This is a genomic window from Acinetobacter colistiniresistens, assembly GCF_000413935.1.
In the GTDB taxonomy this organism is placed as follows: Bacteria; Pseudomonadota; Gammaproteobacteria; order Pseudomonadales; family Moraxellaceae; genus Acinetobacter; species Acinetobacter colistiniresistens.
Genome location: NZ_KE340384.1, coordinates 1 through 115,343 on the forward strand (window position 1 = coordinate 1; position 115,343 = coordinate 115,343).

Consider the following 115,343-nt stretch of genomic DNA (forward strand, 5'->3'; position numbering starts at 1 on the left):
TTGGTGGGTCTGACAAGACTTGAACTTGTGACCCCACGCTTATCAAGCGTGTGCTCTAACCAACTGAGCTACAGACCCTCAGATACATCTTCGAAGAACAACTTGTTGTGGATTCTTACCAGTCACCAATCTTTCGTTAAGGAGGTGATCCAGCCGCAGGTTCCCCTACGGCTACCTTGTTACGACTTCACCCCAGTCATCGGCCACACCGTGGTAAGCGTCCTCCTTACGGTTAGACTACCTACTTCTGGTGCAACAAACTCCCATGGTGTGACGGGCGGTGTGTACAAGGCCCGGGAACGTATTCACCGCGGCATTCTGATCCGCGATTACTAGCGATTCCGACTTCATGGAGTCGAGTTGCAGACTCCAATCCGGACTACGATCGGCTTTTTGAGATTAGCATCCTATCGCTAGGTAGCAACCCTTTGTACCGACCATTGTAGCACGTGTGTAGCCCTGGCCGTAAGGGCCATGATGACTTGACGTCGTCCCCGCCTTCCTCCAGTTTGTCACTGGCAGTATCCTTAAAGTTCCCGACATTACTCGCTGGCAAATAAGGAAAAGGGTTGCGCTCGTTGCGGGACTTAACCCAACATCTCACGACACGAGCTGACGACAGCCATGCAGCACCTGTATCTAGATTCCCGAAGGCACCAATCCATCTCTGGAAAGTTTCTAGTATGTCAAGGCCAGGTAAGGTTCTTCGCGTTGCATCGAATTAAACCACATGCTCCACCGCTTGTGCGGGCCCCCGTCAATTCATTTGAGTTTTAGTCTTGCGACCGTACTCCCCAGGCGGTCTACTTATCGCGTTAGCTGCGCCACTAAAGCCTCAAAGGCCCCAACGGCTAGTAGACATCGTTTACGGCATGGACTACCAGGGTATCTAATCCTGTTTGCTCCCCATGCTTTCGTACCTCAGCGTCAGTATTAGGCCAGATGGCTGCCTTCGCCATCGGTATTCCTCCAGATCTCTACGCATTTCACCGCTACACCTGGAATTCTACCATCCTCTCCCATACTCTAGCTTCCCAGTATCGAATGCAATTCCCAAGTTAAGCTCGGGGATTTCACATCCGACTTAAAAAGCCGCCTACGCACGCTTTACGCCCAGTAAATCCGATTAACGCTCGCACCCTCTGTATTACCGCGGCTGCTGGCACAGAGTTAGCCGGTGCTTATTCTGCGAGTAACGTCCACTATCCTAGAGTATTAATCTAAGTAGCCTCCTCCTCGCTTAAAGTGCTTTACAACCATAAGGCCTTCTTCACACACGCGGCATGGCTGGATCAGGCTTCCGCCCATTGTCCAATATTCCCCACTGCTGCCTCCCGTAGGAGTCTGGGCCGTGTCTCAGTCCCAGTGTGGCGGATCATCCTCTCAGACCCGCTACAGATCGTCGCCTTGGTAGGCCTTTACCCCACCAACTAGCTAATCCGACTTAGGCTCATCATTTAGCGCAAGGTCCGAAGATCCCCTGCTTTCTCCCGTAGGACGTATGCGGTATTAGCATTCCTTTCGGAATGTTGTCCCCCACTAAATGGCAGATTCCTAAGCATTACTCACCCGTCCGCCGCTAGGTTAGGTAGCAAGCTACCCTTCCCCGCTCGACTTGCATGTGTTAAGCCTGCCGCCAGCGTTCAATCTGAGCCATGATCAAACTCTTCAGTTTAAAATCATTAGTAGCTTATGGCTACAAATCTTGGCTCATCAATTTTCTGACTAAAAATTCGCTCAAATAAACTTCGAGAAATTTCTACTCTTCAATCAATGAAATATTTTCGATTGATCAACTAGTAAAAATCCACACAAGTTGTTCTTCTATTCTCTTAATGATCTTCTCGATGATTCGTCATCATCAAGCTAGGTCGGCTATATTACTCTCAATTTCTTAAAAGTCAACAGGTAATTTAGATATTTAGTAAACTTATCAATCAACTCAAGAATCCAACCTTTTCAGCCAAATCCTTGTTTCTCAACAAGTTTTTATCTGCATCACCGCCGATGGATGTGCATTCTACAGCATTTCAGAACCGTTGCAAGCACTTTCAAAAATTAAATTATTCGGTTGTTTTATTTTTAAACTTTAACGCATCTAATTCACTGATTTATATAATTTAAAATTTATTAATTATCTTAAAAGTGAATTTAAACACACTAACCATTTGAAATTTAACTACTTTATTAAAAATATGTTTTTATTATCAGCAATAAAACCGCTTTATTTTTATATTTTGCTTTTATTTTAAACACCTCACTCGATTCAAAAATCTGTCTCCTATTCAATGAATGTTTAAAATTCCATCACCCAGAATAAAAACAACGGCTTTGATCGCTCAAAACCGTTGTTTTCAGTATTGCAATAAGTACTTTCTCTTAAGGAGTACTCCCTCTCACAATATTCAAGAAGTATAGATGACGTTCATATTGATCAATAATGTCCTGGATTAAATCTTCCTGCGTCCAATCCATCACATCATAGTTTTGCCCACCCTCTCTTAAGAAGACTTCTGCTTGGAAGTAATTGGCCTCATCTTCCTCCGCTCGTCCCAACATAAAACTTGGTGGAACAGTGGCATGGGAGATCACTTTATAAGTGAAGTTAATTTCATGATGATGATCGACATGCAATTGCAGACCATTTTCGATTTCACGTATCTCCACTTCCAAGTGACGGCGTTTAAATTCACGTTGAATACTTTCAAAGGCTTTACGCACCTGTGTCTCGATATAGTGCTGAACTTCAGTTTCTGTATGCGGGTAATGCATGATCAGACCCAGACGTTGCTGCCAACTACGTGGATTATTGATGGCACGTGGGGTAATGCGCGCTTCCTGAATGGCTTTCATCTTGGTGACATCCAGCTTTAAGGCCTTTAACAGCCCCCAGCTCATCAGCAACATAATAAAAGTAAAAGGTAATGCACTCATAATGATGGAAGATTGCAATGCAGACAGACCACCCACCAACAATAGAATAATGGCCAATGCTGCCATCAACACCGTCCAAAACAAACGTTGCCATGTTGGAGAGTTTTCAGTTTTAGCGGTGAGATAATCGGTAACCAACGCACCCGAATCCGCAGAGGTGACGAAAAAGAGCATCACCAATACCGTCGCCAATAAGCTCATCACTCCTGAAAACGGCAAGTGATTCAAAAACTCAAATAAAGCCACTGATGAATCCGTTTGCACAGCATGAAGCAAACTTACATTATGTTCTTGCATAATACTGAATAAAGCAGCATTACCTAAAAAGCCCATCCAGATGATGGTAAAGCCTGTCGGGATGAGTAATACCCCCACAATAAATTCACGGATGGTTCGTCCACGTGACACACGCGCAATAAACATCCCCACAAATGGTGACCATGAAATCCACCATGCCCAGTACATAATGGTCCAACCGCCAATCCAGCCATTCGGTTGATAGGCATAGAGGTTAAAGGTCATACCAAATAGATTCGACATATACGAACCCATGTTTTGAATGGTGGTTTGCAGTAAATAGATACTTGGCCCCGCAATAAACACAAAGGCCAGCAGCACCAAAGCCAGAATCAGATTCAGCTCAGAAAGGCGTTTTACCCCCTTATCTAAGCCCAAAAATACGGACATGGATGCCAAAATACTCACAAATACAATTAAACCGACTTGGACTTGGCTACTTTGCTCGATTCCAAATAGATAATGTAGGCCTGAGTTGATTTGCGTCACACCAAAACCGAGAGAGGTTGCTACACCAAAAACGGTACCAATGGTAGCGAAGGTATCAATACCATCGCCCCAAGGCCCATAAATTTTCTTACCAATAATGGGATATAAAGCCGAACGGGTTTTTAACGGCAGATTATGGCGATAAGCAAAATAGGCCAAAGCCAGTCCAACCACGGCGTAAATCGCCCATGCATGTAAACCCCAATGGAAAAAGGTAATCCTCAGGGCTTGTTGTGCCGCAGCTACACTTTCAGGGTCACCACTCGGTGGGCTGACATAGTGCATCACAGGTTCAGCCACACCAAAGAACATCAAACCGATGCCCATGCCTGCGGTAAACAGCATGGCAAACCACGAGCCATTGCTATATTCAGGTTGGCTGTGATCAGGTCCTAATTTGATTTTACCGCTGGCTGAACAGGCAATATAAATCAGCAGAATCAGAAATACCGCAACAGATAAAACATAGAACCAGCTAAAAGAGTCCGTAATCCATTGCTTCAGTTGTTGGGTCAAAAATTCAAATGAACTGGGTGCGATGACAACGATTGCGATAAAAATCGCAATGATTATTACCGTGCTTAAAAACACGTTTGGATTCACATTCGCAAACTGCGAAGATGGCTTGGAAGGCATAATTCCCTCACGTTATTCTAATGATAATGGACAGGCCATAATGGCCAAAGAAGACATTCACACAGTGAACAAAAGCGAGCTTAAATTTCGCAAAACTCGGTATAAATTATAAAAAATGTGAAAAATAAAGCAGTTGTAATGCTGTAACAAAGCTAATCTTTATCATTCAACTGTTTAGGCACATGCGCAATATACTGTAAAGCAATCAAACGAGAGACCACCACAGCCAGATACATCACCCCACCAAACATTTGTAACATGGCCAGCACACGAGCTGCTGGACTCAGTGGCATCAAATCAGACAGACCCGTTGCCGATTGCAGGCTAAAGCTGAGGAAGAGTAGATCAAGCCAACTTTGTAGTGCTTGTGGCTGATTGGGATTTTGGAAACTATCAGGCAGAATTAGCTGACAGATACTATATAGAAAGGCAAAAGCCCAAGCGATTAAGGTAAATACCGCTCCCGCTGCAAACAATTCATCTTTGGTCAGATAACGATCCGCAAACATATAGCGCAACAGACCATAGGCCGCATAGAAATAGGCCAAAGCTTCGAAACTATGGGCAATGATTTGAATGGTCGGGTTGCCATAACCCATAAAAATCATAATCGAAAATAGAAAGGCACCACTGACAAAGATCAGTCCCCAAAAGGTAAACACAGGGCTTTGCCGAATCACTTTGGCAATAATCAATAATGCCAAAACACCCAAGGACCAGGTTAAAGCCCGATATTCACTGTGCCCTGTAGTCAACATATATAAAACCAATAACGCCAGCTGAACCAGTAATAACCATGCCGATGGCAATAGCCGAAAGCTATCCCAAAATTGTTTTAAGCTCTGCATGTTGTTTTCCTTGCTATTGTTATGATTTTCATTGTGTTAATCGCATCAGAATGTAACTAAAAAGGCAACAATCATTTTAGAGAGTTCTTGTTGCAGTCGTTGTTCTTCAATCAACAAGGTATTCTTACTGGCATAACGCATCATGGTAAATAAAGTACTGTTAATTATCACAAAAGATTTATGTTTTAAAGTTTCAAAATCCCAGTGTGGATAATAGCGACCAAATAAATACATGCCGATTTCCAGAAAATGTTGTTCCAGTAGCTGTGCCGCTTCGGAATCGCTATAGGCATGCCAGTTTTTGAGAATCTCGATGAAAAAACCCTGATCGGATTTCAACGTTTCAAAGCCAAAAGCGATACTTAATCTGATGATGTCCTGAATAGCAGTTTGTTGTTGCAGCATCACCAGTTGCTTGAGTGCTTGCCCCAAGTGTTCACTTTTACGCAACAGCAATTCCGCGATGATCTGTTCTTTATTTTCAAAATACTGATAAATTGAACCGACACTAACCCCTGATTTTTCAGAAATTTTTGGGGTTGTGATCTGTAGCACACCATACTCAGAAATACATTTCTGTGTCCCTTCCAGAATGCTGTTAACAATCATTTTGGCGCGCTGTTGCTGTGGTCTTTTTCTCATCCTCAGCCTCAATTGAAATGCGAATTGAATGCGAATAAATATTCATATTAAGCTTTGATTAAATAACAATCACAGGCAGTATGCAATGCAAAGCATCGTTAGACCTAAACGCTTGGCGGCGTTTGAAGACATGATTCAAACCAATATCAAAACTAAAATTCTCAGTTATATGACTCATCAGCAGGTGCAACCGAGCTATGAAGAATACCTCGCGCTCAATACCGCCCTGCAAAGCGGAGATGCACCGATGGATCAATTGCTGCTGTGGGTATTACAAAATCCCAAACAGCATCGTAAATACTTTGAAACGGCGCTATACGAAGGTCTCGATAAATTGCCGCATGAAATTGCTGAACTGACCGCCTTCTTCCAGTTAGTGGAACAAAAACCTGATTGGTATGAACAAGTCAAAATCGATGAAGCCATTAAATTTACTTATCGCCTCGGCATCAATAATGGACTTGTTCTGCGAGATTTATCGCTAATGACAGGTTATTTGTACCCTGGTTTTAATCAACCTTTAATTCTGACAGGCGCTTTAAAAAAACAGGCAGGAACCCGTTTAGCCGAAACCACCAAATGGTGGGTGGATATCACCGAACCAAACGGGTTTGAACGTTTTAGCAAAGGCTTTACCTCTACGATTTTTGTACGTTTTATTCATTCACTTGTTCGTCATCAGCTACAAAAATCAGAGAAATGGGATGCCGACACTTGGGGTCTACCAATCAACCAGTATGATCAGGCGATGACCAATATTGCTTTTAGTGGTGTGGTACTGATTGGTATTCGGGCTTTGGGGGTTTTTCCTAACAAGCAGGAAATTGATAGCTTTTTACATTTCTGGAAATATGTAGGCTGGTTAATGGGTGTGGATGAAAAATGGTTAGTCAATAAAGAATCAGAGGGTTGGAAAATGATGTACTGGATGCAATTTGCACACCCCCAATCAGATGCCAGCAGTATTTCATTAGGTTCCAGTCTGTCCAAAGAACCCTTCGAGCGGAAATATCGCTATCTACGCTCTTTCCAGCAGAAGCTGGCGTATAAGCAACATCTAGAAATTACCCAGTTTTTTATTGGTCGCAAAAAAATGCAGAAGTTGGGTTTAGCCCCACAATCGGCCTCATGGTTTGCCTATTATCTGATTGGTCGCAATTTAGCGCTGTATAGCAGTGCCAAATTTATTCCAAAGTTAAACCGAGTGCTTGAGCAAAATGGACGACATCTACAACGCATCGGCTTGTCTCTTTATCGAAATCAGACGCAGCAACTGGCCAGTATGCATCAATAGTCCATAAAAAAGCCCTCAATCAATGAGGGCTTTTATTTTACAATTGATTGTGATTAATGATCTGAAGCACCAGATGCACCGATCCCCGTCATTGAGCGAACAAACTGAGCATCAAAGGCTTTACGCTCTTTCTCTGCACGTGCTGATTTGTCCGTAACCGAGAAGAACCAGCAGCAAAGGAATGAAAGCGGCATAGCAAATAATGCTGGACCATTGAATGGGTTTGGCGCAGTTTCAGAAATCGCCAGTGTATCTACCCAAACCGCTTTCGACAGAATGATCAGGCTCACTGCACCCACGAGACCAACAACACCACCAATCACTGCACCACGTGTGGTTAAACCTTTCCAGAACATGGATAACACCAACACTGGGAAGTTTGCACAACATGCCACCGAGAAGGCCAAACCCACCATAAAGGCTACGTTTTGTTTCTCGAACAAAACCCCCAAGATCATGGCAAAAATTGCTAAACCTAGCGTTGCGATTTTTGACATACGCAACTCTGATTGTGGCGTGGTTTTGCCTTTTTTAAACACGTTGGCATACAGGTCATGTGAAATTGCAGATGCACCTGAAAGGGTTAAGCCCGCTACCACAGCAAGGATGGTTGCGAATGCCACCGCAGAGATAAAGCCCATGAACAGGTCACCGCCGACGGCATCACTTAAGTGAACCGCAGCCATGTTGTTCCCCCCCACCAACTCCAATTTACCCGTCAATGCTGATTTCGCTACATCAAGAAACTGTGGATTGTTGGCAACAAACAGGATCGCACCAAAACCGATAATGAAGGTCAAAAGATAGAAGTAACCAATAAAGCCTGTTGCCACCACAACCGATTTACGTGCTTCTTTCGCATCTTTCACAGTGAAGAAACGCATCAAGATATGCGGTAGGCCAGCCGTACCAAACATCAAGGCCAGACCAAGAGAAAGCGCATCAATCGGGTTGGCAGCCAGTTTACCCGGTCCCATGATTTTTGCGGCTTCATCCCAACTCATATGATGTACTTGGCTATAAACACCAATGGCTTGGTTAAACATATTGGTGAAGCTAAAACCAACCGCTTTCATGACCATGAAAGCCATAAAGGTTGCACCACTGAGTAACATGACCGCTTTAATAATTTGTACCCAAGTCGTCGCCAACATCCCACCGAACATGACATAGGCCATCATCAGCAAACCGACGATCACTACAGCAATGTTGTAGTTCAAACCAAAGAGTAGTTTGATCAACTGACCTGCACCCACCATCTGTGCAATCAGATAGAACGCAACCACCACCAATGAGCTGAATGCAGCCAAGGTACGGACGGGTTTTTCTTCCAGACGGAATGACACCACATCGGACAGGTTATATTTACCCAAGTTACGCAAACGTTCCGCCACCAAGAATAAAACGATTGGCCAACCCACCATGAAACCCAGTGAATAGAGTAGACCATCAAAACCAGAACTGAATACGAGTGCCGAAATACCGAGGAACGATGCCGCTGACATAAAGTCACCTGCAATCGCCAAACCATTTTGAAAACCGCTGATTCCGCCACCTGCGGTATAGAAGTCTTGTGCGGATTGCGTCTGTTTTGCTGCCCACTTGGTGATGAACAAGGTAAAACCAACAAAGATCATAAACATAATGATCGCATGCCAGTTGGTTGCCTGCTGTTCAGCCGCACCCAAATCTGGGCCCGCAAATGCGACACTGCTACAACAAAAGCTGAGCAGCGTAAACAATATCGCTTTAAATGATGTCCCTTTCATCTCAGTGCATCCCTTTTTCATGTGCAATGGCCTCAACTTCCTTGAGCGCCTCTTCATTCAGTTGGTCGAGCGTATTATTGGCAATGTAGGAATACACACCACATAAGACAAATGACAATACGATAATGCCTAACCCAAGAGGAATTCCCCAAGTAGTTACGCCACCGCTAAATGAACTCGCTAAAAATTCTTTGTTGTAACCAACCAAAAGCATAAATCCAACGTAGATAAACAGCATGATTGCTGTTAATGTCCAACTTAATGTGCGCTTTTTGCTGACCATCTCTTGAAACTTTGGATTATGTAGAATGCGATCTACCTGTGAATCATCCATAATCAACTCCTTATTTTTGTGCCCAACCGTGGACCCTTTTCCGCATGGGATTTTTCATTATTCAAATTAACAAGATTATGCTTGACTCGTAACTTAGACTTTGGTCTCTAAATGCAAATCTCTACTCCTTGCTCTGCCTGTGCTTCGGGTATGATAAAAAATGGAATTTGATCACGTGAGCAATATGAACAGTTGGCTTATTCTTGGGGTATTGGCCCTGTATATTGTGCTGTTATTCGGCTGTGCTTTTTTTGGTGAAAAACACGCCAGCCGTTTAGGTATGCGCGGTCGGATGCTGCTGTTCAGTTTAACCTTGGGTGTCTATTGCTCTTCATGGACCTTTTACGGTGCGACAGGCGCAGCCGTTCGCCAAGGTGTGATTTTCCTCCCCATTTATCTGGGTCCATTACTGTTTATCTGGTTTGGTTATGATATCTGGAAGCGCTTAGGCCGGATTCGTCAGCACCATGCCATTTCGTCGATTGCCGATTTTGTTGCCGCTCGTTACGGCAAGAGCGGTAGTTTAGCTGCGTTAGTGACCATTCTGGCCGTGATTGCAATTGTGCCCTATCTGGCGTTGCAACTGCGTGCCATTGCCTTGAGTGCGTCAGTGATTCTGGAGCAAAATGCCCATATTCACACCACCACCAATAGTGTGTTGGTATTGACAGCCGTACTGGCAATTTTGGCGATGATTTTTGGTACCCGTCATATTGCGCATACCGAACAACACGGCGGCTTGATGTTAGCCGTTGCATTTGAGTCCTTTGTCAAACTGTTTGCTCTACTCTGTGTAGCGGCTTTCTTCTTATTGCAATCGCCTGACAATATCAAACAGGTCAGCAGCGATGTTCACCAGCATTTCCATGACCTGCAACAATTGGGCGTTCCTGAAACCTTTTGGGTGCAGACCTTGTTGGCGGGCTTAGCCATGATTTGCCTGCCGCGCCAGTTTCACGTGGCCGTGGTCGAATTACGTGATGAAAAACATATCCGCGGCGCACGACGCTGGTTCGCGGCTTATCTCATTCTGACTGTGATTGCAATTATCCCGATTGCCAGTTGGGCATTACACTCCTTACCAGAATCACTGGGTACGCCAGATATAGCGGTATTGGCCCTGCCTTTAAGCTATCAACAAGAATGGTTGGCCTTATTGGCATTCTTAGGCGGCTTTTCAGCTTCAACAGGGATGCTGTTGGTGGCCTCAGTAGCACTGTCGATCATGCTGAGTAATGACCTGATCATGCCTGCATTATGGCGCTTTAAAATCATTTCCCGCCATGATCAACATTTGCCGCGTGTGCTGAAACTGACCCGTCGGATTAGCATCATCAGTGTGATGTTGCTGGGTTTTTTATTCTTCCACTTCTTTAATGACATTAACCAGCTTTCTGTTTTTGGTTTATTGGCCTTTAGTGCAGTGGCACAATTTTCTCCTGCACTGATTGGTGGACTCTACTGGCGCGGTGCCAGTCGTCAAGGGGTCTATGTCGGCTTACTCATGGGCTTTGCCATGTGGAGCTATACACTGCTCTTCCCAACGGTATTGCGTAGTTTGCCTGATCATTATCAAGACTTTGCACAACATCTGTTATTGTTTGGCCCTTTTGACATTAATGGCTTACGTCCTGAAGCACTCCTCGGATTTGAATCTTTTGCGCCCCTCACCCACGGCGTATTGTGGTCATTGGGTCTCAACGTGGTGCTGTATATCTGGGTATCTCGCCTCTATCGTCCAAGTGTGGCGGAACAAATTCAGGCAGAAAGCTTTTTCTATTATGAAAGCAAACCGTTGCCATCTGCACAATCGAATACTGACCTGACCGACCTGCATTTGAATGCTGCACGCCTCAAAGTCGGTGATCTACTGGCTCTGGCCAAACGGGTTACAGGGGATAAGCCTACCCTGCAAGCCTTCCAGCAGTTCTGTGAACAAAACCATGTAGTTTTAAATGAGAATCACGTAGCCAATGGCATGTGGTGGCGTTTCACCGAGCAGTATCTGGCAGGTATTATTGGGGCAGCCTCTGCCCGTACCTTGCTGACCACCGCCATGATTAACAATGGCCTAGCCCTTGGGCAAGTCGCCAATATTCTGGATCAGGCCTCGCAGTGGCAACGTTTCAACCAAAACTTACTCATGACCATGATTGATCATATGACCCAGGGTGTCAGCGTGGTAGATAAAAACATGTGTCTGGTGGCATGGAATAATCAATATCTTAAACTGTTTGATTATCCTAAGGATCTGGTCTATGTCGGCTGTCCAATCGCTGATTTGATTCGTTATAACGCGGAGCGTGGTGAATGTGGTCCCGGCCCTGTGGAAGAACACGTCCGTAAACGGCTGCACTGGATGAAAGTCGGCAGTGCACATGAATTTGAGCGCATCCGTAAAGATGGTTTGGTCATTCAAATGCGCGGCAATCCAATTGAAGGCGGTGGTTTTGTCACAACATTCGCGGATATTACCGCCTTCCGCGAAAATGAAGCCATCTTGGAAGAGCGTGTCAGTGATCGAACTCAACAGCTAGCCAATGCCCTGACTGAACAGCAATTGGCGCTGGAACAAGCCGATAAAGCCAATCAATCCAAAAGCCGCTTTTTGGCAGCCGCCAGCCATGACTTATTACAGCCGATGCATGCAGCACGTTTGTTTAGTACCGCGCTAGAACAAAGCGTACATTCAACGGAAGATCAACAAACCTTGCAACAGCTGGATCGTGCCCTGTATGGCGCGGAAAGTATGCTCTCTGCACTACTGGATATTGCCCGTTTGGAAGGCGGTACCATTCAAGCTAAACGTCAAGCCTATTCTCTGCATGACCTGTTAAATGACCTTGAGCTGCAATTTAAATCGATTGCGGCGCAACGCAATATTCAACTGTCTGTACATGATACCCAGTTCTGGGTAGATACGGATCCACAATGGATGCGACGCATTATTCAGAACTTTGTCAGCAATGCCTTGCGTTATACCGCACAAGGCCGTGTGGTGGTCGGGGTATTACGCTCCGCACATCGCCCGAAGCATATTCGGATTGGGGTCTGGGATACTGGCCCTGGGATTAATGAACAACAACGCCTGAAACTATTCCAAGAGTTTGAACGTTGTGGGCACACCTCACCTTGGGGTGAACAAGGTCTTGGTCTCGGGCTGGCGATCGTGCAACGCATGACCAGCCTGCTTGATTTTCCGGTATATGTGTATTCGCAACTGGGCAAAGGCTCATGCTTCATGATCGAAGTGCCGTTGGTCGATGCACCGAAAATTAAGATGAACACGCCACAAGTGACCGCACTACAGCACACCGCCTACAAAGTGTTGTGTTTGGATAATGATGAAACCATTTTAGCAGGCATGCGCACCTTGCTAAGTAAATGGGGGTATCAGATTTTTACGGCCACTGAACCTGAGCAAGCATTGCAATTGATTGAACAGGAAGATATTCAGGTTTGGCTCATCGACCAACATTTAAACCATGATCAACGTGGTCTAGATTTCATTGAACAATATCGTCCTGCACATATTCCAGTGGCCCTGATTACTGCAGATTCTGATCCTGAGTTACCACAATATTTAAAGCAGCAGAATATTGTATTGTTGAAAAAGCCATTAAAACCTGCGGGTTTAAGAGCTTGGTTATCAGGTTTAAAAATCATGCCAATGCAATAAATGACCAAATATTTTGCAACATAGGCAGAAACCATCAAAAAGCAGCGCTTAGTGCAACGATAAATTGACCAAAGTGCTCAAATCATGATTGGCTATGGCAAAAACGTTCACTTACATTAGTGAACGTTTGTACACTTACTTACAATTACATAAGATAATGTTTTTATTTATAAATTTTAGCATAAAAATCCTATCTACAACTTTAGTCGTATTCTACTTGCTTTCTTGATCCCGCATAAATTGATCAACGAGATTGAAAGCCCAATGAAGGTTTATTGGGTTCTCATCAGAAACATTGTCAAAAAGGACATTGATCATGAATAGTAATCACTCATCAACTGACCACAGTTCACAACAGCTGTATCGCCAATATAGTGCCAATGCATTATTACCTGAACTGGATTGGCAAACGATTTTTGTGCATAGCAAACTGGAGGATACCCATTTACGTGCACTGAATACGCTTTATCAAGCCGCTGTTCCACTGGCACTCAATGTATTTGATCAACTCAATTTTGATGTGTTTGCACCTGCGGCTTATCATCCACAAGGCTTGGGCTTATTTGAAAAACTGGCACAACAAGAACAAAAATTCTTGGAAGCGCTGGAAAATGAATCTGCTCATCTTGACCATGAGACCCGCTATCAAATCTGGAGTATGTTATTGCGTGGTGGTGCGGTACTGGTATTCAAAGCCTGGTTAGGCCATGTCAAAGGCGGCGAAAACCAGCTCGATAAAACCCATTTTGATGAACTTTCTGACTTACTATTTATCAAAACACGTCCCGATCAATTGGCTCAACGCTTAAAAGTTGATACCAATGCCCCGCTTACCCATATTTTCTTGATGTATGAAAATGACGTGTTTCTGGATCACTTTAACAGTTTGGAAACCGCCGCTTTATTTGTTGATTTGGGTGTATATGATGCTGCATTTTTAAGTTTGCGTGATGATCGTGTGGCTGAATATCTCAAAGCCAAAGGTTATGTGACTCAAGAGCAGATTGATGATTTGCAATGCGCATTGAATCCCTTGTATTGCGATAGCTTAATGCCAAAACAGGATTGTCTGGCCTAACCGACCGAGGCCACAATCAAGATTGTGGCTTCGCTTTGGCTTTTCATTCAAGAACGATCTTTTTCTAAACGCTGTTTATGGATCTGCATCACCACATCACTAAACTCGTTTAAAACATAATTGACCCATAAACGGCTATACCAGTTATATTCAGTGGATAAACGATAATCAATGCTCAGAATCAACTTGGTGGTGTGCGCATCGATTTGTTGCAACTGATAATCTGTTTTCAGCAAATCGAAATACTTACCGCCCATTTCCAGGTGGTCATCCAGTGATCCCTTCGGAAAAGAATCTGGAGCAAACTGGTATTTCCATGACAATAAATACGGCGCATGTGATGCGGTCACCTTTTCTTCAAACTTGATACCACGTTCCCACTGGATGGTGCGTATCAACTCGCCTTCATGCTGCTCGGTCATACCAAAAATAGGTTTGGGAAAGCCCATGCTAAAAATAAAACTGTGTTTGACTTCTTCAGGCTGAATCTTACCAATTTGGTTAATAGCCTGAAATACTTGCTGTGCTGGCGCATGAATCACGACCGAGCGCTGGGTTTGTCCATATTCAGTACGGCTAAAATCAGGCAACAACAACCATAAAATCAGAGGCAGCAGTGCAAAAGAATAGATTTTTGCACTAGGTTTCCATAGATAATGACAAATCAATCGCATCAAGCCCGCACCCAGCAGCAACCCCATCAACAGAATGGGTAAGAGCATGATTAGACAGATAATGCCTTCTCTCAACACGATCACACAGAATACAATTACGATCACAAAAACAAGCGGCTGAATTTTAAACAGTCTGGAGAGAAAAATGGGATTGGGCTGTTTTCGAATCATAAAGTATTCGAATAATGAACCGAGTATTGCCGGAATCACGAGAACCACGACAAAGGACATTAGATCTTTGGCATAACTACTCAGCAGCACGGTAAATGCCATCAAGCTCGCAGCCAGAATTAGCGGTAAAATCCGTAAAAAAGACGATCTGGCTGGATAAACCTTTTCCAAAGCATAAGGCAGATCATGAGTTAAATTTGTCAGAACAAGCACATAACTGTTCTGCTCATGCTTAATTTTATGCACATGGTAGTGCCTGAATCCTGCCTGCCGCAACATCTGATCGATACTGTCCCGAACTTCATCAGTCCAGGCTTCAACTACAATGCGGGCATACCCCTGTTGTTGTAATTCTTGAATAATTGTTTTTGGATCCTGAAGATAATGCATGCCGGCCTCGATTCAAATCTCAATCAGCCCAATGCAGGTCATTGAGCTGATTGATTCTAACCGAGCTTAGAACTTCATGCTCATACGCATCCAATAATTGCGTCCAGTATTATTGAACTGCTCTTCACTGGCAAAACCAAAGCCTGAACTACCGGCTTTATTGAGATGCTCTGTATAAGTTTTATCCAACACATTATCGACACCGACTGAAAGGTCGATATCTTTACTCAGACTATAACTACCATTTAACGAAATCGTTGAGAAACCAGCACTTGGCTTGAGGTCATAACCCACAATGTTCCCTTGATGCAAACTGACACGGTTTTGCTGATCTACCACACGCCACAACATGCCCAGTGTATATTTATCTGCGACATAACGTAGGTTCAAACGTCCTTCTAATGGTGCAATTTGTGGTAAAGGTGTATTGTCCGTGGTATTTTTACCCCACGCATACATGGCACTTAGATCCGCTTGGATATGATCAGTAAACTGATAGCCAATTCCAGCCTCGGCACCTGCAATCGTGGCATCCACATTCTTGGCACTTGCAGTAATCTCACTGCTGCCATGCCCGCCATGTCCACCACCATGCAAATGGCTATGATCGTGATAATTCATCAGAATATAATCATCAATCAACCCTGCATACGCCGACACCCAAGACGTAAAAGCGCCCTGTTGCTGGGTAAAACCAAAATCTAACTGCAAGGTTTTCTCTGGACGCACACCATTAAAAGTATTTGTCGAACCTGCATTGCCATGTTCAGGACTGAACAACTCCCAATAATCAGGCATACGTTCGACATAACCTACGCCAACATAACTATTTAAGCCATGTTCAACATTCTGATTTTCCAAACGCACAAATGCACTTGGTAGAGTTTTTTCAAGCTGGGTATTGAATCCTTTGGTTTTCGAATCAACACGCTCATCATCAACAGTGACTTGGTCTACGCGAGCACCTGTCACAATCTTATTCTGCGGGTTCAATTGATAAGTCAACTCACCGAAAGCACCATAAGACTGGAAGCGCATATCCTGACGGAAGGGTACATTCATCGATGGCATGGTCGGCGATGACATACTGCCACCATGTTTATTGAACTGAGAATCAACTCCAGTAATTAAACTCCATTGATTCCATTCCGAGGTCATGGCCAAACGCGAGTTCAAGGTACGGCGTGTCACTTGCATGGCCATCGGGTTTGGCATCAGCATGGTCATGCCATCATGGCTCATTTCAACCAAAGGCGGTGTACGCAAACTATAGTTATCCATAATATGGTCGTTATAGCTATAGTTCACCTGAGCTTCAATTTTCTTGATCACATCGGTGACATTTTTCTTTTCAAACCGTAAACCTAAGCTTTCACGCGCAAATTGTGCACCGTCCATACCACGACCAGCATATTCCGCTTCACCATCAGCCTTGCCACCCGTCAATTCCAGCCAGGTATTCTCATCTGGCATCCAGCCTAAAGCGACATCGGCATTCCAGCGTTCCCATGAAGATGGAATGGTTTTACCATCACCATCTTGATAACTATTCGATTCAGAACGGTTGGCATTTAAGCGGATATATTTTTTCTCATCACCAACTGCTGCTTCAACATTCTGATCTAAACGTCCAAACGAACCCCACAATACACTCGCCTGCCCACGATATGGTTTTTCTTGCGTAAGCTTTTCAGGTTCACGTTCAAAAATCACCGTCGCTGCTGAGCCGGTATTGGCATATTGAACAGTTTGCGGCCCTTTAATCACTGAGATTCGATCATAACTTTCAGGGGAAATATAAGAGGTTGGTGCATCCATACGAGCAGGACATGCACCGAGGTTCTCGCTACCATCAGTCAAAATCTTGATGCGGGAACCAAACATACCACGGAAAGTTACATCCCCATTGGTACCACCACTTTGTATCGAATTAAACCCCATAATGCTTTGTAGATAATCCGCCCCATCTGTCGCAGGGATCGGTTGAATCGGTTGCTTTGGATCGGCTTGCACCACCAGACCATTATTCTGATTCGGTTGTTGTGCTGTTATCACAATCGGTGCAAGTGAGGTGTGCGCATGATGAGTATCTGCTTGCTCAACAGGATTTGCCCAAGCCATCACTGTATTTGAGGCAGCCAAGATCGCAACCGTAAGCGGTTGTAGTAAAAATTTAGGTTGAGCCATGATCGGTCTCTCTTAAAACATAAATAAAACGTGGCTAGGGCTATAAAAACCCTAACGAAAATAAAGTCTTAATTATGCAAAGAGTGGTGGTGCTCGCCCTTGAGGCAATAAAAACAAACGTTGTAGCGCAAAATAAATATGCTTAAACGCTTGTTGATAGGCAACTAGACGGATTTGGATGCGGACCAGAACTTCTTTCACCCCAAATTCAGGCGGCAATACCAAATTGGCATACACCGTACAGTACTGACATTGGTGATTGGGATCGTGATGATCGTGTTGCGGCCTCGACACTTGAGCCTGTTCAAGCTGAGCTACATGATGCTGAGATGCATGGGCCGAATGGCTCTGCGAAGCTTGTAATTTAGGTAAGAGTAAGGCCTGAGTAATGGTTTCACAGACTGGCGCGATTTGATACTGCTTCGGAAGTAACGGCTGCAAGAAAACCGCAATCTGTAAACAGACCGCGGTTAAGGCAAGCAGCAAGCCACAACGAAACAGAGACAACATCTTTAAAAAAATTATCGCTTGACGCTAACTTTTTCTTTTTCGCGCTGGCGAACCACCTTTTCCACTTTTTCACGTGCGCGCTGACGCTTCAATGGTGATAAATAGTCAACAAAAAGTTTGCCATTTAAGTGATCCATTTCATGTTGGATACAAACAGCGAGAAGTTCGTCAGCTTCTAACTCAAATGCTTGACCTTCAAGGTTAATTGCCTCGATTTTTACGCGTGACGGACGCTCAACTTTGTCGTATATTTGAGGCACAGAGAGACAGCCTTCTTCATACGGCTGCGTATCTTCGGTCAGTGGAATGACTTTGGGGTTAATGAACACCATCGGTTGGTTTTTCTCTTCAGAGATGTCCATAACAATAAGCTGAATATGATGATCAACCTGAGTTGCCGCTAAACCGATACCCGGTGCCTCGTACATGGTTTCAAACATATCTGCTGCAAGCTGACGAATATCATCAGTGACTTCTTCGACTGGCTTGGCAATGGTACGAAGGCGGGGATCAGGAAAACTTAGAATAGGTAATAAGGCCATACTGTCGTCCTCACTTATGCCATTGATCAAAAAACCAACTGAAGGGAATGCTTGATCAAAAAATTGTGTGTAAAGTCGTTATTATAGCGCAACTACACACATAATTTTTAGGAATTATGATAATGAAAAAGGTTTTAAACGGCATACACTCATTTCATGCCTTGGGGTTAAAAAAACAACTGATTGCTGCTGCGATTTGTGCAGGACTGGGGATGGGAGTAAATTTTGCCCATGCAGCCAGCCCAAATGTCAGCCCACCCTCAGTTAAAGTCGGTGCCCCACACGTTTATGTGGTGAAAAAAGGCGATACACTTTGGGATATCTCAGGGAAGTTTTTAAGCAAGCCATGGCGCTGGCCAGAAATCTGGGCAAGCAACAAACATGTCAAAAATCCGCACTGGATTTATCCAGGCGATCGCTTGCTGCTGTGCAGCTTGAACGGTAAACCCTTAGTTGGTAAAGATGAAGGCGACGGTTGTGACGGAATTATCCGTCGTTATACGGGGAATACCTCAACATTACGCCCACAAGTGCGTGTCGAAGCATTGAACAACAGCGTTCCAGTGATTCCTCTGGCCGATATTCAACAATGGCTGGAACGTACTTCAGTTCTGCCAGCGGATGCCATTGCCAACACTCCTTATATCCTGGGCACAGCAGATAACCGTGTCATCGCTGGTAAAGGTCAGAGTGTTTATGTCCGAGGCAAAGGTCTGGAAAATGGCCAACGCTATGGGGTCTTCCGTGAAGGTGAACCTTATGTGGTCTTAGATCCAAATGGTAAAAAGCAGGTCCTTGGTGTTGAACTGACCCAAGTCGCTTCAGGCGTTACCATTCGCAATGAAAATGACATCACCACGCTTGAACTCACGGAAAGTTATAACGGCGAAGTGCGGCGTGGCGATCGGGTAATGGCCGAACAAGATGCCATGTTACCGACTTTATTCTATCCCGTTGATGCTCAGCAGATCAAAGACGGCGGCAAAATCATTCGGGTGATGGGTTCAATTGGTACAGCGGCCAAAAATGGCGTTGTAACGATTGATCGTGGCACCGCAGACGGCGTTGAAATCGGTCAGGTGCTCAGTGTCTACCAAGATGGTGAAATGATCAGAGACCCAAAAACCAAAGAAAAAGTTAAACTACCAGGTCAATATCTGGGAAGCATCATGGTCTTTAAGAGCTTTGATCGGATCAGCTATGCCTACGTGCTTGAAAGTGAACTGCCAATCAAGATTGGCTCAAATATTAAGCCACCCCGCCTCGATGACTGAGTAATTGCCGATGTTGAATCAACTATCACCACATCACTATCACACTGTGCTGGTGTGGTATTTGGTTCAACATTCACTCTCCAGTTTTGCCAAGCTTCAACAACATTTTGGTAATTGTGAACAAGCCACACAGCCACACCGTTTCTCTGAATGGTCACAACTGGGCTTACACGCCAATCACTTAAAACGTTTGGCGGAATTTCAAAGTCCTCAGGGTCAACAACAATTTAAACAGTTGCTTGATCAGGTGTGTAAACATAGTGATTTTATCCTGACTCCTGAAGATCTGGGCTATCCGACCCAATTACAGCCTTATGCAGACCGCCCCCCGATTTTATTTGGACAAGGTCAGGCACAAGCCTTATTACAACCGCAAATTGCCATGGTCGGTAGTCGTAAACCGAGTCCTCATGGACGACAAGTTGCTTATGATTTTGCCTATTATCTCAGTGAAAAAGGCTTCTATATCAGCAGTGGTTTGGCGCAGGGTATTGATCAAGCCGCGCATCAAGGAGCTTTAGCTCATCAACGTACCATTGCCGTGACGGGCACTGGTTTAGATAGCGTTTACCCTGCTCAGCACAAGCAATTGGCACAACAAATTACCCAATCAGGTGCTGTCATCACTGAGTTTTTACCCTCCACCCTGCCATTGCAACAGCATTTCCCAAGACGTAATCGAATTGTCAGTGGTTTGAGTCTGGGGGTATTGGTGGTCGAAGCTGCACTGAAAAGCGGCTCTCTCATCACAGCGAATGAAGCAGCCAATCAAGGCAAAATGGTCTTTGCGATTCCTGGACATATTTACAGTGAGCATCATCAAGGTTGTCATCAACTGATTCGGGAAGGTGCGATTCTGGTCGACCATCCCGAGCAAATCATTGAAGATTTAGCCTTGCCAACGCAATGGCAAACGCAACAACAAACCGTGGAAGCCATCAACTCTCCACCTAGCCTGCCAACCCATTTGATTGCGTTGTATCAAAGTCTAGACTGGGTCGGACAAGATATAGATCAACTGGCACAGCGCCATCCAATCACGACTGCAGCACTCACCGCTCAATTGATGGAGCTGGAATTACTCGGTTTATGCCTGCAACAAGCAGGCCGCTATTTACGTTGCCGCCCAATGCATTAAACTAGTCATATTCTCCCATTTGTTTTAGTTATCCTATGATTACTTCCTCTATTGCTGAAGCAGCACATCTATTAAAACAAGGGCAGGTTCTGGCTTATCCGACCGAAGCAGTCTGGGGCCTAGGCTGTGACCCCTTCAATGAGCAGGCATTTCAGGACATTTTGGAACTGAAGCATCGTCCCGTTGAAAAAGGGGTGATTTTATTGGCGGGACATATACAGCAAGTAGAACATTTATTGCAGGACTTAAATACAGACATCCGCCAGCAAGTGATCGCCAGCTGGTCTGATCGTCAGCCAACTGAACGTGCGACGACATGGCTATTGCCTGCAAATGCGTCTATTCCGACGTGGATTAAAGGACAGCATCCGCTAGTTGCAGTTCGGGTCACCACACATCCTCTCTGCATAAACCTCTGCCAGCAATTTGGTGGCTTTATTGTTTCGACCAGTGCCAACCCGACAGGTCTTGCACCTGCGCAGAGCTTAGACAGTGCACAGGTTTATTTTGGCAACAACTTAAATTACCTTCAAGGAGATTTAGGGTTGAGTAGCGAACCAAGTCGCATTTTAAATGCTTTAACCGGTGAAGTGATTCGTGCTTAATTAGGTGAATAGCGGACAAAAAAAAGCTCAGTTATATAGGGATAACTGAGCATAAAAAGGATGTGTATAAGCACATCCAGAGGGTTCATCAATTTGGTGAGCAACGTATTCATTATCCAATGAATCATCTTGCTATGTTTGCTATTATGAGGGAATAATCACATTTATACAAATATATTATTTATCTAACAAAAAGTGTGAAAAGCGTACAATTTTTGTCACTCCTACATTTTCAATAAAATTATATTGATATTTTTATTCAACTTTTTTTGATCATAAATTCAAGAGTTGTTAAAAATATATTTGCAAATCATATAGAAGACACGGCAAAAAAATTTTAATTTTAATTTTAGATGCTTAAAATCTGATAATAAATAGATGATCCAAGCTGATTCATCTATTGATCATCATAAAAATATTAAGGAATAAAGGATTTCCCCAATGATGCAGGTAAGTTCATTTGCAATAGTTTTTTATCACGTGAAATCAGGACCAGAACTAAAATCGTAACCACATACGGCAACGCAGCCAGTAATTCGACAGGCAGATCCAGACCCAACGCTTGCGCATGGAATTGTAAAATGGTGACACCACCAAATAAATAAGCACCGACTATCAATCGTGCAGGTTTCCAGACCGCAAATACCACTAGTGCAATGGCAATCCAACCACGGCCTGCTACCATATTTTCAACCCATAATGGCGTATATACCGTTGATAAAAATGCCCCACCTATTCCAGCCATTGCTCCACCGAACAACACGGCACCATAACGAATCAACAGTACTGGATAACCCATGGCATGTCCTGACTCTGGTGACTCGCCCACCGCTTTAAGCAATAAACCCAGCTTGGTTTTTGCCAAAATCCACCAAATGACAAAAAAAGATAAAATCGATAAATACACCATATAATTTTGGTGAAATAAAATCGGCCCAATAAAAGGGATCTCCGACAGGACGGGAATATCCAGTGCCTTTAGCCCCTCCAAACTGTTACTGACAAAATGTTGCCCCACGAAAGCGGATAACCCTACACCGAAAATGGTTAATGCAAGCCCACATGCAGCCTGATTAGCTGCGAGCGAAAGGGCCAAAATTGCAAAAATGAGTGCAGCACTCGCACCTGCAATGGCCCCTGCCAAAAGTCCTGCCGCAGGCCCTAGACCTGTGCTTGCACAAAAAGCAAAACCCGCAATGGCACCAATCAACATCATGCCTTCAACACCCAGATTAATCACCCCTGTTCGCTCTGCAACCAACTCACCCATTCCTGCAAAAATCAGGGGTGTGCCTGCGGCTAGAGTACCCGCCAAAATTGGAACTAAATCAATCATGTCTAACTCCTAAGCTGTTTCAATGGATGCAATCGAAGATGTATGCTTTTTCATTGTTTCAGACCTGCCAAACCGATAGCGATTTTCGATGAAAGCATCCGCAGCCAATAAGAAAAACAACAACATTCCCTGAAATAATCCTGTAATTGCCGCAGGAAGCTGTAGATTTAGCTGTGCGGTTTCTCCACCAATGTAGAGCAAGGCCATCAAAAATCCTGACAAAACAATCCCGATCGGGTTTAATCGTCCCACATACGCCACAATAATTGCGGCATAACCATAACCTGGGGAAATATTTGGATTGAGTTGTCCAACCGGACCTGCAACCTCACCAATGCCTGCAATACCTGCCATAAAACCTGAAATCATAAGACTAAACCAGATAGCCTGCTTTGCAGAAAACCCCGCGTAGCGTGCAGCATCAGGTGCTTGACCACCGACTTCAAGCTGATATGCAAGAAAACTGCGTTTACTAAACAGCCAGAATGCCAACACTGCAAAAATGGTCACCCCAATCACAGCATTGATTCGTGTGCCTTCAAATAAAATAGGAAATAAAGTTCCACCGTCGAACATAACCGATTGTGGAAAATTCATGCCTTCAGGATCTTTCCACGGCCCGTTAATCAAATACAGTAAAATAAATGTCGCAATATAATTCAGCATTAATGTGGTCAGAGTTTCTTGCGCATTAAAATGGGTTTTTAGTAATGCAGGAATAGCTCCCCATAAGGCTCCGCCAATTGCACCCGCAATCACCATAGAGGGTAAGACCCAGAATGCGGAGGTTCCCTGACAGGCAATGGCTAAACCACCGCCAAAAATTGCCCCCATAATAAGCTGGCCTTCAGCACCGATATTAAAAATACGGGCTTTAAATCCAACAGATAGGCCTAATGCAATTAAAATTAAGGGGCTGGCTTTAATAATCAACTCACTCCAGCCATACCAACTGGATAAGGGTTCAATAAAGAACACCAGAAATGCTTCAAGCGGATTTTTGCCTAAAATCATAAATAATAGGCCACCAATAGAGAATGTTGCCACCAAAGCAATTAAGGGAGAAAGCCACTTCATTAAAATCGATGGATGATCACGCGGTTCGAGTAAATGCATATGTAACCCCAGTTCAAATGATATAGACCTAAGCGGATGCGTCTAAAACGCTTGGACTTTGCGATTGCCGATGCAATCCGGACATCATCAAACCAATCGTTTCAGCATTGGTTTCATTCACAGGTTGAGCTTCACTTAGGCGACCTGCGGCCAAAACAGCAATTCGATCACTGATCTCAAATAACTCTTCCAATTCTTCAGAAATTACAATAATGGCGACACCCTGACGCGACAGATCAATTAGTGTTTGACGAACAAAGGCGGCTGCACCGACATCGACCCCCCAAGTGGGTTGGGCCACCAGCATAACTTTAGGCTGTTGCAAGATTTCACGACCTACGATGAATTTTTGTAGGTTGCCACCCGACAAAGAACGCGCGACAGCCGCCGTTCCAGAGGCCTTTACCGCAAATTTCTGCATACAGTCTTGTGCAAAATGACGCGCTTTTTCGTAATTGACCAATCCATAACGCACAAAACCTTGTCGAAATGCGGTCAGTAAAGCATTTTGAGTTAGACTCATCGCGGGAATAGCGCCTCGTCCCAAACGTTCTTCAGGCACAAAACCAAAACCCAGTGCGCGGCGCTGTCCCGCATTTAAATGGCCGATCGCCCGTCCCTCTAACATTACGCAGCCTTTTGCAGTCGTTATTTCGCCAGACAAGGCCGTCAACAGTTCGGCTTGCCCATTTCCTGAAATACCTGCAATCCCCAGAATCTCTCCTGTTTTCACACTAAGCTGAATATGTTCGAGCGAGGTTCCAAAAATATCAAGTGCCTGAACATTGAGCTGTTTCACTTCAAATATAGGCTTACTCTCGCCTACATAAACAGGATGTTCATAAGCAGGAAGATCACGCCCAATCATCATCTTAGCCAGACTCACGGTACTTTCCTGTTTAGGAATAGCAGTTCCTGTCACGGTTCCACCCCGTAAAATAGTAGCGCAATCACATAAGCTCTGTATCTCATGGAGTTTATGACTGATATATAAAATTGATACCCCTTCACTGGCTAAACGGCGTAACGTTTCAAACAAGATTAATACCGCTTGAGGCGTGAGTACCGAAGTAGGTTCATCTAAAATTAACAATGATGGGTTTTGCAATAAACAACGTACAATTTCAACACGTTGTCGCTCTCCAACCGATAAACTATAAACGGTTCTTTTCGGATCAATGGGCAATCCATACTTTTCAGAGACTGCAATGACGCGCTTGGATAATACGTTTAGATCAAATTTTTCATCCAGACTCAGGGCAATATTTTCCACTACCGTCAACGTTTCAAATAAAGAAAAATGTTGATACACCATACCGATTCCCAAACGTCGGGCCGCAGCAGGACTTTCGATCGTGACAGAGCGACCATTCCAGACAATTTCTCCTTCATCAGCCTTGACTGCCCCATAAATAATTTTCATCAGGGTACTTTTGCCTGCCCCGTTTTCACCCAATACTGCATGGATTTCACCGGGTGCGACCTGTAAATTAATATGGTCATTGGCCACTAAACTGCCATACTGTTTCGTTATATTGATTAACTCCAGACGATTTTTCTGCAAGATAGGTGCAGGTCTGCTGGTGCTCATATTCAAGTCTGGATTAACAGAGATTTTATCGGTCGGTAAAGCCATCAGGTCATCTCTTTAGCTCATGTGATTAGAGAGAAGCAAGGGGCATGCCATGCTGCAATCACTTTATTTTGTGGATCATATTTAAATAAAAAATCTGTTTAGTGACTTAATTCAGTCCAAAACCCTTGATGTGCTTGCGCTGCTTCTTCACTCAAACACGGCCCAATGACCCTGATTTCGCGTTGTCCACTAGCAAATACCTGACGACAAGGTAAAGATAATGTCGGGTTTTCTGGGTGATTCCCTGTAATTTCGAGGAGTTGTGTTTCACTCATGCCATAGACGACCCGACCAATGCCGGTCCAATAAATCGCACCAGAACACATCGCACAGGGTTCAGCATTGGTATATAAAGTACAGTTACGCAACTGTTCCAATGACAAAAGTCGTGCGGCCTGCCCTGCTGCAACAGTTTCAGCATGACGGGTGGGATCACCCGTCGGAGGTAATGAATTATTGCCTGCCTGAGTGACAACCTCGCCTAGTGCATTCACCACAATTGCAGCAAAGGGATGCAAGCCTTGCAATTTAGTTTGTTCTGCCAATTCAAACGTTTTTCTTAGAAAAAACAGATCTTGCGCTGTTGCCTGATCATTTAATGTCATTTTGATGTCTCTTTTAATTCAATAACGATTGATCTTAAAGACGGAGCGTAAGTAAAAATTTTCTATTTAGGCTCTATCTGCATCATTGCCGATATTTTTAAAAATGATAGTCAACCCGAACCATTGGTGTACTGGCCGTGGCACCTTTTCCTGCAAAGCCATCGCTGTCACTGCCAAATTTATTTTTCCAATACTCATAGCCTGCGCCTGCGCGTAACTTGCTGCCTTTTAACCCAATAACTGGGCCCAAGTCATACATCACACTTACATCAATATGGGTTTCAGCTTTTGTATCACCACCAGACTCATTTTTTCCTTTTGAATCAATCCAAAGTGCATATCCTTCAAAAGATAGCGGTGTTTTTCCAATTGGAATGCCCCATGTAAACTGTGCAGCAGCATGAGTGTCATAGGTGTAACGCCCCGAAGAATACCCAAATCGCGGGGTATCTGATGAAGGATCATTACTTTCAAATAATGCCAATACGCTAAAATCTAGAAAACCAGGCACATCAAATTGAATAGTTGGCCCTACGACCCACATACGTTTTTTTGAACCATAACTATCATTTTTAGTGTTCCAGTCCAGCCCCAATGTTAAACCTGCACCACGAATGTAACCTGGTACAGATAAATTTGTTTTAGTAATGGCGCCAACATCCAGATAACGACGAATGACCACATAGGCTTCCTGAGTTCCTTTAGCATTGGATTGAGTGCTATTCGGTTCATCATCTGACTGAAGCAAATCGACATTAAAGAAATTTGAACCATACTTATCACCACTGGCATGGGTCAGATTAAAAATTTGTTTGGTGATATCGGTACGACTGCCATCTGAATCATTTTTATACGGTTCTGCAAATTGTGATCCATAACGCCATCCAATAGAGGTATCGCTCCATGTGGAAGCCTGTACAGATTGCATGGTTCCAATTCCCCCCAGAATAGTAGCCATAGCAGTCATTAGCGTTTTTAATGCATTCTCTTGTTGGAATACCTTCATTGCACATTTCCCCTTATCATGTTCTCAAGATCAAAGCTCACAATATTCATCTCAAGACTCATAATGATGGCTTTTCAAAAATCACGTTTGCCCAATGCAAAACGATCTGACCCTGTGATAAAGGCAAATTTCCTACCAAAGATTGGCATATTAAAAATGTGCAATGTTGCTTATGTTAAAACAGATATAAACAATAAGATGATTGTTTTGAACCGATGTCATGAAATCACAGACAGAATTTAGCACAGGAAAATGAGCGTTATCTTCCTGTGCTTAAGCAGAAGTAATTGAGACAATGAGCTTAGATATTGGTTAATTGACCACATGACTATCGTTTCTCAGAACCGAAATCACCAACTCTCTGAACCAGCGAAACTCAGGAGAACGATGCTGACGTTCATGCCAAAGTAGATAATAGGAAATTTTGGGAAACTGGATTGGCGCATCGGAAATAGTCAAAGGCAATAATGCACTATAATGGCGAGAAAATGAGCGCGGCGCAGAAAAAATCGCGTCAAGTTGTAGCAGCATATAAGGAATCATTCCAAAGTACGGAATAAATGCCACAATATTACGTTTTAGGCGTTCTTTGGATAAATGTAAATCGATAACTCCACGTTGCCCAACGGTATAAGGTGTTGGAGCAATATGATCAGCATTAAGATAATCATCCATCGACAAGGTCTTATGCGCCAGAGGATGTGACTTACGCAGCAAACAGACCACTTCATCCTCGAACAATGGAGCAAGCCGTAAATATTCAGGAGGCTGTGGCCAGTTACCAATCACCGCATCGTACATACCACTTTCCAATGCGTGTGCATAATCTACATTATGTCCCATGGAATGCATGATGACCGTGCAATGGGGTGCTTCAACATGAATCCTGCGAAGAATTTCACCAATCGCGATGGGGTTTAAATAGTCCGATGCTGCCAGATTAAATATCTGACGCGATTGTGCCGGATCAAAATTAACTTGTTGGGTGGCAATTAATTCAAGCTGGCTTAATACCTGACTCACTGGCTCGAGTAAGGATAAACCACGCTCAGTAGGGGTCATGCCATTACGGCTACGCACCAAAAGCTGATCACCTGTGATCTCCCTTAATTTTTTTAAAGCGGTACTAATGGCCGGTTGTGATTGATTTAGTCGTTTGGCTGCATTAGAGACACTTTTTTCTGTTAAAAGCATATATAAAACTTGCAGCAAATGTGCATCTAATGCTTCCCATTTATTTGTAGGATGAATCACCAATCTGTCCTTATCTAAGATCACCCGAGTCCATAGGCAAAATTTATACCATCTCTGGGCTACAATAAGGCAGAACGATTCATAATGATGAAAATAAAAACGATTTTTACGATTTATCTCAGTTGATAGCCAATAAACCAGCCATTGGAATAAATTTTGGTTGATGGCGAATATGATTGATCCAACGACGAATGTGTAAAAAAGGCAGCAAACTTACACCCGCATCCCAAGCCAATGCAACTTGAGGAAATACAATCAAGTCAGCGGCCGTCAGTTGCCCACGCAATAAATAACGGTGTCCGCAAATGGTTTGCTCACATAAATGATCATCCAGCTCACGGAACTGCTGCGCTGCCTGCTGAAGTAATCTTTTCTCATCTGTCAAAAATTGATCCATTGTCAGACCGGCCTGACGTAATTGTCCCAAACTCAGTTTGAGTTTCTCATTAAAATCATGCCACTCCTGTATTTGCGATGACAAATAAACTGGTATCCATTGAGATTGTGTTCCTGTTAATTCAATTAAATATTGAAAGATAAACATCAGCCCAGATATGTTTGAAGAAGAATCTAATAAAACTGGCGATTCAAATTGATTATCGAACTGTTCAACATCTGCATATACAGACTGGTAAGGAAGTTGTAAAAACTCAAGTAACAAACGTACGCTATAGCAATCTGTCGATAATGGATCATCGGCAAAATTTAGAGGCAATGTTGATAGATTCACGTTCATACCACTTGCTCCGTTTGTATGCTTTTATGTACTCCATAGCTCCAATTCTTGGTGATCAGCCATTTGCGATATGCAGTCGCCAGTGCATCAGCTTTGGTCGGAATTTCCAGTTTGTCCAAAGGAAGTTTTAAAGGCACATGATTTTCCAGAATCGGTTTGTCCTGAGTAAAAATTTTCTGCTGAAATAAAACCATATCGGTCATGCTGCTCGTCTGATCATCCAAAATCATCAGCAAATGCGCCCGAATATGAGTTTCACTCAGGGGTTGAATAAAAAGACACACTACATCAGCAGGAATAATCCCCTTAGCCGCAGTATTCACTTTATATAAAATCGCGTTTAAGGGGGAAGCAACGCGATAGATATATTCAGTTTCCTGCGGCTGGGGTGAACTCGGTGCGGCAAGTGGTTGCGTAAAAAAACACTCCGTTGCCCAGATTTCATCGACATCTTCACGCCATTCAACGTGATAGGGTTTGACTGCAGTTTCTGGTTCAGCTCCCAAAATACCAGTATGGACATACGGAAAATGTGCCATATCCAGAAAATTTTCTATGCCACGTAGTGGTGAAGTGCGTACCCCGTAAGCACCACACGGCACACGGCGTGCCTCTACAACCTCATATTCATCAAGCTGAAATAATGGTTTTTTTTCAGTTCCGACACATAACCATACAAACCCAAAAGCCACTTGCACAGCCAAATTCAACATGTCTACATCGAGTGAATCGAACTTCACCTGATAAACATGGACATCATTGATGATATCTCGATGGATCGTTAAAATTTGTCCATCCAGACATGTTTTTATCTGCTGGCACCGAACGAATTCCTGCTCTGACGCAACCACAATCCATTCCCCCATCAAACTAGATGAAATCATCTGCGAATACTGCTGTGTATTAGGCATGGCTGAGTTTCTCCGACTCCAGATTTTCTCGCATCTGTCTTAATAAAGGATAACATTGAGTAGGCTTTGCGCTTTGTAATAGCATGGCATGTACCGTTACAACATTGGTCTGTGTCGGCGTGAGATAAATACGCAATCTACGATCTGCTGCATCATCTCGCCAACTCAATCCATTATGCATAGCGCATTCAGTCAAACCCGCTTCCAATAAATAATCTTGTACTTGAGGGAGTGTGACCGAGATAGTGACAGACCCTGCATAGACTAATTGTATTTCCTCAAATAAAGGATCAATGTCAGGTAAAGCATCTTCGCCATACCAGATCAGGCCTGAATTTTCCATGACTGCATAAGATCTTGCACATACACTTTTCGGTGCGCGCTGTTCAGGCTGAGCAGGAATACGCTGACAATGCCCATCTTCTGCGGCAAACTGCCAACCGTGATAGGCACAGACCAGACTTTCACCCTGTACCTGCCCCAAACTTAAACGCACACTACGATGTGGACAACGGTTTTCCCAGATTTGAACATGACCCTGCATGGAACGCCAGACAGCAACATCTTTCCCCCTCACCAGAACCTGCTCTACCTCACCTGTTTCGATCAGTATAGAAGGGACTAACGGAATCCATTGACCTGTAATCATGCCCATTTTCCTCAATATAACTTAAACCACTTTGCCCAATTTTTATTTTGGCAATACACCTTGCACGCCTTGTACATAGAAGTTCATTTTGTCGAGTTGCGCTTCGGTATAAGCACTCCCCGCCTTAACAAATTCTTTACCTGCCTGTGTATATAGAGGGCCAGCAAATGGATTCAATTTGCCTGCTTTAATCGCATCACGACGAGCTAATACCATCTTTTTGGCATCCGCAGAGACCGCTGTGCCAATATTTTCAACATTGATCGTGCCTTCTTTTACACCAGAGTAGATCGGTGCATTGCTCCATTTTTTCGCAGCAACATCTTTCAGCACTTTGTCGTAAATCGGATCCCAATGTAGTACCGCAGCACCCAATTGCGCATCGCCACCAAATTTACCCATATCTGAGTTCCAACCTAAGCCCCAAACACCTTTTTGTTTGGCTGCCTGAACAACTGCTGGCGAATCAGTATTTTGTAATAACACATCACAACCTTGTGAAATCAAAGCCAATGCAGCATCACGTTCTTTACCCGGATCAAACCATGAACTCACCCAAACCACCTGTGTCGTGATTTTTGGATTAACACTACGCGCGCCAATGGTAAAAGCATTGATATTACGCACTACTTCTGGAATGGGGTAAGAACCGACAAATCCAATTTTATTGGTCTTACTTTTGCTTCCTGCCAATACACCCAGTAAATAAGCCCCTTGATAGGTACGGATATTGTAGTTACCCATATTCTTACCAGACTTATAGCCCGTCGCATGCATAAATACGGTATTCGGATAAGTACGTGAAACTTTTTCCATCGCATTCATATAGCCAAATGACGTTCCGAAGATCACTTTATTGCCTTGCTGTGCTAGATTACGAAATACTCGCTCCGCATCTCCTGTTTCAGGCACATTGGCAACAAAGGTGGTTTTTACTGCTCCTTTCAGATCTTTTTCGGTGCGAATGCGAGATTGGTCATGTGCATATGTCCAGCCATGATCACCTGGCGGACCAATATAAACAAAAGCTGCTTTGAGTGGATCAGCCGCATAAGCTGCAGTCACCATTGTTGCTGTTGTCGATAGAGCCCCTACGGTGAGTAAACCACTACTAGCCGCACAAAATGCGGTCTTTTTAAATTTTGAGAATAATTTTGAAAATAAACCCTGCGGGCTTTGATCGTGTAACGTATTTGGATTTTTGTTCATTTCAATAGGCATCGCATTACCCCAATTTTGTTATGGTATAAACGCCAGAAAATAAAATTGCTCGAATCACAATGATCTATTTTCCAGAATACATAGAGGTAAAATGCAACGTTTGCGCCAACATTCAGTTTAATATTTTTAATTGATCATTTTTAAATAAAGGTTATACAAAAATTAAAATAGATCACTCTTTAAATTAAAAATAAAATTCATAACAATCAAATTGTTAAAATAAATTTTTTTAGCAACCGCTACTTTCTCTTACGGCGCAATAATCGCTCCAAAAAGTAATTTCTTGATCGTGATAATTATTTTGCACAAGTGTGGAACATCTAGGACCCACACCTGCTTCAAAATCGTATTTCTAATTCCGAAGTAACTGCGCTACCTTTGCAGGAGTTTTCTTCTGTGCCATGACAATACCGATCAGAATCATGATCCCACCAATGCTATGATAAACAGTCCAATGTTCCGACAACCACAGGCTGGCAATAATTGCGGTAAATACAGGCATTAAATTCATAAAAATACTGGTACGGTTTGGGCCAATCGCCTGTACCGCCACCATCCATAATAAAGGTGCAATCAGCGATGGAAACACCCCTGCATAGAAAACACTGGCTGCATTTTCAGCATTAATCCCATCTAGGCCAAGCCAGAGTAGAAATGGCAGGTGATACAACAATGCAAACGCAATTTGTACATATAGACTGGTCAGCAATGGCAATTGCAGCTGCCATTTTTTTAGAAAAACCCCATAAAAGGCATAGAACCCGACAGCGAGTACCATCACCGCATCGCCCCAGTGTCCGCCCTGTGCAAACAAACTGGAAATATGCCCTTGGCTCATGACATAGATCAAGCCAGCAAAGGACAACAGACTGCCAAAAATCGCAAAACGGTTTGGTGCATCTTTTAAAATGAAATAAGAGATAAAAATGGTAAATATCGGGACAAAGGCATTCACAATGCCCATATTGGTTGCGGTGGTATAATGCGCTGCGGTATAAGAAAGACCTTGATACAACACCATCCCAAAAGCACTCAACACCGCTAATTTAGGCAGGTATGGCACAATTAAACTGCGCTGTTTCCATACCTTGGGCAACATGAATGGTGTTAAAATCAGAAAAGCCACAAACCAACGATAAAAACTAATACTGACGGGTGAAATATAATCAGCCACATAACGAGTCACCGCAATATTCAGCGACCAAATCAAGACGGCAATCAAGGGCAAGACAAAGGCCCATTTTTGGTATTTACTCAACTGACCCATCATTTTCTCACAATATCTCAGCAATGCTATATTGTGAAAGATGTCCAAAATAATTGAAATATTGAATTTCAGACATTTATATCGCGCTCACGACATCTGTTATGCTTAGAATAGCTCCCAAGCACGCATGGCGTGTTCAACCACCCGATGCAATTGTTCAACCGTCGCACCATCGCGTGCCTGAATAGTTAGCCCCTGCACAACCGTTGCATAAAAGTCTGTCATTTCCTGTAAAGGCGCTGTTGCTGGCAAATCCCCGTTGGCAACGCCCTGCTCTAAACGTTCAAACAGTTTTTGCTTGGTCTGCAAACGTTTTTCCAGAATATTGTGTTGCACCGCCTGTGCATTGTCCGAGCAGTTCATGGTTGCAACCACCAACATACAGCCTGCTGGTTTATTGGGTTGAGCCAAACGTTTGACGTTGTCATATAAATAAAGCTCAAATGCAACTTTGGCGGTTTTGGCTTCTAAAAAAATAGGAATTATCGGGCAAGCTTCATGTGCCAAATAATAATCGATGCATTTATAAAACAGCCCAGCTTTATCACCAAAACTGCTGTATAAACTCGGGGCAGTCAGCTCTAGCGCTTGTGTCAAATCACTGATTGACGTAGCTTCATAACCATGCTCCCAAAATAACAACATTGCTTTTTCCAAAGCCTGCTGCTCGTCAAAACACTTCGGACGACCACGCTTCTTTTTCAAGCTATCATCACATGGTGTTGGCAGAGGATCAGGTGCATTTGTCATAACAGTCACAGGTATTTTCATAACGATCACTATCAAACTAATTGACGCAGCAACATTAATCAACTATTTTATTTTATAGCGATCATTATAAAACTTATTATTTTTAAATTTTATTGTTATCCGACTAACAATAAACGGAATTTTTATGGAAAACTCATCTGCAACTGAGATCAGCTCACTGGAGTCAAACCCTTCGCAAGGGAACTGGCTCGCGCTGCTTTCAGTGACATTCAGTGCCTTTGCTTTAGTTACGGGTGAATTTCTTGCCATTGGCGTACTCAACGACATCGCACGGGATTTCCAGATCTCAGTGGGAACAGCGGGTCTCACGGTTTCGTTAACTGCAATTGTGGGTATGTTCGCTGCTGTGCTGATTCCAATTTCAGCGAAGACACTCGATCGACGTAATTTGCTCTTGCTGCTCACTCTGTTCATGATTGTTGCCAATCTTCTTACTGCATTTGCGCCTAACTTTCTCCTGCTTTTAGTCGGGCGCATTATTTTGGGCGTTGCTGTTGGAGGCTTCTGGGCCACTGCGGTTGCTTTAAGCGGCCGTCTTGCACCCCCTCATTTACCCATTGCCAAAGCTACCGCATGGGTCGCGTTCGGAGTCACTTTAGCCAGTGTATTGGGTGTTCCCATGGGCACCTGGCTGGCTCAATATAATGGCTGGCAAACCTCTTTCACGGCGATTTCATTGATGGGGATATTCCTGTTTATATTCCAGTATCTATACCTGCCTCAATTGAAACCCGCATCTTCCCTACGCTGGAAAGAGCTTCCGATCCTGCTACAACATCAGGCTGCACGTAAAGGACTGATTATCTTTCTTTTTATGGGTTTCGCACATTTTGCAGCTTATAGTTATTTTTCTGCCTTTTTTAAGCATGAACTGGATTTCTCTGAGGGCTTGATTAGCCGTTTACTGCTGGTCTATGGGATCGCAGGGATTTTTGGCAATATTTTTGCGGGCTACCTCGGACAGATCAATATTCGTTATACCTTCGCAGTGAGTGGTATTGCCTTCTTGTTTGCCTTTCTCAGCCTGCCGCTGTTTGGCACCCATATCATCTCTGCAATCATATTGACTGCCGTGTGGGGCTTCGCTTATGGCATTATTCCAACTGCAGTCAACATCTGGATGTTTACCCATGCACCCGAAGCCGTTGAAAAAGGCATGCCTATGGTAACATTGACCTTTTTAATCCTGATTGCGCTAGGCAGTATGTTTGGCGGCATTATCGTTGATTATTTTAATGGTACGATCTTATTTTTTGCCATGCTGCCCTTGGTCTTCTGTTCTCTGGTATTGATCTTTACGCTGGCACGCGGCTTAAACAATCCTAAAAACCATTATCAAAACAATAATACAGGCTGAGATGGAACCTGTCTGTGATCAATGATGAATGGTCGCCGCTATAGTACGATAAGTTAAGGCGACCGTATTGATTGCTTTCTGTTCCAGCATCCATTTCCCCGACCATGCAAATTTATAATAAGCCTTACAGATATTTTTATAATGATCACTATAAAAACATTTGACGACCTTCTATTTATGCACTATTTTATTTTATAGCGATCGTTATAAAAAATTAATCAATTCTTCACCCTTTTGTCATGCTACTGACAAATAAGGATATTCACATGGAACAATCCACCTCTTCAGACACCCGACCCACTGAAACTACACAAGGAAGCTGGTATGCAATTTTAGCGGTAGCTGTTGCTGCCTTTGCACTGGTCACCAGTGAATTCTTACCTGTGGGCGTCCTCAATAGTGTCGCGACCGACTTGAATATTTCAGTAGGCACAGCGGGATTAATCATTACCTTACCTGGTGTTATGGCTGCAATTGCAGCGCCGCTCTTGCCCATTTCCGTGAAACAGCTTGATCGACGCTATGTATTGATCTTGCTGACCGCAATTATGGTGATCGCCAATACCATTACTGCTTTTGCAGATAGCTTCAATGTGTTATTGCTTAGCCGCTTGGTACTGGGGATTTCAATTGGCGGCTTCTGGGCCACCGCCATCGCGTTAAGTGGCAAACTTGCACCCGCACATTTGCCAATTGCCAAAGCTACTGCGATTGTCATGGCTGGTGTTACTTTTGCTACTGTACTCGGTGTTCCAATCGGGACTTGGCTCAGTGAATTCTATGGTTGGCGCAGCGCCTTTGGAATTACCGCTGCCATCGGCTTAGTGGTGTTAGTACTGCAACTGATTTTCTTACCTGCACTAAAACCTGAATCTGCCATTCATTTACATGATCTGCCCGCCCTACTCCGTACACCAAAGGCGCGTAGTGGTATGTTGATTGTCCTGTTAATTGGTCTAGCTCACTTCTGTGCCTATAGTTATTTAGCGCCTTTCTTTAAAAATATTGCAGGCTTTGATGGTACCACCATCAGTTCATTGTTGTTGCTCTACGGTATTGCAGGTATTTTTGGTAATGCATTTGCTGGCTATAGCGGCAATTTAAATGTGCGCTATACGCTCGCCTTTGTCGGGATCTGTTTTGTAATCGTATTTTTCGGCTTCCCGATTTTCGCGACTCACCAGTTTGGGGCAATTGTATTGACTGCTTTATGGGGGTTTGCATTTGGTGCTTTCCCGACTTCAGCCAATATCTGGATGTTCGTGCATGCCCCTCACGCTGTTGAAAAAGGTATGCCGCTATTTGTAGGGATGTTCCAAGTGATGATTGCCACGGGTTCATTACTCGGCGGCTATGTGGTTGATCATTTCAATGAAAATATCTTAATTTATGGTGTAATTAGTTTTGTTGCCTTGGCATTGATCAGTATCTTCACTTTGGCCAAAGGCTTGAATAACCCCAAAGTGACTTTCGAAAATTAGCATGAGATCCTCAAATGAAGCGTGATGTTGCTGAACAATTTCCATTCTTGCACGGTATAGAAGTCCATGAATTTCTGTATCAAAAGGATGATATTGTCACACCTCATTCTTCACTTTGGGGCGATTTCAATTTCAGTCTGAATGGGACTTTAGAGTTTGATATTGAAGGTAAATATTACCTATCACCCCCCTGTTATGGATTATGGTTACCCCCACGAACCGAACATCAATCACTGCCGGTTGAGCATGAAATTCATTATATCTGTATTCGTCTACATCCGAAGTTTGGCGATTTTTTGGGTGCTGAATGCCGTTGTTATAGTATCGAACCATTTTTGCGGGCCTTGGTACTGCAGATCCTTGAGCAGCAAAAACAGGCTGCTGCGCCTGAATATCGTGAACATCTGCTTCAAGTTCTGTTGGATCAACTGAAACAAGCACCCGCTTATTCTCATTACCTCCCACAAAGTAGCCACCCGATCTTGGCTCCTATTCTGGAAAGACTGGCAGATCCAGATCAATTTAATCAAAGCCTGCAACAGCTCTTACAACAGTTTCCAGTCAGCGAACGACATGTATTACGCCTTAGTCAGCAGGAATTACAACTTTCATTATCTGAATGGCGTAATCGCGCCAAAATCATTTTTGCCATCAATCAGATTCGGCAAGGCATGACCATCAAGCAACTGGCTTTTACGCTGGGCTATCATCATAGCTCCAGCTTTATTGAATTCTTCAAACGCTATACCGGGCAGACGCCAATTCAACTCAAAAATTCAGCAGTCTAAAACAAATCTTTGGTTTTACTTATTATTTGTATGGATTCATATCAAGAGGATTGCACTCTGAAGCAATAGCAGTTAAAACAAACAGGTCTTGTCACAACAACAAATTAGGACGCATTCCATGAGCCAGTCGGTTTATCACATTCCTGTTAAGGACATCAAAGGTCAAGAGGTTGATCTTGCTCAATATCAAGGCAAAGTTCTGCTTATCGTTAACGTCGCATCAAAATGCGGTTTAACCCCACAGTATGAAGGTTTAGAAAAACTCTATCAGGCCAAGAAAGAACAAGGCTTGGAAATTCTGGGTTTCCCTGCCAATAACTTCTTGGAACAAGAACCAGGTACGAATGATGAAATTCAACAATTCTGTTCTTTGAATTATGACGTGCACTTTCCGCTATTTGCCAAAATCTCGGTTGCAGGTGATGACAAACATGCATTATATCAAACCCTTACTCAAGCCATTCCTGAACGTATTGGCGAAGGGCCATGGTGGAAAGATCTCGTGGATTATGGTTTAACCCCAAATAATCCGCCAGAGGTGTTATGGAATTTTGAAAAATTTCTCGTGAATAAACAGGGTGAAATTGTCGCTCGTTTTGCACCAGACATCACTGCAGATGACGAGCGTATTGTCAGTGCCATTGAAGCTGAATTGGCCAAATAAACTTTAAAAACATATAAAAAAGAGCAGTTGATCTGCTCTTTTTCTATTTGAATTCCCTCTCTCCATATGATCGTCTGCCATCAAACTGTTGCAGAATTGCAAAAATCACTTTTTTCTCCACACTTTCTCACTATAGTGACTTCCCTCTTATAATCTGGTGTGTTCAGCCATGATGGAAAAGCGATCTATCAAAGCCATTCTCACAACATCTACACTTGCCGCAGTGCTTGCCTTGGTCGGTTGTGACCAAACACCACAGGACAATCAACAGGCTGAACAATCCACTGAGCTGGAGCAATCCATCAGCACACCAGAAGATCAACAAGGTCACAGCTCAACTGCGCAGCAAAGCCAGAATTTAAGCCGTGGCAATATGCTCAATATTGCCCGTGATATTGCCAAGCTTCAGATCGAAACCGATGACTATGTCACGCTGCTGAAACAATCGCAAAGCAATCTAGAGCAGGCGATCCAGGATAAGAATGCACAGAAGTTACAAAGCACCACAGGTGAGTTAAATCAGCAACTGCATAACTTGCACGACGCCTTATTGTCATTGAATCTCAGAAGTGATGAAGTCGATCAGATCCGCCAAAGCCTATTGGCTGCCAATCAGCAGCTGTTAAATATGCCTCTCTTGCATGGTCAAACCGACCTTTCAAAAATTGATTTTGCCAAGATCGAGAAACAGTTTAATAGCATTCAAATGGACATGGTGAAACTGGCCACTTTGGTATTGGGCAATCATAAAGCCGATTCGAATGCCTAGAGATTAATTCTTTTAATTTTCAATTTGCGATAAAAAAGCCACCTGACGGTGGCTTTTTTAATCTCGAACCTGCAGTAATTAAAGTGCGCGGTTTTTGATTTTACGAATTGTTTCAAGCTGGCCTGAGATCTCTGAAAGAGATGCCAATGCCGCAGCTGAGTCCAAATCACTCTTTTGATTGGCTAACAATGCTTCAGCTTGTTTACGAGCTTCCATAATTGCAGCTTCATCCAAGTTGTCAGCGCGAATTGCAGTATCTGCAAGTACGGTCACAACGTGAGGTTGAACTTCTAACACACCGCCTGATACATAAACGATTTCTTCTGTACCATTTTCCAACTGAACACGAATCGGGCCCGGTTGGAGCAAAGTTACGAGTGGCGCATGTCCTGGTAAAATACCAAGCTCACCGCCCGCACCTTTTGCGATTAACATCGTAACTTGTCCAGAGTAAATCGACTCTTTAACACTTACAACATCACATTGCATAGTCGCCATGAGAATCTCCTTAAATTAGAGTTGCTAATTAAAGTTTCTCGGCTTTAGCAATCACTTCGTCAATACCACCAACCATATAGAACGCTTGTTCTGGGATGTGATCGTATTCACCAGCTAATAGACCTTTAAAGCCACGAATCGTTTCTTTAAGTGGTACTAATTTACCAGGCGCACCCGTAAATACTTCAGCAACATGGAACGGTTGAGAGAAGAAACGTTGGATTTTACGTGCACGGTAAACAACCAATTTATCTTCTTCAGCTAACTCGTCCATACCCAAGATTGCGATGATGTCTTTAAGCTCTTTATAACGTTGCAATACGTTCTGTACAGAACGTGCAATTTCATAATGCTCAGCACCAACCACTAATGGGTCTAACTGACGTGAAGTTGAGTCAAGTGGATCGATCGCTGGATAAATACCAGAAGATGCGATGTCACGGCTCAATACAACAGTAGCATCTAAGTGAGCAAACGTTGTTGCAGGCGATGGATCTGTTAAGTCATCGGCAGGTACGTATACTGCTTGGATCGATGTGATCGAACCAGATTTAGTCGACGTAATACGCTCTTGAAGAACACCCATTTCCTCTGCAAGTGTCGGTTGGTAACCTACTGCAGATGGCATACGACCTAACAATGCTGATACTTCAGTACCCGCAAGTGTATAACGGTAGATGTTGTCGACGAATAATAATACGTCACGACCTTTACCATTTTCGTCTTTTTGATCACGGAAGTATTCAGCCATGGTCAAACCAGTCAACGCTACGCGTAAACGGTTACCTGGTGGCTCGTTCATCTGACCGTAGACCATTGCTACTTTGTCAAGAACGTTAGAATCTTTCATTTCGTGATAGAAGTCGTTACCTTCACGAGTACGCTCACCAACACCAGCAAACACAGATAAACCTGAGTGAGCTTTCGCGATGTTGTTGATCAACTCCATCATGTTAACGGTTTTACCAACACCGGCACCACCGAACAGACCAACTTTACCACCTTTCGCGAACGGGCAGAGTAAGTCGATGACTTTAATACCAGTTTCTAAAAGATCAGTCGAAGCTGCTTGTTCAGCATAAGAAGGGGCTTGACGGTGAATCGGCAAACGCTCTTCAGTCGCTACAGGACCTGCTTCATCGATAGGGCGACCCAATACGTCCATGATACGACCAAGTGTCGCTGGACCTACTGGAACAGAAATCGGTGCATTTGTGCTAGTTACATTTAGGCCACGTTTAAGACCTTCTGTAGAACCCATTGCGATGGTACGAACAACACCATCGCCAAGCTGTTGCTGAACTTCTAATGTAGTTTCAGTACCGTCAACTTGGAGAGCGTCATAGATCTTAGGAACGCTATTGCGCTCAAACTCGACGTCGATAACCGCGCCGATGATCTGAATGATACGACCGCTACTCATTGCTGTCTCCTCAATTCAAACTTAATAATGTTAAACGGCAGCGGCACCGCCAACGATCTCGGAAATTTCCTGAGTAATCGCGGCTTGACGCAGCTTGTTGTAAATGAGCTGTAGGTCTTTAATCAATTGTCCTGCGTTGTCTGTCGCTGCTTTCATCGCGACCATACGAGCTGACTGCTCACATGCAACGTTTTCAATCACACCTTGATAAACCATAGACTCGATATAGCGAACCAACAAACCATTTAACAATTCTTCTGCTTCTGGTTCGTAGAGATAGTCCCAACCATAAGTACGGTTGAGGTCATCGCCTTCTTCTGCCGGTGCTAAAGGAACAAGTTGTTCAACTTTAGGCTGCTGAGTCATTGCATTGACAAAGCCATTTGATACGAGGTAGATACGATCTAATTCGCCCTTATCAAATGCATCAAGCATAACCTGCACTGAGCCTGTTAACTGTTCCAAACTCGGCGCATCGCCAAGTTGGGTCGTTGCACCAAGCACTTTACCGCCGTAATTCTTAAAAAACGAAACCGCTTTTTGACCAATCAAAGCAAATTCAACTTCAATTGACTGCTGTTGTTGTGCTTTGACATGCTGCACAACTTTCTTGAACAAGTTAATGTTCAAGCCACCTGCCAAACCACGATCTGAAGACACTACGATATAGCCAACACGCTTAACTGGGCGTTCAACCATATAACGGTGTTTGTATTCAGGGTTTGCTTGGACCAAGTGAGCAATTACACGGCGCATATTATCGGCATACGGACGGCCCTGAGCCATGCGCTCTTGCGCACGACGCATTTTCGAAGCAGCTACCATTTGCATCGCGCGAGTAATCTTTTGCGTGCTCTTGATACTAGCTACTTTGGCGCGAATTTCTTTTAAATTTGCCATACGCTTAACCTAGTATTCGAAAGCTCTTTCGAGCTTCCGAAGGTTGATCCGTGAACCAAACTTAACTAAAGATAAACTTAGTAAGTTTGAGTCGCTTTGAAGCTCTCAATACCTGATTTGATTGCTGCTTCGATGTCTTTGTTGTAATCACCAGTTTCATCGATCTGTTGCATTAACGCAGCATATTCAGAGCGGAAGTAAGAGATTAACGCAGCATCAAAGTCTACGATTTTCTTCACTTCTACGTCAGCCATATAGCCTTCGTTCGATGCATATACAGAAACAGCTTGGTCAGCAATTGAGTATGGAGCATATTGTTTTTGCTTCATTAACTCAGTTACACGTTGACCATGCTCAAGTTGCTTACGTGTTGCTTCATCAAGGTCAGAAGCAAACTGAGCAAACGCAGCCAATTCACGGTATTGTGCTAGAGCAGTACGGATACCACCAGACAATTTTTTGATGATCTTAGTTTGAGCTGAACCACCAACACGTGATACCGAGATACCCGCGTTCACAGCAGGACGAATACCTGCGTTGAATAATGATGTTTCTAAGAAGATCTGACCGTCAGTAATCGAGATTACGTTGGTTGGTACGAATGCAGATACGTCACCAGCTTGAGTTTCAATGATCGGTAATGCAGTTAAAGAACCAGTTTGACCTGTTACAGCACCGTTCGTGAATTTCTCAACATAATCAGCTGAAACGCGCGAAGCACGTTCAAGAAGACGCGAGTGAAGATAGAATACGTCACCTGGATACGCTTCACGACCTGGTGGACGACGTAACAATAATGAAATTTGACGGTAAGCAACAGCTTGCTTAGACAAATCATCATAAATGATTAACGCATCTTCACCACGATCACGGAAGTATTCACCCATTGTACAGCCAGAATACGGAGCTAAATACTGCATTGCTGCAGGATCAGCGGCCGCAGCTGCGACAACAGTTGTATACGCCATAGCGCCAGTTTCTTCTAGCTTGCGTACTACGTTTGCAATTGTTGATTGTTTTTGACCAATCGCAACGTATACACATTTAATGCCAGAGTTTTTCTGAGCGATGATCGCATCGATCGCCATTGCTGTTTTACCAGTTTGACGGTCACCAATAATCAACTCACGCTGACCACGACCTACAGGGATCATGGTATCAACTGATTTATAACCAGTTTGAACAGGTTCGTCGACAGACTGACGCCAAATTACACCTGGTGCTACTTTTTCAACAGCATCCGTTAGTTTTGCATCAATCGGGCCTTTACCATCAATTGGGTTACCCAAAGCGTCTACGACACGGCCAAGAAGTTCAGGACCAACCGGAACTTCTAATACACGACCTGTGCAACGAGCTTTTTGACCTTCTTGCAGGCTTAGGTAGTTACCTAAAACAACGGCACCCACTGAATCCTGTTCTAGGTTCAGTGCCATACCAAATAAGCCGCCGTCGAATTCGATCATTTCACCGTACATTGCATCTGCAAGACCGTGAATACGCACGATACCGTCAGATACCATGACGATGGTACCTTCATTCTTCGCGGTCGCGCTGGTGTCCAGATCGCCGATACGCTGTTTAATGAGCGCACTGATCTCGGATGGATTCAGTTGTTGCATTGCGCTATTCCTCAATCTTTTTTAAGTTCAGTCTTTTTGCTATTAGGCAAGAAGACGAGTCCGCATTTTTTCAAGCTTGTTAAGCGCAGAGTCATCTATCACTTGGTCGCCTGCACGAATCACAACACCTGCGATTAACGCTGGATTAACGTTAACAGTGACATGAACTGTTCTGTTAAAACGTTTTTCAAGCGCGTGAGCTAAAATATGCTCTTGTGTCGCATCCATTGGAAAAGCAGATTCAATCTCTACTTCCAATGTGTTGTTGTTCTGCGATTTAAGTAATTCGTATTCTGCTGCGATTTCAGGCAATAAAACCAAACGATCGTTGTCTGCAAGCAAGGTCAAGAAATTTGACACTGATTGAGACTGATCTTCACCTAAAACCTTCGCAAAAAGACCTACTTGTTCCGCAGGAGTCAGCTCAGGGCGATTTAAATAAGCGGAAAATGCTTCGTCTTGCACCGCAGCACCGAGCAGTTGTAACGCATTTGACCAAGCGTCAGTTGCATTCTGCTCAGATGCATAAGCAAATGCTGCTTTGGCGTACGGGCGTGCTAACGTCAAGAGTTCAGCCATATTCGCCTCGCTTAAAGTTTAGCAGCCAGCTGATTCAGCATGGCATTATGAGCTTCTGCGTCAACTTGTTGGTTCAGAATTTTTTCTGCGCCAGCAACTGCCAAAGCAGCAACTTGTTGACGTAATTCTTCGCGAGCAGAATTGATGTCTTGATCAACAGTTTCTTTCGCCTGTTGACGAATACGCTCACCTTCAGCAGATGCTTGGGTACGCGCTTCTTCGATCAATTGTGCTGCACGACGGTTCGCTTGTTCGATCAATTGAGCCGCTTGTGCTTTTGCTGCGTCTAATTCTGCCTTAACTTGTGCTTGCGCATCAGCAAGGTCAGCTTTTGCTTTTTCAGCAGCATTTAAGCCATCAGCGATTTTACGCTGACGCTCACTAATCGCATTGATTAGTGGTGGCCAAACAAACTTCATGCAGAATGCGACAAAGATCGCAAATGCAATTGCCTGGCCAATCAATGTGAGGTTGATATTCATTTCGCTATTCCTCAATATGTGGATTTAGGAATTAAGCTATTAACCTACAAATGGATTAGCGAAGATGAAGAACAAGCCAATACCAACACCGATCATAGGCACAGCATCAAGAAGACCCGCAATTAAGAACATACGAGTTTGAAGTTGTGGAGCCAATTCTGGTTGACGAGCAACAGCTTCTAAGAAGCGACCGCCTAAAAGACCGAAACCAATCGCAGTACCTAAAGCACCGAAAGCGATCAAGATAGCAGATGCAATTGCAACTAGACCTAAAGTGAGTTCCATGAAAAATTCCTCAGAGGTTAGGTTATTACCAAATTAAACTAAAATTTAAGCCCAACTGTCAGGTGACAATCAGGCAATACCATTAATGCTTTTCGCTTGCCATGCTCAAGTAAACGATGGTCAGCATCATAAAGATAAATGCTTGCAGCGTGATTACGAGAATGTGGAAGATAGCCCAAGGCACAGATAACGCCCACTGGATCCAGAACGGCAATAATGCGATCAAGATGAAGATCAACTCACCCGCATACATGTTACCGAACAGTCGTAGAGCCAACGAAACTGGACGAGCAAGGAAAGTTACTAATTCCAAAATTAAGTTCACTGGAATCAATAACGCTTTTGCAAATTTGTTACTTGGGTTGAATGGGTTAAGTGCCAATTCACCGACGAAACCGCCGATCCCTTTCTCACGAATACTATAGAACAAGATTAAAACAAATACAGACAACGACATACCAAGGGTAATGTTCGGGTCAGTAGATGGAACGATCTTGAAGTAAACGTGGTGAGGGTCCATGCCAAATACGTTTGCACCAATCAATTGAGCTGTATACGGGATCCAGTCAACTGGGATTAAGTCCATTGCGTTCATGAGGAAAATCCACACGAAAATGGTTAATGCCAAGGGTGCAATTAAGCGTGATTTGCCGTGGAAAGTATCACGAACACTTGAGTCAACAAACTCGATAATCATTTCAATCGCTGACTGAAATTTAGTTGGAACACCTGCATTCGCAGCTTTCGCAACTGTCCAGAACAACAAACAGAAAATAACACCAAGTCCGATAGACCAACCCATTGAATCCAAGTGAATTGCAGTGAACCCCATCGAATGAGCTTCTTCAGCAGTCTCAGCCAATTTCCATGTACCGTCAGGCATTTTGCCATAGGTCATATTGGTCAAGTGATGCTTGATATACTCGGTCGAAGTCAGGGCATGTTCTTCAGCAGCCATAAATCACACCTGGTCAATGTCAATCATTAAAAAGAAGAGAAACGAATCATGCGGATGGCCATAATTCCGCTTCTACTTCCAAAAATCTCAAAATGTGCCTTACCCTCGTTTTTGTAGACGTGCCACCCAAAATGGCGCGACCCACGACATCGCTTGTACGAGAATAAATCCACAAAACAATGCAACCGGTGACAGCGGTTTAACATTGCTCAAAATTAATATAAAACCCACGATCACAATCGCAAACTTACCGAGCATTCCTCGGTACATATTCAGCATGACTTGTTTTGATGCTCTTGCGCCTGCCGTTCTAAACGACTGCCAAGCAAAATAACAGTGTGCCAACCAACATACCAAAGCCCCAAGCGCAGCACTCAAAGCAGCAGTTGTATCTTTTATTGCCCATGCAAGCAACGCTGCAACAGCAATCATACACGCTTGTAAGAAGACCAAAGCTTTTGCTAATCGTCGGTCAATCATGCGACTAGTTTGGCTCATTTTTTACCCACTTACAGCAGAACTGCTTGACAAGTTTTAATCATGATCGTTTCGAATCGCAGGCATTATAGAGTTACACCCCTGAACATGCAATCTTTTCTCGACTTAAGTCGGGTTTTTTCGTTACCATATTTTCTGACGATAGAGTCAATTGATTTTTATTTTTTTGATCAATTTTGTGCACTTATTACGCATTTATCGGTTTTTGAAGCCAATTTTTGCCACGCTGTTACAAAATTGTCTTCGCCACGCATGCTTTCATCGACCGGTTGGAAAACTACTGGGTTCATTTTTTGGTACTGACTGGCACTCGCTGTCGTTTCAGCCAATAAGCACATTTTATTTTGTGGGCGATTATCTCTTAAATACTTGATTTGGGCTGCAGTCGGAGCAATGTGCGGATCATCCGTTAATGCGCCTGCAAATTTCAAGTTTAAGGCCCGCTCCAAGTATTGATAGGCATCATGATAAGACCAATAGTTCTTGGTTTTGGTTGAACTTTCATATTGTTGAGAAGCCTGCAACATTTGCTGTGAAAATTCTTTGGCATTGGCCATATATTTGGCCCGATTTTCGGGATATTGCTGCGAACGTAAGGTCGCGATAAAAAATGCGATGCGAACTGCATTATTCGGATCCAACCACACATGACTATCTATAGTATTTGGCATAGACGCACCACGCAAATTACGTAGTGGCAAAGTGGTTAAAATACCTGAGTCCAATAAAGCAATCGCTTTACGGTTCGAGCTCAACATTTTTTCCAGTGGCGCTTCATGGGATTTACCCAACCAGATGACCAATGACGCATCTTGAATCGCTTTACGATGAGCAGGGGTAAGTTGTACATCATGACCACTCTGGTCTTTCAGGAGCAGAACAGGTTGTTCTACTCCATCTGTGACTTGTTTGGCAATCAAATAAATTGGATGTGTTGAAACCACCAAGCTTTGTGTCCAGCCCCATGTGCTTAACATCGAAAACAAGACAAAAACAATTAGGCGGGACATTTCAACATTACTCACGAAATAAAGCATGTTATAATATAACAAAAGTTAAAAAATGCCTATGTCTATTTTAAGATTCATAGCCCGATCGACCACGAGCTTAACTTATATATAGCTCGTTATATTAAATTGCATGTTATGATAGTAAATCTATTGAAATGTCATAAACCTTTATGACCCACTGAAACATCGATAGATTTTACAAAAACAATGAGGTCAATCTATGAGTTCTTGTTCACATGAACATGACAATGCCTTACATGGTGTTCATGGTCATCATGACATTAAAGCGCGACTTACTGAGGCAGAACTGTTATGTACTGCAACTGGCGCTCGCCTGACACCTTTACGTAAAGAAGTGCTTGAACTCATTTTAAATGCCTCTGGCCCAATGGGCGCCTATGATTTATTGGCGAAAATCAAAGGTCAGGCAGACCGCCCTGCTGCACCACCAACAGTGTATCGTAGCTTAGACTTTTTATTAGAAAAAGGGTTGATTCACAGGCTGACTTCAATTAATGCCTATATTCCTTGTTGTCACCCGCGTGAAGGACATCAAGCCGCGTTTCTCATCTGTACAGAATGTCATTCCGTCAAAGAAGCATCTGCACAAGGGCTGATCCAGCAGCTTGATCAACTCGCCGCCTCAGACCAATTCTTAGCGCAGCACAGCATTATTGAAATTTCTGGAAAATGTCATCAGTGCAGCACACGCCAATAAGCACTCCACTTATTCAACTGGAGAATATCTCAGTTCGGCGAGACGAACGGGATATTTTGAGAAATGTAGATTTTGCTTTGCAGGCAAAAGAGATTGTGACGCTGATTGGTCCCAATGGCGCGGGTAAATCTACATTAATCAAAGTACTGCTTGGCATCATGTCCCCCAATAAAGGCAAGATCCACTGTGCTAAAAAATTAAAACTGGCCTACGTGCCGCAAAAGTTTAATCCATCTGCCAGCTTGCCTTTACGAGTACAAGATTTACTGGATCTGGAAATCTGCACAGCAGATTTACGTGCAGAGATTATTCGCGACACAGGCATCCAAAAATTACAGGCATCCAAAGTACAGCAGCTGTCAGGGGGTGAACGGCAACGGGTGTTACTGGCTCGCGCCTTACTGCGTCAGCCTGATATTCTCGTCTTGGATGAACCGATGCAGGGGCTGGACATTCAGTCCGAAGCTGAACTGTATGAATATGTACGTAGCTTACCTGAACGTTATGGCTGTGCTGTGCTGATGGTGTCGCATGATTTGCAATGGGTGATGCAAGGGACGCACCGTGTGGTCTGCCTGAACAAACACATCTGTTGCAGCGGTCTACCTGAAAGCATTCAACAGCATCCAGAATACCAAGCCATTTTTGGTACCCAAAGGATGTTCTACCAGCACCATCACAACCACTGTGGCCATAGTGATCATGCTGAACCGTGTTCCCACGATCCGCGTCCTCATATCCACCCAGAACCAAAGGTCTAAGCCATGATGGAATGGTTACAACTCCTGTTACCTGCTTGGATCATGGGGTCATTGCTGGTTTTCCTGACCGCTCCACTCGGTTGCCTGATGCTGTGGCGCAGAATGTCTTTTTTTGCCGACACCATGGCACATGGTACCCTGCTCGGTGTGGCAGTTGCAGGTATTCTGAATTTACCGTTCTGGCTCGGTGTAGCCTGCCTCGCCCTATTGCTGGTTGCCCTGCTATGGGTGCTGCATGATTCACGCTTACCCAATGATGCACTGCTCGCTTTAAGCTCGGCCACCCTACTCTGCTCTGGCCTACTGTTAATTCAGCAAGTGCCAAGCCTACGCCCGGAATTATTGAGCTATCTATTTGGTGATTTACTCAGTATCGAGTGGTCTGATTTACCCATGTTTGCAGTGGTGATCAGTGCTGCACTGATCGTGCTCTATCGTTCATGGTCAGCTCAGATTCAGATTGCAATTGATCCTGATATTGCGATGAGTGAAGGGGTAAATGCCAACTGGCAACGTCTGGTCTTTATGTTGTTATTGGCATTGTTTACGGTACTGGCGTTACGTGCGGTGGGTTCACTCTTGATGGGCGCGCTGCTGGTCATCCCAGCCCTCAGTGCCCGTTTACTGGCACACTCTCCTAAACAAATGGTGATCTGGGCATTTGTGTTAGCACAGTTTGGCGTTACCGTTGGCTTATGGTCAAGCGCTGCTTTAAATATTGCAACGGGGCTAAGCATCGTTTTATGTATGGCGCTGTGTTTTGCTGCCATTTTTATCGCACAAAAATTTAAAAGCCAGTCACAATCTGCCTAACACGATTTAGGCCGATTGCTGAATTACACTCAATAATAAGGCTGCACCACTAAACATCACGGCAAACCCACGATTTAAATATTTTTGCTGTGTCGGTGAGCGAAGCAGTCTCAACACTTTCGATGCCAGTCCGGTATAGCCCGCCATGACAATCAAATCAATCGTCACCATTGTCATTGCCATGATCAGGTATTGCAGCCACTGTGGTCGATTTAAGTCCAAAAACTGCGGTAGAACAGCCAATAAAAATACGATTGCTTTGGGGTTGCTCATATTCACCACAAAGCCTTTAAACACCAAAGCCAAAGCAGATTTATCATTCTGTTCCTGCTGAATCTCGATGTTTTGGATAGGTGCTGTCCACTGCATATAAGCTAGATAGAGCAAATAAATCACACCAAACCATTTCACCACCTGAAAAGCCCAAGGAGTCGTGGCAAATAGGACACCAACGCCCGCAGCGACAATCAAAATTTGTAGAATCAGGGCCACTTGCAAACCGATCGCATTCCAATAGCCATGCTGAAAGCCATAGTTGAGACCACTCGACATTGAGGCAATTGCACCAGCCCCTGGAGAAATACTAATCACCCAGCAAGCCAACATAAAAGCAAACCAAATATGCAAAGACATAGAAGTCGTGTCTGAAAAAAACGGAAATTATACCGTTTTATCAAGCTATCATGATGATATTTTGGACAATAAAATTTCATAAATAAGCTACTCAGCCTTCATCACATCAGGCACAATTATTCTTTTTGTCCCTTAAAAAACAACTAAGGAGATTTTAATGACTGCGCAATCTGTCATTCTTCCACTACCTTCTGACCATGCCCGCTTTATTGTTTTACGTTTAAAAGATTTAAGTGTTGCCGAATTAAAACAACAAATTGAAGTTCTACTTTCAACACGTGATCGCCTGATCACACAGCATCCCAATGACCAGATCAAAACTGCGGTTGCATTTGGCCCTGAACTCTGGTCAAAACTCTATTCTCAAACTCCAGAAGGCTTTAAGCAACTCGATCCGCAACAAGGCGCCTTCAATATGCCTGTAGTTCCTGCCGATGTGTTTATTCATATTGCCAGTGCCCGTGCAGATATCTGCTTTGCCATCAGCCAAGCCTTCTTTCAGGGTATTCAAGATAAAGTTGAGGTTTTGGATGAACGTGCTTGCTTCCGTTTCTTTGATGGCCGTGACATGACCGGCTTTATTGATGGGACGGAAAACCCGCAATTCCCAGATGACCGTGCTGAAGCCGCCCTACTCCCAGAAACAGCCGAAGCTTTTGCCAATGGCAGTTTTATCTTTGCACAACGCTATGTTCATGATCTGGCAAAATGGCAAATGCTCAAAGTCGATGCGCAAGAGCATGTCTTTGGTCGTACCAAACTAGAGTCAATTGAACTAGATGATGAGATCAAGCCAGAAAACTCACATGTGGCACGTACCGTGGTGGAAGATGATAAAGGGGAAGAAATGGAAATCTTGCGCCACAGCTTGCCTTATGGAGATGGCAAAGGTGAGCAAGGTTTATTTTTCGTCGCTTATACCAACAACCTCAGTATTATTGATGAAATGCTGAAACGCATGTTCGGCACCACAGGTGATGGTATCCATGACCGCTTATTGCATTTCACTACTGCCATTGATGGTGCTTATTATTTTGCGCCAAGTGATGAATTATTAGCACAACTTTTAGAAGACTAAAACACCAAGATGCTATATCTATCAAGGGTATAGCATCTTTAAAACCCAGCTTTAAAACATGAACTTAAAAAGTTTTATAGGAATATGTTAATTCCAGATCAATCCCACTCCCCCTAAGCCGATAAAGTTTGCTATATTGTTCGTTTTTCCGCGACATTTATTTTCGGTAACTATGAATACGGCAATACAAGCAGCTCTTGATCATGCGGTACAAACTCTGCAACAGCAAGGTGTACTTCCTTCAGATTGGACCAACACGAGCCATTTAACCCGTACCAAAGACCGAAGTCACGGAGACTTCGCTTCAAATATTGCCATGATCGGTTCAAAAGCCGCGGGCATGAAACCACGCGATCTTGCTGAAAAAATCCTGGCGGCCCTCCCTGAAGTGGCGGACATTACTAAGTCAGAAATTGCAGGTCCGGGTTTTATCAACTTCTTTTTAAATGCTGATCAGCGCTATGCAGTGCTCGACCAAATTCAAGCGCAAAAAAATGATTATGGTCGCAGCCAAGCCAATGCAGCTAAAAAAATCCAAGTCGAATTTGTCTCTGCCAATCCAACTTCTAGTCTGCATGTCGGACATGGTCGTGGTGCAGCCTATGGCATGACTGTTGCGAACTTATTAGAAGCAACAGGTGCATCCGTTGACCGCGAATACTATGTCAATGATGCAGGCCGTCAAATGGATATTTTGGCCACTTCAACTTATTTACGTTATTTAGAATTGACTGGTCAAACTTTAGTTTTTCCTAAAAATGCCTACCAAGGTGACTACGTCAAAGAAATTGCACAAGAAATTATTGATAAAGATGGCAATGCCCACGTTCGTGCCGTTGCTGACATCTATAAAGATGTACCCGAAGATGTTCAATACGCTGAACAACTCGATGCAGAAGGCAATAAAGTTATTCTTTCTGGCGACAAAGAAAAGCACATTGATGGTTTGATCGCAAACTCACAACAACACTTGGGTGCGGACTACCGTGTTTTCCATCAAGCAGCTTTACATGCCATCTTGGATGATATCAAAGATGACTTGGCAGACTTTGGTGTAACCTTTGACAAATGGTTCAGTGAAGACTCCCTGACCGACAAGATTGACGAAGCGCTTGAGACATTAGACCAACGTGGTTACCTCTATGAAAAGGACGGTAATATCTGGTTTAAATCGACCGAGTTCGGTGATGAAAAAGACCGTGTAGTGAAACGTCGTAATGGTCAAACCACTTACTTTGCTTCTGACATTGCTTATCACTTGAATAAATTACAACGTGGCTATACTGACCTGATTGATATCTGGGGTTCAGACCACCACGGGTATATTGCACGTGTGAAAGCAGCGATTGATGCCATGGGTTACGACTCCAAAAAACTGACCGTACTTTTGGTTCAGTTCGTAAGTTTGTGGCGTGGTGGCGAGATGGTACAAATGTCATCTCGTTCAGGTCAGTTCGTGACATTGCGTGATCTTCGTAAAGAAGTGGGGAATGACGCGGCGCGTTTCTACTATGTGATGCGCAAGTCTGAACAACACATCGATTTTGACCTCGATCTTGCCGTCTCACAAAGCAAAGACAATGCAGTGTATTACATTCAATATGCACATGCCCGTATTTGCCGTATGTTAGAAAAAGCAGCCACTACAGGGATCAGTTTTGATGCTGTTGCGGCGCGTGAACAAGCCAACCGTTTAGAACTTGACGCTGAAACAGAAATTTTATCTAAGCTTGCTGCGTATCCAGATATCTTGGTTCGTGCAGCCAATGCCTATGAACCGCACCAGATTGGTAACTATCTGAAAGAATTGGCGGCCTTGTTCCACGCATGGTACAACGAGCATAAAGTATTGGGTGATGATGTGGCTCTGACTCAAGCACGTTTATTGCTTTCAATCAACGTACAGCAAGTTCTACATAATGGCTTAGAATTGCTTGGTGTCTCCGCTCCTGAGACCATGTAAAAAAAGTGAAGCGAAAGCTTCACACATGGTCGCAAGACGAAGGGCTGTGCCCGAAGTAACCATGTAAATAGTGAAGCGAAGCTTCACACATGGCTGCAAGACCGAAAGCTATGCTTGAGGTGGGCTGTAAAATAGCAAAGCAACGCTTTGCACATCGTCGCAAGACCGAAGGCGATGCCTGAGGTACCGATGTAAGCAAGCCCTCTTTGCATCGGAGGGCTATGCCTAAGGTGAACGGTAATGAGTAAAGCAACGCTTTAAACCCATGTAAACTTAAGCCATCATTGTTAAACAATATGGTAAACAAAGCATTATTTTTAAACATAATGCTTTGTTTTTAAGCAGATTCAAGTTACAAATAAACCAATAGGATCAAGAGGAATTTTCCGGTGTTTGGAAAAACGCAACGTGGTGTATCTGAACGACCAAACAAGCCTAAAAAACCGCTCATTCCAAAGTGGTTAGGAATGCTTGTCGCCATTCTCGCGATTCTATGTGCTGCGGTGATGTTGATGCTTTGGCAACCATGGCAGCCCGTACCTGCGAAAAATCAGGTGACCTCTGAACATTATCAAGAAGAAAATACCAATAAAGACTACCGTTTTTATGACTTGCTTCCTCAACAGCAAGTAACCCCAATTCCTGAACAAGCGGTACCTGAGACCAAAACTCAAGGAAATGTAGTCATTATTGAATCACCAAAACCACAAACCACCACAACTCAAGAGCCTGATAGCGGAATTAGTGCAACTGAACAACCCACAGCACCCGCACATGCGACCTACATTTTACAGGTTCGCAGCTATCCTGACCCAGACAGTGCCGATGCGCGTCGTGCAGAAATTATTCTAAATGGTTTATCTGCTGATGTGGTGAAAAGCGTTGAAAATGGTCAGACTTGGTACCGTGTATTCTCTGGACCTTACGATAGTCAGGAATCTGCACTGGCCGCACAACAAACCTTGCAACACAGCGGTATTGACTCTATTGTGATTAAACGCTAAGGCAAAAATCCATTAAAAAAGGGAACCCATGGTCACTACTGTCCCATAGTTTGCTTTAAATAAAAAAAACCTGAGTCTAAATAGTTAAAATATGAGTGCAAACAAACACTTTAACTATAAAGGAGTCAGGTTTTGTCACATCAGAATACCGTATTTCATCAATTACTCAAACCCATTCTAAGACAAGATTTTGAACGTCTGGCTAAACTACACCACTCTGGGCAAAAATTAAGATCAGCCACCCGCTGGGATCAGTTTGTTGCTATATTGATGTCCCAACTTTCTTGTCGGCAAAGCTTAAGAGACATTCAATCCAATCTCGAATCCCAGCAGGAAAAGCTCTATCATCTTGGCGCGAAGAGAATTGCGCGAAGCACCTTAGCAAGACTCAACGAAGAACAGCCCGCCAGCCTGTATCAGCAATTGTTCACACAGCTGCTTCAGCGCTGTGAAAACTCTAAAACTGCACATAAATTTAGATTCAAAAATCCGCTGTATTCACTAGATGCCAGTCATATTGATCTTTCACTGTCATTGTGCGCATGGGCAAAAGTGCATGAATCCAAAGCCAGTATTAAACTCAGTGTTGGCTTAAATCACAGCAATACCATTCCTGAATTTGTAGCGCTTGGGGATGGTATTGAAAATGATATGGTGCAAGGCAGAGCATTTAAATTTCCTGCTGGCAGCATTATCGTCTTTGATAAAGGATATGTTGATTATCAATGGTTTGCTCAGTTGACACTTCAGAACGTCAGCTTTGTAACCCGGCTACGCCCAAAGACAGTTTATCAAGTTAAATCAAGCCGCAGCGTATTAGAGACTAAAGGGATTATTGCGGATGAATGTATTGAATTGAGCAGTGCGCATGCCAAGAAAAGAGGCGCACCTGAATTATTAAGACGTATAGAGTTTTATGATACAGATAAGAAAAGAACATTCGAATTTCTGAGCAACAACTTTCATCTGGCAGCATCCACCATTGCTGCAATTTATAAAGATCGCTGGAAGATTGAGTTATTCTTTAAAGCCATCAAGCAGAATTTAAAACTGAAGTCATTTCTAGGTCGAAGCCGCAATGCGATACAAACGCAAATATGGATTGCATTAATTGCCTATTTGCTGGTGAACTTCGCTAAACACATGGCACAAGAAGGATGGAGTGTTCAGCGTTTACTGAGAATTATTCAGGTCAATTTATTTGAAAGGAAACTTTTAAGGTCACTCTTTGTGCCTGATAAAAAATGGCGAAAACAAGAAGAACCTCAATTGAGGTTCTTCTTGTGATATTTGTGGGACAGCAGTGACCCATGGTTCCCTTTTTTAATGCTCAAAATTCTATGCGCATTGCGAATGTAAGGTTTTTTGTTCAGCACGCTGAAAGGCTGGACGTTGTTGAACCCGTTGTACAAAAGCTTGAATATGCGGATATTTACCATGTAAACGATTTTGTATGGCGATCAACGGAAAGGCCATTTGAATATCTGCAAAAGAAAAGTCGCCTGCAAAATAATCATGTTTTGCCAGATAATCTTCAAGATACAAAATATGTTCTTTGACGCGCGGACGCACAAAACCTGCTTTGACACCATCACTAATTTTTTCAGCGATGGGACGAATCACCCAAGGAACATGTTTACTGACATTGTTCATCACCAAAGTCATGACCAATAAAGGCATTAATGAGCCTTCTGCATAATGCATCCAATAGGAATATTGGCGTTGATCAGCAGCTTGTTGCGGTTTAAATTGATGTTGCAGATCATACTGTTGCTGCAAGTAGTCTAAAATGACAGCAGATTCAACAATCACATCGTCACCATCCACTAAAATAGGTGCTTTACCCAATGGATGGATCTGTTTGAGGCTGTTGGGTGCTGAGAAATTGGCTAACCTTTGATAATACTCAACTTGGCAATCCACACCAAGTTCTTCTAATGCCCACAAGATACGGAACGAACGTGAACATTGTAGGTAATGTAAGGTAATCATTTTTGTGCCTGCTTTTGAGCTGCGTAACCATGGTGTTAGTCCCTCTCACGGTTACGCTTAGAATTTTGTTTTGCCCAAGCACAATAGCACTTTAGTCTTAAAGAATCATGGTGTGAATGTCTAAACTACGTAACAAAGTTTTAGTTACTGGTGTTTTGCTACAGACATTAAGAAGTTTTTCTTGCAAATCCTGTGCAACAGGTTGCTTAAACACAACTCGACGTTCTATACGCTCCTGCTGCTCGCGATTGATATGAAAATCCACCTCAACCTTGAATTCACCTAAATCGATTTCCTTATGCTGCGCATACATACGCAAGGTGATCATGGTACATGAAGCCAAACTTGCGGTGAGGAAATCATAAGGTGCAGGACCTGTATCATGTCCTCCAAACTGTTCTGGTTTATCGGTAAGGAATTGATGCCTGCCACTGTGTACCTCACCCTTCCAAGGTTCTGGCAAAGTCTGGACGGTTGCACTTGCAATCATACTCATTTTGATGCCCTCATTTGATCGGGTAACACAGGGGCTTCCAAACGTTTGCCCTGATAATCTGGAATTTCGCCGAAACGTGCATCATGGTTCACCCAGTCTTCACGCGCTTGCTTTAACTCTTCCATCGTTCGGCCTACGAAATTCCACCACAGCAAAATCGGCGATTGAAACGGTTCTCCGCCAATCAGCAACAAACGATGCCCTTGGGTAAGTTCTACCTCAATTTCCGTCAGCCCAGTTTCCAGTACCACCATGTTATCGGCAGTAAGTTCATGACCATTAACGCGAGCGGTACCTTCAAGTGCCATAAACGCATATTCAAACTCTGGGTTTAATGGAATACGGGTCTTGGTATCGGCTTGTGCGGTAAGATCTACACCCACTAAAGGCGTATGCACCTGCACAGGTGAAGTTGTGTCGAGGAAATCTCCAACCAGTACGGTAAATTCAACCTGATCTTTATTTACAATTGGTAATTCTGGATAGTGTTCAAACTTAGGCTGTATATTCAGTTTGTCATCAGGCAAGGCAATCCATAGCTGAGCAGCGTGCATTTTAGTTTCAGTATCAGGTGCAACTTCAGTGTGTGAAATCCCACGACCGGCGGTCATCAAATTGACCTGTATCGGACGGATGAGTTGTTTTGAACCCAGACTATCGGTATGCATCATGGTGCCTTCAATCATCCATGTAAAAGTCTGCAAACCAATATGTGGATGCGGCCCCACATCCAGACCATCACCTGCAGGAAAGCTCACAGGCCCAGCATGATCGAGAAAACACCATGCCCCGACCAAGCGCTTTTGTCGACTCGGTAAAGCACGTTTAATCACGGTTCCCTTGCCAATTTCGGCCGAGCGAATAGTAAATTCTTGAATAAATTGATTGATATATGTTTCGCAGTCTTTTGAATCAGAAATATCGTAGTCGTTATTATTGCTCATGATATTGCTCTCTGTTACCTATGCTAATGCAATGAGTTGATATCTTGATCTTAACAATACATACATTCAGCAATATAGTCTTTTCGTAATACACAGAGTGCTATTCATAGGACAATCCTGATGAAAATTCAAGAAGCGTTGCCCTTCTAGATAATGCCGCCTCATCCAGTTTATGGCTTAGGTTGCATATCCACAATCAGACCTGTTAATCGCCGAACTACGGGCAATAAAATCAACACCAAAGGATAGGCGATCAGCCAGGAAAACATCCATGTCTCTAGCCATATGATCAGAAAACCTGGAATAAAACCTGTCCTCATCCATAGATTAACCAGTGACAGCGTCCCACTCATAAAAAAGGATAGAATCAATGGTAATATCCACATCGCATACTTGGCGGGCAATTTCGCAATCCGCCAAGAGCTTGCTTTCAATTCCTGCATTTTCAGCCTATTTTAATAAAAAAACTCTTTAGTTTATTTTAACAATTTAAAGCTTCGTCGACACCATATATTGCTGATACGCAGAGTGCTATCTATGCAACAACCTGTTGTCAAATTGACAATACCTCTTGTTTTAAATTCGTCTTATTCCAGAAGATCTTGTTTCACCTGCTGTTTTAAATTTTTCATAAATTGACCAAATTGAGGTAAGAACGTTGCGAATAATGGATGATCTTTATTTTCTAACATCACCTCACTAAATAGTTTTAAACCCACTGCAAATGACTTGGTGGTTTGATCATCAAAAAAATCTGCTTTCTTCAAACGTTCGACTATCTCGAAGAGATCGTCATGATTGCCCGTATAAAACTCTAGACGCTCACTATAGGTTGAGACATGCCCTTTCGCATCTTTTAAATGTTGCACCGTGACATGATATTGATGTTGTTTCATACTTCTGCTCCAAGGTGCTGCTCAGCACTCTCTTTGATTTCAACCTCTATCAGATCGACTTTAAATTGATGAAATACCGCAGCCAAAGACTGTACAAACGGTGCCCGCTTGTTTTGTGTTGTAGCTCTGACAACTCGCCCCAACTTATAAACGTCCGATTGCGATGGCGGCCTGATCAATTTTTTCCGCAATTTGATGGATCTGCTCTTGTTGCAAATCCGCGATATTCAGTTTTAAGCGCAATGCCGTCTTGAGGTTCTCCATGGCGCGGTGGATATCAATCAGCTGATCATTATTGTGAATTTCACGTCTTAGTCGTAGCTTTTGTAGAAGTGCCAATAGCATGTCTTGCTGCTCTTTTAAATAACTGTCGCCATAGTCGGTGATCTGGTATTGCTTACGTTCGGCATCCAGCAGGCGAATCAAATTCATTTCTTCCAGTGTGGTCAGCGTTGGATAAATCGTTCCTGCACTTGGGCTATAACCATCACCGACCAGATCGCTAATTTCTTTAATAATTTCATAACCGTGTTTGGGGCTTTGCTGAATCAAATGCAACACCAACAGTTTCATGCGACCTGATTCAAATAAGCGACCACGGCGGCCTGAACGAGGATGTTCCCGATGGAATAAAGCCGCTTCGGCTTCATCATGAGAATGCTCGGATTGATATTTCATCTGTTATTTTTCTCTATATTTGCTTAATTTGCGACAATTAAGATATATCTTAAATAGTCTTATAGCAAGTTAAGATATATCTTTAAATTTTAATATTTTGATAATCAATGAATTATTTATTCTTTAAAAAGCGCTTGAGCAAAATTAAGCAATAAAAAAGAGTGCTCAGGCACTCTTTTTTATGACTTTGCATGCAATTAGAATCGTTTCGTATAATTCACAAACAGACGATCTTCACCAAAGTCATTGCCATGTTTGACTTTGTAATCAACACGTAGATATTGAATGGCAAAGCCCTTTAAATAAGGCTGCTGAAAAGCATAATTGACCAAGACATTCGATTCAGTTTCATGGTTTTTCACACCATCGGCTGTTTTAAAGTCATAACCATAGACATATTTCACCATAGCATTTAACCCTGGTACGTAGTCCTTAAAATCATAGCCGTACATCAGATGATAGGACTTTTCATTCTGCTTAAAAAAGCCTGTGGCATTCCAGTTGATAAAATACAACTCAGGTAAAAATCCATCGGGTAAAGGATAGGCTGATTCACCCATAATTTGCTGATAACCCAAACCAAAACTCTGATTGTTTACTTTCAGCATTTCCAACACCCCGATATTCTGGGCATCGATCTTAAAATTGTCGCCATCATTTTTGGCATTGAAATATTTAAACTTGGAGTTCAGTGAAAAAGTGGGCTGTTTCCAGGTATGCTCCAGACCGAGATAGTGTTTGTTATATAAATCTTCTAAATTGCCAAAGTAATATTCAGCTTTGAGCGAGGGGGTCAGCTGATAACGTAGGTCAAGATAATTCAGGCCATCGGAATAGGCCGTTTTACCATTCGAGCTGAAGGAGAACTTATGAAAGTTATCTTCATTACGTGGAGACACTTTTGTCACCCGACCCAGTTCAGCATAGAGTTGATCCGAAATCTGTGATTTTAAACTGCTGCCCCAATAGGAGGTAATTAACTGACGACTGGCATCCGAGCTGGTAACAGGCAAGTCCAGCCATAGCTCCCCAACACTCAATAAAGTTTTGCCATAGCCTAGTTTCAGGGTTGCTCCATACTTTGAATAATCAGCCGCTTGGGACTGGGTCTGCCGATCAAAAGGCAATACCATATCACTGACGTGTCGATCTGCGCTTAACCGTACTGCATATTGTACCGAAGCATCCGCCCCGATCCGAATTGGCTTGTCTGCGATCACGAAAGGGGTATCGTATAAGTTTGAGGTATAAAACAAAGATACCCCTTGAGACCAACTGCCAAAGTTTTTTGCATTGCTATTGGCATAATCACGGTATAGATAGGCATTCTTCAGGTTAAATTTCCATTCGTCTTGAATGGGCTGGGTGGGGTCAGCTGCCCATACGCCCGAACTTGCCCCAGACATTGGCAGCAAGATACTCAGCGCTACAATTTTCACATTAAAGTGGTGCATAGAATCAATCATCCTGTGTTGAGTTGCCGTGCCATCCACTGGCACAGCGATCTATTTTTATTGGCAATGGCTTGAACTCAGCCGAGAGTTGTCACAACGCTAGGCTGTTCTTTTTTAAGACGTTTAATCAACAACAATGAAACTGCGGCACAAAAAGCGGGAATGGCGAGCAGACTGAGAATAGCAAAGTTAGAAAGATGCAATGACATCAGCCAGCCCCCCATGATCGAACCCACCACAGAACCAGCACGTCCGACCGCATTGGCCCAACTCACGCCTGTTGCACGACAATGGGTGGGATAAAAACTGGAAGAAAAGGCATTGGCACCGACCTGTGACCCACTGATTCCGGCACCGACACCAAACATGGCAAACATCAGCAATACCGTGTTGGCTTGTTCGATTCCCAAACCGAGACAAATCAGAAATAGACCACCAAATGCATAAGCGGTGCTTAACACTTTGGTGGCATCCAGCTTGTCCATCAGCAAGCCCAAGACAATGGCACCAATCGTCCCGCCAATCTGGAAAATCGAGGTGAGCCATGAGGCGTTGGATAAGTTAAAACCGGCGTTGGTCAATAAGGTTGGCATCCAGCTTGAGATCATATAAATAATCAGAAAGCTCATAAAAAAAGTGAACCAGATCAGAAATGTTCCCAAGGCAAAACCTTTGCCGAACAAATTTTTTAAACTCGATTTCGCAACTTCATTTACGGTGGGTACTAAGTGTGGAATCTCGCTGATCTGTGGTGCGATACGACGGATAATGCTTTCAATTTTTTCGGTACTTTTTTGTTTCAGCACAAGAAACCGTAACGATTCAGGCAGTAAATAATATAAAAAAGGGACTGTGCATAAAGGAGCAATCCCACCAATCAGTAAAATGCCATGCCAACCAATATGTGGCAGCAATTGAGCCGACAAAATCCCACCCAAGGCAGAGCCAATGGTAAAACCACAAAACATCATGGTGACCAGATTTGAACGTCGGGAAGTTGGTGCATATTCTGAAGTTAAGGTAATCGCATTGGGTAAAGCACCACCCAAACCTAAACCTGTCAGAAAACGCCAGATAATCAGGGTTTGTAGGTCTGAAGAAAAGGCTGCAAATAGACTGGCGCAACCAAACATGATCACTGAGCCGATCAAAATCGGTTTACGGCCTAATTTATCGGATAACGGTCCAAAAACCAGTGCACCTGCCATCAAACCAAATAAGCCTGCACCAAATAACGGTGCCAGATCGGTGGGTTGTAGTCCCCATTCGGCTTTTAATGCAGGCGCGATAAATCCCACTGCTGCGGTATCAAAACCATCAATTGCAACAATCAAAAAGCACAGCCACATGATTAATTTTTGCAAAGCTGAAAGCGGAATTTCATCGATGAAACTTTGCACATCTATTGTTTTTTGAGACATAACGACTCCTTTTGCCAATACCTTGGCCGATGCAATCCTTAGCAAAGGTGCTCAACTTTATTTGTTCTTCAGCTTGAGCACCTGTTTAAACCACTCAGATCAAGTGCGTTATTTCACATTCACGGTAATGCCAGTCAATCCGGTAATCTCAGCACGCATCACATCACCTCGAACCACAGCACCCACCCCTTCAGGTGTTCCTGTAAAGATCAAGTCGCCTGCTTTGAGTTCAAATAAGGTCGATAGATTGGCAATGGTTTCAGCAACTGACCAGATCAAATGGCTAATATCACTGCGTTGCTCAGTTGTACCGTTGACGGTCAAATGAATATCCGCCTGATTCATTTCACCTGTTTCGGTGATGGGATGAATCGGACCAATCGGCGCAGAAAAATCGAATGCTTTTCCAATTTCCCATGGACGCCCTTTTTCACGCATACTCATTTGCAGGTCACGGCGCGTCATGTCCAAGCCCACTGCATAACCATAGATATACTGTGCAGCCTCTTCGACTGAAACATTCTTGGCATCCCGACCAATCGCAACCACCAACTCAATTTCATAGTGATAATTTGAGGTCTCGCTTGGATAAGGAATATCTACCGCCTCTTGATCAACAGGTACAATCGACTCTAAGTCATTCGGTTTGCAGAAAAAGAACGGTGGTTCACGATCTGGATCAAAACCCATTTCACGCGCATGGGCAGCGTAGTTACGTCCGACACAGTAAACTCGACGGACTGGAAATTGTTGATCTGAGCCGTGGATAAACAGGCCTGCTGGTGTCATGGGTTCAAATATAAAGCTCATGGCATATTCCTTATTGATATAGGTGGATCAGCAACTTAAAACGCATCTGCTTGCTGTTCAGGTGCAGCTTTCTGAAATGCTTCAAGCGTCATACAATGCTGATAAATTTCATTAATTTGGGGATAGGCCGATAGGTCGACCTGAAAGCGTTGTGCAGACACTACCTGTGGAATCAAATAGGCATCGGCTAGGCTAGGTTGATTGCCATAGCAGAACTTTTTCCGCGTAGGATCTTGTGCCAAGATCTGCTCTAAAGCCGAAAAACCATCTTGAATCCATTTAGCACACCATGCATTGATCTGGTTCTGATCCAACCCAAGCTGGCGTAAATGTTCCAGCACACGTTTATTGTTTAAGGGATGAATATCACAGCCAATCAACGCCGCAATGGCGCGTACTTTTTCTTTACCCAATGCATCTGCTGGTAACAAAGCAGGCTCTGGATATTGCTGTTCAATCCATTCGATGATGGCTGGACTTTGTAGCAGCAGACCAGATTCAGTTTCCAATACGGGGACAAAACCCTGTGGATTCAATCTCTTAAAGTCCAGCTGTTGATGCTCATTTTTAGCCAGTGAGACATAACTTATCTCATAATCCAAACCCTTTAAATTCAGAGCAATGCGGGTTCGATGTGATGTACCACTACGAAAAAAACTATAAAGTTTCATATACTCGCTCCTCAGCAGCATGTGCTTTCACCACAGCTGAGATTAAAATTATGGACGTGCAGCAGTTCGCTCACGGATTGAATACAGGCCCAACTTACGCTGCAAAGGAGCTTCATCTGCGATAAAGACATAGCATGGCTGTTCGGATGTATTGATTAAATCAATAACAGCAAAACACGGTGCACAGGCGGTATCGGCTTTACTCAAATGAAAATCCTGTTGATCGATCTGGATCGTTAAGCCCCCTTCAATGACATGAAACACCTGTGGGGTGGAACGTAAAGGCAGAGATAGTGTTTCATTCGGACGCAGCAGCAGTGCTGAATAGCCTAGAATATGTTGACAATCTTGACCCGTTTCAGGATTGACATAGGCCACTTGTAACGGGTCCTGATAGCCTGCTTTTTTTGCTAAGGCATCCAAGACCTTTTTAGTATCCTTCCACGCATAACGCATCATCGGATATGCGGCATCTTCACGACTAAAATGCGGGGTCGGTACAATACCTGCTGCATATTGGGGGGTAGAACCTTGATTGATTCGATCCACTTCTTGACGACGGCCCTCTTCCACAAAAGAGGCTTCCATATAGTAAACCAGTGGTAAATCAAGGATATCCATCCAGATCACAGGTTGGTCACCATCATGTCCATGCTCATGCCATAACCCAGAAGGGGTAAGGATCATGTCACCATGTTCCATAATGCATTTTTGCCCTTCAACAGTGGTGTAAGCCCCTTCACCTTCAACAATAAGACGTACTGCATTCGGTGCATGGCGATGTGCAGGTGCCCACTCTTTAGGGAGCAGCAGTTGCATGCCTAAATACATGGCTGGACTGACCTTCATATTGTCCAAACCATGCCCTGGGTTAGCGAGTGCCAACACTCGACGCTCTGCCTTTTCGATCGGCGTTAGCTCCCCAGCTTCTAGTAACAGAGGCTTAATCTGATGAAAATACCAAGCGGTTGCAACTGTTTGTGGTCGTGGTTTATTGGGTGGGATAAAGCTTCGTAAATTAGGCCATAACGGCACCAGATTTGACGCATTCAGCTCCTCTCGATAACGTTCGGGTAGCTCTTCTAGCGTGCCTAAAGGTTCCATATGTCATTCCTTTTTCTGCCCATGGAGCACAATAATAATGACGATAATTTCATCAATATTCGGTGTTGGCTCAATGTAACAATCAGGATGTGTTGAATCTATGCACAAAAAACAATAGGCTGTATTGATAAAATCAATACAGTGGGTCAGTGCGATGTTTGATCTGGATACAAGATTGCTGAAAATTTTCTTTGAAATTTATCAGCATAAAAGTATTTCTAAAGCCGCGGAACAATTGGGTATTGGTCAACCAACCTTAAGTATTGCACTGAATAAACTCCGCACCCATTTTCGTGACCCACTGTTTGTACGAATTGAAAATAAAATGCAACCCACCGAACTCGCCCAGCAAATTTATCCAATGGTGGTGGAAATTCTCAACCGCCTAAAATTGGTAGAAAACTATAATATTGAGTTCGACCCACAAACCTCAACCTATCAATTTCGTATCAGCATGACTGACATCAGTCACTTGGTATTTTTACCGCGCCTGATGAATTACATGCGTCAGCATGCCCCGTCAATTCGTCTGGACATTCTGCCAATTGATAGCCAGACAGCCCCGATGATGTCGAATGGACATATTGATCTCGCCATTGGATTCCTCCCCCAACTGGAAGCAGGTTTTTATCAGCAAACCTTGTTTCAGCAGCATTACACGTGTTTGGCTAGTCAACAACATCCTCGGCTAACAGGAACCAGCCTATCCGCTCTAGAGTTTGCTCAGGAATTACATGTCGATATCTTGGCAACAGGAGGACATTATGTGGTGGAGCATGAGCTACAAAAACACGGCGTCAACCGCAATATTCTGGTGCGTTTACCCAGCTATTTGGGTGTCGGTCTGATTGTCAGAGATACCGATGTAATTGCCACTATTCCCAATTATCTGGCGCAGGTGTTAATGACTCAAGGCGGGTTGAAAACCTTAGAGCCTCCCTATCACTTTCCACAATTCAGCGTTAAGCAACACTGGCATTCGCGTGTCCATCAAACCCCAAGTAATCAATGGTTAAGACAAGTGTGCTTTAAACTGTTCTCGACCTAATTCTAACTCAGGCTAAAATAAAAACAGCGTATCGAAATCGATGCGCTGTTTGTAGTGTCATTCAATGCTTGACCAAATCCCTAGTCCGCTCCAGAAACACCCGTTGAAATGGTAATATGCTTATATTCAATGAAGTCATCCATTGCCGCCATCCCATTCATTCGCCCAAGACCAGAGTTTTTAAAACCACCCTCCTCAAACTCATCATAAACCACGGCCCAATCATTGATCCACACGGTACCCGCTTCCATTTCAGTCGCAACGCGTAATGGTAAATCTACATCACGACTCCAGATTGAAGCCGCTAAACCATATTGGTTATCATTGGCAAGCATAATCGCTTCTGCTTCGGTATCAAACACTTGCAAAGTAAGGACTGGCCCAAAAGTTTCTTCCTGAATAATATCCAAGCTGTTGTCATTCACTTCAAGTAAGGTGGGACGATAGAAAGCACCTTTGGCCAGTTCACCTTCGGTAATCGGGCCACCACGAACAATCACCTTCGCTCCTTCTGCAATCGCTTTTTCAACCACAGCATCAACACGTGCCACATTATTTTTATCGATCAATGGTCCCATATCACTGCTAGGATCGGCAGCCGGGCCGACTTTGACGGCTTCCAAACGCTGCGCCAGTTTCCGTTTCAGCTCATCTGCCAGCTCACGCTGAACCAGTAAGCGTGAACCTGTCATACAGAACTGCCCCGCAAAGATGGTCAGGGCTTTTTCCAGTTTAGGTAACACCAGATCAAGATCGGCATCCTTAAACACGATCATCGGCGTTTTACCACCCAATTCTAGACCAAAGCGTTTTAGATGCTGCGCGCCTGTCGCTGAAATAGCTTTACCTGTTGCTGTGCTGCCCGTAAAACTAATCACTGGGACATCGGGTGATTCCACCAGTAAACGCGACCCACCTCCTGTCGACTCACTAAATAAATTAATCACTCCTTGCGGTAAAGAAGTAAGCTCAGAAAAAATTTGGGAGATTATGGCATTGGTTTGTGCAGTTTGACCTGGCATCTTAATCACTGTTGTGGTGCCCGCGGCTAATGCAGGTGCCAGTGAACGAATCATTAAAACCACGGGAGAATTCCAAGGTACAATAATCCCAGACACCCCCATCGGCTCGCGTATAACCATCGAATAACTACCCGGCTTTGGCTCTAATGCTCGACCATATTCAGTTAAAGTCAACGCTGCGTAATAGCGTAATTTAGCGGGAACCATCGTCACTTCAAAGGTGGCTTCGGGCTTAATCTTTCCATTTTCAGTGGCAAGAATCTCGATCAACTCATCGGTATGACGTTCGAAAGCATCCGCCATTTCATTCAGTACTTTTGCCCGTAAACGACGATCACGCTTCCAATCTGTTTCTTTCAATGCTTTCTTTGCGGCCCATATCGCACTTTGCACCTGCTCTATCGTGGCATTGGCATATTGTCCGATTACTTCATATGTTGCTGGATTAATTGACTGCATATGCTGATGAGAATCTACCCACTCACCATTTATCCAGTTCTTAGCTAGTCTATTCATCTGCATATCCTAAAAGTAAAAATCAAAGAAGATCGACATTGGGATGCTGTCTAATATTAATCCACCAAGACATTCAATTAATATTTTGATAAATATCATAATCTTAAGTATTCAACACATCTCCCCCACGCTGTTTCTAAACCACACTTGCAAGTTACTTGAGCTACATGGGTTGAAAATGTGATAACAGCAAATCGCGAGGGTAAATGCTCAGTAACATATCGATCTTCTCAGATCACCCGATATCAATCGGTTTTAAAAGAGAGGCAAACACCCTAACAAATGATGTTTTTTGTTCGCTAGACCAAAAAAAGCAAAACTATGATTCGCTTTTTCCGAACAAGGTCTTATGACTCCTGCCGCAGCATATTCTGAATCTGGCTATCCCACGGCGCAGGATGACCAATTTTTGTGGATAGAAAATCAACCAAAGTTTGAATTTTAGGGGAGGCTCGATTGGACAAGCGGTAAACCACTGAAATATTGCCTCCCGAAGGAGAGAACTCAGGCAAGATCACCTTGAGTTGCTTTTGGCAAATTGCTTCTGCAGCAAGAAAGCTTGGCAGAATTGCAATCCCTAAACCACGCTTGGCAGCCGCCAGTAATTGATGACCACTATCTGTGCGTAGATAAGGAGATATTCGGAAAAAGGCCTTTTTTCCGTCCACAGGAAGTTGCCACATCCCATGTGGTTCTCGAGACAAATACAACAATCCACGATGTCGCAACAACTCATTAGGGTGAGTAGGCATCCCATACGCTTTTAAATAATCTGGACTTGCACAAATATAGTGGTGATTCTGTGCAACCGTCTGACTAATCAGATTGGAATCAGCTAACTCTCCCATCCGAATCGCCGCATCATAATGACCATTATTCAGATTGACAAAATGATCACTCGACTCAATATCTAGCTTTAATTCAGGATACAGTTGCACGAACTCAGCCAAATAAAGGGCGAGATATTGAATATTAAATGCCTGTGGTACCGATAAACGAAAACTACCACCAATATGATCATGACGCGCGCTGATAGATTCTTCTAGCTCACTTAACTCCACCAGAATCTTGCTCGACTGCTGATAAAACTCCTGTCCAGCCTCGGTTAACAGCATACTTCGACCACGATGAATCAGCGCAGCAGACAAACGCTGTTCCAGTTGCTGAATCCGCTGACTCACTACTGATTTAGTAATGCCTAGGCGTGTCGCAGCATGGGTAATACTTCCCGCATCAACCACGGCAATGAACGTTTGCATTTCAACAATCTGATTCAAAAGGCACTCCCGATCTGGGCTTTATCATGAACAAATGTTAGGTCTAATCGAGATGGCCTGAATAGCCTGTTCTTGCAATACTAAGTTTTATCTATGCAACAATCCAAGTATTGTCCTTTACTGTTTATTATTTATGTATTTTATGTTTTAAAAGTGCAGTGATCTTCATATTAAGAAAGTCAACAATCGCTTGCAAAGTCAGATGCTCACTTGGCCAGTGCTGCTTGCCAATCTCACCTTTATATTCTTGGCTCATACGCTGTAAAACAATTTGATGCTGCTGTTGTAATTGAGGGATCACCCATTGTGCAGCCTGATCTTTCGGTACAATATCATCCATAACCAAACTAAAATAAATTCGGCATAAAGCCAAAATCTGGTTGCGTTCATCCGCATCCTCATCCCAATGCGCCACGATCGATGGATAGGTGTCTGCCATCGCTTGCCAAAGCTGTTGGTTTGGAATTTCAGTTGACCACTGTGTCAGACTTGGCCCCAGCAAAGTACGATGATGCATTTGTGCTTTCTTGAGCAAAATACTCAGATCGGGGTCTGCATGTGTACTGAGTATAGCGCCTTGGCTTAACTCATCACGCAACCATTCACCAAATTGTAGCTCGTAGCTGAGCGGGTAACTTTCTGAAAGAATCTGCTGTTTGAGTACGATGGTGACTTCAAGTGCTCGTTGTACAGTACCGATCGGATGAGAAATGTGTAATAAGGTTTCTGCCAGTTGCTGTCTTTGCTGGAGCGTCAGTACTTGGTTGACGACAACCAAAATATCCAGATCGCTTTCTGGACCTAGGCCGCCATCGATGGCCGAACCATAAAGATAAATAGCAAACAGTGATTCGCCTAAAAGCTGCTGTAAGGCTGTTTGTAACTCATCTAATTGCAAGGTCTCCAACATGCTTCACCTCTTGATCAATCATAAAAAAGGCAGGATTTTCATCCTGCCCTTTTTCTTATTCCCACTCGATCGTTGCGGGTGGTTTAGATGACACGTCATAAACAACACGTGAAACATCTTTAATTTCATTCATGATACGGGTTGAGATTTTATCAACCAAGTCATACGGTAAGTGCGCAAAACGTGCTGTCATGAAGTCAACGGTTTCTACGGCACGAAGTGCAATCACCCATGCATAACGGCGACCATCACCCACCACACCCACTGATTTTACTGGTTGGAATACCGCAAATGCTTGTGCAGTTTTGTCGTACCAACCGCTATCACGTAGTTCTTGCATGAAGATGTCATCAGCAAGACGAAGAATATCTGCATATTCTTTTTTCACTTCACCCAATATACGCACGCCCAAACCTGGACCTGGGAATGGATGACGGTAAATCATGCTATGCGGTAAGCCAATGGTTGTACCTAATTTACGTACTTCGTCTTTAAACAAGTCACGTAATGGCTCAACCAATTCAAATTCCAAATCATCAGGTAAACCACCCACGTTGTGGTGTGATTTAATCACGTGTGCCTTACCTTGTTTGCTTGCTGCAGATTCGATCACGTCTGGATAAATCGTCCCTTGCGCCAAGAATTTCACGCCATCAAGTTTACGCGCTTCTTCTGCAAAAACTTCAATAAATTCACGACCAATGATTTTACGTTTTTTCTCAGGATCAACTTCGCCCGCCAATGCAGACAAGAAACGTTGTTCAGCATCAGCACGAATTACACGGATACCCATGTTTTCTGCAAACATTTGCATCACTTGATCACCTTCGTTTAAACGAAGTAAACCATTGTCTACAAATACGCAAGTTAACTGATCACCAATGGCTTTATGCAATAATGCTGCGACTACAGATGAGTCCACACCACCCGACAAACCTAACAGAACTTTTTCATCACCAATTTGCTCACGCAACTGTTCTACACGCAGGTCAATGATGTGCTCAGGGGTCCACAGACCACGGCAACCACAAATCTGATGGACGAAATTCGACAGTAATTCAGCACCTTTGGCCGTGTGCGTTACTTCTGGGTGGAACTGAACACCATAGAAACGACGTGCTTCATCACTTACTGCAGCGAATGGGCAGCTTGGTGTGCTTGCAGTCACTTGGAAACCTTCTGGAATCGCACTGACTTTATCGCCATGACTCATCCACACATGTAACTGGTTTTCACGGTCTTGCAAGTGACCAATCAATTTATCACGAACTAGAATATCAACTTCTGCATAACCAAACTCATGTACTGTACCCGGCTCTACTTTACCGCCAAGCTGTTCAGACATGGTTTGTAAGCCATAACAGATACCCAACACTGGTACGCCTAATTCAAATACAACTTGCGGCGCGCGTGGGCTTCCTTCTTCATGTACGCTCTCAGGGCCACCTGACAAAATAATCCCGTTCGGATTAAACGCACGAATGTCTTCTTCAGACATATCGAATGCATACATTTCAGAATAGACACCCGCTTCACGTACACGACGTGCAATCAGCTGGCTATATTGAGAGCCGAAATCCAAAATAAGGATACGATCTTCAGTAATTTGAGTATTGGTCGTCATGGTTCATCATAAAGGCAAATGAATTAAGCGCCATATTCTAACATTTTTCACGCTTTGGCGCATCGCAATTCATCATCTATCTCGTTTTTTCCTTAGGCATGTCAATGGGCACTGATATTTAAACTAAAATTCTCAAGTCAAGCACAAAATAAGGAGCGTTCAATCAACAATTCTTGCCCATTCTGCTCAACACAAAGCAAAAATTGGTGCTAAGATGACGAATCGAAAAGGTATTACCAAGGAAAGGTATGCTCTCGGCTACATCGTTGCCTTTTATACGATGCTATGTCCTCACCCAAAGGAATAAATCAAAAGGCAACTACAACTCTAAAGGCCTTGGCTTATCGTCAATGCCCTAAAATATTTTACTATCATCTAACGCTTGTCCGACCACGAGCAACAATTAGGACTTGAAGGACCAATAAAATAATGTTTCAAGAAATGATTGCGGATTTTCAACAGAATTTCTGGTTGTATATTTCAATCCCTTTTATCAGTGGCTTTATTGGTTATGTAACCAAAGTCATTGCCATTCAAATGATGTTTTCACCACTTGAATTTAAAGGATTGCGCTTATTTGGTCTTCCACTCGGATGGCAAGGGATTGTTCCCCGTAAAGCAGAGAAGATGGCCACCACGGCTGTGGAGTTGATGACCTCCAAGCTGATCAAACCCGAAGAAATTTTTGCCCGACTCGACCCCAAACGGATTGCCCAAGAAATTGAAAAACCATTAATGGCAGCCGCTGAGGACATTACCCGCGAAGTGGCACAGCAATACCAACCTGGCTTATGGGAAGGTATGCCGGAGTTTGCACGACAGAAACTAATTAAACGTGTTCAGGCCAAAGCGCCAGAAATTGTTGAACATATCATGAGTGAAGTACAGAAGGATGTTGCCAAGTACTTTGATATCAAACATATGGTGATCAACAATCTGCTCAAAGACAAACGCCTGCTCAATGAAATCTTTAAAAAAGTTGGCAAACAGGAATTCAAATTCTTTAGTAACGTCGGTTTCGTGTTTGGTTTTGCGATTGGTGTAGTGCAAATGCTGTGCTGGATCGTGACTCAAGGTAAATATCCATGGATGCTGCCAATGTTCGGTGGCTTTGTCGGCTTCTTTAGCGACTGGATGGCCTTACAAATGATGTTCCGCCCGTTATACCCAAAAAAGATCATGGGCTACACTTGGCAGGGTTTGTTCATCAAACGTCAGAATGAAGTTGCTGCCGACTATGCTGCATTGATTTCCAAACAATTACTGACTTCACGCAATATGATGGAAGAATTGTTTTCAGGCACACATTCGGACAAAGTCATTGAATTGGTCAGCCGCCAGGTAAAACAAGAAATTGACTTACAGGCAGGTATTGTGCGTCCATTGGTGGTCTATGCCATTGGCGGCGAGAAATATCAGAACCTGAAAGCCGAAGTCGCAGAGCGTATTCTGAAACAGCTTCCAGATACCATGCGCTATGTTGAGTCTTATGCTGAAGATGCCATGAATGTGCGCAATACACTGGTTGAACGTATGCAGAAACTCAGCCCGGAAGAGTTTGAAGGGATGTTACGCCCTGCCTTCAAAGAAGATGAATGGTCACTGATTATTGTTGGTGCGGTGTTGGGTTTCCTCGTTGGGGAAATGCAGATTCATTTTATGCTCTAAAAATCTGAGTGATAAAAAAGGAAGCATCTGCTCACTGCTGTCCCACAAATATCACAAGAAGAACCTCAATTGAGGTTCTTCTTGTTTTCGCCATTTTTTATCAGGCACAAAGAGTGACCTTAAAAGTTTCCTTTCAAATAAATTGACCTGAATAATTCTCAGTAAACGCTGAACACTCCATCCTTCTTGTGCCATGTGTTTAGCGAAGTTCACCAGCAAATAGGCAATTAATGCAATCCATATTTGCGTTTGTATCGCATTGCGGCTTCGACCTAGAAATGACTTCAGTTTTAAATTCTGCTTGATGGCTTTAAAGAATAACTCAATCTTCCAGCGATCTTTATAAATTGCAGCAATGGTGGATGCTGCCAGATGAAAGTTGTTGCTCAGAAATTCGAATGTTCTTTTCTTATCTGTATCATAAAACTCTATACGTCTTAATAATTCAGGTGCGCCTCTTTTCTTGGCATGCGCACTGCTCAATTCAATACATTCATCCGCAATAATCCCTTTAGTCTCTAATACGCTGCGGCTTGATTTAACTTGATAAACTGTCTTTGGGCGTAGCCGGGTTACAAAGCTGACGTTCTGAAGTGTCAACTGAGCAAACCATTGATAATCAACATATCCTTTATCAAAGACGATAATGCTGCCAGCAGGAAATTTAAATGCTCTGCCTTGCACCATATCATTTTCAATACCATCCCCAAGCGCTACAAATTCAGGAATGGTATTGCTGTGATTTAAGCCAACACTGAGTTTAATACTGGCTTTGGATTCATGCACTTTTGCCCATGCGCACAATGACAGTGAAAGATCAATATGACTGGCATCTAGTGAATACAGCGGATTTTTGAATCTAAATTTATGTGCAGTTTTAGAGTTTTCACAGCGCTGAAGCAGCTGTGTGAACAATTGCTGATACAGGCTGGCGGGCTGTTCTTCGTTGAGTCTTGCTAAGGTGCTTCGCGCAATTCTCTTCGCGCCAAGATGATAGAGCTTTTCCTGCTGGGATTCGAGATTGGATTGAATGTCTCTTAAGCTTTGCCGACAAGAAAGTTGGGACATCAATATAGCAACAAACTGATCCCAGCGGGTGGCTGATCTTAATTTTTGCCCAGAGTGGTGTAGTTTAGCCAGACGTTCAAAATCTTGTCTTAGAATGGGTTTGAGTAATTGATGAAATACGGTATTCTGATGTGACAAAACCTGACTCCTTTATAGTTAAAGTGTTTGTTTGCACTCATATTTTAACTATTTAGACTCAGGTTTTTTTTATTTAAAGCAAACTATGGGACAGTAGTGAGCATCTGCTTCCTTTTTTATGCTTTTATCGAGATGTATATTTTTCAATTTTAATCACTTCAATATCGGTTGCTTTATAACGATGGGTATCTACCTCACCCACCAAACGCACATGATCACCGACTTTTAGCCCTGCCTGACGCCAAAGATCATCATCAATTTCTACACTGATCGTACCACTCCGATCTTTAAATTCATAATGATCACTTTGCAGATGCTTTGTGATCTGGCCTGTCAGCGTGACACCCGTTTCATCTGCCAATTTCGCCACTTGGCTCACGGTCACCATATTCTTTGTCGCTTCCTGTAGCAATACATGATCATCCTTACCCGCCCATGTCAGCGTCGAAAGACCAGTGAACACTACGATCCCGCAACCCAAAAGCACTTTTTTCATTATCATGTCCTATTTGTTTTCACCAATTATGATCTAAACAGAAATAAGCACAGATGTCGGCTTTTGTTTGTAAGCAAGCAAATACGATCGGCAAAATTTAGCCCCACTATTCACAGTGGGGCATTAATAGCGGCCTATAGTTTATTTTTCAATCAAATGATCAAGACTAATACGACCTGCACCATAAAGCATTAACATGAAGAAACCACCTGCCATGGCAAAGTTTTTCATAAAGTTAATGGCATCCTCTGCACCACCATGGAAGATAAAGGCGGTGATAATACTAAAAATACCTAAGCCTAAAGATGCAAAACGTGTTTGGAAACCAAACAATAAGGCTAAACCACCACCAAACTCAACCAAGATTACGAGGGGTAACAACGCGCCTGGAACACCCATTGATTCCATATAACCAGCCGTGCCTGCATAGCCCACGATCTTGCCCCATCCAGCAACAAGAAAAATATAAGCCAACAACAAACGCGCAATCAAAGTTACGACATTAGCCACACCAGACTGTGTTACGATATTTTTTACAACAACATTTGGATTAAACATAATCAATTTCCACACTGTTCGTTTTTTAACATGTTAGCAAGTTTATGCATCTTTAATTTTGCAATAAAGTCCTATTTAGTTAACATATCGTTCCTATTTTGCAACAATAACACTATTTTTCTCGCGTCAATCTCCTTTGAATATGTGCTGAAAAGTTACCAATTAATTTGCTTTTTATACTGACTTTCTACAGATGCACTGCTAGGATTTAGTCCACATTCATAGTGTTAACACCTTCATGGAACTGATTGATTTTATTCTGCACGTTGACGAACATCTTTTAGAATTTATTACCAATTATGGTGTATGGATTTATGCCATTTTATTCCTGATTATTTTTGTTGAAACCGGTTTGGTAGTAATGCCTTTCTTACCTGGCGATAGTTTATTATTTGCTGCAGGTGCATTGGCTGCTTCAACAGGTGCAATGGATCCATGGATATTGGGTATTTTACTCTTTCTTGCTGCGGTACTGGGTGATACCTTAAACTATCATATTGGGCGTTATATCGGGCCACGTGTGTTCGAAATTAACTCGCGTTTTATTAATAAACAACATCTTATTAAAACCCAGCAATTCTTTGAACGCCATGGAGGTAAGACCATTATCTTCGCGCGCTTTGTTCCATTTGCACGTACTTTTGCCCCATTTGTTGCGGGTGCAGGTAGTATGAATTATAAGTACTTCCTTAGCTATAATGTCGTTGGTGCATTCTGCTGGATCGCCTCCTTCATCACGCTTGGTTATTTATTTGGTAATATGCCAATCGTGAAAGATAATTTCACCCATCTGATTTTCGGTATTATTATTATCAGTATCTTACCAGGCGTGATTGGCTTTATCCGCCAGAAAATGAAGGGCACGAAAGCCCAATAAGTCGAGCGTTCTGTTAAAAGAAACGTAAGATCATAGGCAGCATACAAATCAGTAATAGCATGGCCGACCCTTTATACAAATGGTCGGCTTTAATTCCAATCAAACTTCCCGCCAGCAATGCACGTCCAAATAACATCCAGAAAATACTAACCGGGATCAGAATAAGACTAAAAATGGCAAAAACCAAAGCAGCTTGCTCAATCGAATTCCACGTTTCACTCGGAAAAACCCCTGAAGCCAGCAGTACTGTTTTTGGATTTTTTAAAGTCGATAAGAATAGCTGTCTTTTACGAATTTGCTGATGATGCTGATCGTGCTTTTGTAGATGTGAACCTTTCCAGAGATGAAAAGCCATCCACAATACGTAGAGTAAACTGAGCGTATGTAAAATCGCGCCAATCGCAGGCCAGATCGGATCAAATAAATGAATGAATAGCGCCCATAAACTAATCCCGTAGAGATAGCCCAACCACTCAATTGGAATAAACGTGATGGTTTTAGGAACACCGTGTTGGTGTGTTGCACTGGCAAGCAAAGCATTGGTTGGACCAGGTATCAATAACACCGCCAACATCGCCAAAACAAAAAACCAACTCTCAATCATAGATATACCGAACAACTAGACATGGGCGCCACCTTAAACGAATTTAGGGCAAAAATACAAATTTGAGCGAGATGCAGGCAAGGGAAAAATCAATGATTTAGTGGATATAATTTTTTAATATATTGAATTTTTTTATTATTTTACGAAACATTTTGCCATAATTTAGTTGCTGACCATCATCCTGACAGATGACGGTCAGTTGTCAAAATCTATGATTTTGGACGTTGTTTGACAATAATCGGGCAGCCTTTAAATTTTGCTGCCTGTACAATCGCATCTTGTTGACCCAGTACATTGGCCAACTCAGTGTTCTTGGTATTCATTGACTGTCCCATATTGAGTGAGATCGATGGACCAAAGCCCCACCCCCCTCTGCCCCAGCCACCACCAAGCCCAACACCAACGCCCATACCTGTACGTTTTGGCGTTTGTACACCATTTTCAATATAAAGCTGAATACGGTTGTATTCTGCTTGTAACTGTTGGCAATTCAATGCTTGATATTGTGTAGGCGACACATAAGCGGGTTTAACCGTTGATGCACATGCACCCAATAACAGACTCGCTGCCAAAACAGGCATCCAATATAAGCGTTTCATAAGATTCTCTTATTTATTTCTTTGATTCAATCTCATTGAACAGGGTCACATAAGCGACGGTCAATTTATGGTCAGATGCCAAATGAATCAAGGGTAAATTCTTTTGATGTGATTCTTTCATCAAGATCGAGGGGGGTAACATGCTCTCTAGCACTGGTAAACCTTCATCTTTGAGTTGTTGAACCACTTCACGGGGTAGTTTTGCCTGAGATTGGAACTGATTGACCACAATTCCTTCAATCTCCAAGCGATCATTATGATCATCTTGGGTTTCGAGCACATTTTCAATCAAAGTTTGTAACGCACGTTTTGAGAACACATCACAATCGAATGGAATTAATACCCGATCCGCAGAGATCAAAGCAGATAAAGTAAAGAAATTAAATGCAGGGGGTGTATCAATAAAAATCCGGTCATAACGTGCACTCAAGGATTGGATCGAGTCACGCAATTTATAGATTTTATGCTTGCTTTCCAGTGCATGTTCAAGAGCCCCCAAACTTGGACTGGCAGGAATCACATCCAGATTATCAAAAGTAGTACGATGCACATAACTGTCTAAACCTTTACCGCGCGGTGCTTTCAGAATGGAGCCAATAGCATTGCCAAGCAGTCCTTTTTGCTGCGTACTGCCTAAAATATCCTCGAAGAAATTTTCGATGTTTGGCTCTAATGCGGCTTTATCGGCAGAATAGGTTGCATCTTCACCCAAAAGATACTGGCTTGAATTTGCTTGCGGGTCCAGATCAATCACCAAGGTTCTTAAACCTTGCTGCGCACTAATGGCCGCTAAATTCACGGTAATACTTGATTTCCCCACACCGCCTTTCTGGTTAAACACCACACGCGTTAACATAATTTCCCTCTAAATATTTTTGTAAACTGCATGCAGTTTAACCTAGCGCTATAACTATTACTTACACAATGTGTCAAACAATCAGGTAAAAACCGGCTGAATCATGACAAGGCCTAAAATACCGACCAGAGCAACCGTTCCGATTAATAAACCTGCGCGACGTTGTACCAATAAAATGCTGCTGTCCTGCTTGTAGGTTTTGATCAATGAAGACCAGAACACAAAGAACAAAATCACTTTGGCATAGAACCAAGGCTGTACTTCAAAATTGTTCATACTGAGCAAGATTGCACCCGTCACAATAATCAAGGTCAAAGACAAATGTTGTAAACCAACCAGACCTTTACGGGCTTTCGCATTGGGTTGCTGATCCTGCACACCTACAAATAAAGTCGAAGCACGTAATACAAAAGCAATGATCAATAAGCTCACTGCTGAGATATGCACAATTTTAGTAAGTAAATGAATGTCCATCATCGATTGTTAACCTTTGGGTGCATGTGCGCATTCCGGACTGGCAGGTGCCTCACCCTGCCACTCACTCGGCACATAGGCATGAATCGCTAACGCGTGGATGCGGCCCGGGCTCATTAACTCAGCAGCAACCGCATAAATTTTTTGATGACGCTGTACCAGACGTAGGCCTTGGAATTCTTCACTGACCACAATCACTTTAAAGTGTGACTCTTTACCAGGGAAATAACCGCCATGTCCTGCCGACTCATTGATTACTTCAAGATGGTTGGGTGCAAGCGTGTTTAAACGTTCAATCAACTGTTGTTCTAAGTTCATCGGTCACTCTGTAAGGTCAGATTGAGATAGCTCATTAGTATACATGAGCGCAATCTGAGGGAAACTTTTGTACAAAAATTTGCTATATCCTGCTCTTTTTGCATGAAAGTGCTTTAATTTTATGCAAATAATCAATTTCTTTGCATAAAATTATTGACCCTATTTTTGCATAATGTATTATACACGGCATGCGGGAATAGCTCAGTTGGTAGAGCATAACCTTGCCAAGGTTGGGGTCGCGAGTTCGAGTCTCGTTTCCCGCTCCAAATTCAGAAAGCCCTCATCGAAAGATGGGGGCTTTTTTATTGTTGATTTTATTAGATTTTTTAAAACAAGAAAGATTTTTAGACTGCTTTCAAATAACGTCTATCCCAACGTCTTCAATTTGCAGGTGACCATAAGTGACCAAAAAGTGCCTTCAATAAATCAAAAAGATAAGAACCCCTTTCTAAAACTGCTTAAAAAATTATTCCATCGAAAATTTCTATGTCATTAGACTTCTATTATTTTCAATTCAATATTTTTACAAGATCAAATAGGATCGTGACCAAATTTGGTCACGCAATAAAAATATCGACAAATACTAATCATTTCTAGTTTCAAAAACTCTGCCCAAAGAGCCAGATTTAACGACTGTTCTCACAATTAAAAATACTTCAAAAAAGGAAGGTGACCAAATTTGGTCACCTTATTTTTATTAATATTTCATTAACTTAGTCTTCATCAGCTTGTAATTTTAGAAGCTCCCCTACTTCTACATTTAGCAATAAGCAGAGCTTTTCAATAGTTTCAAAATCAATACGCGTCGATTGACCATTATAGAGTTTATGCAGAGTAGTTTTACTCATCCCTGTTTCACGCGCAACATCCGCAACCTTCATTCTGCGCTCAGCTAATAAGACTGGTAAATTGCAAACTATCATTAATTACCACCATTGTGTAATAAAGTACTTGCATGATGTATTAAATGCTTATAGTATTGCATTGTGATCTTAAATAACATCATTGTGATACTTTTTAAAAGGATATACATATGAACTTCACGTATCTTACTACAAAAGAACTGTCGGAACGAATTCATTACAACGAGCGTACTATCCGAAATCAACTCAAAGATAGTGTTTTACTCGAAGGCGTTCATTACATTCGCCCATTTGGTGGACGCAAAATTCTTTTTGTTTGGGAACGTATTGAGGAAGACATGACTAAAACCTCGTTCGGTTCTCTACATAGCCTACAACTACAATAGGAGTTTCAAGCCAATGGCTTCAATCCGTACTAGATACGGCAAGCTTACAATCGATTTTCGGTACTTAAATAAGCGTTGCCGTGAAACAACTGCAATGGAGGACACACCTAACAATCGCAAAAAACTTGAAAAAGCGATTGAACGTATGGAAGCTGAAATGCTCTTAGGTGTATTTGATTATGCAAAATATTTTCCCAAAAGTGCTCGACTGGCAGAAATTAAAGCTGCTGAAAACCAAATCAATGCAGTGAGTTCTAAAGCACCTGTTTTTTCTAAGTACTGTGAAATATGGGTTGCTGATAAAGAAATAGAATGGCGTAGCAGCTACGCAGAAAAAATTAGGATTGTTATTCGAAAATATTTAACTCCATATTTCGGAACAATTTCTGTTATTAACATCAAAAAGTCAGACATCCTTGGATTCCGTTCATCCCTCGCCAAAGTGACATACGGAAATAACCAAGAATGCCTTTCACCATCACGAATCAACCAGATTATGACAGTACTTCGTATGATACTAGATAGCGCATCCGAACGATATGATTTTGATAGCCCTTACAAAAACATAAAAAGTTTGAAAGAAGGTCGGATTGAAGTCACGCCTTTCTCTCTTGAAGAAGTTCAGCGAATTATTACATCTGTTCGTGACGACTTTAAACCTTATTACACCATCCGCTTTTTTACGGGTATGCGCACCAGTGAAATCGATGGCCTTCAATGGAAAAATATCGACTTGCAACGTCGTGAGATCCATATCCGTGAAGCGTTAGTGAATGGTGTTCTTGGTGGAACCAAAACGTATGGTTCTGACCGCACGATCCAGATGAATGACCGGGTGTACCAAGCCTTTCTGCAACAGAAAAGCCTCAACAACGGAAAATCGGACTTCGTCTTCTGCAACCGTGATGGTGGTCCTCTAGACTACCGTTTAGTTAATAAGCGTGTATGGCACCCTATCCTGCGTTTTTTAGGATTAACGCCTCGTCGTGCTTATCAAACACGTCACACAGCTGCCACACTTTGGTTATCTGCGGGTGAAAATCCTGAATGGATTGCACGTCAGCTAGGTCATTCGACCACTGAAATGCTGTTCCGTGTTTACAGCCGCTATATTCCCAATGTTACGCGTCGCGATGGCAGTGCATTTGAAGCCATGCTGGAAAGACTAAATACAGAGGAGCTTGCACATGAATAGTAAAGCTTTCTTTGGTGGTGTAGTCGTTAGCCCAGAAGCAGATATGGTCGCGCGTGAACTCATTCATGAGTTACACATTCCCAAACTGCACAATCTGGCCTTTTTGCTGGAAATCAATAAATGCTTCGATGATCACCAGGCGTTGAGACTTTGGCTACAGCGAATGCTGGATGATGGACAAGCCCATTACGACGACCTGGCCCAACAGGCTCGCCTCCGGTTAATGAGCTTAGCTCCCTGATCTAATAAATATACAAGGTCGTCCAATCGATGACCTTAGCCCCTCTATACCTATAAAAAAGGTGAACACATGCATAAAGATATTTCAATTTGGATGCCACTCTATATTGGCGACTTACAGGCAAAATTTGCACGAATGACTGCAGAGCAAATCGGTGCATCACTGCTGTTAATGATGGATTTCTGGAAAAATGGAACTATTCCTCATGATTTAGCAACGGTATGCAGCATCACGAAATTACCGCAGCATACCAAGGCTAAAACTTTGTTGAATACGCTGACAGCATTGGAATTATTTGAAGTCGAATCTGAACAAATTCTTTCAAGTTTTTTAACCAGTTTAAAAAACCAAGCATTGCAAAATCAACAGATGAAATCTGATAAAGCTAAAAATGCAGCTCAAGCACGCTGGAATAAATCTGCAAGTAATGCTCAAGCATCAACTATGCAACGAAAAGTAAATGCTCAAGCAGCTCTAGAGAAGAGCCTGAGTATTACTCAAGTCATGCTTGAACCATGCCCTTCATCTTCATCTTCATCTTCATCTTCATCTTCATCTTCAAATTTTGAAGAAAAAAATGAGGATTTTTTAGAAAATTCAAAGTGGATTTAGGAGATCAGTCATGAATACCATGCTTAAAACACTCCAGTTTCACTCAGAAACAACGGAAACACTCTGTCCTACCCATCATACACCCCTGATGGAAATCGCAGGTCACAGGCTCTGTAAATTGTGTGCCAAAGAAACCGTGCATCACTCACATGCAGCCTATGAGGATGAACTGCAACAGCGATTGCTACAACAGAAAATTAAAAATTCAGGGCTCAATAAACGCTACCTGGATAGTGGCTTCAAGAATTATGTAGTTGCATGCCCTGCACAAGACAATATCATCAAGCTATGTCAGGCATTTGCACAGCAAATTATTTCTGACCACAACCCGAACATGTTGATGATTGGTACACCGGGTACAGGTAAAACCCATCTGAGTGCATCAATTATTCGCAACATTCTGCATAACAGTACAAAATCTGCACGCTACTATACCAGTGCAGAAATTGCTCAAAAAATGATGGATACTTGGTCAGATACTTCACGCTCTGAGAAAGAAGTCATCGACCATTTCTCCAGTTTTGATTTATTAGTGATTGATGAATATGGCCTGCATGACCGGCATGAAAAACGCCTGGAGATGGTACATAAGGTTTTGTATAGTCGTTATGACAACATGAAATCTACCCTGTTGGTTTCTAATTTCACAGTCCAAAATATGCAGCGGGATTTAGGTGTAAGATTATGGTCTCGGTTACATGAGAACCATTTGATTGTAGTGCCGTGTTATTGGGATGACCGACGAATAAGCGGATAGCCAAACTCTTTGCTCAAGCCAATTATCTTCCGAGATAATTGGCTTTCTTTCTAAAGATTCAGAACATCTAACCCAGCAGATAACTCTCAGTTTCGTAAGCGTCCGCTGAACACACCTTATGAATTCGTCCTATAAGCCTTAATTTAGTCCTGACTTAAAAACAAGTGGGAACTTAAATTTATGACTACAAATAACCAGACATCCATCGCATCTCTTACGATAAAACGAAGAACATATAGTGCTGAATTTAAACAGCAGATCGTTCAGGCGTGTAAAGCATCGGAGGTTTCAATTGCTTCGGTCGCTTTGCAACATGGATTGAATACAAATCTTGTATCCAAATGGATTCGCTTAATTGATGCTAAGCCAGGGAATGATCGCTCACTACTACCGAATAAACCTGCATTTATTACCTTATCTTGCTCCGCACCATTAGATCCTATCCCTACTGGCATGTTAACGGTTCAAATTACTTTACCCCACTCAAAAGCAGAAATTGGCTTGAAATGGCAAGTATCAGAAATATCTGCTTTAGCAGAATTACTCAAGGCACTTACAACATGATCCGTATCGATGAAATCTGGTTGTCTACTCAGCCCATGGACATGCGTGCAGGTATGGATACGGCCATGGCTCAGGTGGTGAGAGCCTTTGGCTACATCAAACCGCATTGTGCTTACCTGTTCTGTAATAAACGTGGCCATCGCATGAAAGTGCTGGTACATGATGGACTGGGGATCTGGCTGTGTTCTCGGCGGTTGGAACAGGGCAAATTTCACTGGGCTAAAGTTCATCAGGGTGAAACCCTGGCACTCAGTCCAGAACAGTTACAGGCACTGATCCAGGGTTTGCCTTGGCAGCGCATTGGACGACAGCAGGTGGTGACGATGCTCTAAACTAGCTTGGTCCATTCTGCTATTCTCCAAACGTTCTATTTCATTCTCTTCATGACCTCAGGCATACTGCGGTCATGAATACGCTGCCTGATTTAAGCCAACTGACCCATGAACAACTGCTGGAATTTACCCGGCAGTTGGCAATGCAGCATCAGTCTTTGGCACAATCAAATCAAGAATTAGAAAAATCAAACCAGCAATTGGATGCCAAAGTTCAACATCTTTCCATTCTCACGCAAAAATACGAGCATGAGCTCGCACTATTTAAACAGCACAAATTTGGCAGTAAAAACGAACATCTCACCGCAAAACAAATCCATCTGTGGGATGAAGCGGTCGAAGAAGATATTGCCGCTGTTGATCTGGAACTGGAACGGCTGAATGCAGATAAAACTGATGCAGCGACACACAAAGCCACAGTCAACAAACCTAAACGTCGACTGCTGCCCGATCATCTACACACCATCCGTATCGAGCATGAACCAACATCAACCCAATGTGCTTGTGGCTGCACCTTGCGTCGTATCGGCGAAGATATCAGTGAAAAACTACATTTCAGACCGGCACAGTTCTATAAGGAACAGCATGTGCGTGGCAAATGGGTCTGTGATCAGTGTGACACCCTGACTCAGCAAGCGATGCCTGCCTATGTGATTGATAAAGGCATTGCTTCACCTGAACTGCTCAGCCATGTGCTGGTATCGAAGTATGCCGATCATTTACCGCTGTACCGTCAACGTCTGATCTATCAGCGGGCGGGAATCGAGCTTTCTAGATCAACGTTATCTGACTGGATAGGTCGCTGCGGTGTGGAACTGGAACCTCTGGCCAATGCCTTAAAACAGGTGGTGCTGCAACAGCGGGTGATCCATGCCGATGAAACGCCGGTCACCATCATGCGGATGGGTGATGATGAGAAAAAACCGAAGAAAGGTTATGTCTGGGCCTATGCCACTACACAGTACAATCCAGTTCAAGCGGTGATCTATGACTTTCAGGATAGCCGTTCAGGTCAGCATGCAGAAGAGTTCCTGAATGGCTGGCAGGGCCATCTGGTCTGTGATGATTACAGTGGTTATAAAGCACGCTTTAAATCAGGCGATGTCATAGAGGTGGGCTGCATGGCGCATGCACGTCGTAAATTCCATGAGCTACATGTGACCGGGAAAAGTCAGATCGCTGAACAGGCATTACTGATGATTCAGAAACTGTATGCGATAGAAGCAGAACTCAGGAAAAAGACCGATGGTACAGCAGAACACCGCCGCGAATACCGACAACAGCACAGCCAACCGGTGATGCAACAACTGTGTGAATGGCTCAACCAACATTATCTGACGGTGCCATCGAGTTCTCCAACCGCCAAGGCCATCAATTACAGTCTGAAGCGTTGGCCAGCCTTAAGCCGCTATCTGGATGATGGCAATCTACCCATTGACAATAACTGGGCAGAGAACTCAATGCGTCCCTGGGCATTGGGCCGTAAGAACTGGTTGTTTGCAGGTTCGCTGCGCAGTGGACAGCGAGCGGCAAATATCATGACTTTAATCCAGTCAGCAAAGCTGAATGGGTTGGATCCGTATGCCTATCTCAGTGATGTGCTGAAAAGGCTGCCGACGCATAAAGCGACCCAAATAGAAGAATTACTACCACATCGCTGGAAATCCAACTCAAATTAAAAAATAGGCATGGGGTTCAGCGGACGCTTACTCAGTTTCCACAATCAATATCCTATTAAGTTTGAACGGCTTTGTTGCATAAATATGTAAGCATCTGATTTAAATAGATTTAATTTTGAATCAAAAAACAATCAGAACTTTTAAAATCATATAGTTATGAAATCTTTGTGCAACAAAGCAGACTGAACGTAAACGGTCTTTGCCTTGGGTGACAATCTTCGCCAGTAAAGTTGATACCGTTTGCGGGGTATAGAATTCCCCCGCTTTTTTGCCCGCGCCTGAGGCAAACTCACCAATCAGGTACTCGTAAGCATCGCCCAGTACATCGGCTTCGGTATTGGAAATATCAAAATCAATATCATCTAAATGACTCAGGACTTTCGCCACCAGTGCATTACGGTCACTGGCATTATTGCCAAGCTTGGTCGAGTTTAGATCCAAATCTTCAAACAGGTTGGCAAAGTCATCGGCAGAGTCGGTGCCTAAAGTGCTTTGTTCAATTGATTTTAAGGTTGCAGTTAAATCATCCAAAATGAATTCGCCCTGACGACCACGCTCGGCTAAGGTATGGAATAGCTGATTTGGTGTGAGCGCATAACCGACTTCGGCAATGGCATTCTTTTTAATTTCTTCGATGTATGGCACATGCTCAGGATTATTTTCATCTAATTCTAAAAAGCTGAGGTCTTCGCCATCGAGCAATTCATTGGCAAAGTTCACCGACTTTTCCGATAAATATTTAAAGAAAATAAAACCCAGAATGTAATCACGGAATTCATCGGCGCCCATGGTGCCACGCAAAGTATTGGCAATATTCCAAAGTTGTTTTTGTAATTGTTGCAGTTGCACCTGGGTCATTGTTATAGAAATCCAATTAAGTGAATCATTAATCAAATGATTTTACCTAAAATTCTAAATCATGCAGCAGTAAAAAGATGGAAAAGGACATAAATTGTCGTACTCAAGCCAAGTGATCTGTCAATTCAAGCTCCAAACAGGTGAATATTCTAAATTTTGTAGCAGCATATTGTGAGAATGAAGGCCTCCAGTTAAAAGTCTGTAAGGGCTGAAAGCTCTAATTCAGCTGTCTATAGAATACTATCTTGCTGAATATTCAATTTGTTCTTGAAAATATTGGTCTTTGGATAACAGAATCTCTGCAAAGAATAACGGTCTCAAAAGACACCAGATATAGGATGAGCCAATATCTGTTTATCTTTGCCCCCCAACCAAACTAAATACTCATGCTCAATCGCCTGCTGATAGGCCCAGTCTGCAACCCGATGTGAACGCTGCAGATCGGTCAAAAAACCGAGTTGCGAAATCTCCCGACTAATCGCCTGATCATGCAGATGATTACGTTCCATCCATTGCTCCAAGAATTGCCCGGATGCCAAATAATTGCTTTTCTGTGAATTACATTTGTCGTCCGCCAGAACAAAGTTATGCCCGGTATCGGCAGGATATAAAGACCATGGAATAAAATGATCCACGGCATATTTTGAGTTTTTCAGGCTTTTGCCACAGTAAAAACACTGGCATTGCTGTAAGTCGATTAAGAAGTCCGCGACCTGCCCCAATTGATTACGACTTGGAGCAAACATGAATTCATCTAGGTCAGGCAAACCATCCAGTACCAGCAGGTTCTGCTTGTTTAGCCGAACAAAATCAATCCAGCGCTTCTGGCACAGCTCTTCAATAATTTCACTGAATTGTCTCAAACAATACATCACTTTGGGTAAAAGCTTGAGGGACTGTTTGCAATCCTGCAGATGATAGAGAAACTCTACGGTTTGACCATTCAGATTCTGCAAATACACCACCGGCATTTGCTTGACGGTCGCTGCAACCACTTTTCTAAGCTGATTCCAGTGAAACTGGTCTTTTCTTAACGCAGCCAGCGTTTTGAATTGTTGCTGTGCATTCTGAATTTCACTGATGATCTTTGCCTGCTTACCAGTGCTTTGATGAATAGTAAAAGGCTCATACTGGTTAAACTGAAACGGCAGTGACTGTTTCCAGTACAGGTCAATAAACTTTTCCGCAATATCCTGATAGTCCAAATGCAAGGCAGCACCGGTATCTTGACCCTGTTCAATCGCCAGACGCGTGATACTCATCAGCAAAGCAAACTTATATGTCGAAGTAAACGCCCCTGACTGCAAAATCTGCTGAATATGTTTTAAGAATTTCAGCTGTTCTTGAGGAGTTGGTATTTCAGCTATACTGAATAACATATCTAAGCCTGCACTTTTCTAATCAGAATATTCAGCCATTCTTCTGTACGGTCTGGACGTTTATCTACAGTAATCCATTGCTGTAACAGTAAAGCCTGATCTATTTGTTTGAGTAAGTCGTAAGCTTGCTGCTCATTCAAGTCAGTAAAGCTGCGCCCTTCTTTCTCACGGTCTGAATCGCCATATTTAAAAGACATATAACACACACCATTTGGCTTTAATGCTTTAAATATGCGCGCCAGCACTTCAGTCAGGCGATCTCTTTCACAGTGCAAAAGAGAAGCACAAGCCCAAATCCCATCATACTTAGCTACTTCATTCAGCTCATAAAAACTTTGCTGACGTACCTCGATGCCTGTCAGCTCTCTCGCCTTTTCAACCAGCTCCGCAGAATAATCAATTGCCTCAGCTTGATAGCCTTTTTTCTTAAATGCCAGAGTGTCACGCCCAGAGCCACAGCCCAAATCCAGGATCAATGCCTGTTCCGGCAAATATCTTAGAAATGGTGTGTAAAGACTTTCCATCTCAACCTGATAGGTATTTTCAAAAAATGCTTGAGCATGTTGATTGTAATAATTTGATGTTTGATTCATTGTCTAAAAGCCAATATCTTATGTTAAAGAACATACTGATATTTCACTAGATAAGTCAAATGATCAGTCCTATGAATGAATCAAACTCTTATTTCACTGTATCCGGACAGCTGAGATAGAAACCTAACTGGTTCTTGTAAATGGAAAAAATATGGGCTTCAGATTTCGCAAGAGTATTAAAATATTACCTGGATTAAAAATCAATCTGACGCATAAAGGCATCATCAGTGCAAGCATTGGCAAACCTGGTGCTTCTTTAAATATTGGTAAAAAAGGCACCCGAACCAGCGTTGGTATTCCTGGCACAGGCCTATCCTATTCAAAACACCAGCCCTATAAGAAGAGAGTTGGCAACCAAAAAAATCCTACTCAGGAACAACAACCGTTCTATACATCACGTACTGAGCAACCCAAATCGAATGTCTGGATTTGGGTGGTTTTTGGATTATTTTGTTTTATTGTCGGGGCAATTATTTTTTGAATTTAGCCATTCTTTGTACCCCATAATATCCACTGCTAGGCAAAATTTAATTCATTCATTACTATGGACAGATGTTAAATACAATAAAGGTTGCCGCTGATGTCTGATCATGACAGTACTCTGGATTATGATGAAAATGATTTAATCGACTCTCCCTTATCTCAAGTTTTACAACAGGATAATGAGCAAATTGAAATTCTAATTTATCGATTACCTGATAGTGACTGGACACTGGAAGTGGTGAACCAAAGTGGTACTTCTACGGTATGGGATGAAACATTCCCGTCAGATCAGGAAGCTCTATCTGTCGCTTTAGATGGAATTAAAGCCGCAGGCGGTATTCAAGCCTTTTCCGAACTCAGTGACCTCGAAGCAAAGAACAATATTTTTCCTGAATCCCTTACTCGCCATTAAAAATGAAGTTGCTGGCTTGAATCTGAATCAGTATTTTCTGGATTCTTAGAACCTATCGCGATGATAGGTTCACTTCAACCCAAACCCATCTAGGGTTGAAGGGTCAAAGTTTTCATCAAACATAAACTCATCTGCTCGCTCTTTTTTTAATGTCGTCAGGGCATAAAAGAAACATTTTTCACATAACTGCAATTCATATCTTTCCCCGTCATGCTTGGAACCATAGCCCCAATGCGCCGATAAAGTGCCAAACTCCAGTTTCGTTGATTGGTTGCATACATCACATATAACATCTGTAATGACTTCTACCTGTTTCAGTTGTTTAATTTCCATATACGGCTCCCGATATCAATCAAGTTAAATTTGTCTACATACTTATCAAAAATTGACTCCTGTTTGGTTTTAATTACCATTAAAAAAGATCAAATTTGAGCATTGTTATTGTAATAATCAACTATACTCATCCCTACTGTATTCATTGTAATCTGCTATGTGAACATCATAATAGAAACATGATATTTTTTGCCAACTCACAAATATAGCTAACTAATAGTGAGTATCTAATCGAGGAGGAAAATTTGAAACTTTCAATAATAAATAAACTTTAAAAACAAGGAAAAAATGATACCTCCTGCCATATTCAAAAACTCTAAATATACGTAAGTATTGCTGTATTATTTTTATTCAATAGCACACATGGATCTGACATCTGAACTACTTTTGAAGTTTCCAGCAACACAGATAAGTACTCTAAAAAATTTCAAAAAAAGAAGAATCACCATTCATCCACAAGCGTATGGTTTCAACTTATGCTACTTAAATATGTTTAAAAATCTCACTGCAGATTTAGATATTTCTAATCGCATAAAAGAACTCCATGTGTGGAAAACTTCAGAATTTGATGACTACTCCATTTTCAATAATATTAACTTATATCTTAGCTATTTAAAGCAAGATATTAATGAAGTCACTTTAATTATTCATCATCAACAATCTTTTTCAGAGGATGAGTTAGCATTTCTGATGGAGTTATGCAGTCGTGAATTTATTCAATTCATCAAATCTACAAAATTTGATATTCGTTCGTTAAATCCACGAAAAACATTGCATTTAATTAACACACATCTTTCACGTCAAACACTATTGACCCTTAACAAAGAATCATCTTTAAAGCCACATCATCAAATGAGTCTGGAACTGCTAGCACAACTACTTTCATGTTCTCGAAATCAACTGAATCAGCGTACTAAAAATATCAAACAACAGCGTACACATATTTTTAATGAATTATCACTCAACAGCAGATGTGTAAAAGAACTCGTTGATCACTCTGATAGTTGTATAAGTACAGAAAAAATTTGGAGATCATAGTGTCGAACGATCTAAACGAGCATATTGATTTGACAGTTATTTCACTGCAAAAAACACTAGAAAAACTGTTTGGTGATGAGCAATTTGAACGTACGCAACATATCAACTTTGTGCTTAAACTATTGTCTTCTCAACAGACTGACAATTTTTTGGTTGGTCTCAATCTCGATTACTTTGATATCGATATAAAGTTTGATTCGCAGCTGCCGACACCTCCGGTAATCCCTTTCACGAAAAAAGTTAAGATCAGTGATCTACCGATTACTTCATATGTCAATTCAATTTCGCAATTATCTGAATCGCAGACGCATGCAAAAAATTGGAATATTCTAGTTTTAAAAGCAGCAATTTATTTAATTGCTCTTCCTGAGCTTAAACCAGAGCTTTTTAAACAAGCACACACAGAACACTTCAATACCGTAAAGCGCTTATTCCAGCGCTTTAGGACTGCAAATAAAAATTTAGATACTGAAAAAAAATATCAAAATACACAAGAGTATCAACGTCTCTGGAGTACCTATCTTCAAGATCCAACACAGAGCTTAGAGCAATTTATTCAACATCTGATCACATTAGATACGGATGAATTGCCTGAGTTTGATCGCAATCTACTCAATGATATTCGCATTACTTTTAACTACATTTTAAAAAACAAAGCGAAGATTGCACGTGCAAGTATCGATACGCAGCTTCAACATCAGTTTCTTGATGAAGAACAATTCATTGAAGAAAGTATCGAAATCAAAAAAGGGGCTAAATCTAAAGCACTGAATATAGAAACCTTAATCGATGAGCCGATTAATCGGCAAATTGTTGTCAATCCAACTGACGTCACACCACTCGCAGCACATTCAGAAACGAGTCAAATCTATGTTCTACCGCTTGTTGCAAAACATATTCAACGCAAAGAACATTTACTCACGTCGAGTAGTTTTTTTCCGAATCCATCTAGCGTGAACCATCTCCTGAAAAGACTTCATGTGGACTACTCTGAACATCAAAATAAAAGTGCTTTGATCCTAATGCTCGCATTTTTGACCGGTAATAGTGTGAATGAGTGGCTATATATACAAAGCAAGCGAGCTAAAAACTTAAATAACCGCCAAAAATTGATCTATAAAAATGATCAGGTCTTCTTAAACAGTCACTTTAATGTATTTGAGAACCGCAATTTTGAGTATTCAGACAACTTGCTCAATCAGACGATCTATTTAGACATTCCAATCCCGAATCTATTCATTGAGGATCTGCGCAAAATGGATTCGGTTAGTTTCGATGATATACAGCAATATTTACGCAAATTAAGACAAGAATTATTGATTCCAAAACTGTCTGTCGTAAAGGTGAGTTCTCTACTGCATCATACGGTTCTTGCAAAAACAGGGAATAAACAACTCGCAGATTTAATCACAGGGATTGATGCCAATCAGTCATCATCTGTTTCTTATTGTCATCAGAATATTCCACGATTACATGCACAATATGTTGATATTCTAAAATCACTTTGTGCAGATGTAGCAAGCACATATGAAAGTTGTGTACCTTCGCTCCCTGCTTCAATAATTCATTTTGGTAGTCGTAAAGCTCCAAAACCACAGGTCATTACAGAGATTTTTGCTGTATTGAAATTTAATATTTTTTCACAAGCTGAAGACGATCTGATTGCTATATACAACCACTACAACATATGGATGTGGCATATCCTCCTTCTTTTTACAGCAGCACGCCCCGTTGCTGAATTCCCTGGATTTCTTAAAAACTTTAATTTAAAACGCCAAATTTTGATGGTTTCTGACAAAGAAGTAGGCGGCCGCAATGGATTCGGACGTCTAATCCCACTTTGTTCATTTTTAGTTGAAGAGATAAAAAAATTCCTTAAATTTTTAGAATATTTTTCGACTCAAATCATGATGAGTCATCCAGCTTTAAATGATGTTATACAACAAATAGAAGCAAGTAAGCTGCCCTTTTTGGGAATCAACCAAGATGATGAGTGGAAACCACTAAGTCCTTCTACAGTCAAAAATTTCCATCCTGAATTAGGACTTGATCATGCAAATTGGCATCGCCATACAGCTCGTGCATTTTTGACTCATAAAATTACCGAACCTGAGATTTTAGCTCTCTTTGGACATGAGCTCATGCAACAAGAAGCAGCACATCCTTTTTCCAGTTTATCCCTATCTCAATTTTCTAAAATTGCGAATGTTTTAGAGCAAATGAAGGATCAATTTAAAATTAGCGGGATTGAAGTAAATGTCATCATTCAATAAAAAAATCCAAAAAAAACGCTATGCTGAAGATAGACGTCAACTTCAACGTAATGAATTAGAAAAGAACCTACGAGCTGATGCAGAACAAGAGCTCCGACAGTACTTTGATGAGCAAAAATTCTCAAATGACGAATTAATTCAAGCGTACCCTGCGATTTATGAGTTTATTAAACGTAAAGCACCAAATTTGGCTTGGAAAAAATATGCACATAAATTCTTCCGAACATATATCAAAGATCTCAATAAGAGCAATAACCTAGACTTCCCATTACCTTATCTCACCTTTGAGATGAAACGCGATGAACCAATTTTCACTTTGGATTGGATCCAGGCCGGTCATGAAATTGACATCTTTATAGAAAAACTTTGGGATTACTGGATTCTTGCTCAAGATAGTTCCGCTTTTTCTGATGATGAAATTATTGGGAATATTCTGCTTTGCTCAATGTTATACGGTGGATTAAATCAAATAGCTTCATTAAATGCTTTGCTCGAACATTTAAAAAACCCTGAAAAAATCCAAAAAATTTTCGATTTTAATATCATCTTTTTAGAGCCACTTTCTCCAAGCTATGGCGATCTATTTGTTGATGAAAAAACAATTCGAAAATCACGTAATTTTATCCCAGATCAACTCACACGACTCTGGCTCATTCACTTCAATACAAGACAAATTCGTGACATCAGTCTAGACGTGAATGCGTATCTGCACCTCATTTTTCAAAAAATAAAACATCCATACACCAACAAGACTTTTAAGTTTTTACGTGACTACGCCAATTTTAATTGGCTACAACTGCAGAATGCAGATGTTGATCCTGCCCTTTCACAATGTTTGTTAGAAAACACTCTCACGTGTGGTTTATCAGAACATGAGTTTGAAAACTTTGCATTCCCAAAATTTAAAACTCAATTAAGTGCTGAAATCGAACGAAATGTCTCTTCTACAGCCAAAGTCCTACCAGATCTCAATACGTCTGAAGCAGTAGAAAATGTGATATTTATTCATAAAAACTTGCTGAAAATTATGCGCACATCAACGGACCAAGGCACTGCTAAACTCATTATTGATTTTTGCCTGCGTCACCAAGAGCAGTTTAATGAGTTTTCTAAACGTATTATTTTGTGGCTCATCAGTCTCTATCGACCAAGTTCAGAGCAAATAAAAAAATTATCAGCCACCTTTGATTTTGATACAACTCAGTACACGAAGGCATTTCAAGACAATCAAAAACTCGCAGATAGTTCAATCTATACATATTACACCCGGATCGCAGAACCGTTTTTAACTCATGCCTTACAATACATCGATGCCGACGATGACATTAATGATCTGCTGAACAAAATCTATCAACAAATCATTAGCAATACACGACTTGCTGATGAAGTAGATCAACCTGAGTTTAAAAAATCTAAAGACCAAACAATCCACATGTTGAAACGCTTTCATACCTTTCAACAAATTGTTTTTCAAGCAGAAGATTTCGAACTTGAATTTATTGCATCGCAAAGTCGACCACGGGCACGCATCATAGGTCACACAGCCTTCCAGGTCATATTAAAGAAGTTAAATCAGCTCTTACATAACCAATCCATCTCAGACCATCACTATAAATTATTAAAAATCATTTATATTTTGGCTTACCGTACTGGTATGCGTATTAACGAAATACTCGGGTTACGTGTAAAAGATATCGAGGGTTTAAATCAATTTTCTATCTGGGTTCAACCTTATGGTTCAAAAAAACAAGGGAATCAACATCTGCTCAAAACGGATAGTGCGGAACGGATTGTGCCTGCATACGCTTTGCTAAAAGATGATGAGTACCAATTCTTTAGCGATTTTGTTGTTGAAAAACGCTTAGAAAATAAGAAAAGTTTATATTTATTCAGCAACTTAAATGAAAATAAAAAACTGAATAAACACCCTGTCACCGTACCCCTAAAACTGATATTAAATCAGGTCTTTAAAGGGCATCATTACTCCTTTCACTCTTTTCGTCACACTGCAGCGAATCATTTATCGCTTTTACTGAACTGTGAATATGCACCACTTGTGCAAAAGCTAACCGACTATAGCGAAAACGAATATCAAAAAATTCGAGCTGAGCTACTTCAAAATCAACATGGACAAAACCATTGGTTTGTTATTGCACATCTCTTAGGACATATAGAGCCAGTTGAAACATTCAAAAGCTATATTCATTTAGGTTATCTCATAGCTGGTCAAAAACTACTAAAACATCATCCGGATATGCCTAATGAATTGGCTAAAAAAATTATGGGTCACAATGCAACGTTTAAAAATTTGCAAATAACAAATGATGAAAAAGACTTTAATTTTGAAAAAAACCAGGCCGCTCTAGCAACTATATTATTGAACGATCAAACAAAATGGCTTCAAAGTAATGCTACTGACATTTTAGATGAACTGTCGTTACAAATAGATCAATCCCATGATTTTTTTGCTTTCTTTGTTGGAACAGAAGATTCTAAAATTTCACTTCAACGCTTCTATGAAACGCTCAATATATTGGAGACTACTAACGATCCTAAAAGTGCAGCTCAACGTATGTGCTTACCAGAAGAGCTTGTCAATTGTTGGTATGAAAATGCCCTAAATTTAGCAAACATTAAATCAAAAAAAGGGAATCCCCGTTTATTTAGTATTGATAGCTCAACCCACTTAAAACCAGCAATGCTTGATAGCGCTGAAGAGCTTCATGCAGTGACTTATTTTTTTGAACATCTACAGAAAATAGCTCGTAAAAAACTAACACAAATTGCATACGTCCTGAATGTATTTTTAAATCGAGTGACTGCTTCACATACCGGTATCCATTATCGCTGGAAGGATATCGATCAACTCGAACATTTTTACTCCCAAGTTAAGGCTTTATTTCCTGCCAAATTTTGGCACTTACTTGGACAAGATTTGCAAACAAAGTTAGATGCTAAACAACAGCCTCAACTTTTCAAATTAGCAAAAGCATCAACAGATAAACATCCACCAACTCAAGAGGAGTTTCCTCGTCTACAACTCTACTCAGTAAAAGATGGTCATGCTCTTGCTGCATTTAAATTTTGCTTACATCTAGCTTGTATTGGCAGACCTCGATCTCTTGAACTGCAAGTTGAAGGTCTAAAAATCACTACATGCGGTTAAATAATTTAACCGTTGCTTCCTTATCTAAAGCCACATTTAATATATCTTTAGCCAAAATTGGATGTCTAAAAAACAATAAGAAAATAGTATAAATTCTATGTATCAGTAACCTCTGAAACAGAGATCAGTTATGCGTAAAACATTAGAAAAAATTGCAAAACAAAAAAAGGTATTGGCTAAATCTGTTTTATCAGCTGCAAAACAACTTGGTTTGACACAGGACCAGCTTGCTATCGTTCTCAATTTAGATTCAGTGGAAACTTTAAATTCGCTTGAGTTAGATCCCGATTCAAGTCAGGGAGAACTCGCAATTATTTTAATTCGTATTGCGATATCATTAGATGCTCTAACAGGTGGAGAGGCTAAATGGATGCAACATTTTATGAATGTCACCCAATAAATTGTTGAGTTGTATTCCAATAGAACAGATTCAGAACCCTCAGGGATTGGCCTCTGTTTTACAATTGGTGGAAGGCCTTCAGACTAAACTTTAAGATAAGCAAAGTATTACAGAAAAATTTGAAAGTGATAGTCCTCTCCAATAATTCAAATGCGAGGTATAAGAATCCCCTCTTCTTTTCAAGATGTATATGTCTGACCTAATTCCGTCAATAATACAGTCAGCAAAGCTGAATGGCCTAGATCCGTATGCCTATTTAAATGATGTGCTGAAAAGGCCGCCGACACATAAATGACCCAAATAGAAGAATTACTAACACACCGCTGGAAACCTGAACCGAATTAAAAAATAGCTATGGGGTTCAGCGGACGCTTACGTATTAGATTCCTTTAGATTTTAAATATCTAATTAGACTTCTTTAATCTAATAGGATCTAATCAGCCCATTAAGCACCTCATTACCGATCAACTAGCACAGTTAATAACTCCATTATTTTGTGGTTTAATACGTATATATAGACATAAGATACAATATTATGGATTTAAAATTCAAAAAACCTGAAGAGGTTGTTACTTCATTATGTGAAAGGCTTCGCAAAGAACGACTTTATCTGGAAATGACTCAGGCAGACGTCGCTACACGTGCTGGTGTTAGTGTGAATACAGTATCTAATCTGGAAGCTGGTCGAAATGTTTCATTTGAAAATTTAGTACGTGTTGCCATGGTATTAGGCCGATTAAAAGATTTAGAGGAACTCTTTAAACCTCATTTAAACAGTGTAAATGACATTCTCCGCTATGAGAGCAATACGGCTCGCCAACGTATCAAAAGGAAATAAGTCCATGCTCAAAAAACTTAATGTTTACTACAATGGATGGGGTGAATATTGGCTTTGGGGTACACTGGTCTCCTCAACCGCAATCACAGGTCGGCCATTAATCGCCTTTGAATACAGTGCAGAAGCGATCAGTAAAGGTTTAGAACTTTCCTCTTACCTACTCCCGTTAAAAGGTGACCCATTAAGAACGAACTTTCCTGCACATCAAATGGGATTGCCAGGTCCTATATATGATGCCTTGCCCGATGGTTGGGGCATGCTTCTTATGGATCGCTTATTTAAAAAAAATGGATTTAATCCTGCACGGATTGGGCCATTAGAAAGACTCACGTATATTAATACACATGCGATGGGAGCATTATCCTTTGAACCTTCAGCAACTGAGTTAGCATTAACTGAAAATATCCCACTGATTAAACTCGCTCAAGAAGTTCAGGAAGTTCTCAAAGGAGAAGGTGCAGAATTTTTACAGCATTTATTAATTATGGGTGGATCTCCACAAGGTGCAAGGCCAAAAGCGCTCATCTATCGTGATCCTGTCACCAATGAATTCTCAACAGTTAGCTCACATCAACATGAAGCTTGGCTGATCAAATTTCCCGCTCAGCAAGAGCATCCTGAAGTTTGTGCAATTGAAGCTGTTTATGCAGAATGTTTGCGTCATTGTCATATTGATACCCCTGACACTCAATATTTTACTCTTCCGAATGGATTAACCGCATTTGCATCAAAGAGATTTGACCGCCACGATGGCATGCGTATCCCTATGCAAAGTTTAGCGGCCTTCACCGGAGCTGATTTTAAATCACCAGGGAGTTTAGACTACAGTAACTTTCTTCGCGCTGCACACTTTTGCACCAATGATGTTCGCGAAAAAGCAATTGCATTCAAGCGAGCTGTTTTCAATGTAGTCTTCAATAATCGAGATGATCATTGCAAAAACTTTTCATTTCTGATGTCCCAAAATGGGCAATGGAAACTCTCCCCTGCCTATGATGTTACTTTCTGTGAAGGGCCAGGTGGATATCATGGGTGAGGCACTGGATATTCCCCGACAAGCTCTTGTAAAACTTGGTACTCAGGAAGCGGAACTTTCTGCCCAAGAAGTCGATGAAATTATTAGTTCGATTTGTAAGGTTGCAATCCGATTCAGCAATATCGCTCATGATCTATTACCTGGACAAATTCAAACAGAGACTATCCAAATGATCCAAAATAGGATTGAGCATAATATCAATTTATTGCACTAAATAGCTTTTACAAAGCTGAACCGTACCGGGTTTGTCGGAGACCAAACTTTCTGAGATGAGACGCATTGCTTCGCAAGACGTAGCGAAGCGTAGTGATCCGATGAAAAACCTAAATATACCCCTGAAATCAGAGATAGAGCGGTTCAATTATTGATTGAATTTGAAAAAGATTATCCATCGAATTGGGCTGCGATTGCGCCTAAAATTGGTTGCACTCCTGAAACTTTACGAGTTTGGTATCAAAAATATTTAGATCAACAAAATTCAATTAAAGTACAGCAACTTCCATATCAAGAACGTATTAAACAGCCCGAACGTGAAAATAAAGAAGTGCAACGTGCGAATGAAATTCTCCTTAAAGCAGCCACTTTTTTCGCCCAGGTGGAGCTCGAACGCCCACACAAATAATGCTGGATTTCATCCATAACAATAAAGACTTATATGGCGTTGAGGCGATTTGTAAGATTTTTCCGATCGCAGCTTCTACCTATTAATTTAATTAAAAATGGGGGTATTACCCCTAGATCTAGTTGATGGGAAGCTTCGCTTCGCAAGGGAACATCAAACTAAGCGAGATCTACATGATTTGCATCATGCTGAATAAATTAAACGAATTTGGAAAGAAAGCTCCGGGCGTTATAGCATTTTAAAAACATCAGACAGCCTATCTAAGAGATTATTTATTGGTCTACTATGATAAGACTAACCCGTTAAGCTAGGTGGCCTAACTTAAATAAAAAAGTCTCCGACAAACCCGGTACAGTTCACCAAACTAAAATTTCTCAAACAAGTTCATCACGTCATTTTCCGTCAGTTTCGCTTCGCCCTCATGATCGGTACTTAGAATAGACTGTGCCAGTTCTGCTTTATTTTGCTGTAAGGCAAGAATTTTTTCTTCTATGCTTTTATTGGTAATCAGCTTATACACAAATACTGGCTTGTCCTGTCCAATCCGCCATGCACGATCTGAAGCTTGATCTTCAGCAGCAGGGTTCCACCATGGATCATAGTGAATGACCGTATCTGCGGCAGTTAGATTCAGACCGACCCCTCCTGCTTTCAGACTGATTAAAAATATCGGCACTTGTCCAGACTGAAATGCTGTAATGACTTCATCTCGCTTTTTGGTCTTTCCAGTCAGCTTCACATAGCCAATTTCTGCGTGATGGAGGTGTTGCTCAATCAGTTCCAACATTGAGGTAAATTGAGAGAAGATAAGAATTTTTCTCCCCTCTTCAACCATTGGAACGACCATATCCATCAACTGTTCAAGTTTGGCAGAGTTTGCCTGCCCAATTTTCACTGAATCCAGCTTTAGTAAGCTAGGATGGCAGCACACCTGACGTAGCTTCAGTAAGGCATCTAAAATTTGAATTTGACTACGTTTAAAGCCTTTTTCTGCCACAATTTTCTGAATGCTTGCCTGCATCGTGGCACGAACAGCCTCATATAACTTGGATTGCTGGTCATTCATATCAATATTGACTTCAATCGTGGTTTTTTCTGGCAACTCTTTGGCTACGTCAGTTTTCAAGCGACGTAAAATGAAGGGCTTAATCCGGTTGACCAACTTTTGCCTTAACTGCTGATCACCGCGTTTTTCAATCGGATGACGGTACTTTTTATTAAAAATTTCTTGTGAATATAAAAATCCTGGCATCAGGAAATAAAATAGTGCCCACAGCTCACCCAAATGATTTTCCATAGGTGTACCGGTTAGACATAGACGATGTCGCGCTGTTAATTGCCGTACTACCTGTGCAGCTTTGGCACGCGGATTTTTGATATTCTGCGCCTCATCCAAAATGAGTTGATGATATTCATATTGCTTTAGTTGCTCTTCATCTCTCGCCAGAAGCGGATATGTGGTTAACACAATATCATAGTGCGGAATCTGCTCAAAATACTGATGGCGATCGGGCCCCTGTAGCAGCAATACCTTGAGCTCAGGGGTAAATTTCTCCGCTTCTTTGAACCAGTTATGCATCAGCGATGTGGGTGCAACAATTAAGGCGGGACTGTCCTGTAAATATCCAGCCTGCTTTTCCATGAGTAAATGGGCTAAAGTTTGTGCTGTTTTCCCCAAGCCCATATCATCTGCCAGAATCCCGCCATGCTGGGTTTCCCTTAAAAACTGCAACCAGCCTAAGCCCTGCTGCTGGTATGGACGCAACTCCCCCTGAAAACCTTGTGGTGTCGGCAGTTGTTGCTGGTAGCCTTGTTTGAATTTCTGTACAAATTGCTGCAGGCGATCACTGACCTGCCATGTCATCCCAAGATTATGCTGCAATTCTAATAATTGACTCGCATCATAGCGATCAATACTGCGCTCTTCTTGCTGTAAAATGCTCTGCAGATGCAACAATACCGGCTTAATATCCCTAGCGGATAGAGCCAAATCAGGTTGATCAACTGCAGTTTTCACTGTGAAAATTTGACTGTCATGCAGATGAATAAAAGTCCGTGGATCAAGTAAATCGGGATTTACTCGCACCAAAGCTACGAGCGCATCAAGCAAATTATAAGAATTGCCTGCACTGTCTTGAACCGTCGCCCCGATATTGAACCAGTCCTGCTGACCTTCAGATTCAGTGATAGAAATATTTAAATTTTCAACATATTGCAGATTAAAGGGGCTGTTTTTCAGATGCTCTATCTGCCAGCCCATCAACTCAATTTGATTGATGGGCATCAGCTGTTTAATCCAATCTCCATAGAAAGCAAAAACCATAGAATCAAGACGTTGTTTATCCAGTTTTAATTGATGGTCATAACTAAGATCTTTCACCCACTTCAGTGATTCGACCAATAGCTGTAAACGTTGGATTGACTGTTGTTCCTGAACTAAGTCCCGAAGCTGTCGTACCATTTTGTCATGCTGCTCACCAATAAAACTGTCGCCTGATGTACCTGCTTTTATTCTTCCGCCTGCATAGGAGAATTCAATTTCAGCACAAACAGACTCTTCCCATTTCCAATCAAATTTATCTAAAACACCGAAGCGTAAAATTGGCTGGGGACTACCCTCAAGGACATCAATATGCTGAATAGACTCGGGCTGAGGCAGATTTTTCACGTCTGAATATTGATGAGTCAGTTTCTCAAACTCTGGCAAGAGCATAGATGGAAGATCAGGCATCTGTAAAAAATGGTACAGAAGATTTGCCGTATATTCACCATATAACTGGCCCACCGTATTCTGTTGAATATCCACATAACACGGTGGCTGGCTCGCGAGAATCTGAATATGTGGATTTGATTTTAAATCGAGTCGAATATCACCATTGACCAATTCAATGTTTAAATGCTCTGTCTGTTTGTTTATACCTTGTTGCCAGATCAGTTCGATGTGATAGCCTTGTTCTGACCATTTAAGTGCAGTATGGCTCTTTTTTTGCCAGTACACATCGCCACTTTGAATAAAAGATTTGAAATGCTCCAATAAAATGCTTGAGATATCAAGATTGCTTTGATAAAAGCGTTCGTCACTGTTTATTTTGGCATAATAATAAATCTGGTTAAATAATTGTCGTTTTTGTTCAGGTAAAGTCAGATGCTTTCTGGTGATATTTTCATATTGGGTATAATAACTTTCCCCTGCAATTGAGCCGTTCTTATTGCGTCTGGCCTTCTGAACATCAACTGTCAATTTCTTTAAGCTGATCGACTGATCTAGCAGGTAAATTAAATAATTGTTTGTTTTGACAGATTGCTCTGGTTCAGTCTGTTGTAAATACCGTTTAAAATCATTCAACCAGCGCTGCGCCTGATCATCCCCCCATCGGCGTTTTGCGATTCCCTGCGGAGATTGAGATTCAGCATAACGCTGTTGAAATTCCTGACGATATTCTTGAAAGAATAACCGCGCTAAAGCAGCAGCATGTTTACAGTTATATCCAACTGGACAAGTGCAGTCATCATCGATTAAACGGTCTTTTTTAAGATTATAGGTAATCGCGGTATCGTAATAATCTGTCCCTTCAATTTGAGCATACATCGTGACATCATCATTTTCCTCAAAGAACTCAATTGTTTCCCTATCAATGTGTTTAGCATAGCTCAGACTGCGCTGAAGAGTTGCAGTACTAAAGCGAGATAGAAAATTGATCAATAAGGACATAATTACCAGACACCAAAATGTTTATACAATTATAACGGACAAAGCTGTCATTTCAGAACAGTAGGGCTCGCCAACGTATCAGAAGAAAATAAATCCATGCTCAAAAAAAACTTAATGTTTACTACAATGGATGGGGTGAACATTGGCTCGATTTGTAAGGTTGCAATCCTATTCAGCAATATCGCTCATGATCTATTACCTGGACAAATTCAAGTGAGACTCTCCAACTGATCCAAAATAGGATTGAGCATAATATTCATTTATTGCACTGAATAACTTTCACAAAGCTTCTATGAAGGGCTTTATTTTAACCGTTGTTTTATCACGGCATAAGCTACACCAGTCACCACACTTCCAATCGCAATCGCCAATAAATATTTTAATGGATAATTCATCGCATTCGGAATGATCAGTACCATTACACCGCCATGCGGAGTGACTAGTTCACATTTAAATAATGCAACCAAAGCCCCAGTTACAGCACCACCTGCGATCGCGCATGGAAGCACTCGAATCGGGTCTTTGGCAGCAAACGGAATAGCCCCTTCCGAGATGAAACATAGGCCCAGAACTACAGCAGCCTTCCCTGCATCTTGCTCAGGTTTGGCAAATTTATGCTTTGCCAGAAAAGTTGCAATTGCCATACCCAACGGTGGTACCATACCCGCAGCCATGGTAATCGCCATCGGTCCGTATGTTTGTGACGTAAGTAAGCCTACCGTAAAGGCATAAGCTGCTTTATTTATTGGCCCCCCAACATCAATACACATCATACTCCCAAGGATAACCCCCATGATCATGGCATTGGTCGTCCCCATATTGGCAAGGAAGTGTGTGAGTAATTCAAACAATTGTGCAACAGGCTGTCCAACCACATAAATCATGATTAAACCAACAGCTAAACTGGCCAATAGTGGAATAATCAAAATTGGTTTTAATGCTTCTAGGCTACTTGGGAGTTTAAGCTGTTTCGATAAAAATAACGCAATATAACCTGCAATAAAACCTGCAACTAATCCACCGAGAAAGCCTGCCTCTAATTGTGTAGCAAGTAAACCGCCAATCAAACCTGGAGTTAAACCCGGACGATCCGCAATAGAATAAGCAATGTAACCTGCCAGCATAGGTACCATAAGAGTAAATGCTGCAGCACCTATTTGCTTTAAGGATGCGGCAAAGCTTCCTTCAACAGGATTGAGGCCGAACATAAACGAGATGGCAATGATCAAACCGCCCGCCACCACCATCGGCAGCATGAAAGACACCCCTGTTAAAAGGTGTTTATAAATTCCAGTTTTTTCTTTGTTTTCATTTTCTGTCTTAGTGGCTGTTTGCTTACCCGTTTCAAGCACTTTGGCCTCAGCAATTGCATTTGCAAAAGTCTTATCCGTTTGTTTAAGGGCAAATCCTGTACTGCAGCGATATACACGTTTGCCTACAAAGCGATCTGTATTGACCTCAATATCCGTTGCTAAGATCACCACATCTGCTTTGGCAATACTTTCTGCCGATAAAATATTTTTAGCCCCAACCGATCCTTGGGTTTCAACATCAATCTGATAACCGTGCTTTACTGCACCTTGTTGTAAGGCTTCGGCCGCCATAAACGTATGCGCAACACCAGTTGGACATGCTGTAATGGCGACAAACCGTGTAACCTCAGCATTGTCTGCAATAGGTTCATCTACAGCATCTGAATGCTCAAGAACTTGTTGCAAAAGCATGATCGCATCGTGTTGTGCATTATTCAAACCAATGACTTTCACAACCTTGCCACGCAGTTGATCCGCATCTGCCGACTTCTGTCCAACAAAAACAACCGTATCAATAACATTTGATAAATCGAGATGCTCGACTGATGTCGCCACATCATTGGAAATACCAAGTGCTGTTGCTGCTTTGGAGAGTTTTTTGGCCAAAATCACTGCATTAATCGGCTGCTCGGGACTATGTGGCACAAATAAAATATGTTTTATCTCTTGCATCGTATTAACTCAATGATTGGACTGAGATTTGCGATTTCAAATCTTCAATAACAGCAAAGTCTGGAAGGGCAAACCCAATTTGGGTCACAGCGTTGCTCGCAATTGCGGTTGCTGTTTTCAATGTTTCTTCTGGGGAAGTTGAACTCAACAAGCCATGAATCATACCTGCCAGCAAGGAATCTCCCGCACCCACCGTACTTTGGACGGTGACTTTCGGTGCAGTAGCATGCAGGGGTTGCGTGTGGTGAAGCCAGTTCACTCCGTTTTCACCCATCGAGACCACAATATGTTCGATCTGACTATTTAAACTGGCAAAAAGATGCTGCTGTTCTGCAAACGTTTCTGCTGGCAAATGGTAGGTTTCCGTCAACTCATCTGTATTCGGCTTGATCAACCAAGGATGCGCAGCAATTGCTGCTTTCAACGCAACACCACTGGTATCTACTGCGACTTTTTTTCCAGCAGACTGTAACCATAGAATCAGTGTCGAAAGCTCTTCTGCAGAAAAACCTTGTGGCAAACTGCCAGCAATCACAATCACATCAACCTCTAAAATCAGTTGAGATAGACGTTCACATAGTTGTTGTTTTGCTGAGGTATCTACAAAAAAGCCCTTGCCATTGATGTCAGTCATCTGACCAGAAGCTTCTGCAACTTTAATGTTTTGTCGTGTTTGACCTGCAACATAAATAAATTGGTTATCAAATTGCTCTTGCTGTATATGATGGTCAAAAATTTGACGGTTTTTTTGCCCCAAAAAGCCACTCACAATCAGTTCATGTCCCAAATCCTTAAGGACCTGTGCCACGTTTAAGCCCTTACCTGCTGCATGGCTTTGAGCTGTTAACTGACGATTGACCTCGCCAACTTTTAGTTGATCCAATTGCACGGTGAGGTCAATTGCAGGATTCAGAGTAATGCTTAATATCTTAGCCATTCGGTAATTACTCCACCAATGAACGTACGGCAGACGCACTGTCACAACTTAAGGCTTGCTGTGCGACCTGTTGGCAATTTATATAGTTCAAACCACGAATTTGCGCCTTCACCAATGGAATACTGGTACTCGACATACTCAACTCATCCACGCCCAAGCCTATCAATACAGGCACAGCTTTTGGATCAGCAGCCAATTCACCACAAATGCCCACCCATTTACCATGCTGATGTGCTGCCCGAACCGTTTGATCAATCAATAGCAAAATACTTGGATGTAAGCCATCAGCTTCAGCAGACAATAGTGGATGACCACGGTCAATCGCCAGAGTATATTGAGTCAAGTCATTGGTTCCAATACTAAAAAAATCAACTTCTTGAGCAAGAATTGGAGCCAACAATGCTGCCGAAGGAACCTCAATCATAATACCGACTTGTAAGTTTTCACATGGATGCTGTATGCGAACCTCATCTAATATTGCTTTTGCTGCTCGCCATTCTTCAACCCGCCCAATCATCGGAAACATAATTCTTAATGGGCGATTATCCGCTGCTTTAAGTAAAGCAACCAATTGCTGACGTAACAACTCTGGCTTAAGTAAAGTCAGACGAATACCACGTAAGCCCAAGAATGGATTTTCTTCCTTTTCAATAGGCAAATACGGTAAAGGTTTGTCCCCGCCCACATCAAGTGTACGTACCACCAATGGACGACCCGCTAAAGCATCTAACACCACCCGATAATCAGCTTCCTGTGTAGCCTCATCAGGCGCACTGCTGTGTGACATAAAGACCAATTCTGTGCGTAGCAAACCAATTGCTTCCGCCCCATCGGCCACAGCCTGTATCGTAGCGCCCACTTTGCCAATATTGGCTGCGATTTCAACTTGATGTTGATCCAGTGTGATTGCGGGTTCTAAACAATGCTGTTCCGCTTGTTCTCGTAACTCACGCTGGCGTTGGCGCTCTGCAATGGCATGATCAATCTGACTTTGCTCGGGTGAGACCACATACTCACCAGTATCCCCATTAATTAGCACAGTGGCATGGTTCTCAATATTTAAAACAGCTATACCTGCACCTACGACTGCTGGAATAGCCAGAGCACGTGCCACAATGGCACTATGGGCACTCGCTCCACCAACCGCGGTCAAAATGCCTGCAACACGATCTTTATTCAGACGCGCTACATCACTCGGACCAACATCATGCATAATTAAGATATAAGGTTGCTCGGGTTCTGTGACATCGGCCACACCGCACAAAGCAGCCAAAACACGCTCACCAATATCCCTTAAATCAGCCGCACGCTCTGCCAGTAAACGATCGCTAAGTGCAGCCTGTGCGGTAGCAGCCACTTCAATATGATCATGCCAAGCTGCAGCAGCAGACAACCCTTGTTTTAAACCGCGTTGTACACTTTGGAGTAGGTCTGGATCATCCAGCATTTCCAAATGTGCCATGAATATCTGCTTAATGGCAGTAGATTCAGTATGTGCAATGAATTGACGTAAGCTGTTTTTCACCTGATGAAGCGCAATTTCAAGCTTTTCATTCTCAGCTTTAAAGCTCTGCCCGCGACGTTCATAACTAAATTCACGTGGCTTCACCACATGTGCAGGACCAAAAGCAAGGCCAGTTGATGCCGCAATACCGCAGCTACCCGTATCGCCATGTGATTCAAAAGGCATTAATTCCAAAGTATTTACGACAGGATCACTACTGCTATGCTGATGAGATACAAGATCAACAGCTTCAACCTCTTCTCCTAAGCCCTGTTGAACTGCATCAATAATCTGTTCTAAGCCAGCTACAGCATCGGTATCAGGTTGTGCAATAAAAGTCAGAGTTTGACCACGACGGCATCCCATGGCTAATAATTTGGTTAAACTTTTTGCCGAAACGTAAGCCCCCTCATCTACAGCAACGAGAATATCCCCTGCAAATTTCTTGGTCATATTGACCAAGTGTGTCGCGGGACGCGCATGTAGACCATGAGCGTTAGCTAAGACAATACGACGAGATGGCCAATCAGGAATCAGTTCAGCACCAATTAACTGCGCCAATTGGTGACTATCTTGCTCTTGGTTGAGGGTATGAACTTGTTCAGTATCAAACAAAATATCCATTAACCGTTGAAACCGTTGCATATCCAGTTGCTCATTACTGGCAATACACACCAAAGTCTTGAGCATTTCCTGCTGATGGCTCAAAACCTGTTCCGCTTTTACCAAACTTACAGCTGGGCTCAAAACATGCTGGTTAGAAGTGATCGACCAGACCCCCTCCCCTAAATGAATCATGCTGTTTAGGTTTAAACCCGACAGAAAACCACACTCCACCATTTTTTGCTGTTTCAGCAACTGTGTTGCGTGCCAAATTAAATCTTCTACATCAAGTGCGGGAACTTGAGTGGCGATTAAATTTTCATGCAATGCCAAAGATGCAGGTTGGGCTTGTAATAATGCAATAATTTGCTCTGCGGATTGAGCCTGTTTCACTTGATCAGCGACATCATTAATTAAAGCCCGCGTCAAAATTTGTAAGACTTGCAAATGCTCATCTGATTTCGCAGCAATCACTACTGCTAAATAAATTTTATTTTCACCGTCCCAAACAACTCCTTCAGGAAAGTGCGCCAGACGAATACCAGTTTTTAAAATATATTGGCGAGACTGAGGCGTCCCATGCGGAATGGCAATTCCTTGCCCTAAATACGTTGCACTTTGTTGTTCGCGCCCGGTCAACCCATGAATATAATCAGGTGTAACCAACTGGTCTTCGACCAAGATATCGACTAGACATTGCAACGCTTGTGCTTTATCAGTGGCGTGTTGTTTCATTCGAACATGTTGTATATCTAGCGCGAGCATAAAACGTCCTTGCAAAGCAGCATAGTGAGAAGCCATGCCTTTTTTACTGGAAAAAAAATAAAAGTCGAATTCTACTCAGGATTTACCCGAAAATCTGTATTTTTTGATTTTATCTTCATGATCATCATTACAACGTAATTAAGAAACGACGAGATTCTTCAGAATTCAGCGTTGCGATAGTTGGATTTAATCCTAATTGAACCGTAGCCTCAGACAACACCCCTCTCATCATAAAATTATACCAGTCAGTAAAATACCCTTAGATTAAGCATATGTATGTTGGTTATTATTGTTGATTATCACAATAAATTAGTGACCAAAAATCAAAGTACCCCATCCCACCTTAAATTACGTCACACAAAATAAAAACCCTATATAACTGTTATATATAGAGTTTATTAACATACAAATTATGTTATTTAGTGTATTTTATGTCGGTGACTCTTGCCAAGGTTGGGGTTTTTTTAAACAAAAATAAAGCGGATCGCTTTATTTTTGTGCTGCAACGACTGCAATTTCAATCAACCACTTCGGATTGACCAAGTCTGCCTGAATGGTGGCACGCGAAGGCGCAACATGACCTTTTAACCAGTCAATCCAGATAGTATTCACCACAGGGAAATCTGAAAGATCTTTTAAAAATAATTGCGCAGACAATAAACGTGATTTATCGGTTCCTGCTGAAGCCAAAAGTTGTTCAATGGTTGCCAACACTTCACGGGTTTGCCCTTCAATATCCAGTTCGGCATTTTTAGGTACTTGTCCTGATAAATATACCACTTGATTGAAGACCGTCACTGCGCTCATGACTTCATTGGTATTGAGCTTTTGAATATCTGAGTTAGACATAAGAAATCCTTATTCCTGAGTAATAAATGAAACACGTGCAGTCACGCCACACATCAGTTCATAACCGATGGTGCCTGAACCTGCTGCCACTTCATCAATGGCTAAAACTGTGCCTGAACTGGACTGACCCCAAAGCACCACCTCACTGCCGACATCGGCATCGCGGATCGGGCTGAGGTCTACCGCCAGCATATCCATGCTGACCCGTCCAATGATCTGGGTCCGAATCCCATTGACCAGAACAGGGGTTCCTGTTGCTGAAATACGTTGATAACCATCGGCATAGCCACAGGCTACGATGCCAATTCGGATCGGTTGCTCGGCTACATAACTGGAACCATAGCCGACACTTTCCTGCGCATCGAGCTGTTGCACGGCGATAATCTCGCTGCGCAAGCTCATGCCCGGAGCAAGGCCCCAGTCCTGAATGGTATGTTTGGGATAATCGGGAGAACTGCCGTACAGCATGATGCCGCCACGTACATAGTCCGATTGTAATTGGGTCTGATATCTTAAAATTGCAGCACTGTTACTGACCGATCTTTCGCCAGGCAAGCCTGCAATCGCGGCGTCGAACTGCTGCAGTTGATAGTCAATTCCGGTTTCACCAAAACGGTCACCATCAGCGTCGGAGAAATGCATCATATGAGTGATGCTGGCAATGTTGTCCGACTGGCTCAGCTGCTGCCAAATGTCCCGATATTGTTGCGGCTTGAAACCTAAACGGTTCATACCACTGTTCATTTTCAGGAAAATATCGAACTGGGCTGGATAAGCATGCTGCTGTATCCACGCCACCTGTTGCGTATTGTGCACGGTAAAACTGAGTTGGTATTGGGCACAATCAAACAGGTCTTGGGCCGAGAAAATTCCTTCCAGCAATAGAATTGGGCCTGTCCAACCCAGAGCCCGCAGACGTTTTGCTTCGTCCAGATCGAGCAAGGCAAAGCCATCCGCACTTTTAAATGATTCGTAAACACGTTCAATGCCATGCCCATAAGCATTGGCTTTAACCACCGCAAACACTTTGCTGTTTGGCATTGCTTGCCTTACCACCGCAAGATTTTGGCGTAAGGCTTGGGCATGGATCACCGCAGTAATTGGACGAGGCATAATTCACTTCCCTGTCTGTGCAATTAAGCAGCGTGTGAATAACGTTGAATCGACAAACCATCCGTGCTAATGTCAGGACGGTGGTTCATGACCAGATCACTGATCAATTTGCCTGAACCACAAGCCATGGTCCAACCTAAAGTCCCGTGTCCCGTATTCAGGAACAGGTTCTTGTACTGGGTTGCACCGATGATTGGAGTGCTGTCTGGGGTCATTGGACGTAGGCCTGTCCAGAATGAAGCTTGAGCTAAATCCCCACCCGGGAACAAGTCCTGTGTCACCATCTCTAAAGTGGCACGACGATCTTCTTTTAACCCTAGATTAAAACCACTGAGTTCTGCCATGCCCCCAACGCGAATCCGTTGGTCAAAACGTGTCAGTGCCACTTTGTAGGTTTCGTCCAGTACCGTTGATTGTGGTGCAAATTTTGGCTCGACAATCGGAATGGTCAGTGAATACCCTTTCACAGGGTAAACTGGTAAATTCAGTTGCAGTGGTTTTAAGAAATCACGAGAATAGCTACCAAAGGCCAAGACATAACGATCCGCTGTGAGGATTTCACCATTAACCTTGACGCCTTTGATCTCATCGCCTTCAACAATCAGGTTTTCGACATTTTGATCGAACTTAAATTCCACACCCAAATCTTGGGCCAATTTTGCCAAAGCATTGGTAAATAAATAGCAATCTCCCGTTTCATCATTGGGTAAATGGAGGCCACCGACCAATTTATCGGTATACCCTAAAGCGGGTTCAACACTGGCCAATTCTTGCGCATTGAGTAAAGCGAAGTCGACGCCACATTCTTGCAACACTTGAATATCACGTTGTACTGCTTCAAGTTGCGCCTCGCTACGAAACACTTGTAAGGTGCCCTTAGAGCGGTTTTCGTAGTTGATGCCAGTTTGTGCTCTTAAATCACGCAAACAGTCACGGCTGTATTCTGCCACACGCATCATGCGTTCTTTATTCACGGCATAGCTGTGTGGGTTACAGTTTTTCAGCATCTGTGCCATCCACTGCAACTGCCACATACTGCCATCAATATTGATCGCCAATGGCGCATGATGCTGGAACATCCACTTCACGGCTTTGAATGGAATGCCCGGCGCTGCCCACGGGGTTGAATATCCTGGAGAGATTTGGCCTGCATTACCAAAACTGGTTTCTTTGGCAGGCCCTGATTGACGGTCAAGTACCGTCACTTGCGCACCTTGTTGTGCAAGATAATAGGCACTTGCCACACCAATGACGCCACTTCCTAAAACAATTACGCGCATAATAGATCCCTCAAGCACACACTAGGTTATTTAACTAGTATATTTTTGGATCAATAGTTTTTTTCACTGATTTTATCGCTATAATCTAGGTAATTTAATGTTTTCGTCACGGAAAAATTAAAATAAAAGGGAATAAATGATGCGTAAATTAGACCGTATTGATCGCCTGATTTTGGACATTTTGCAACGTGAAGGCCGGATTGCCATCAGTGAATTGGCGTCACGGGTCAACTTATCCACCACGCCTTGCTCAGAGCGGGTCAAGCGTTTGGAACGTGAAGGCATCATCATGGGCTATTACGCCCGTCTCAATCCAGAATATGTGGATCGCAACTTGTTGGTGTTTTTGGAGATCAAACTTTCAGCTAAATCGGGTGATGTATTTGATCAGGTGGCTCGGGATTTAGTCGATATCCCCGAAGTGCTGGAATGCCATCTGATCTCAGGTGAGTTTGATTATCTGGTCAAAGCCCGTCTTAAAGAAATGAGCGCCTATCGCCGCCTATTAGGTGATTTACTGAAAAAACTGCCTGCCTCTGCATCCTCGCATAGTTATGTGGTGATGGAAGAGGTGAAAGAATCGTTATATCTGGATATGGGCGTTTAAAGCCACCTCCCTTACAATAAAAAAGCCCGAAATTCCGGGCTTTTTTAAATAGCAAGATGGATTATTCATCTTCATCGTAAATATAGCTCATACAGCCCCAGCCATCATATTCGCCATTAAACTCTTTCGCGATCTTGGTCATCCATTCTTCCAGATCAGCGATGTCTTCATATTCCAGCGTCATATTGACATGAATATTCAGCACCCACAGATCAGACCCGTCCGAGTGCTGCTCTTCCTGAAACAAGGAAATTTTCTGTTCTTGATGTAAAAGATGTAAGGCACATTTTTCAATTTGTTCCTGTTTTTCAAAAACAATGGAAAATTCAACCTCATGTGGCTCATTCAGGTCATTGCCATCTTCAACCATCTGCCACAGTACATTGCCATTATCGTTGTCTGGAAATTGCTCATAGTCACGTGTCATATGCATATCCTTTGTTGTGTTTTGGAATTGGTATTTGGCTATAGAGTAACCGATTTTTATTGCAGTTTTTAGACGTGTGAATAGCAATATTGTAGTCAAAAAATAATCAAGCTAAAACATCCGCTCGCGGCTGTTTAAGATAAACCGATGGAAAGTACCACTTGGTCGAGACAACGAATGCCATTTTCATACATCGGTGTTGGGTAATCTTTAAAAACATCTGGCTCGATATGGGACAGACGGAAGCCACATTTCTGATACAACGCCAATTGGTCCAGACTCGAGTTGCCCGTTTTCACCCATAGGGTCTGGATATTGAGCAGTTTGGCGCTTTCAATGACCTGCTGAATCAATACTTTGGCTAAGCCCTGCCCTTGATAGTGTGGATCTACAGCCAGATTTTTAATTTCAGCTTGCTCATCATCACTTTGCCATAAACAGAGCTGGGCAATTATGTGTGCCTGATCATTTAACATGATAAAGAGCTTTGACTGGAACAGATAGCGCGACACCTGCTCCCAGCTTGGATCGGCATCTAATAAAAGTGCCTTGAGTTGTAGTTGCTGTATCTCGGAGAGTGTTGACCATTCAGCTTGTTGAGGTGCATACATGGACTTGCCTATTGATGGTTCGATTTAGAACTTTACCTGAGAATGAATTTCAACATCATGCAATTTTAACGGATGCTTGAAGGCCAGATAAGCCGCATGCAGCGCCATACGTGTTAAATGGAACTTGGCGGGTTCTGGATGATAAAGCTTATCGCCCATGATCGGATGACCGATATGCATCATATGTACCCGTAATTGATGAGAACGTCCTGTCACCGGCTCTAAACGCACGCGGCTCTGGTCAGTTGCTGCATCATATGCCATACACTGAAATAGCGTTTTGGCGGGCTTGCCCAATTCAAAATGCACCATCTGACGCGGACGGTTTTCCCAATCCGTAATCAAGGGCACTTCCACGCAGCCTTCTGTCTGAATCTGACCCTGCACCAGTGCTTGATAATATTTTTTGACAGTCCGTGCCTGAAACATTTTACTGATCGCCACTTCCGCATCGCGATGTTTGGCAAACATCAACAGGCCTGAGGTTGCCATATCCAGTCGATGCGTGACTTTGGCCGCAGGATACTGTTCCAAAACCCGTAAATAAGCACTGTCCTGATGTTCTGGTAAACGCCCCATCACCGACAATAAACCTGCGGGCTTATTGATCACCAGCAAATCTTCATCTTCATAGGCGATCTCAAGGGGTGTTTGCGGGGGTGCATAAACAAAGTTGTCATTTAAAGGCATGAGTGCAGCATACATTGAATCAGGTTCTGGATGGGGAACGATTATAGTAGTGTCATTGGCTTTCGCAACATCTCATTTCAATGCGATACCCGCACAATCAAGAGGCTGTCTTTACCCCTTGCTCAGACCTTGTTGATAATGCTGTTCCAGTGTTGCAATATCCTGATTTAAAAAAGCAATCAGATAATCTTTAACTCGTGCAAGACTCAGTTGTTTAAATGAAATATGCTCTTTACTTTTACGTGTCAGCAAACCAAACAGATCTTTTTTCGCAATGATGGTGGGAATATCACTGTCCAATTTAAATTCAAGCTGTTGTGATTTGGCATAGGCATCCAGAGTAATCACACAGGTCTGTTCAGTACGGTGATCTGTCACAATAAAATGGGTATCTACACCATTGAGTTGCAATTGACGCACCAACTGCTGACGCCACGTCATCTCGTCAAATTTGGTTAAAATAGTTGCCAAATCGAATCTGCCCACATGATCGATTTCATTGTGATTCATTTGATGCGGATAGCGGATTTTAAGCTCGAACTGATTCATCATGCTGTGACCTATTACTGTCATTTTTTTTAATTTTTAAATACGAAGTAATTATATCATTTTGTTTTTTAATATAAAAATATCGACCTATATTCACAATGGCAGGATTTCAGGATTCATTTCACATTCATTTTTTATTTTATTGATACAGTTTTTATTATTTAGGTCTGATTATTCTTTTCTATTTACTTAAATTTTTAGGGTATCAAGGGAAAACAGAGGTTGTTTACTTCAACACCTATGACTTTGTAAGCCATAACCTTTGCCTATAAACTTTTGATCTATAGCGTCCTAAGCCGAATCGAGACCTTTTGGGTTCGTACACACTTGCTTTATAAGCGTCGGTGCATGCTACTCTTTTCGATCCCTTTCACACCCTTGAGACATAGTTTAGGCAGATCACGGCGGGATTGTTTTCCTAAAAACAGCTATTTTCGATTATCAATGAAATAATTTTGCACACCGATTGCTAAAAGTTGAAATATTTTCCATATCCAATAAAAAATGACGATTTATATTCCGATAAATTCAAATTTACATGTGTATTTTTTCAAATACAGCTTCTAGTTTAGGCCCAAATCACCATAATGGCCGCCACAATCACCAGCCACAGACCTAAGTGATCGGTCTTGGCGAGTTTTTCTTTAAAGAAAAAAGCTGAAATCAACAAACTAAATAGAATCTCCACCTGACCCAGCGTTTTGACAATTGCCACGGTCTGCATACTCATGGCACTAAACCAGCCGACTGAAGCCAAAAAGCTACAGATACTGACTCTTAAAGTTAAACCCATGCGCTGCCACATTTTATACAGCGTCGGTCGGCTAAAAAATCCGAGATAGATCAACA

Annotated in this window: 106 protein-coding genes, 2 tRNA genes, 1 rRNA gene, 8 pseudogenes and 1 other annotated feature (1 of these 118 running past the window's edge); of the genes and pseudogenes, 42 read left to right on the forward strand and 75 right to left on the reverse strand. The window is 42.5% G+C overall.

Annotation, left to right across the window (positions count from 1 at the left end; genetic code table 11):
* Position 1 precedes the first annotated feature (1 nt).
* The 5 genes from F907_RS00895 to F907_RS00875 form a co-directional block, all read right to left on the reverse strand.
* Positions 2-78: transfer RNA gene (locus F907_RS00895), tRNA-Ile, on the reverse strand.
* A gap of 59 nt (positions 79-137) precedes the next feature.
* Positions 138-1,675, reverse strand: a 16S ribosomal RNA gene (locus F907_RS00890).
* Between the two features lie 704 nt (positions 1,676-2,379).
* Positions 2,380-4,356 carry a BCCT family transporter gene (locus F907_RS00885; protein ID WP_005240355.1) on the reverse strand — a complete coding sequence of 659 codons (1,977 nt, stop codon included), beginning with the start codon at positions 4,354-4,356 and terminating at the stop codon, positions 2,380-2,382.
* 152 nt (positions 4,357-4,508) lie between these two features.
* Positions 4,509-5,204 carry an ion channel gene (locus tag F907_RS00880; protein ID WP_005240358.1) on the reverse strand — a complete coding sequence of 232 codons (696 nt, stop codon included), beginning with the start codon at positions 5,202-5,204 and terminating at the stop codon, positions 4,509-4,511.
* 45 nt (positions 5,205-5,249) lie between these two features.
* Complete coding sequence (locus F907_RS00875; RefSeq protein WP_005240360.1) at positions 5,250-5,846, reverse strand: TetR/AcrR family transcriptional regulator; 597 nt, start codon at positions 5,844-5,846, stop codon at positions 5,250-5,252.
* 85 nt (positions 5,847-5,931) lie between these two features.
* Between F907_RS00875 and F907_RS00870 the strand changes: the two genes are divergently transcribed.
* A complete protein-coding gene (locus tag F907_RS00870) occupies positions 5,932-7,140 on the forward strand; it encodes an oxygenase MpaB family protein (RefSeq protein ID WP_005240362.1) in 1,209 nt (402 codons plus the stop codon).
* Positions 7,141-7,193: 53 nt separating this feature from the next.
* Here the strand turns inward: F907_RS00870 and F907_RS00865 are convergent, their stop codons facing one another.
* Both F907_RS00865 and F907_RS00860 read right to left on the reverse strand, forming a co-directional pair.
* Positions 7,194-8,909 carry a cation acetate symporter gene (locus F907_RS00865; RefSeq protein WP_010589811.1) on the reverse strand — a complete coding sequence of 572 codons (1,716 nt, stop codon included), beginning with the start codon at positions 8,907-8,909 and terminating at the stop codon, positions 7,194-7,196.
* Between the two features lies 1 nt (position 8,910).
* Positions 8,911-9,243 carry a DUF485 domain-containing protein gene (locus tag F907_RS00860; protein ID WP_005240366.1) on the reverse strand — a complete coding sequence of 111 codons (333 nt, stop codon included), beginning with the start codon at positions 9,241-9,243 and terminating at the stop codon, positions 8,911-8,913.
* 184 nt (positions 9,244-9,427) lie between these two features.
* Here F907_RS00860 and F907_RS00855 point away from each other — a divergent pair, with 184 nt between their 5' ends.
* Positions 9,428-12,922 (forward strand): hybrid sensor histidine kinase/response regulator, encoded by a 3,495-nt coding sequence (locus F907_RS00855; RefSeq protein WP_005240368.1) that lies wholly within the window; start codon positions 9,428-9,430, stop codon positions 12,920-12,922.
* Between the two features lie 316 nt (positions 12,923-13,238).
* Positions 13,239-14,000, forward strand: coding sequence for a hypothetical protein (locus F907_RS00850; RefSeq protein ID WP_005240370.1), 762 nt, complete (start codon positions 13,239-13,241; stop codon positions 13,998-14,000).
* Between the two features lie 47 nt (positions 14,001-14,047).
* Here F907_RS00850 and F907_RS00845 read toward each other — a convergent pair whose 3' ends face one another.
* The 4 genes from F907_RS00845 to def form a co-directional block, all read right to left on the reverse strand.
* Entirely contained in the window at positions 14,048-15,235 is a 1,188-nt protein-coding gene (locus tag F907_RS00845) for a hypothetical protein (protein ID WP_005240372.1), read from the reverse strand.
* A 66-nt stretch (positions 15,236-15,301) separates the two neighbouring features.
* Positions 15,302-17,422 (reverse strand): TonB-dependent copper receptor, encoded by a 2,121-nt coding sequence (locus F907_RS00840; protein WP_005240373.1) that lies wholly within the window; start codon positions 17,420-17,422, stop codon positions 15,302-15,304.
* 72 nt (positions 17,423-17,494) lie between these two features.
* Complete coding sequence (locus F907_RS00835) at positions 17,495-17,932, reverse strand: DUF2946 family protein (protein ID WP_005240374.1); 438 nt, start codon at positions 17,930-17,932, stop codon at positions 17,495-17,497.
* An 11-nt stretch (positions 17,933-17,943) separates the two neighbouring features.
* Positions 17,944-18,474, reverse strand: coding sequence for a peptide deformylase (def, locus tag F907_RS00830; RefSeq protein ID WP_004656477.1), 531 nt, complete (start codon positions 18,472-18,474; stop codon positions 17,944-17,946).
* A 122-nt stretch (positions 18,475-18,596) separates the two neighbouring features.
* On the opposite strand from def, the gene F907_RS00825 reads away from it, so the two are divergent.
* The 3 genes from F907_RS00825 to F907_RS00815 are packed head-to-tail and all read left to right on the forward strand — an operon-like array spanning position 18,597 to position 21,491.
* A complete protein-coding gene (locus F907_RS00825; RefSeq protein ID WP_005240377.1) occupies positions 18,597-19,748 on the forward strand; it encodes a LysM peptidoglycan-binding domain-containing protein in 1,152 nt (383 codons plus the stop codon).
* 10 nt (positions 19,749-19,758) lie between these two features.
* Entirely contained in the window at positions 19,759-20,886 is a 1,128-nt protein-coding gene (dprA, locus tag F907_RS00820; protein WP_005240378.1) for a DNA-processing protein DprA, read from the forward strand.
* Between the two features lie 35 nt (positions 20,887-20,921).
* Positions 20,922-21,491, forward strand: a complete 570-nt coding sequence (locus tag F907_RS00815; protein ID WP_005240380.1) for an L-threonylcarbamoyladenylate synthase type 1 TsaC — start codon at positions 20,922-20,924, stop codon at positions 21,489-21,491.
* Positions 21,492-21,909: 418 nt separating this feature from the next.
* Here F907_RS00815 and F907_RS00810 read toward each other — a convergent pair whose 3' ends face one another.
* The 12 genes from F907_RS00810 to F907_RS00755 all read right to left on the reverse strand — a co-directional run bounded on the left by F907_RS00810 (position 21,910) and on the right by F907_RS00755 (position 33,987).
* Entirely contained in the window at positions 21,910-22,827 is a 918-nt protein-coding gene (locus F907_RS00810) for an ABC transporter permease (protein WP_005240382.1), read from the reverse strand.
* A gap of 9 nt (positions 22,828-22,836) precedes the next feature.
* Positions 22,837-23,943: an ABC transporter permease gene (locus F907_RS00805; protein ID WP_005240384.1), complete on the reverse strand. Its 1,107-nt coding sequence runs from the start codon at positions 23,941-23,943 to the stop codon at positions 22,837-22,839.
* Between the two features lie 28 nt (positions 23,944-23,971).
* Positions 23,972-25,579, reverse strand: a complete 1,608-nt coding sequence (locus F907_RS00800) for an ABC transporter ATP-binding protein (RefSeq protein ID WP_005240387.1) — start codon at positions 25,577-25,579, stop codon at positions 23,972-23,974.
* A gap of 98 nt (positions 25,580-25,677) precedes the next feature.
* Positions 25,678-26,184 (reverse strand): nucleoside deaminase, encoded by a 507-nt coding sequence (locus F907_RS00795; RefSeq protein ID WP_005240389.1) that lies wholly within the window; start codon positions 26,182-26,184, stop codon positions 25,678-25,680.
* A 97-nt stretch (positions 26,185-26,281) separates the two neighbouring features.
* Positions 26,282-27,190, reverse strand: a complete 909-nt coding sequence (locus tag F907_RS00790) for a hypothetical protein (protein ID WP_005240392.1) — start codon at positions 27,188-27,190, stop codon at positions 26,282-26,284.
* 312 nt (positions 27,191-27,502) lie between these two features.
* Positions 27,503-28,444 carry a LysR substrate-binding domain-containing protein gene (locus F907_RS00785; protein WP_005240395.1) on the reverse strand — a complete coding sequence of 314 codons (942 nt, stop codon included), beginning with the start codon at positions 28,442-28,444 and terminating at the stop codon, positions 27,503-27,505.
* A gap of 118 nt (positions 28,445-28,562) precedes the next feature.
* Entirely contained in the window at positions 28,563-29,180 is a 618-nt protein-coding gene (locus F907_RS00780; protein WP_005240397.1) for a glutathione S-transferase family protein, read from the reverse strand.
* The gene (locus tag F907_RS00775; RefSeq protein WP_005240399.1) at positions 29,177-30,091 is read right to left on the reverse strand and encodes a hypothetical protein; all 915 of its coding nucleotides are present in this window, start codon (positions 30,089-30,091) and stop codon (positions 29,177-29,179) included. Before F907_RS00775 ends, F907_RS00780 begins: the two co-directional genes overlap by 4 nt.
* Positions 30,084-30,740, reverse strand: coding sequence for a Rieske 2Fe-2S domain-containing protein (locus F907_RS00770; protein ID WP_005240401.1), 657 nt, complete (start codon positions 30,738-30,740; stop codon positions 30,084-30,086). The genes F907_RS00775 and F907_RS00770 overlap by 8 nt, the downstream gene beginning before the upstream one ends.
* Positions 30,741-30,782: 42 nt before the next feature.
* On the reverse strand, positions 30,783-31,961 hold the full coding sequence (locus F907_RS00765) for a BMP family ABC transporter substrate-binding protein (RefSeq protein ID WP_005240403.1): 1,179 nt from the start codon (positions 31,959-31,961) through the stop codon (positions 30,783-30,785).
* A 352-nt stretch (positions 31,962-32,313) separates the two neighbouring features.
* Positions 32,314-33,228, reverse strand: coding sequence for a DMT family transporter (locus F907_RS00760; RefSeq protein WP_005240405.1), 915 nt, complete (start codon positions 33,226-33,228; stop codon positions 32,314-32,316).
* A 105-nt stretch (positions 33,229-33,333) separates the two neighbouring features.
* On the reverse strand, positions 33,334-33,987 hold the full coding sequence (locus F907_RS00755) for a TetR/AcrR family transcriptional regulator (protein ID WP_370538958.1): 654 nt from the start codon (positions 33,985-33,987) through the stop codon (positions 33,334-33,336).
* 136 nt (positions 33,988-34,123) lie between these two features.
* Here F907_RS00755 and F907_RS00750 point away from each other — a divergent pair, with 136 nt between their 5' ends.
* From F907_RS00750 to F907_RS00730, 5 genes are all read left to right on the forward strand, one after another.
* Positions 34,124-35,356 (forward strand): MFS transporter, encoded by a 1,233-nt coding sequence (locus F907_RS00750; protein WP_005240408.1) that lies wholly within the window; start codon positions 34,124-34,126, stop codon positions 35,354-35,356.
* A gap of 266 nt (positions 35,357-35,622) precedes the next feature.
* Positions 35,623-36,837, forward strand: coding sequence for an MFS transporter (locus tag F907_RS00745; protein WP_005240411.1), 1,215 nt, complete (start codon positions 35,623-35,625; stop codon positions 36,835-36,837).
* Positions 36,838-36,851: 14 nt separating this feature from the next.
* Positions 36,852-37,625, forward strand: a complete 774-nt coding sequence (locus F907_RS00740; protein WP_005240413.1) for an AraC family transcriptional regulator — start codon at positions 36,852-36,854, stop codon at positions 37,623-37,625.
* Between the two features lie 118 nt (positions 37,626-37,743).
* Positions 37,744-38,289, forward strand: coding sequence for a glutathione peroxidase (locus F907_RS00735; protein ID WP_005240415.1), 546 nt, complete (start codon positions 37,744-37,746; stop codon positions 38,287-38,289).
* A gap of 169 nt (positions 38,290-38,458) precedes the next feature.
* The gene (locus F907_RS00730) at positions 38,459-39,058 is read left to right on the forward strand and encodes a hypothetical protein (RefSeq protein WP_005240417.1); all 600 of its coding nucleotides are present in this window, start codon (positions 38,459-38,461) and stop codon (positions 39,056-39,058) included.
* Between the two features lie 78 nt (positions 39,059-39,136).
* Here the strand turns inward: F907_RS00730 and F907_RS00725 are convergent, their stop codons facing one another.
* The 10 genes from F907_RS00725 to F907_RS00680 form a co-directional block, all read right to left on the reverse strand.
* Positions 39,137-39,556: a F0F1 ATP synthase subunit epsilon gene (locus tag F907_RS00725; protein WP_004773226.1), complete on the reverse strand. Its 420-nt coding sequence runs from the start codon at positions 39,554-39,556 to the stop codon at positions 39,137-39,139.
* Positions 39,557-39,584: 28 nt separating this feature from the next.
* Positions 39,585-40,979, reverse strand: coding sequence for a F0F1 ATP synthase subunit beta (gene atpD / locus F907_RS00720; protein ID WP_004656517.1), 1,395 nt, complete (start codon positions 40,977-40,979; stop codon positions 39,585-39,587).
* Between the two features lie 30 nt (positions 40,980-41,009).
* Entirely contained in the window at positions 41,010-41,879 is an 870-nt protein-coding gene (gene atpG, locus F907_RS00715; protein WP_005240419.1) for a F0F1 ATP synthase subunit gamma, read from the reverse strand.
* Positions 41,880-41,956: 77 nt separating this feature from the next.
* Positions 41,957-43,501 (reverse strand): F0F1 ATP synthase subunit alpha, encoded by a 1,545-nt coding sequence (gene atpA, locus F907_RS00710; protein WP_004773229.1) that lies wholly within the window; start codon positions 43,499-43,501, stop codon positions 41,957-41,959.
* 42 nt (positions 43,502-43,543) lie between these two features.
* Positions 43,544-44,080, reverse strand: a complete 537-nt coding sequence (locus F907_RS00705) for a F0F1 ATP synthase subunit delta (protein WP_005240421.1) — start codon at positions 44,078-44,080, stop codon at positions 43,544-43,546.
* Positions 44,081-44,091: 11 nt separating this feature from the next.
* Complete coding sequence (locus F907_RS00700; RefSeq protein WP_004656525.1) at positions 44,092-44,562, reverse strand: F0F1 ATP synthase subunit B; 471 nt, start codon at positions 44,560-44,562, stop codon at positions 44,092-44,094.
* Between the two features lie 39 nt (positions 44,563-44,601).
* Entirely contained in the window at positions 44,602-44,847 is a 246-nt protein-coding gene (atpE, locus tag F907_RS00695) for a F0F1 ATP synthase subunit C (protein ID WP_000424060.1), read from the reverse strand.
* Positions 44,848-44,929: 82 nt separating this feature from the next.
* Complete coding sequence (gene atpB / locus F907_RS00690; RefSeq protein WP_005240424.1) at positions 44,930-45,805, reverse strand: F0F1 ATP synthase subunit A; 876 nt, start codon at positions 45,803-45,805, stop codon at positions 44,930-44,932.
* Positions 45,806-45,904: 99 nt separating this feature from the next.
* Entirely contained in the window at positions 45,905-46,303 is a 399-nt protein-coding gene (locus F907_RS00685; RefSeq protein ID WP_005240426.1) for an ATP synthase subunit I, read from the reverse strand.
* A 170-nt stretch (positions 46,304-46,473) separates the two neighbouring features.
* Entirely contained in the window at positions 46,474-47,313 is an 840-nt protein-coding gene (locus tag F907_RS00680) for a metal ABC transporter substrate-binding protein (protein WP_005240428.1), read from the reverse strand.
* Positions 47,314-47,533: 220 nt separating this feature from the next.
* Here F907_RS00680 and F907_RS00675 point away from each other — a divergent pair, with 220 nt between their 5' ends.
* From F907_RS00675 to znuB, 3 genes are read left to right on the forward strand one after another with little or no spacing between them, the layout of a single operon-like run.
* Positions 47,534-48,031 (forward strand): transcriptional repressor, encoded by a 498-nt coding sequence (locus tag F907_RS00675; RefSeq protein WP_016653300.1) that lies wholly within the window; start codon positions 47,534-47,536, stop codon positions 48,029-48,031.
* Positions 48,004-48,792, forward strand: a complete 789-nt coding sequence (znuC, locus tag F907_RS00670) for a zinc ABC transporter ATP-binding protein ZnuC (RefSeq protein WP_005240430.1) — start codon at positions 48,004-48,006, stop codon at positions 48,790-48,792. Before F907_RS00675 ends, znuC begins: the two co-directional genes overlap by 28 nt.
* A 3-nt stretch (positions 48,793-48,795) precedes the next feature.
* Complete coding sequence (gene znuB / locus F907_RS00665) at positions 48,796-49,605, forward strand: zinc ABC transporter permease subunit ZnuB (RefSeq protein WP_005240432.1); 810 nt, start codon at positions 48,796-48,798, stop codon at positions 49,603-49,605.
* A gap of 6 nt (positions 49,606-49,611) precedes the next feature.
* Here znuB and F907_RS00660 read toward each other — a convergent pair whose 3' ends face one another.
* A complete protein-coding gene (locus F907_RS00660) occupies positions 49,612-50,238 on the reverse strand; it encodes a LysE family transporter (RefSeq protein WP_005240433.1) in 627 nt (208 codons plus the stop codon).
* 157 nt (positions 50,239-50,395) lie between these two features.
* Here F907_RS00660 and F907_RS00655 point away from each other — a divergent pair, with 157 nt between their 5' ends.
* From F907_RS00655 to F907_RS00640, 4 genes are all read left to right on the forward strand, one after another.
* On the forward strand, positions 50,396-51,316 hold the full coding sequence (locus F907_RS00655; protein WP_005240435.1) for a Dyp-type peroxidase: 921 nt from the start codon (positions 50,396-50,398) through the stop codon (positions 51,314-51,316).
* A 172-nt stretch (positions 51,317-51,488) separates the two neighbouring features.
* The gene (gene argS / locus F907_RS00650) at positions 51,489-53,279 is read left to right on the forward strand and encodes an arginine--tRNA ligase (RefSeq protein WP_005240437.1); all 1,791 of its coding nucleotides are present in this window, start codon (positions 51,489-51,491) and stop codon (positions 53,277-53,279) included.
* Between the two features lie 389 nt (positions 53,280-53,668).
* Positions 53,669-54,283, forward strand: coding sequence for an SPOR domain-containing protein (locus tag F907_RS00645; protein ID WP_005240439.1), 615 nt, complete (start codon positions 53,669-53,671; stop codon positions 54,281-54,283).
* Between the two features lie 132 nt (positions 54,284-54,415).
* Complete coding sequence (locus F907_RS00640; RefSeq protein ID WP_005003123.1) at positions 54,416-55,570, forward strand: IS4 family transposase; 1,155 nt, start codon at positions 54,416-54,418, stop codon at positions 55,568-55,570.
* Between the two features lie 51 nt (positions 55,571-55,621).
* On the opposite strand, the gene F907_RS00635 is transcribed toward F907_RS00640, so the two are convergent.
* From F907_RS00635 to F907_RS00585, 11 genes are all read right to left on the reverse strand, one after another.
* Positions 55,622-56,275 carry a glutathione S-transferase family protein gene (locus F907_RS00635; protein WP_005240441.1) on the reverse strand — a complete coding sequence of 218 codons (654 nt, stop codon included), beginning with the start codon at positions 56,273-56,275 and terminating at the stop codon, positions 55,622-55,624.
* A gap of 97 nt (positions 56,276-56,372) precedes the next feature.
* Positions 56,373-56,771, reverse strand: a complete 399-nt coding sequence (locus F907_RS00630; protein ID WP_005240443.1) for an OsmC family protein — start codon at positions 56,769-56,771, stop codon at positions 56,373-56,375.
* Entirely contained in the window at positions 56,768-57,715 is a 948-nt protein-coding gene (locus tag F907_RS00625; RefSeq protein WP_016653301.1) for a pirin family protein, read from the reverse strand. The genes F907_RS00630 and F907_RS00625 overlap by 4 nt, the downstream gene beginning before the upstream one ends.
* 170 nt (positions 57,716-57,885) lie before the next feature.
* Entirely contained in the window at positions 57,886-58,158 is a 273-nt protein-coding gene (locus tag F907_RS00620) for a DUF2798 domain-containing protein (protein WP_005240447.1), read from the reverse strand.
* Positions 58,159-58,302: 144 nt separating this feature from the next.
* Complete coding sequence (locus F907_RS00615) at positions 58,303-58,611, reverse strand: DUF3861 domain-containing protein (RefSeq protein WP_005240449.1); 309 nt, start codon at positions 58,609-58,611, stop codon at positions 58,303-58,305.
* Positions 58,612-58,755: 144 nt separating this feature from the next.
* On the reverse strand, positions 58,756-59,289 hold the full coding sequence (locus F907_RS00610; RefSeq protein ID WP_005240451.1) for a PadR family transcriptional regulator: 534 nt from the start codon (positions 59,287-59,289) through the stop codon (positions 58,756-58,758).
* A gap of 197 nt (positions 59,290-59,486) precedes the next feature.
* A complete protein-coding gene (locus F907_RS00605; RefSeq protein ID WP_370538959.1) occupies positions 59,487-60,752 on the reverse strand; it encodes an OprD family outer membrane porin in 1,266 nt (421 codons plus the stop codon).
* A 68-nt stretch (positions 60,753-60,820) separates the two neighbouring features.
* The gene (locus tag F907_RS00600) at positions 60,821-62,164 is read right to left on the reverse strand and encodes an MFS transporter (RefSeq protein WP_005240455.1); all 1,344 of its coding nucleotides are present in this window, start codon (positions 62,162-62,164) and stop codon (positions 60,821-60,823) included.
* A 108-nt stretch (positions 62,165-62,272) separates the two neighbouring features.
* Complete coding sequence (locus tag F907_RS00595) at positions 62,273-62,974, reverse strand: fumarylacetoacetate hydrolase family protein (protein ID WP_005240457.1); 702 nt, start codon at positions 62,972-62,974, stop codon at positions 62,273-62,275.
* Between the two features lie 35 nt (positions 62,975-63,009).
* On the reverse strand, positions 63,010-63,645 hold the full coding sequence (maiA, locus tag F907_RS00590) for a maleylacetoacetate isomerase (protein ID WP_005240459.1): 636 nt from the start codon (positions 63,643-63,645) through the stop codon (positions 63,010-63,012).
* Between the two features lie 48 nt (positions 63,646-63,693).
* The gene (locus F907_RS00585; RefSeq protein ID WP_005240461.1) at positions 63,694-64,749 is read right to left on the reverse strand and encodes a cupin domain-containing protein; all 1,056 of its coding nucleotides are present in this window, start codon (positions 64,747-64,749) and stop codon (positions 63,694-63,696) included.
* A gap of 154 nt (positions 64,750-64,903) precedes the next feature.
* On the opposite strand from F907_RS00585, the gene F907_RS00580 reads away from it, so the two are divergent.
* Positions 64,904-65,797 carry a LysR family transcriptional regulator gene (locus F907_RS00580; protein WP_005240463.1) on the forward strand — a complete coding sequence of 298 codons (894 nt, stop codon included), beginning with the start codon at positions 64,904-64,906 and terminating at the stop codon, positions 65,795-65,797.
* Positions 65,798-65,877: 80 nt separating this feature from the next.
* Here F907_RS00580 and F907_RS00575 read toward each other — a convergent pair whose 3' ends face one another.
* The 4 genes from F907_RS00575 to guaA form a co-directional block, all read right to left on the reverse strand.
* On the reverse strand, positions 65,878-67,335 hold the full coding sequence (locus F907_RS00575) for an aldehyde dehydrogenase family protein (protein WP_005240465.1): 1,458 nt from the start codon (positions 67,333-67,335) through the stop codon (positions 65,878-65,880).
* Between the two features lie 347 nt (positions 67,336-67,682).
* A complete protein-coding gene (locus tag F907_RS00570; protein WP_005240468.1) occupies positions 67,683-68,612 on the reverse strand; it encodes a LysR family transcriptional regulator in 930 nt (309 codons plus the stop codon).
* A gap of 127 nt (positions 68,613-68,739) precedes the next feature.
* Positions 68,740-69,522: an ANT(3'')-II family aminoglycoside nucleotidyltransferase gene (locus F907_RS00565; RefSeq protein WP_005240470.1), complete on the reverse strand. Its 783-nt coding sequence runs from the start codon at positions 69,520-69,522 to the stop codon at positions 68,740-68,742.
* A gap of 55 nt (positions 69,523-69,577) precedes the next feature.
* The gene (gene guaA, locus F907_RS00560; protein WP_005240472.1) at positions 69,578-71,146 is read right to left on the reverse strand and encodes a glutamine-hydrolyzing GMP synthase; all 1,569 of its coding nucleotides are present in this window, start codon (positions 71,144-71,146) and stop codon (positions 69,578-69,580) included.
* A 441-nt stretch (positions 71,147-71,587) separates the two neighbouring features.
* Between guaA and F907_RS00555 the strand changes: the two genes are divergently transcribed.
* Positions 71,588-72,814 carry a DUF445 family protein gene (locus tag F907_RS00555; RefSeq protein ID WP_171057836.1) on the forward strand — a complete coding sequence of 409 codons (1,227 nt, stop codon included), beginning with the start codon at positions 71,588-71,590 and terminating at the stop codon, positions 72,812-72,814.
* Between the two features lie 51 nt (positions 72,815-72,865).
* Here F907_RS00555 and F907_RS00550 read toward each other — a convergent pair whose 3' ends face one another.
* The 3 genes from F907_RS00550 to F907_RS00540 form a co-directional block, all read right to left on the reverse strand.
* Complete coding sequence (locus F907_RS00550) at positions 72,866-74,020, reverse strand: IS4 family transposase (protein ID WP_005003123.1); 1,155 nt, start codon at positions 74,018-74,020, stop codon at positions 72,866-72,868.
* A 124-nt stretch (positions 74,021-74,144) separates the two neighbouring features.
* The gene (locus tag F907_RS00545) at positions 74,145-74,516 is read right to left on the reverse strand and encodes a NirD/YgiW/YdeI family stress tolerance protein (protein ID WP_005240475.1); all 372 of its coding nucleotides are present in this window, start codon (positions 74,514-74,516) and stop codon (positions 74,145-74,147) included.
* A 141-nt stretch (positions 74,517-74,657) separates the two neighbouring features.
* A complete protein-coding gene (locus F907_RS00540; RefSeq protein WP_005240476.1) occupies positions 74,658-75,074 on the reverse strand; it encodes a DoxX family protein in 417 nt (138 codons plus the stop codon).
* 238 nt (positions 75,075-75,312) lie between these two features.
* Between F907_RS00540 and F907_RS00535 the strand changes: the two genes are divergently transcribed.
* A complete protein-coding gene (locus F907_RS00535) occupies positions 75,313-75,951 on the forward strand; it encodes a DedA family protein (protein ID WP_005240478.1) in 639 nt (212 codons plus the stop codon).
* Positions 75,952-75,964: 13 nt separating this feature from the next.
* Here the strand turns inward: F907_RS00535 and F907_RS00530 are convergent, their stop codons facing one another.
* From F907_RS00530 to F907_RS00510, 5 genes are all read right to left on the reverse strand, one after another.
* Complete coding sequence (locus F907_RS00530) at positions 75,965-76,555, reverse strand: LysE family translocator (RefSeq protein WP_005240480.1); 591 nt, start codon at positions 76,553-76,555, stop codon at positions 75,965-75,967.
* Positions 76,556-76,764: 209 nt separating this feature from the next.
* On the reverse strand, positions 76,765-77,154 hold the full coding sequence (locus F907_RS00525) for a hypothetical protein (RefSeq protein WP_005240482.1): 390 nt from the start codon (positions 77,152-77,154) through the stop codon (positions 76,765-76,767).
* Between the two features lie 13 nt (positions 77,155-77,167).
* Entirely contained in the window at positions 77,168-78,010 is an 843-nt protein-coding gene (locus F907_RS00520; protein ID WP_005240485.1) for a ParA family protein, read from the reverse strand.
* A gap of 81 nt (positions 78,011-78,091) precedes the next feature.
* Positions 78,092-78,484: a SirB2 family protein gene (locus F907_RS00515; RefSeq protein ID WP_010589820.1), complete on the reverse strand. Its 393-nt coding sequence runs from the start codon at positions 78,482-78,484 to the stop codon at positions 78,092-78,094.
* A gap of 9 nt (positions 78,485-78,493) precedes the next feature.
* The gene (locus F907_RS00510; RefSeq protein WP_005240489.1) at positions 78,494-78,802 is read right to left on the reverse strand and encodes a BolA family protein; all 309 of its coding nucleotides are present in this window, start codon (positions 78,800-78,802) and stop codon (positions 78,494-78,496) included.
* Between the two features lie 190 nt (positions 78,803-78,992).
* On the opposite strand from F907_RS00510, the gene F907_RS00505 reads away from it, so the two are divergent.
* Positions 78,993-79,068, forward strand: a tRNA-Gly gene (locus F907_RS00505).
* A 447-nt stretch (positions 79,069-79,515) separates the two neighbouring features.
* On the opposite strand, the gene F907_RS00500 is transcribed toward F907_RS00505, so the two are convergent.
* Positions 79,516-79,725, reverse strand: coding sequence for a helix-turn-helix domain-containing protein (locus F907_RS00500; RefSeq protein WP_017396932.1), 210 nt, complete (start codon positions 79,723-79,725; stop codon positions 79,516-79,518).
* A 110-nt stretch (positions 79,726-79,835) separates the two neighbouring features.
* On the opposite strand from F907_RS00500, the gene F907_RS00495 reads away from it, so the two are divergent.
* The 8 genes from F907_RS00495 to tnpC all read left to right on the forward strand — a co-directional run bounded on the left by F907_RS00495 (position 79,836) and on the right by tnpC (position 85,431).
* Complete coding sequence (locus F907_RS00495) at positions 79,836-80,051, forward strand: hypothetical protein (RefSeq protein WP_004684369.1); 216 nt, start codon at positions 79,836-79,838, stop codon at positions 80,049-80,051.
* 13 nt (positions 80,052-80,064) lie between these two features.
* The gene (locus F907_RS00490; RefSeq protein WP_004684368.1) at positions 80,065-81,246 is read left to right on the forward strand and encodes an Arm DNA-binding domain-containing protein; all 1,182 of its coding nucleotides are present in this window, start codon (positions 80,065-80,067) and stop codon (positions 81,244-81,246) included.
* Positions 81,239-81,487 (forward strand): hypothetical protein, encoded by a 249-nt coding sequence (locus tag F907_RS00485; RefSeq protein WP_004684367.1) that lies wholly within the window; start codon positions 81,239-81,241, stop codon positions 81,485-81,487. Before F907_RS00490 ends, F907_RS00485 begins: the two co-directional genes overlap by 8 nt.
* Before the next feature lie 69 nt (positions 81,488-81,556).
* The gene (locus F907_RS00480; RefSeq protein WP_016653302.1) at positions 81,557-82,099 is read left to right on the forward strand and encodes a DUF1376 domain-containing protein; all 543 of its coding nucleotides are present in this window, start codon (positions 81,557-81,559) and stop codon (positions 82,097-82,099) included.
* 10 nt (positions 82,100-82,109) lie between these two features.
* Complete coding sequence (locus tag F907_RS00475) at positions 82,110-82,856, forward strand: ATP-binding protein (RefSeq protein WP_004684364.1); 747 nt, start codon at positions 82,110-82,112, stop codon at positions 82,854-82,856.
* Positions 82,857-83,036: 180 nt separating this feature from the next.
* Positions 83,037-83,420, forward strand: coding sequence for an IS66-like element accessory protein TnpA (gene tnpA, locus F907_RS00470; protein ID WP_004684363.1), 384 nt, complete (start codon positions 83,037-83,039; stop codon positions 83,418-83,420).
* Entirely contained in the window at positions 83,417-83,752 is a 336-nt protein-coding gene (tnpB, locus tag F907_RS00465; protein WP_004684362.1) for an IS66 family insertion sequence element accessory protein TnpB, read from the forward strand. The genes tnpA and tnpB overlap by 4 nt, the downstream gene beginning before the upstream one ends.
* A gap of 74 nt (positions 83,753-83,826) precedes the next feature.
* Positions 83,827-85,431: an IS66 family transposase gene (gene tnpC, locus F907_RS00460; RefSeq protein ID WP_004684361.1), complete on the forward strand. Its 1,605-nt coding sequence runs from the start codon at positions 83,827-83,829 to the stop codon at positions 85,429-85,431.
* A gap of 180 nt (positions 85,432-85,611) precedes the next feature.
* On the opposite strand, the pseudogene F907_RS00455 reads toward tnpC, so the two are convergent.
* From F907_RS00455 to F907_RS00445, 3 genes and pseudogenes are all read right to left on the reverse strand, one after another.
* Positions 85,612-86,289: pseudogene (locus F907_RS00455) on the reverse strand (type I restriction-modification system subunit M N-terminal domain-containing protein); the annotation flags it as partial.
* Positions 86,290-86,606: 317 nt separating this feature from the next.
* On the reverse strand, positions 86,607-87,668 hold the full coding sequence (locus F907_RS00450) for an HNH endonuclease (protein ID WP_004684359.1): 1,062 nt from the start codon (positions 87,666-87,668) through the stop codon (positions 86,607-86,609).
* 2 nt (positions 87,669-87,670) lie between these two features.
* Entirely contained in the window at positions 87,671-88,261 is a 591-nt protein-coding gene (locus F907_RS00445; protein WP_004684358.1) for a class I SAM-dependent methyltransferase, read from the reverse strand.
* A 151-nt stretch (positions 88,262-88,412) separates the two neighbouring features.
* Between F907_RS00445 and F907_RS00440 the strand changes: the two genes are divergently transcribed.
* Both F907_RS00440 and F907_RS00435 read left to right on the forward strand, forming a co-directional pair.
* Positions 88,413-88,742 carry a DUF4236 domain-containing protein gene (locus F907_RS00440; protein WP_016653303.1) on the forward strand — a complete coding sequence of 110 codons (330 nt, stop codon included), beginning with the start codon at positions 88,413-88,415 and terminating at the stop codon, positions 88,740-88,742.
* 99 nt (positions 88,743-88,841) lie between these two features.
* Positions 88,842-89,156 carry a hypothetical protein gene (locus F907_RS00435; RefSeq protein ID WP_016653304.1) on the forward strand — a complete coding sequence of 105 codons (315 nt, stop codon included), beginning with the start codon at positions 88,842-88,844 and terminating at the stop codon, positions 89,154-89,156.
* 69 nt (positions 89,157-89,225) lie between these two features.
* On the opposite strand, the gene F907_RS00430 is transcribed toward F907_RS00435, so the two are convergent.
* Positions 89,226-89,489, reverse strand: a complete 264-nt coding sequence (locus tag F907_RS00430) for a hypothetical protein (RefSeq protein WP_004684355.1) — start codon at positions 89,487-89,489, stop codon at positions 89,226-89,228.
* 363 nt (positions 89,490-89,852) lie between these two features.
* Here F907_RS00430 and F907_RS00425 point away from each other — a divergent pair, with 363 nt between their 5' ends.
* The 8 genes and pseudogenes from F907_RS00425 to F907_RS18710 form a co-directional block, all read left to right on the forward strand.
* Entirely contained in the window at positions 89,853-90,527 is a 675-nt protein-coding gene (locus tag F907_RS00425; protein WP_016653305.1) for a hypothetical protein, read from the forward strand.
* Positions 90,527-92,800, forward strand: a complete 2,274-nt coding sequence (locus F907_RS00420) for a hypothetical protein (protein ID WP_016653306.1) — start codon at positions 90,527-90,529, stop codon at positions 92,798-92,800. Before F907_RS00425 ends, F907_RS00420 begins: the two co-directional genes overlap by 1 nt.
* Positions 92,784-95,966, forward strand: a complete 3,183-nt coding sequence (locus tag F907_RS00415) for a site-specific integrase (RefSeq protein WP_016653307.1) — start codon at positions 92,784-92,786, stop codon at positions 95,964-95,966. Before F907_RS00420 ends, F907_RS00415 begins: the two co-directional genes overlap by 17 nt.
* 130 nt (positions 95,967-96,096) lie before the next feature.
* A pseudogene (locus F907_RS0118235) lies at positions 96,097-96,460 on the forward strand (antitoxin Xre/MbcA/ParS toxin-binding domain-containing protein).
* 108 nt (positions 96,461-96,568) lie between these two features.
* A pseudogene (locus tag F907_RS18705) lies at positions 96,569-96,711 on the forward strand (transposase domain-containing protein); the annotation flags it as partial.
* 190 nt (positions 96,712-96,901) lie between these two features.
* Entirely contained in the window at positions 96,902-97,204 is a 303-nt protein-coding gene (locus tag F907_RS00410) for a helix-turn-helix transcriptional regulator (protein WP_004684350.1), read from the forward strand.
* Between the two features lie 4 nt (positions 97,205-97,208).
* Positions 97,209-98,454: pseudogene (locus F907_RS00405) on the forward strand (type II toxin-antitoxin system HipA family toxin).
* Positions 98,455-98,580: 126 nt separating this feature from the next.
* Positions 98,581-99,139, forward strand: a pseudogene (locus F907_RS18710) (transposase); the annotation flags it as partial.
* Positions 98,820-98,936 (forward strand) — a sequence feature (AL1L pseudoknot). (Overlaps the previous pseudogene by 117 nt.)
* Before the next feature lie 87 nt (positions 99,140-99,226).
* Here the strand turns inward: F907_RS18710 and F907_RS00395 are convergent.
* Positions 99,227-102,574, reverse strand: a complete 3,348-nt coding sequence (locus F907_RS00395; RefSeq protein ID WP_004684345.1) for a DEAD/DEAH box helicase — start codon at positions 102,572-102,574, stop codon at positions 99,227-99,229.
* Between the two features lie 141 nt (positions 102,575-102,715).
* Between F907_RS00395 and F907_RS19505 the strand changes: the two are divergent.
* Positions 102,716-102,846 (forward strand): annotated as a pseudogene (locus F907_RS19505) (serine/threonine-protein kinase HipA); the annotation flags it as partial.
* A 30-nt stretch (positions 102,847-102,876) separates the two neighbouring features.
* On the opposite strand, the gene F907_RS00390 reads toward F907_RS19505, so the two are convergent.
* From F907_RS00390 to F907_RS00365, 7 genes and pseudogenes are all read right to left on the reverse strand, one after another.
* Complete coding sequence (locus F907_RS00390) at positions 102,877-104,559, reverse strand: fructose-specific PTS transporter subunit EIIC (RefSeq protein WP_004684344.1); 1,683 nt, start codon at positions 104,557-104,559, stop codon at positions 102,877-102,879.
* Between the two features lie 4 nt (positions 104,560-104,563).
* Positions 104,564-105,496 (reverse strand): 1-phosphofructokinase, encoded by a 933-nt coding sequence (pfkB, locus tag F907_RS00385; protein ID WP_004684343.1) that lies wholly within the window; start codon positions 105,494-105,496, stop codon positions 104,564-104,566.
* Positions 105,497-105,503: 7 nt separating this feature from the next.
* Positions 105,504-107,153, reverse strand: a pseudogene (gene ptsP, locus F907_RS19510) (phosphoenolpyruvate--protein phosphotransferase); the annotation flags it as partial.
* 86 nt (positions 107,154-107,239) lie between these two features.
* Positions 107,240-108,368: pseudogene (gene fruB / locus F907_RS19515) on the reverse strand (fused PTS fructose transporter subunit IIA/HPr protein); the annotation flags it as partial.
* A gap of 489 nt (positions 108,369-108,857) precedes the next feature.
* Entirely contained in the window at positions 108,858-109,217 is a 360-nt protein-coding gene (locus tag F907_RS00375; protein WP_005240519.1) for a RidA family protein, read from the reverse strand.
* A 9-nt stretch (positions 109,218-109,226) separates the two neighbouring features.
* Positions 109,227-110,330, reverse strand: coding sequence for an alanine racemase (gene alr, locus F907_RS00370; protein WP_016653310.1), 1,104 nt, complete (start codon positions 110,328-110,330; stop codon positions 109,227-109,229).
* Between the two features lie 23 nt (positions 110,331-110,353).
* Entirely contained in the window at positions 110,354-111,610 is a 1,257-nt protein-coding gene (locus tag F907_RS00365) for a D-amino acid dehydrogenase (protein ID WP_005240523.1), read from the reverse strand.
* 139 nt (positions 111,611-111,749) lie between these two features.
* Here F907_RS00365 and F907_RS00360 point away from each other — a divergent pair, with 139 nt between their 5' ends.
* Positions 111,750-112,217 carry an Lrp/AsnC ligand binding domain-containing protein gene (locus F907_RS00360; protein WP_004773316.1) on the forward strand — a complete coding sequence of 156 codons (468 nt, stop codon included), beginning with the start codon at positions 111,750-111,752 and terminating at the stop codon, positions 112,215-112,217.
* Between the two features lie 61 nt (positions 112,218-112,278).
* On the opposite strand, the gene F907_RS00355 is transcribed toward F907_RS00360, so the two are convergent.
* From F907_RS00355 to F907_RS00335, 5 genes are all read right to left on the reverse strand, one after another.
* Positions 112,279-112,644 (reverse strand): ribonuclease E inhibitor RraB, encoded by a 366-nt coding sequence (locus F907_RS00355; RefSeq protein WP_005240526.1) that lies wholly within the window; start codon positions 112,642-112,644, stop codon positions 112,279-112,281.
* Positions 112,645-112,778: 134 nt separating this feature from the next.
* Positions 112,779-113,255: a GNAT family N-acetyltransferase gene (locus tag F907_RS00350; protein WP_005240528.1), complete on the reverse strand. Its 477-nt coding sequence runs from the start codon at positions 113,253-113,255 to the stop codon at positions 112,779-112,781.
* Between the two features lie 24 nt (positions 113,256-113,279).
* Positions 113,280-113,945, reverse strand: coding sequence for a pseudouridine synthase (locus F907_RS00345; RefSeq protein ID WP_026040144.1), 666 nt, complete (start codon positions 113,943-113,945; stop codon positions 113,280-113,282).
* A gap of 111 nt (positions 113,946-114,056) precedes the next feature.
* On the reverse strand, positions 114,057-114,494 hold the full coding sequence (locus F907_RS00340) for a hypothetical protein (RefSeq protein ID WP_026040145.1): 438 nt from the start codon (positions 114,492-114,494) through the stop codon (positions 114,057-114,059).
* 568 nt (positions 114,495-115,062) lie between these two features.
* A protein-coding gene (locus F907_RS00335; protein ID WP_005240534.1) for a DMT family transporter crosses the window boundary here: on the reverse strand, positions 115,063-115,343 show its 3' end. Its footprint extends 607 nt past the window's final position; 281 of the gene's 888 nt are visible here — the last part of the coding sequence; its start codon lies off the right edge, out of view; the stop codon is at positions 115,063-115,065.

What these genes read in the sequence shown, in the direction of transcription:
- F907_RS00475 (WP_004684364.1), top strand. Translation starts at nt 82,110, where the DNA reads ATGAATACCATGCTTAAAACACTCCAGTTTCACTCAGAAACAACGGAA.
- atpB (WP_005240424.1), bottom strand. Translation starts at nt 45,805, where the DNA reads ATGGCTGCTGAAGAACATGCCCTGACTTCGACCGAGTATATCAAGCAT.
- F907_RS00535 (WP_005240478.1), top strand. Translation starts at nt 75,313, where the DNA reads ATGGAACTGATTGATTTTATTCTGCACGTTGACGAACATCTTTTAGAA.
- F907_RS00425 (WP_016653305.1), top strand. Translation starts at nt 89,853, where the DNA reads ATGGATCTGACATCTGAACTACTTTTGAAGTTTCCAGCAACACAGATA.
- F907_RS00675 (WP_016653300.1), top strand. Translation starts at nt 47,534, where the DNA reads ATGAGTTCTTGTTCACATGAACATGACAATGCCTTACATGGTGTTCAT.
- F907_RS00725 (WP_004773226.1), bottom strand. Translation starts at nt 39,556, where the DNA reads ATGGCGACTATGCAATGTGATGTTGTAAGTGTTAAAGAGTCGATTTAC.
- F907_RS00395 (WP_004684345.1), bottom strand. Translation starts at nt 102,574, where the DNA reads ATGTCCTTATTGATCAATTTTCTATCTCGCTTTAGTACTGCAACTCTT.
- F907_RS00745 (WP_005240411.1), top strand. Translation starts at nt 35,623, where the DNA reads ATGGAACAATCCACCTCTTCAGACACCCGACCCACTGAAACTACACAA.
- F907_RS00495 (WP_004684369.1), top strand. Translation starts at nt 79,836, where the DNA reads ATGAACTTCACGTATCTTACTACAAAAGAACTGTCGGAACGAATTCAT.
- F907_RS00835 (WP_005240374.1), bottom strand. Translation starts at nt 17,932, where the DNA reads ATGTTGTCTCTGTTTCGTTGTGGCTTGCTGCTTGCCTTAACCGCGGTC.
- F907_RS00345 (WP_026040144.1), bottom strand. Translation starts at nt 113,945, where the DNA reads ATGCCTTTAAATGACAACTTTGTTTATGCACCCCCGCAAACACCCCTT.
- F907_RS00660 (WP_005240433.1), bottom strand. Translation starts at nt 50,238, where the DNA reads ATGTCTTTGCATATTTGGTTTGCTTTTATGTTGGCTTGCTGGGTGATT.
- F907_RS00510 (WP_005240489.1), bottom strand. Translation starts at nt 78,802, where the DNA reads ATGAACTTAGAACAACAGTTGATTGAACGTTTAAACACGCTTGCACCC.
- F907_RS00705 (WP_005240421.1), bottom strand. Translation starts at nt 44,080, where the DNA reads ATGGCTGAACTCTTGACGTTAGCACGCCCGTACGCCAAAGCAGCATTT.
- F907_RS00540 (WP_005240476.1), bottom strand. Translation starts at nt 75,074, where the DNA reads ATGTTTAATCCAAATGTTGTTGTAAAAAATATCGTAACACAGTCTGGT.
- F907_RS00480 (WP_016653302.1), top strand. Translation starts at nt 81,557, where the DNA reads ATGCATAAAGATATTTCAATTTGGATGCCACTCTATATTGGCGACTTA.
- alr (WP_016653310.1), bottom strand. Translation starts at nt 110,330, where the DNA reads ATGCCTCGTCCAATTACTGCGGTGATCCATGCCCAAGCCTTACGCCAA.
- def (WP_004656477.1), bottom strand. Translation starts at nt 18,474, where the DNA reads ATGGCCTTATTACCTATTCTAAGTTTTCCTGATCCCCGCCTTCGTACC.
- F907_RS00485 (WP_004684367.1), top strand. Translation starts at nt 81,239, where the DNA reads ATGAATAGTAAAGCTTTCTTTGGTGGTGTAGTCGTTAGCCCAGAAGCA.
- F907_RS00750 (WP_005240408.1), top strand. Translation starts at nt 34,124, where the DNA reads ATGGAAAACTCATCTGCAACTGAGATCAGCTCACTGGAGTCAAACCCT.
- znuB (WP_005240432.1), top strand. Translation starts at nt 48,796, where the DNA reads ATGATGGAATGGTTACAACTCCTGTTACCTGCTTGGATCATGGGGTCA.
- F907_RS00435 (WP_016653304.1), top strand. Translation starts at nt 88,842, where the DNA reads ATGTCTGATCATGACAGTACTCTGGATTATGATGAAAATGATTTAATC.
- F907_RS00800 (WP_005240387.1), bottom strand. Translation starts at nt 25,579, where the DNA reads ATGGCTTTACCGACCGATAAAATCTCTGTTAATCCAGACTTGAATATG.
- F907_RS00865 (WP_010589811.1), bottom strand. Translation starts at nt 8,909, where the DNA reads ATGAAAGGGACATCATTTAAAGCGATATTGTTTACGCTGCTCAGCTTT.
- F907_RS00870 (WP_005240362.1), top strand. Translation starts at nt 5,932, where the DNA reads ATGCAAAGCATCGTTAGACCTAAACGCTTGGCGGCGTTTGAAGACATG.
- F907_RS00635 (WP_005240441.1), bottom strand. Translation starts at nt 56,275, where the DNA reads ATGATTACCTTACATTACCTACAATGTTCACGTTCGTTCCGTATCTTG.
- F907_RS00860 (WP_005240366.1), bottom strand. Translation starts at nt 9,243, where the DNA reads ATGGATGATTCACAGGTAGATCGCATTCTACATAATCCAAAGTTTCAA.
- F907_RS00360 (WP_004773316.1), top strand. Translation starts at nt 111,750, where the DNA reads ATGCGTAAATTAGACCGTATTGATCGCCTGATTTTGGACATTTTGCAA.
- tnpA (WP_004684363.1), top strand. Translation starts at nt 83,037, where the DNA reads ATGACTACAAATAACCAGACATCCATCGCATCTCTTACGATAAAACGA.
- F907_RS00390 (WP_004684344.1), bottom strand. Translation starts at nt 104,559, where the DNA reads ATGCAAGAGATAAAACATATTTTATTTGTGCCACATAGTCCCGAGCAG.
- tnpC (WP_004684361.1), top strand. Translation starts at nt 83,827, where the DNA reads ATGAATACGCTGCCTGATTTAAGCCAACTGACCCATGAACAACTGCTG.
- F907_RS00850 (WP_005240370.1), top strand. Translation starts at nt 13,239, where the DNA reads ATGAATAGTAATCACTCATCAACTGACCACAGTTCACAACAGCTGTAT.
- F907_RS00810 (WP_005240382.1), bottom strand. Translation starts at nt 22,827, where the DNA reads ATGATTGATTTAGTTCCAATTTTGGCGGGTACTCTAGCCGCAGGCACA.
- F907_RS00555 (WP_171057836.1), top strand. Translation starts at nt 71,588, where the DNA reads ATGATTGCGGATTTTCAACAGAATTTCTGGTTGTATATTTCAATCCCT.
- F907_RS00680 (WP_005240428.1), bottom strand. Translation starts at nt 47,313, where the DNA reads ATGTCCCGCCTAATTGTTTTTGTCTTGTTTTCGATGTTAAGCACATGG.
- pfkB (WP_004684343.1), bottom strand. Translation starts at nt 105,496, where the DNA reads ATGGCTAAGATATTAAGCATTACTCTGAATCCTGCAATTGACCTCACC.
- F907_RS00795 (WP_005240389.1), bottom strand. Translation starts at nt 26,184, where the DNA reads ATGACATTAAATGATCAGGCAACAGCGCAAGATCTGTTTTTTCTAAGA.
- F907_RS00765 (WP_005240403.1), bottom strand. Translation starts at nt 31,961, where the DNA reads ATGCCTATTGAAATGAACAAAAATCCAAATACGTTACACGATCAAAGC.
- F907_RS00740 (WP_005240413.1), top strand. Translation starts at nt 36,852, where the DNA reads ATGAAGCGTGATGTTGCTGAACAATTTCCATTCTTGCACGGTATAGAA.
- argS (WP_005240437.1), top strand. Translation starts at nt 51,489, where the DNA reads ATGAATACGGCAATACAAGCAGCTCTTGATCATGCGGTACAAACTCTG.
- F907_RS00355 (WP_005240526.1), bottom strand. Translation starts at nt 112,644, where the DNA reads ATGACACGTGACTATGAGCAATTTCCAGACAACGATAATGGCAATGTA.
- F907_RS00350 (WP_005240528.1), bottom strand. Translation starts at nt 113,255, where the DNA reads ATGTATGCACCTCAACAAGCTGAATGGTCAACACTCTCCGAGATACAG.
- atpE (WP_000424060.1), bottom strand. Translation starts at nt 44,847, where the DNA reads ATGGAACTCACTTTAGGTCTAGTTGCAATTGCATCTGCTATCTTGATC.
- F907_RS00440 (WP_016653303.1), top strand. Translation starts at nt 88,413, where the DNA reads ATGGGCTTCAGATTTCGCAAGAGTATTAAAATATTACCTGGATTAAAA.
- znuC (WP_005240430.1), top strand. Translation starts at nt 48,004, where the DNA reads ATGTCATCAGTGCAGCACACGCCAATAAGCACTCCACTTATTCAACTG.
- F907_RS00530 (WP_005240480.1), bottom strand. Translation starts at nt 76,555, where the DNA reads ATGATTGAGAGTTGGTTTTTTGTTTTGGCGATGTTGGCGGTGTTATTG.
- dprA (WP_005240378.1), top strand. Translation starts at nt 19,759, where the DNA reads ATGTTGAATCAACTATCACCACATCACTATCACACTGTGCTGGTGTGG.
- F907_RS00375 (WP_005240519.1), bottom strand. Translation starts at nt 109,217, where the DNA reads ATGTCTAACTCAGATATTCAAAAGCTCAATACCAATGAAGTCATGAGC.
- F907_RS00580 (WP_005240463.1), top strand. Translation starts at nt 64,904, where the DNA reads ATGTTTGATCTGGATACAAGATTGCTGAAAATTTTCTTTGAAATTTAT.
- guaA (WP_005240472.1), bottom strand. Translation starts at nt 71,146, where the DNA reads ATGACGACCAATACTCAAATTACTGAAGATCGTATCCTTATTTTGGAT.
- F907_RS00340 (WP_026040145.1), bottom strand. Translation starts at nt 114,494, where the DNA reads ATGAATCAGTTCGAGCTTAAAATCCGCTATCCGCATCAAATGAATCAC.
- F907_RS00685 (WP_005240426.1), bottom strand. Translation starts at nt 46,303, where the DNA reads ATGAGCCAAACTAGTCGCATGATTGACCGACGATTAGCAAAAGCTTTG.
- F907_RS00415 (WP_016653307.1), top strand. Translation starts at nt 92,784, where the DNA reads ATGTCATCATTCAATAAAAAAATCCAAAAAAAACGCTATGCTGAAGAT.
- F907_RS00805 (WP_005240384.1), bottom strand. Translation starts at nt 23,943, where the DNA reads ATGCATTTACTCGAACCGCGTGATCATCCATCGATTTTAATGAAGTGG.
- F907_RS00875 (WP_005240360.1), bottom strand. Translation starts at nt 5,846, where the DNA reads ATGAGAAAAAGACCACAGCAACAGCGCGCCAAAATGATTGTTAACAGC.
- F907_RS00600 (WP_005240455.1), bottom strand. Translation starts at nt 62,164, where the DNA reads ATGTCTCAAAAAACAATAGATGTGCAAAGTTTCATCGATGAAATTCCG.
- maiA (WP_005240459.1), bottom strand. Translation starts at nt 63,645, where the DNA reads ATGAAACTTTATAGTTTTTTTCGTAGTGGTACATCACATCGAACCCGC.
- F907_RS00770 (WP_005240401.1), bottom strand. Translation starts at nt 30,740, where the DNA reads ATGATTACAGGTCAATGGATTCCGTTAGTCCCTTCTATACTGATCGAA.
- F907_RS00620 (WP_005240447.1), bottom strand. Translation starts at nt 58,158, where the DNA reads ATGCAGGAATTGAAAGCAAGCTCTTGGCGGATTGCGAAATTGCCCGCC.
- F907_RS00545 (WP_005240475.1), bottom strand. Translation starts at nt 74,516, where the DNA reads ATGAAAAAAGTGCTTTTGGGTTGCGGGATCGTAGTGTTCACTGGTCTT.
- F907_RS00815 (WP_005240380.1), top strand. Translation starts at nt 20,922, where the DNA reads ATGATTACTTCCTCTATTGCTGAAGCAGCACATCTATTAAAACAAGGG.
- atpA (WP_004773229.1), bottom strand. Translation starts at nt 43,501, where the DNA reads ATGCAACAACTGAATCCATCCGAGATCAGTGCGCTCATTAAACAGCGT.
- F907_RS00430 (WP_004684355.1), bottom strand. Translation starts at nt 89,489, where the DNA reads ATGGAAATTAAACAACTGAAACAGGTAGAAGTCATTACAGATGTTATA.
- F907_RS00445 (WP_004684358.1), bottom strand. Translation starts at nt 88,261, where the DNA reads ATGAATCAAACATCAAATTATTACAATCAACATGCTCAAGCATTTTTT.
- F907_RS00655 (WP_005240435.1), top strand. Translation starts at nt 50,396, where the DNA reads ATGACTGCGCAATCTGTCATTCTTCCACTACCTTCTGACCATGCCCGC.
- F907_RS00615 (WP_005240449.1), bottom strand. Translation starts at nt 58,611, where the DNA reads ATGAAACAACATCAATATCATGTCACGGTGCAACATTTAAAAGATGCG.
- F907_RS00575 (WP_005240465.1), bottom strand. Translation starts at nt 67,335, where the DNA reads ATGAATAGACTAGCTAAGAACTGGATAAATGGTGAGTGGGTAGATTCT.
- F907_RS00585 (WP_005240461.1), bottom strand. Translation starts at nt 64,749, where the DNA reads ATGGAACCTTTAGGCACGCTAGAAGAGCTACCCGAACGTTATCGAGAG.
- F907_RS00625 (WP_016653301.1), bottom strand. Translation starts at nt 57,715, where the DNA reads ATGAGCAATAATAACGACTACGATATTTCTGATTCAAAAGACTGCGAA.
- F907_RS00840 (WP_005240373.1), bottom strand. Translation starts at nt 17,422, where the DNA reads ATGGCTCAACCTAAATTTTTACTACAACCGCTTACGGTTGCGATCTTG.
- F907_RS00730 (WP_005240417.1), top strand. Translation starts at nt 38,459, where the DNA reads ATGATGGAAAAGCGATCTATCAAAGCCATTCTCACAACATCTACACTT.
- F907_RS00450 (WP_004684359.1), bottom strand. Translation starts at nt 87,668, where the DNA reads ATGTTATTCAGTATAGCTGAAATACCAACTCCTCAAGAACAGCTGAAA.
- tnpB (WP_004684362.1), top strand. Translation starts at nt 83,417, where the DNA reads ATGATCCGTATCGATGAAATCTGGTTGTCTACTCAGCCCATGGACATG.
- F907_RS00885 (WP_005240355.1), bottom strand. Translation starts at nt 4,356, where the DNA reads ATGCCTTCCAAGCCATCTTCGCAGTTTGCGAATGTGAATCCAAACGTG.
- F907_RS00520 (WP_005240485.1), bottom strand. Translation starts at nt 78,010, where the DNA reads ATGTTAACGCGTGTGGTGTTTAACCAGAAAGGCGGTGTGGGGAAATCA.
- atpD (WP_004656517.1), bottom strand. Translation starts at nt 40,979, where the DNA reads ATGAGTAGCGGTCGTATCATTCAGATCATCGGCGCGGTTATCGACGTC.
- F907_RS00855 (WP_005240368.1), top strand. Translation starts at nt 9,428, where the DNA reads ATGAACAGTTGGCTTATTCTTGGGGTATTGGCCCTGTATATTGTGCTG.
- F907_RS00790 (WP_005240392.1), bottom strand. Translation starts at nt 27,190, where the DNA reads ATGAAGGTATTCCAACAAGAGAATGCATTAAAAACGCTAATGACTGCT.
- F907_RS00595 (WP_005240457.1), bottom strand. Translation starts at nt 62,974, where the DNA reads ATGAGCTTTATATTTGAACCCATGACACCAGCAGGCCTGTTTATCCAC.
- F907_RS00565 (WP_005240470.1), bottom strand. Translation starts at nt 69,522, where the DNA reads ATGTTGGAGACCTTGCAATTAGATGAGTTACAAACAGCCTTACAGCAG.
- F907_RS00760 (WP_005240405.1), bottom strand. Translation starts at nt 33,228, where the DNA reads ATGGGTCAGTTGAGTAAATACCAAAAATGGGCCTTTGTCTTGCCCTTG.
- F907_RS00410 (WP_004684350.1), top strand. Translation starts at nt 96,902, where the DNA reads ATGGATTTAAAATTCAAAAAACCTGAAGAGGTTGTTACTTCATTATGT.
- F907_RS00700 (WP_004656525.1), bottom strand. Translation starts at nt 44,562, where the DNA reads ATGAATATCAACCTCACATTGATTGGCCAGGCAATTGCATTTGCGATC.
- F907_RS00825 (WP_005240377.1), top strand. Translation starts at nt 18,597, where the DNA reads ATGAAAAAGGTTTTAAACGGCATACACTCATTTCATGCCTTGGGGTTA.
- F907_RS00500 (WP_017396932.1), bottom strand. Translation starts at nt 79,725, where the DNA reads ATGATAGTTTGCAATTTACCAGTCTTATTAGCTGAGCGCAGAATGAAG.
- F907_RS00515 (WP_010589820.1), bottom strand. Translation starts at nt 78,484, where the DNA reads ATGGACATTCATTTACTTACTAAAATTGTGCATATCTCAGCAGTGAGC.
- F907_RS00880 (WP_005240358.1), bottom strand. Translation starts at nt 5,204, where the DNA reads ATGCAGAGCTTAAAACAATTTTGGGATAGCTTTCGGCTATTGCCATCG.
- F907_RS00780 (WP_005240397.1), bottom strand. Translation starts at nt 29,180, where the DNA reads ATGAACGTGAATCTATCAACATTGCCTCTAAATTTTGCCGATGATCCA.
- F907_RS00630 (WP_005240443.1), bottom strand. Translation starts at nt 56,771, where the DNA reads ATGAGTATGATTGCAAGTGCAACCGTCCAGACTTTGCCAGAACCTTGG.
- F907_RS00735 (WP_005240415.1), top strand. Translation starts at nt 37,744, where the DNA reads ATGAGCCAGTCGGTTTATCACATTCCTGTTAAGGACATCAAAGGTCAA.
- F907_RS00490 (WP_004684368.1), top strand. Translation starts at nt 80,065, where the DNA reads ATGGCTTCAATCCGTACTAGATACGGCAAGCTTACAATCGATTTTCGG.
- F907_RS00525 (WP_005240482.1), bottom strand. Translation starts at nt 77,154, where the DNA reads ATGAAACGCTTATATTGGATGCCTGTTTTGGCAGCGAGTCTGTTATTG.
- F907_RS00610 (WP_005240451.1), bottom strand. Translation starts at nt 59,289, where the DNA reads ATGAAATATCAATCCGAGCATTCTCATGATGAAGCCGAAGCGGCTTTA.
- atpG (WP_005240419.1), bottom strand. Translation starts at nt 41,879, where the DNA reads ATGGCAAATTTAAAAGAAATTCGCGCCAAAGTAGCTAGTATCAAGAGC.
- F907_RS00775 (WP_005240399.1), bottom strand. Translation starts at nt 30,091, where the DNA reads ATGCCTAATACACAGCAGTATTCGCAGATGATTTCATCTAGTTTGATG.
- F907_RS00365 (WP_005240523.1), bottom strand. Translation starts at nt 111,610, where the DNA reads ATGCGCGTAATTGTTTTAGGAAGTGGCGTCATTGGTGTGGCAAGTGCC.
- F907_RS00845 (WP_005240372.1), bottom strand. Translation starts at nt 15,235, where the DNA reads ATGCATTATCTTCAGGATCCAAAAACAATTATTCAAGAATTACAACAA.